Source organism: Saccharothrix sp. NRRL B-16314, assembly GCF_000716595.1.
Classification (GTDB): Bacteria; Actinomycetota; Actinomycetes; order Mycobacteriales; family Pseudonocardiaceae; genus Actinosynnema.
This window is the reverse complement of sequence record NZ_JNXC01000010.1, coordinates 1-115,343: the sequence shown is the minus strand read 5'-3', so window position 1 is coordinate 115,343 and position 115,343 is coordinate 1. Positions and strand designations below refer to the sequence as shown.

Annotated in this window: 105 protein-coding genes, 1 pseudogene and 1 riboswitch (1 of these 107 running past the window's edge); of the genes and pseudogenes, 53 read left to right on the top strand and 53 right to left on the bottom strand. The window is 71.3% G+C overall.

From position 1 onward, the window contains the following. Positions 1-1,121, bottom strand: partial view of a tetratricopeptide repeat protein gene (locus tag OQ02_RS17715; protein WP_081915726.1) — the 5' portion only. Its footprint begins 106 nt before the window's first position; 1,121 of the gene's 1,227 nt are visible here — the first part of the coding sequence; the start codon lies at positions 1,119-1,121; the stop codon falls past the left edge of the window. Between the two features lie 98 nt (positions 1,122-1,219). On the opposite strand from OQ02_RS17715, the gene OQ02_RS46695 reads away from it, so the two are divergent. Beyond that, entirely contained in the window at positions 1,220-2,053 is an 834-nt protein-coding gene (locus tag OQ02_RS46695) for an AAA family ATPase (RefSeq protein WP_197043382.1), read from the top strand. After that, complete coding sequence (locus tag OQ02_RS46690; RefSeq protein ID WP_197043381.1) at positions 2,038-2,529, top strand: AAA family ATPase; 492 nt, start codon at positions 2,038-2,040, stop codon at positions 2,527-2,529. Before OQ02_RS46695 ends, OQ02_RS46690 begins: the two co-directional genes overlap by 16 nt. Before the next feature lie 58 nt (positions 2,530-2,587). Here the strand turns inward: OQ02_RS46690 and OQ02_RS17705 are convergent, their stop codons facing one another. Beyond that, a complete protein-coding gene (locus OQ02_RS17705; protein ID WP_033439552.1) occupies positions 2,588-3,175 on the bottom strand; it encodes a TetR/AcrR family transcriptional regulator in 588 nt (195 codons plus the stop codon). Positions 3,176-3,297: 122 nt separating this feature from the next. Between OQ02_RS17705 and OQ02_RS17700 the strand changes: the two genes are divergently transcribed. Next, positions 3,298-4,062 carry an SDR family oxidoreductase gene (locus OQ02_RS17700; RefSeq protein WP_231500089.1) on the top strand — a complete coding sequence of 255 codons (765 nt, stop codon included), beginning with the start codon at positions 3,298-3,300 and terminating at the stop codon, positions 4,060-4,062. A 36-nt stretch (positions 4,063-4,098) separates the two neighbouring features. Here the strand turns inward: OQ02_RS17700 and OQ02_RS17695 are convergent, their stop codons facing one another. From OQ02_RS17695 to OQ02_RS17610, 18 genes are all read right to left on the bottom strand, one after another. After that, entirely contained in the window at positions 4,099-5,274 is a 1,176-nt protein-coding gene (locus OQ02_RS17695) for a PucR family transcriptional regulator (protein ID WP_156077115.1), read from the bottom strand. 268 nt (positions 5,275-5,542) lie between these two features. Beyond that, complete coding sequence (locus OQ02_RS17690; RefSeq protein ID WP_156077114.1) at positions 5,543-5,740, bottom strand: acyl-CoA carboxylase epsilon subunit; 198 nt, start codon at positions 5,738-5,740, stop codon at positions 5,543-5,545. After that, positions 5,740-7,284 carry an acyl-CoA carboxylase subunit beta gene (locus OQ02_RS17685; RefSeq protein ID WP_051772476.1) on the bottom strand — a complete coding sequence of 515 codons (1,545 nt, stop codon included), beginning with the start codon at positions 7,282-7,284 and terminating at the stop codon, positions 5,740-5,742. The genes OQ02_RS17690 and OQ02_RS17685 overlap by 1 nt, the downstream gene beginning before the upstream one ends. Positions 7,285-7,325: 41 nt before the next feature. Next, on the bottom strand, positions 7,326-8,390 hold the full coding sequence (locus OQ02_RS17680; RefSeq protein ID WP_051772461.1) for a beta-ketoacyl synthase N-terminal-like domain-containing protein: 1,065 nt from the start codon (positions 8,388-8,390) through the stop codon (positions 7,326-7,328). After that, positions 8,387-9,568, bottom strand: a complete 1,182-nt coding sequence (locus tag OQ02_RS17675; RefSeq protein ID WP_033439547.1) for a beta-ketoacyl-[acyl-carrier-protein] synthase family protein — start codon at positions 9,566-9,568, stop codon at positions 8,387-8,389. The genes OQ02_RS17680 and OQ02_RS17675 overlap by 4 nt, the downstream gene beginning before the upstream one ends. Then, positions 9,565-10,842, bottom strand: coding sequence for an aminotransferase family protein (locus OQ02_RS17670; RefSeq protein WP_231500088.1), 1,278 nt, complete (start codon positions 10,840-10,842; stop codon positions 9,565-9,567). The genes OQ02_RS17675 and OQ02_RS17670 overlap by 4 nt, the downstream gene beginning before the upstream one ends. Before the next feature lie 31 nt (positions 10,843-10,873). After that, positions 10,874-11,137, bottom strand: coding sequence for an acyl carrier protein (locus OQ02_RS17665; RefSeq protein WP_033439546.1), 264 nt, complete (start codon positions 11,135-11,137; stop codon positions 10,874-10,876). Positions 11,138-11,164: 27 nt separating this feature from the next. Next, positions 11,165-11,884: a 2-hydroxychromene-2-carboxylate isomerase gene (locus OQ02_RS17660; RefSeq protein WP_033439545.1), complete on the bottom strand. Its 720-nt coding sequence runs from the start codon at positions 11,882-11,884 to the stop codon at positions 11,165-11,167. An 8-nt stretch (positions 11,885-11,892) separates the two neighbouring features. Further along, positions 11,893-12,645 carry a 3-oxoacyl-[acyl-carrier-protein] reductase gene (fabG, locus tag OQ02_RS17655; RefSeq protein ID WP_231500087.1) on the bottom strand — a complete coding sequence of 251 codons (753 nt, stop codon included), beginning with the start codon at positions 12,643-12,645 and terminating at the stop codon, positions 11,893-11,895. Further along, entirely contained in the window at positions 12,638-13,129 is a 492-nt protein-coding gene (locus OQ02_RS17650) for a 3-hydroxyacyl-ACP dehydratase FabZ family protein (RefSeq protein ID WP_033439543.1), read from the bottom strand. Before OQ02_RS17650 ends, fabG begins: the two co-directional genes overlap by 8 nt. After that, positions 13,126-14,196 (bottom strand): beta-ketoacyl synthase N-terminal-like domain-containing protein, encoded by a 1,071-nt coding sequence (locus tag OQ02_RS17645; protein WP_033439542.1) that lies wholly within the window; start codon positions 14,194-14,196, stop codon positions 13,126-13,128. Before OQ02_RS17645 ends, OQ02_RS17650 begins: the two co-directional genes overlap by 4 nt. Then, positions 14,193-15,191, bottom strand: coding sequence for a thioesterase family protein (locus tag OQ02_RS17640; protein WP_033439541.1), 999 nt, complete (start codon positions 15,189-15,191; stop codon positions 14,193-14,195). The genes OQ02_RS17645 and OQ02_RS17640 overlap by 4 nt, the downstream gene beginning before the upstream one ends. Before the next feature lie 19 nt (positions 15,192-15,210). Further along, on the bottom strand, positions 15,211-16,044 hold the full coding sequence (locus tag OQ02_RS17635) for an alpha/beta fold hydrolase (protein ID WP_051772459.1): 834 nt from the start codon (positions 16,042-16,044) through the stop codon (positions 15,211-15,213). Then, on the bottom strand, positions 16,032-17,030 hold the full coding sequence (locus tag OQ02_RS17630) for a beta-ketoacyl synthase N-terminal-like domain-containing protein (RefSeq protein ID WP_051772458.1): 999 nt from the start codon (positions 17,028-17,030) through the stop codon (positions 16,032-16,034). The genes OQ02_RS17635 and OQ02_RS17630 overlap by 13 nt, the downstream gene beginning before the upstream one ends. Then, a complete protein-coding gene (locus tag OQ02_RS17625; protein ID WP_051772457.1) occupies positions 17,027-18,166 on the bottom strand; it encodes a beta-ketoacyl synthase N-terminal-like domain-containing protein in 1,140 nt (379 codons plus the stop codon). Before OQ02_RS17625 ends, OQ02_RS17630 begins: the two co-directional genes overlap by 4 nt. Further along, the gene (locus OQ02_RS17620; protein ID WP_033439540.1) at positions 18,163-19,419 is read right to left on the bottom strand and encodes a beta-ketoacyl-[acyl-carrier-protein] synthase family protein; all 1,257 of its coding nucleotides are present in this window, start codon (positions 19,417-19,419) and stop codon (positions 18,163-18,165) included. The genes OQ02_RS17625 and OQ02_RS17620 overlap by 4 nt, the downstream gene beginning before the upstream one ends. A gap of 67 nt (positions 19,420-19,486) precedes the next feature. Next, entirely contained in the window at positions 19,487-19,741 is a 255-nt protein-coding gene (locus tag OQ02_RS17615) for an acyl carrier protein (protein ID WP_033439539.1), read from the bottom strand. Between the two features lie 44 nt (positions 19,742-19,785). Then, the gene (locus OQ02_RS17610) at positions 19,786-21,057 is read right to left on the bottom strand and encodes an aminotransferase class I/II-fold pyridoxal phosphate-dependent enzyme (protein WP_051772456.1); all 1,272 of its coding nucleotides are present in this window, start codon (positions 21,055-21,057) and stop codon (positions 19,786-19,788) included. Between the two features lie 253 nt (positions 21,058-21,310). Between OQ02_RS17610 and OQ02_RS17605 the strand changes: the two genes are divergently transcribed. The 17 genes from OQ02_RS17605 (at position 21,311) to OQ02_RS17525 (ending at position 39,096) form a co-directional block, all read left to right on the top strand. Further along, positions 21,311-22,543 (top strand): beta-ketoacyl-[acyl-carrier-protein] synthase family protein, encoded by a 1,233-nt coding sequence (locus OQ02_RS17605; protein WP_033439538.1) that lies wholly within the window; start codon positions 21,311-21,313, stop codon positions 22,541-22,543. Continuing rightward, positions 22,540-23,625: a beta-ketoacyl synthase N-terminal-like domain-containing protein gene (locus OQ02_RS17600; RefSeq protein WP_033439537.1), complete on the top strand. Its 1,086-nt coding sequence runs from the start codon at positions 22,540-22,542 to the stop codon at positions 23,623-23,625. Before OQ02_RS17605 ends, OQ02_RS17600 begins: the two co-directional genes overlap by 4 nt. A 61-nt stretch (positions 23,626-23,686) precedes the next feature. Next, on the top strand, positions 23,687-23,944 hold the full coding sequence (locus tag OQ02_RS17595; protein ID WP_033439536.1) for an acyl carrier protein: 258 nt from the start codon (positions 23,687-23,689) through the stop codon (positions 23,942-23,944). 11 nt (positions 23,945-23,955) lie between these two features. After that, positions 23,956-24,351: a 3-hydroxyacyl-ACP dehydratase FabZ family protein gene (locus OQ02_RS17590; protein ID WP_033439623.1), complete on the top strand. Its 396-nt coding sequence runs from the start codon at positions 23,956-23,958 to the stop codon at positions 24,349-24,351. Next, complete coding sequence (locus tag OQ02_RS17585; protein ID WP_051772454.1) at positions 24,348-24,854, top strand: 3-hydroxyacyl-ACP dehydratase FabZ family protein; 507 nt, start codon at positions 24,348-24,350, stop codon at positions 24,852-24,854. Before OQ02_RS17590 ends, OQ02_RS17585 begins: the two co-directional genes overlap by 4 nt. A 226-nt stretch (positions 24,855-25,080) precedes the next feature. Then, positions 25,081-25,824 carry a response regulator transcription factor gene (locus tag OQ02_RS41035; RefSeq protein WP_051772453.1) on the top strand — a complete coding sequence of 248 codons (744 nt, stop codon included), beginning with the start codon at positions 25,081-25,083 and terminating at the stop codon, positions 25,822-25,824. 5 nt (positions 25,825-25,829) lie between these two features. After that, positions 25,830-27,494, top strand: coding sequence for a phytoene desaturase family protein (locus OQ02_RS17575; protein ID WP_081915722.1), 1,665 nt, complete (start codon positions 25,830-25,832; stop codon positions 27,492-27,494). A 37-nt stretch (positions 27,495-27,531) separates the two neighbouring features. Then, positions 27,532-27,957 carry a DUF3995 domain-containing protein gene (locus OQ02_RS17570; RefSeq protein ID WP_033439534.1) on the top strand — a complete coding sequence of 142 codons (426 nt, stop codon included), beginning with the start codon at positions 27,532-27,534 and terminating at the stop codon, positions 27,955-27,957. 53 nt (positions 27,958-28,010) lie between these two features. Then, a complete protein-coding gene (locus OQ02_RS17565; RefSeq protein WP_033439533.1) occupies positions 28,011-29,513 on the top strand; it encodes a flavin-containing monooxygenase in 1,503 nt (500 codons plus the stop codon). 55 nt (positions 29,514-29,568) lie between these two features. Further along, positions 29,569-30,537: an FAD-dependent oxidoreductase gene (locus OQ02_RS17560; protein WP_033439620.1), complete on the top strand. Its 969-nt coding sequence runs from the start codon at positions 29,569-29,571 to the stop codon at positions 30,535-30,537. Positions 30,538-30,589: 52 nt separating this feature from the next. After that, positions 30,590-32,845: a GAP1-N2 domain-containing protein gene (locus OQ02_RS17555; protein WP_033439532.1), complete on the top strand. Its 2,256-nt coding sequence runs from the start codon at positions 30,590-30,592 to the stop codon at positions 32,843-32,845. Positions 32,846-33,168: 323 nt separating this feature from the next. Beyond that, the gene (gene sbnA / locus OQ02_RS17550) at positions 33,169-34,158 is read left to right on the top strand and encodes a 2,3-diaminopropionate biosynthesis protein SbnA (RefSeq protein ID WP_033439531.1); all 990 of its coding nucleotides are present in this window, start codon (positions 33,169-33,171) and stop codon (positions 34,156-34,158) included. Positions 34,159-34,161: 3 nt separating this feature from the next. Beyond that, positions 34,162-35,175 (top strand): 2,3-diaminopropionate biosynthesis protein SbnB, encoded by a 1,014-nt coding sequence (gene sbnB, locus OQ02_RS17545; RefSeq protein WP_033439530.1) that lies wholly within the window; start codon positions 34,162-34,164, stop codon positions 35,173-35,175. Beyond that, complete coding sequence (locus OQ02_RS17540; protein WP_081915735.1) at positions 35,172-36,110, top strand: DMT family transporter; 939 nt, start codon at positions 35,172-35,174, stop codon at positions 36,108-36,110. Before sbnB ends, OQ02_RS17540 begins: the two co-directional genes overlap by 4 nt. Further along, positions 36,107-37,063: an NAD(P)-dependent oxidoreductase gene (locus tag OQ02_RS17535; RefSeq protein WP_033439529.1), complete on the top strand. Its 957-nt coding sequence runs from the start codon at positions 36,107-36,109 to the stop codon at positions 37,061-37,063. The genes OQ02_RS17540 and OQ02_RS17535 overlap by 4 nt, the downstream gene beginning before the upstream one ends. A 42-nt stretch (positions 37,064-37,105) precedes the next feature. Further along, a complete protein-coding gene (locus tag OQ02_RS17530; RefSeq protein ID WP_033439528.1) occupies positions 37,106-38,230 on the top strand; it encodes an iron-containing redox enzyme family protein in 1,125 nt (374 codons plus the stop codon). Next, on the top strand, positions 38,227-39,096 hold the full coding sequence (locus OQ02_RS17525; RefSeq protein WP_051772452.1) for an ATP-grasp domain-containing protein: 870 nt from the start codon (positions 38,227-38,229) through the stop codon (positions 39,094-39,096). Before OQ02_RS17530 ends, OQ02_RS17525 begins: the two co-directional genes overlap by 4 nt. 64 nt (positions 39,097-39,160) lie before the next feature. Here the strand turns inward: OQ02_RS17525 and OQ02_RS17520 are convergent, their stop codons facing one another. The 9 genes from OQ02_RS17520 to OQ02_RS17480 all read right to left on the bottom strand — a co-directional run bounded on the left by OQ02_RS17520 (position 39,161) and on the right by OQ02_RS17480 (position 47,147). Then, complete coding sequence (locus OQ02_RS17520; RefSeq protein WP_033439527.1) at positions 39,161-39,955, bottom strand: ABC transporter permease; 795 nt, start codon at positions 39,953-39,955, stop codon at positions 39,161-39,163. After that, complete coding sequence (locus OQ02_RS17515) at positions 39,948-40,715, bottom strand: ABC transporter permease (protein ID WP_033439526.1); 768 nt, start codon at positions 40,713-40,715, stop codon at positions 39,948-39,950. Before OQ02_RS17515 ends, OQ02_RS17520 begins: the two co-directional genes overlap by 8 nt. A gap of 3 nt (positions 40,716-40,718) precedes the next feature. Then, entirely contained in the window at positions 40,719-41,657 is a 939-nt protein-coding gene (locus tag OQ02_RS17510; RefSeq protein ID WP_033439617.1) for an ABC transporter ATP-binding protein, read from the bottom strand. A 445-nt stretch (positions 41,658-42,102) separates the two neighbouring features. After that, a complete protein-coding gene (locus tag OQ02_RS17505) occupies positions 42,103-42,327 on the bottom strand; it encodes a hypothetical protein (protein ID WP_033439525.1) in 225 nt (74 codons plus the stop codon). A gap of 194 nt (positions 42,328-42,521) precedes the next feature. Continuing rightward, positions 42,522-43,511 carry a glycoside hydrolase family 5 protein gene (locus tag OQ02_RS17500; protein ID WP_033439524.1) on the bottom strand — a complete coding sequence of 330 codons (990 nt, stop codon included), beginning with the start codon at positions 43,509-43,511 and terminating at the stop codon, positions 42,522-42,524. A gap of 176 nt (positions 43,512-43,687) precedes the next feature. Further along, positions 43,688-44,365, bottom strand: a complete 678-nt coding sequence (locus OQ02_RS17495; protein WP_033439523.1) for a response regulator — start codon at positions 44,363-44,365, stop codon at positions 43,688-43,690. After that, positions 44,344-45,528, bottom strand: coding sequence for a hypothetical protein (locus OQ02_RS17490; RefSeq protein ID WP_051772451.1), 1,185 nt, complete (start codon positions 45,526-45,528; stop codon positions 44,344-44,346). The genes OQ02_RS17495 and OQ02_RS17490 overlap by 22 nt, the downstream gene beginning before the upstream one ends. Beyond that, positions 45,518-46,636, bottom strand: a complete 1,119-nt coding sequence (locus tag OQ02_RS41030; protein WP_051772450.1) for a sensor histidine kinase — start codon at positions 46,634-46,636, stop codon at positions 45,518-45,520. Before OQ02_RS41030 ends, OQ02_RS17490 begins: the two co-directional genes overlap by 11 nt. A 64-nt stretch (positions 46,637-46,700) precedes the next feature. Beyond that, on the bottom strand, positions 46,701-47,147 hold the full coding sequence (locus tag OQ02_RS17480; RefSeq protein WP_033439522.1) for an SRPBCC family protein: 447 nt from the start codon (positions 47,145-47,147) through the stop codon (positions 46,701-46,703). Between the two features lie 63 nt (positions 47,148-47,210). Here OQ02_RS17480 and OQ02_RS17475 point away from each other — a divergent pair, with 63 nt between their 5' ends. Next, positions 47,211-48,146 (top strand): helix-turn-helix transcriptional regulator, encoded by a 936-nt coding sequence (locus tag OQ02_RS17475; protein ID WP_033439521.1) that lies wholly within the window; start codon positions 47,211-47,213, stop codon positions 48,144-48,146. 70 nt (positions 48,147-48,216) lie between these two features. Here the strand turns inward: OQ02_RS17475 and OQ02_RS17470 are convergent, their stop codons facing one another. Continuing rightward, complete coding sequence (locus OQ02_RS17470) at positions 48,217-48,555, bottom strand: DUF1330 domain-containing protein (protein WP_231500086.1); 339 nt, start codon at positions 48,553-48,555, stop codon at positions 48,217-48,219. Positions 48,556-48,708: 153 nt separating this feature from the next. On the opposite strand from OQ02_RS17470, the gene OQ02_RS17465 reads away from it, so the two are divergent. After that, a complete protein-coding gene (locus OQ02_RS17465) occupies positions 48,709-49,470 on the top strand; it encodes an SDR family NAD(P)-dependent oxidoreductase (protein WP_033439614.1) in 762 nt (253 codons plus the stop codon). Positions 49,471-49,488: 18 nt separating this feature from the next. Here OQ02_RS17465 and OQ02_RS17460 read toward each other — a convergent pair whose 3' ends face one another. After that, positions 49,489-50,406: an SDR family NAD(P)-dependent oxidoreductase gene (locus OQ02_RS17460; protein WP_033439613.1), complete on the bottom strand. Its 918-nt coding sequence runs from the start codon at positions 50,404-50,406 to the stop codon at positions 49,489-49,491. Positions 50,407-50,524: 118 nt separating this feature from the next. On the opposite strand from OQ02_RS17460, the gene OQ02_RS17455 reads away from it, so the two are divergent. Then, on the top strand, positions 50,525-51,061 hold the full coding sequence (locus OQ02_RS17455) for a TetR/AcrR family transcriptional regulator (RefSeq protein ID WP_231500085.1): 537 nt from the start codon (positions 50,525-50,527) through the stop codon (positions 51,059-51,061). Here OQ02_RS17455 and OQ02_RS17450 read toward each other — a convergent pair. Beyond that, complete coding sequence (locus OQ02_RS17450) at positions 51,049-52,551, bottom strand: flavin-containing monooxygenase (RefSeq protein ID WP_033439518.1); 1,503 nt, start codon at positions 52,549-52,551, stop codon at positions 51,049-51,051. The two genes, OQ02_RS17455 and OQ02_RS17450, sit on opposite strands and share 13 nt — an antisense overlap. On the opposite strand from OQ02_RS17450, the gene OQ02_RS17445 reads away from it, so the two are divergent. After that, the gene (locus tag OQ02_RS17445; protein ID WP_231500084.1) at positions 52,550-53,623 is read left to right on the top strand and encodes an AraC family transcriptional regulator; all 1,074 of its coding nucleotides are present in this window, start codon (positions 52,550-52,552) and stop codon (positions 53,621-53,623) included. The two genes, OQ02_RS17450 and OQ02_RS17445, sit on opposite strands and share 2 nt — an antisense overlap. A 99-nt stretch (positions 53,624-53,722) precedes the next feature. Beyond that, positions 53,723-54,613, top strand: coding sequence for an SDR family NAD(P)-dependent oxidoreductase (locus OQ02_RS17440; protein WP_051772449.1), 891 nt, complete (start codon positions 53,723-53,725; stop codon positions 54,611-54,613). Here OQ02_RS17440 and OQ02_RS17435 read toward each other — a convergent pair. Further along, positions 54,583-55,458: a transglutaminase-like domain-containing protein gene (locus OQ02_RS17435; RefSeq protein WP_033439517.1), complete on the bottom strand. Its 876-nt coding sequence runs from the start codon at positions 55,456-55,458 to the stop codon at positions 54,583-54,585. The genes OQ02_RS17440 and OQ02_RS17435 overlap by 31 nt on opposite strands. Before the next feature lie 238 nt (positions 55,459-55,696). Here OQ02_RS17435 and OQ02_RS17430 point away from each other — a divergent pair, with 238 nt between their 5' ends. Both OQ02_RS17430 and OQ02_RS17425 read left to right on the top strand, forming a co-directional pair. Further along, a complete protein-coding gene (locus OQ02_RS17430) occupies positions 55,697-57,361 on the top strand; it encodes a peroxidase family protein (protein ID WP_033439516.1) in 1,665 nt (554 codons plus the stop codon). 1 nt (position 57,362) lies between these two features. Beyond that, a complete protein-coding gene (locus tag OQ02_RS17425; RefSeq protein ID WP_033439515.1) occupies positions 57,363-57,803 on the top strand; it encodes a DoxX family protein in 441 nt (146 codons plus the stop codon). A gap of 44 nt (positions 57,804-57,847) precedes the next feature. Here OQ02_RS17425 and OQ02_RS17420 read toward each other — a convergent pair whose 3' ends face one another. Next, the gene (locus tag OQ02_RS17420; RefSeq protein WP_033439514.1) at positions 57,848-58,546 is read right to left on the bottom strand and encodes a FadR/GntR family transcriptional regulator; all 699 of its coding nucleotides are present in this window, start codon (positions 58,544-58,546) and stop codon (positions 57,848-57,850) included. A gap of 71 nt (positions 58,547-58,617) precedes the next feature. Here OQ02_RS17420 and OQ02_RS17415 point away from each other — a divergent pair, with 71 nt between their 5' ends. From OQ02_RS17415 to OQ02_RS17395, 5 genes are all read left to right on the top strand, one after another. Further along, the gene (locus OQ02_RS17415) at positions 58,618-59,346 is read left to right on the top strand and encodes a (Fe-S)-binding protein (protein ID WP_033439513.1); all 729 of its coding nucleotides are present in this window, start codon (positions 58,618-58,620) and stop codon (positions 59,344-59,346) included. After that, positions 59,343-60,737, top strand: a complete 1,395-nt coding sequence (locus tag OQ02_RS17410; RefSeq protein WP_033439512.1) for a LutB/LldF family L-lactate oxidation iron-sulfur protein — start codon at positions 59,343-59,345, stop codon at positions 60,735-60,737. The genes OQ02_RS17415 and OQ02_RS17410 overlap by 4 nt, the downstream gene beginning before the upstream one ends. Beyond that, positions 60,734-61,420 (top strand): LutC/YkgG family protein, encoded by a 687-nt coding sequence (locus tag OQ02_RS17405; RefSeq protein WP_051772448.1) that lies wholly within the window; start codon positions 60,734-60,736, stop codon positions 61,418-61,420. Before OQ02_RS17410 ends, OQ02_RS17405 begins: the two co-directional genes overlap by 4 nt. A 10-nt stretch (positions 61,421-61,430) precedes the next feature. Further along, positions 61,431-61,509: riboswitch (S-adenosyl-L-homocysteine riboswitch) on the top strand. 12 nt (positions 61,510-61,521) lie between these two features. Continuing rightward, a complete protein-coding gene (gene metH / locus OQ02_RS17400; protein WP_197043379.1) occupies positions 61,522-65,112 on the top strand; it encodes a methionine synthase in 3,591 nt (1,196 codons plus the stop codon). Between the two features lie 189 nt (positions 65,113-65,301). Further along, a complete protein-coding gene (locus OQ02_RS17395) occupies positions 65,302-65,799 on the top strand; it encodes an AAA family ATPase (RefSeq protein WP_231500083.1) in 498 nt (165 codons plus the stop codon). A gap of 204 nt (positions 65,800-66,003) precedes the next feature. On the opposite strand, the gene OQ02_RS17390 is transcribed toward OQ02_RS17395, so the two are convergent. Further along, positions 66,004-67,026, bottom strand: coding sequence for an aldo/keto reductase (locus OQ02_RS17390; protein ID WP_033439509.1), 1,023 nt, complete (start codon positions 67,024-67,026; stop codon positions 66,004-66,006). A gap of 116 nt (positions 67,027-67,142) precedes the next feature. On the opposite strand from OQ02_RS17390, the gene OQ02_RS17385 reads away from it, so the two are divergent. Then, positions 67,143-67,742, top strand: coding sequence for a TetR/AcrR family transcriptional regulator (locus OQ02_RS17385; protein WP_033439508.1), 600 nt, complete (start codon positions 67,143-67,145; stop codon positions 67,740-67,742). Here OQ02_RS17385 and OQ02_RS41025 read toward each other — a convergent pair whose 3' ends face one another. The 6 genes from OQ02_RS41025 to OQ02_RS17355 form a co-directional block, all read right to left on the bottom strand. After that, complete coding sequence (locus tag OQ02_RS41025) at positions 67,743-68,345, bottom strand: hypothetical protein (RefSeq protein ID WP_051772447.1); 603 nt, start codon at positions 68,343-68,345, stop codon at positions 67,743-67,745. It abuts the gene before it with no gap. 197 nt (positions 68,346-68,542) lie between these two features. Continuing rightward, positions 68,543-71,632 carry an efflux RND transporter permease subunit gene (locus OQ02_RS17375; RefSeq protein WP_033439507.1) on the bottom strand — a complete coding sequence of 1,030 codons (3,090 nt, stop codon included), beginning with the start codon at positions 71,630-71,632 and terminating at the stop codon, positions 68,543-68,545. A 421-nt stretch (positions 71,633-72,053) separates the two neighbouring features. Beyond that, positions 72,054-72,479, bottom strand: a complete 426-nt coding sequence (locus OQ02_RS17370) for a hypothetical protein (RefSeq protein WP_033439608.1) — start codon at positions 72,477-72,479, stop codon at positions 72,054-72,056. Further along, complete coding sequence (locus OQ02_RS17365; protein WP_033439506.1) at positions 72,472-72,852, bottom strand: hypothetical protein; 381 nt, start codon at positions 72,850-72,852, stop codon at positions 72,472-72,474. The genes OQ02_RS17370 and OQ02_RS17365 overlap by 8 nt, the downstream gene beginning before the upstream one ends. 47 nt (positions 72,853-72,899) lie before the next feature. Next, the gene (locus OQ02_RS17360) at positions 72,900-73,346 is read right to left on the bottom strand and encodes a GNAT family N-acetyltransferase (RefSeq protein ID WP_081915733.1); all 447 of its coding nucleotides are present in this window, start codon (positions 73,344-73,346) and stop codon (positions 72,900-72,902) included. A gap of 33 nt (positions 73,347-73,379) precedes the next feature. Next, on the bottom strand, positions 73,380-75,890 hold the full coding sequence (locus OQ02_RS17355) for a hypothetical protein (RefSeq protein WP_051772446.1): 2,511 nt from the start codon (positions 75,888-75,890) through the stop codon (positions 73,380-73,382). A gap of 185 nt (positions 75,891-76,075) precedes the next feature. Here OQ02_RS17355 and OQ02_RS17350 point away from each other — a divergent pair, with 185 nt between their 5' ends. Further along, positions 76,076-77,491, top strand: a complete 1,416-nt coding sequence (locus tag OQ02_RS17350; RefSeq protein ID WP_033439504.1) for an aminopeptidase P family protein — start codon at positions 76,076-76,078, stop codon at positions 77,489-77,491. On the opposite strand, the gene OQ02_RS17345 is transcribed toward OQ02_RS17350, so the two are convergent. Next, on the bottom strand, positions 77,492-78,757 hold the full coding sequence (locus OQ02_RS17345) for a hemolysin family protein (protein ID WP_033439503.1): 1,266 nt from the start codon (positions 78,755-78,757) through the stop codon (positions 77,492-77,494). Positions 78,758-78,865: 108 nt separating this feature from the next. Between OQ02_RS17345 and OQ02_RS41020 the strand changes: the two genes are divergently transcribed. The 3 genes from OQ02_RS41020 to OQ02_RS17335 all read left to right on the top strand — a co-directional run bounded on the left by OQ02_RS41020 (position 78,866) and on the right by OQ02_RS17335 (position 81,928). After that, on the top strand, positions 78,866-79,768 hold the full coding sequence (locus tag OQ02_RS41020) for an effector-associated domain 2-containing protein (RefSeq protein ID WP_051772445.1): 903 nt from the start codon (positions 78,866-78,868) through the stop codon (positions 79,766-79,768). A 139-nt stretch (positions 79,769-79,907) separates the two neighbouring features. Continuing rightward, a complete protein-coding gene (locus tag OQ02_RS43830; RefSeq protein ID WP_156077112.1) occupies positions 79,908-80,072 on the top strand; it encodes a hypothetical protein in 165 nt (54 codons plus the stop codon). Between the two features lie 245 nt (positions 80,073-80,317). Continuing rightward, a complete protein-coding gene (locus OQ02_RS17335; protein WP_231500082.1) occupies positions 80,318-81,928 on the top strand; it encodes an HEXXH motif domain-containing protein in 1,611 nt (536 codons plus the stop codon). Here OQ02_RS17335 and fxsT read toward each other — a convergent pair. The 4 genes and pseudogenes from fxsT to OQ02_RS17315 form a co-directional block, all read right to left on the bottom strand. Continuing rightward, a complete protein-coding gene (fxsT, locus tag OQ02_RS17330) occupies positions 81,925-85,716 on the bottom strand; it encodes an FxSxx-COOH system tetratricopeptide repeat protein (protein ID WP_197043377.1) in 3,792 nt (1,263 codons plus the stop codon). The genes OQ02_RS17335 and fxsT overlap by 4 nt on opposite strands. Positions 85,717-86,087: 371 nt before the next feature. Continuing rightward, positions 86,088-87,599 carry a VMAP-C domain-containing protein gene (locus OQ02_RS17325; protein WP_033439501.1) on the bottom strand — a complete coding sequence of 504 codons (1,512 nt, stop codon included), beginning with the start codon at positions 87,597-87,599 and terminating at the stop codon, positions 86,088-86,090. A 126-nt stretch (positions 87,600-87,725) separates the two neighbouring features. Beyond that, a pseudogene (locus OQ02_RS47150) lies at positions 87,726-89,660 on the bottom strand (DHA2 family efflux MFS transporter permease subunit). 206 nt (positions 89,661-89,866) lie between these two features. After that, positions 89,867-90,337: a GNAT family N-acetyltransferase gene (locus tag OQ02_RS17315; protein ID WP_033439500.1), complete on the bottom strand. Its 471-nt coding sequence runs from the start codon at positions 90,335-90,337 to the stop codon at positions 89,867-89,869. Between the two features lie 85 nt (positions 90,338-90,422). On the opposite strand from OQ02_RS17315, the gene OQ02_RS17310 reads away from it, so the two are divergent. From OQ02_RS17310 to OQ02_RS17290, 5 genes are all read left to right on the top strand, one after another. Beyond that, a complete protein-coding gene (locus OQ02_RS17310; protein WP_033439604.1) occupies positions 90,423-90,704 on the top strand; it encodes a hypothetical protein in 282 nt (93 codons plus the stop codon). 15 nt (positions 90,705-90,719) lie between these two features. Further along, the gene (glmS, locus tag OQ02_RS17305) at positions 90,720-92,537 is read left to right on the top strand and encodes a glutamine--fructose-6-phosphate transaminase (isomerizing) (RefSeq protein ID WP_033439499.1); all 1,818 of its coding nucleotides are present in this window, start codon (positions 90,720-90,722) and stop codon (positions 92,535-92,537) included. Between the two features lie 58 nt (positions 92,538-92,595). Beyond that, positions 92,596-94,035, top strand: a complete 1,440-nt coding sequence (locus tag OQ02_RS42455; protein WP_231500079.1) for an RICIN domain-containing protein — start codon at positions 92,596-92,598, stop codon at positions 94,033-94,035. Between the two features lie 28 nt (positions 94,036-94,063). After that, positions 94,064-94,897, top strand: a complete 834-nt coding sequence (locus OQ02_RS17295) for a siderophore-interacting protein (RefSeq protein WP_051772443.1) — start codon at positions 94,064-94,066, stop codon at positions 94,895-94,897. A 98-nt stretch (positions 94,898-94,995) separates the two neighbouring features. Next, a complete protein-coding gene (locus tag OQ02_RS17290; protein WP_156077109.1) occupies positions 94,996-95,370 on the top strand; it encodes a DUF3592 domain-containing protein in 375 nt (124 codons plus the stop codon). 6 nt (positions 95,371-95,376) lie between these two features. Here the strand turns inward: OQ02_RS17290 and OQ02_RS17285 are convergent, their stop codons facing one another. Then, positions 95,377-97,200: a DNA/RNA non-specific endonuclease gene (locus tag OQ02_RS17285; protein WP_033439497.1), complete on the bottom strand. Its 1,824-nt coding sequence runs from the start codon at positions 97,198-97,200 to the stop codon at positions 95,377-95,379. Between the two features lie 263 nt (positions 97,201-97,463). Here OQ02_RS17285 and OQ02_RS17280 point away from each other — a divergent pair, with 263 nt between their 5' ends. Beyond that, entirely contained in the window at positions 97,464-98,699 is a 1,236-nt protein-coding gene (locus OQ02_RS17280; protein WP_051772442.1) for a S8 family peptidase, read from the top strand. Between the two features lie 5 nt (positions 98,700-98,704). On the opposite strand, the gene OQ02_RS17275 is transcribed toward OQ02_RS17280, so the two are convergent. From OQ02_RS17275 to OQ02_RS17265, 3 genes are all read right to left on the bottom strand, one after another. After that, the gene (locus OQ02_RS17275; RefSeq protein ID WP_033439495.1) at positions 98,705-99,340 is read right to left on the bottom strand and encodes a response regulator; all 636 of its coding nucleotides are present in this window, start codon (positions 99,338-99,340) and stop codon (positions 98,705-98,707) included. Further along, the gene (locus OQ02_RS17270) at positions 99,337-100,341 is read right to left on the bottom strand and encodes a sensor histidine kinase (RefSeq protein ID WP_033439494.1); all 1,005 of its coding nucleotides are present in this window, start codon (positions 100,339-100,341) and stop codon (positions 99,337-99,339) included. The genes OQ02_RS17275 and OQ02_RS17270 overlap by 4 nt, the downstream gene beginning before the upstream one ends. A gap of 74 nt (positions 100,342-100,415) precedes the next feature. After that, on the bottom strand, positions 100,416-101,960 hold the full coding sequence (locus OQ02_RS17265; protein ID WP_033439493.1) for a nucleotidyl transferase AbiEii/AbiGii toxin family protein: 1,545 nt from the start codon (positions 101,958-101,960) through the stop codon (positions 100,416-100,418). A gap of 206 nt (positions 101,961-102,166) precedes the next feature. Here OQ02_RS17265 and OQ02_RS17260 point away from each other — a divergent pair, with 206 nt between their 5' ends. Next, on the top strand, positions 102,167-102,754 hold the full coding sequence (locus OQ02_RS17260) for a hypothetical protein (protein ID WP_051772441.1): 588 nt from the start codon (positions 102,167-102,169) through the stop codon (positions 102,752-102,754). Here the strand turns inward: OQ02_RS17260 and OQ02_RS17255 are convergent. Further along, on the bottom strand, positions 102,751-105,474 hold the full coding sequence (locus OQ02_RS17255; RefSeq protein WP_033439492.1) for an AbfB domain-containing protein: 2,724 nt from the start codon (positions 105,472-105,474) through the stop codon (positions 102,751-102,753). The genes OQ02_RS17260 and OQ02_RS17255 overlap by 4 nt on opposite strands. Before the next feature lie 195 nt (positions 105,475-105,669). On the opposite strand from OQ02_RS17255, the gene OQ02_RS17250 reads away from it, so the two are divergent. From OQ02_RS17250 to OQ02_RS17240, 3 genes are read left to right on the top strand one after another with little or no spacing between them, the layout of a single operon-like run. After that, on the top strand, positions 105,670-106,671 hold the full coding sequence (locus OQ02_RS17250; protein ID WP_033439491.1) for a LacI family DNA-binding transcriptional regulator: 1,002 nt from the start codon (positions 105,670-105,672) through the stop codon (positions 106,669-106,671). Continuing rightward, positions 106,671-107,774, top strand: a complete 1,104-nt coding sequence (gene galK, locus OQ02_RS17245) for a galactokinase (RefSeq protein WP_051772471.1) — start codon at positions 106,671-106,673, stop codon at positions 107,772-107,774. The genes OQ02_RS17250 and galK overlap by 1 nt, the downstream gene beginning before the upstream one ends. A gap of 4 nt (positions 107,775-107,778) precedes the next feature. After that, entirely contained in the window at positions 107,779-108,399 is a 621-nt protein-coding gene (locus OQ02_RS17240; RefSeq protein ID WP_051772440.1) for a hypothetical protein, read from the top strand. Between the two features lie 7 nt (positions 108,400-108,406). Here OQ02_RS17240 and OQ02_RS17235 read toward each other — a convergent pair whose 3' ends face one another. Continuing rightward, positions 108,407-108,931 carry an AAA family ATPase gene (locus tag OQ02_RS17235; protein ID WP_033439490.1) on the bottom strand — a complete coding sequence of 175 codons (525 nt, stop codon included), beginning with the start codon at positions 108,929-108,931 and terminating at the stop codon, positions 108,407-108,409. 175 nt (positions 108,932-109,106) lie between these two features. On the opposite strand from OQ02_RS17235, the gene OQ02_RS17230 reads away from it, so the two are divergent. The 4 genes from OQ02_RS17230 (at position 109,107) to OQ02_RS17215 (ending at position 113,379) form a co-directional block, all read left to right on the top strand. Continuing rightward, a complete protein-coding gene (locus OQ02_RS17230; protein WP_033439489.1) occupies positions 109,107-109,598 on the top strand; it encodes a SigE family RNA polymerase sigma factor in 492 nt (163 codons plus the stop codon). Continuing rightward, positions 109,595-110,383, top strand: a complete 789-nt coding sequence (locus OQ02_RS17225; RefSeq protein WP_033439488.1) for a hypothetical protein — start codon at positions 109,595-109,597, stop codon at positions 110,381-110,383. Before OQ02_RS17230 ends, OQ02_RS17225 begins: the two co-directional genes overlap by 4 nt. Before the next feature lie 291 nt (positions 110,384-110,674). Beyond that, on the top strand, positions 110,675-112,186 hold the full coding sequence (locus tag OQ02_RS17220; protein ID WP_033439487.1) for an alkaline phosphatase D family protein: 1,512 nt from the start codon (positions 110,675-110,677) through the stop codon (positions 112,184-112,186). Continuing rightward, positions 112,183-113,379, top strand: a complete 1,197-nt coding sequence (locus OQ02_RS17215; protein ID WP_033439486.1) for a hypothetical protein — start codon at positions 112,183-112,185, stop codon at positions 113,377-113,379. The genes OQ02_RS17220 and OQ02_RS17215 overlap by 4 nt, the downstream gene beginning before the upstream one ends. Position 113,380: 1 nt before the next feature. On the opposite strand, the gene OQ02_RS17210 is transcribed toward OQ02_RS17215, so the two are convergent. Further along, the gene (locus OQ02_RS17210) at positions 113,381-113,812 is read right to left on the bottom strand and encodes an MmcQ/YjbR family DNA-binding protein (RefSeq protein ID WP_051772439.1); all 432 of its coding nucleotides are present in this window, start codon (positions 113,810-113,812) and stop codon (positions 113,381-113,383) included. A gap of 116 nt (positions 113,813-113,928) precedes the next feature. Here OQ02_RS17210 and OQ02_RS17205 point away from each other — a divergent pair, with 116 nt between their 5' ends. Both OQ02_RS17205 and OQ02_RS17200 read left to right on the top strand, forming a co-directional pair. Continuing rightward, positions 113,929-115,002, top strand: coding sequence for an epoxide hydrolase family protein (locus OQ02_RS17205; protein ID WP_033439485.1), 1,074 nt, complete (start codon positions 113,929-113,931; stop codon positions 115,000-115,002). A 142-nt stretch (positions 115,003-115,144) separates the two neighbouring features. Next, positions 115,145-115,343: hypothetical protein (locus OQ02_RS17200; protein ID WP_156077108.1), on the top strand; the 199-nt coding region annotated here is incomplete at its 3' end.

Below are 115,343 nucleotides of genomic sequence, written 5' to 3'. Positions count from 1 at the left end.
ACGGCGACGACGGCCGCCACCCCGGCGCCGATGGCCAGGATCTTGCGGCGGTCCGCCCGGATGGTGTGCGCGGAGCCGATGGCCATCGCCCACAGGCACAAGCCGAGGGCCAGCGTCAGCAACCGCGCCGGACCGGTGTCCACCCCGACGGCGAGCACCCCGAGGGCCGCCGCCGCGAACCCGAGGAAGGCGTAGGTCGACAACCGCGCCGTGCGGTTCAGCAGGTGGCGTTCGCGGCTGAGCAGCAGCACGCAGTTCATCAGCGGTTCGAGGCTCCAGCTGAGCACGACGGCCGCGATCACCACCACGAGCAGCACGCTCGCCCACGCCTGACCCTCGAACGGCCGCAGCACGCGGGTCAGGATGAACGGCAGGAACAGCACCAGCAGGCGCATGCCGGTCGGCAGCGTCTTCAGCCACATGCCGTACCGCAACATGAGGCCGTAGAGCGGGTTGCGGGACTTGAGCGCGACGGACAGGCCCTCACGGGCGTCCGAATCGGTGGGCGACAGGCGCAGGGCGGTGCGGTGCGCCTGGACCGCCGTTTCACCGCCGCCGCGGCGCAGCGCCAGCAGACCCCGGATGCGGTGGGCGTCGACGTTCTCCGGGTCGAGGCGCAGCGCCTCGTCCACCGCGGCATCGGCGTCCTCGAACCGGTGCGACTCGAAGAGCACGGCGGCCTGCACCGCGGCGGCGTCGGCGTCCTCCGGGTCGAGGGCGCGCGCCCGGTCGATGCTGACGAGCGCGTCGGCCGGCCGGTCCTGCGCCAACAGCACGTAGGCCTGCTGGACGTACAGCACCGAAGCCTCCGGCGCCAGGGCCAGCGCGTGCCGCACCGCCTCCTCGGCCTCGGGCAGGCGCTTCAGCCCGGCGAGCGACGCGGCGAGGGTGGAGTAGGCCATCACGTGCTCAGGGGCCGCGCCGACCGCCGCGCGGCTGACGTCGTGCGCCTCCTGGTAGCGCTGCTGGCGCAGGAGGGCCTGGGCCAGCAACGCGTGCAGCGTGGGTTCACCGGGAGCCGCGGCCAGCGCGGTGCGGAACTGCTCCTCCGCCTCCCGCGCCCGGCCGAGGTCGAGCAGCGCCTGACCACGCTGCACCGCAACACCAGCAGTCTCGTCCATCCCCCACCCCGGCTGCGCCGTACTCGTCCGGCATACCGTAGAGACAGGGGAAGTCGCTGGTCAAAGTAAGGAGAATACGATCGGGTACCGTTCCGCGCGTGACGCATGACCCGGTGATCGAGGCACTGCTCGGCGCGCTGACCGCGGATCCCGCCAACCACCCGGTGCGGGCGCACGTCGCCCGCCTGCTGCTGGACGCGGGCCGCCCGGACGAAGCGCTGGCCAACGCCACCGCGGTGCTCGGCGCCGTGCCGGACCACGTCGAGGCGCTGCGCACCGCCGCCGCCGCGGCGAGCGCCCTCGGCGACGAGGCCAGGGCTGCGTCCTACGGCCGGCTCGCGGACGCCCTGGACCCGGCGGACCCGCCGCCCGCCGCGAAGCCCGCCACGCCCCAGCCCGTCACGCCTCAGCCCGTCACGCCGACACCTGCTTCGGTGGCGCCGCACACCGCGGCGAGCGCCGTGCCGGACACGGCCGACGAGATCTTCCAGCAGTGGTCCGAGAGCGAGCCCCTCGCGGAACCCGCCATCGGCACGCTCGGGCAGGCCGGGCTCACGCTGGCGGACGTCGGCGGCCTCGCGGACGTGAAGAAGCGCCTGGACCTGTCGTTCCTGACGCCGTTGCGCAACCCCGAGCTGCGAATGGAGTTCGGCAAGTCCCTGCGCGGCGGTCTGCTGCTGTGGGGACCTCCCGGCTGCGGCAAGACGTTCATCGCCCGCGCGCTGGCGGGTGAGCTGGGCGCGAGCTTCTACGAGATCGGCCTCAGCGACGTCCTGGACATGTGGATCGGCAGCAGCGAGCGGAACCTGCGCAGCATCTTCGACACCGCCCGCCGCAACCGGCCCTGCCTGCTGTTCTTCGACGAGATGGACGCGTTGGGCCAGAAGCGGTCGAGTTGCGCGGCGGCGGGTCGTCCATGCGCGGTGTCGTGAACCAGATGCTGTCCGAGCTCGACGGCGCGAGCACCGACAACGAGGGCCTGTTCGTCCTGGCCGCGAGCAACCACCCGTGGGACATCGACTCGGCGTTGCTGCGCCCCGGCCGGTTCGACCGGACCGTGCTGGTGCTGCCGCCGGACGTCGAGGCCCGGGAGGCGATCCTGCGGCTGCACCTGCGCGGCCGTCCGACCGAGCGCCTGGACCTGGGGAAGATCGCCAAGGGGACCGACGGCATGTCCGGCGCGGACCTGGCGCTGATCTGCGAGCAGGCGACGGAGACGGCCATGGAGGCGTCCATGGCGTCCGGCCGGGTGCAGCCGATCACCCAGCGCCACCTCCAGGAGGCGGCGAAGTCCGTGCGGCCGAGCATCGGCGAGTGGATGGAAACGGCCCGGAACTACGCGATGTACGGCAACGACGCGGGCGCGTACGACGAACTGGCGGCGTACCTGAAGAAGCGCCGCCGCTGAGCGCGTCCCCACGGGGAGCGGCCGGCACAACCGGGTCGTGCCCGACGTCCGGCGCTCCTCAGGAGGGCCAGGCGCGGAGGGCCAGTTCGACCATGCGGTGCAGTTGCTCGCGGCTCACGCCGTCGGCGGCCTGCACCGAGATGCCCTGCGCGATCACGGCCACGAACTTGGCCAGGTCGCCCGCGTCCACGTCCCCGGGCAGGTCGCCCTCGGCCTGTGCCCGTTCGAAGCGGACCCGCAGGCCGACTTCCCCGGTCCGGCGCCAGTCGGCCAGCTGCTGACGGGCCGGCTCGGAAGCCTCGCCCATGGCCAGGCCGCCCTGGAGGCTCAGGCACCCCTGCGGGCAGTCGGGCTGGGTCGACACGTCGGCGGCGCCGCGCAGCATGTGCTCGGCCACGGCCCGCGCGGTCGGCTGGAGCAGGGCGTCGCGCACGTGGGCGGCCTGCTCGTCCGTGTAGCGCTCGACCGCCTTGCGGAACAGGGATTCCTTGTTGCCGAAGGCCGCGTACAGGCTCGGGCGGTTGATGCCCATCGCGGCGGTCAGGTCCGACAGGGCCGCGCCCTCGTAACCGCGCTGCCAGAACACGCGCAGGGCGCGGTCCAGGGCCTCGTCGGCGTCGAACTCACGGGGACGTCCACCGGCCATCGCACGGTCACCTCGATTCTGAACTCATCAGTACGGTACTCCGCCCGCCGGCCGTGACCACCGCCACAAAGTTCTTGACCGATCGGTACAGAACTTGGATTCTGTACCGCATGGTAAATAACTTGGCGGGACGACGTGCGGTGGTCACGGGCGGCACGCGGGGCATCGGCGAGGCGATCGTGCGCAAGCTGACCGAGGCGGGAGCGGTCGTGCTGACCACCGCCCGATCCGCCGGCGCCACCGAACTGCCGCCGGGCGTGCTCTTCACGACGTCGGACGTCGCCGACCCGGACTCCGCGCGGCGACTGGCGGACGAGGCGACCCGGCGGCTCGGCGGGGTGGACATCCTGGTGAACAACGCGGGCGGCGGCGAGGCGAAGCCGGGCGGCTACCTCGACATCGACGACAAGACCTGGCAGGAAGTGCTGGAGGCGAACCTGCTCGGCGCGGTCCGGCTCGACCGCGCGCTCGTGCCCGCGATGGTCGAGCGCGGCTCCGGTGTGGTCGTCCACATCTCGTCCTCGTCGGCGCACGTCCCGGTCGGGGCGCTGCTGCACTACTCGGCCGCCAAGGGCGCGCTTTCCACCTATAGCAAGGGATTGGCGGAGGAGGTGGCGGCGAAGGGCGTGCGGGTCAACCGGGTCTCCCCCGGCATGACGGAGACCTCGGCGGTGGCCGGGGTGATCGACGGCATCGCCGCGGCCACCGGCGCCGACCGGGACGACGCCCGCGCCGCGTTGATCCGGTCGATCGGCGGCATCCCGGTCGGCCGCACCGGCACGCCGGAGGACATCGCCAACCTGGTGGCGTTCCTGGTGTCGGACGAGGCGTCCTGGATCACCGGCGCCGATTACGTCATCGACGGCGGCATGCTGAAGGCCGCGTAGACCACGGGGTCCACAAAGGACGCTCCGTGAGCTCGATCAGCTCGCGCGCTGGCCCGGCAGCTCCTCCGGTTTCGCGCGCTGGACGGGCAACTCCTCCGGCAAGGACTCCGGCAGGGGGCGCTCGGCTTCGAGCTGGTGCGCCGCGAGGGCGAGTTGGAACGCCTTGATGCCGCGGCTGCTGAGCGGGTCCACACCGGTGACCGTCGCGATCTTCTGCAACCGGTAGGACAGCGTGCGGCGGTGGATGCCCAGCCTCGTGGCGGTGCGGCTGCGGTCGAGGTCGGTCTGGTAGAGCTGGTGCAGCGTCGTGATCAGGTCGCACTGGTCCATGATCGGCTCGATCACCTGGCTGACGTCCTGGCGCAGCAACCCGTCCTCGGCGAGGACCTGCTCCATCCGGAGCGTCTCGGGCCGGACGACACCCGACAGCTGGAGCGCCGAGGCGAGGACCGAGGCGCGTTCGGCGTCGGCCACCGCCGCCGGGATGCCCTGCGGCTCGGCCGCCCTGGCCAGGACGATCACCGACGAGACACCGCTGAGCTGGGCGCAGCGCCGCGCCTGCGCCTCCGTCCGCGCCCACATGTCCGGGGCGTCGGCGGTCGGGAACAGGGCGATGGACCCGCGTTCGGTCTGGTTGACGAGCACGTCGCGGGGGAACGCGTCGGTGGCCACGGTCCGCGCCGGGACCGCCATGACGAGGTACGCGGGGCAGAGCGCCAGCCCGGCGTTCACCGCCAGGTCCGCGCGGGGAGTGCCGGCGAGGAGGGATTCGAGGAACGCCTGGCGGGCGACCTCGACCCTCCCGTCGGACTTCACCGACAGGAAGTACCCGTCCCGCAACGCTTGCAGGCAGCTGTCGGCCAGTTTCCCGTTCCACGCCGTGTAGGCGACGAGTTCGGTGTGGTCACCGGGCTCGGCCACCCGCCAGTACCCGGTCACCAGTGCCGTGTACCCGATCTCGATGCCACGCAGGACGTGCCCGAGGGGCAGGCCGTTGGCGACGGCGTCCTGGGCGAGTTCGACGTGGATGTTCCAGTCCTGGTCCGGCAACGAGGCGGCGCCCGACCAGACGTCCAGCCCCGCTTCCATGACGGTGCGGGCGCTGGAGACCCACAGCCGCCTGCTGACCGGGCCGGCCGACGTCAGCGGCCCATTGCCTTCAAGTATGCCATCGGACAGATCTTCGAGGATCTCGACGTGGGCGGCGCGCATGCGCTTCACCAGCGAGGGCCTGGCCAGCAATGGTCCACGAATCTCAGCATTACTCATCGGTTGGTCCTATCCCCCAGAGACGACGACCGAACCCTCCCGACAGTCAAGCGCACGGGATCGGGCAGGGCAAGCCGACGATTACTGGGTTGAATGCGGACCCGGCACTTCTCCTATCCCACCCCTCCCCGGACAGCTTTGTGAGATATCCTCTTTTTCCGGATTTCCGAACACAAATCCGATCACGCCGCGTCCGGACCCGTCCGGACTCTCACGGTGACCAAGTGCGCGCGGCCCAGGACCGGGGCGGCGCGTAGCGACCCGCGGCCGTCCAGGGTGCGGGGACGCGCGTCGTTGGCGGCGGTGCGGGCACGTCCCGGACGGCCGCCAGGGCCGCGACCAGCGCGGCCAACTCCTCGTCGGTGGGTGCTCCGCGCAGCAGCACCACGTCCGCTTTGACGTGGTCCATCACATCGGTGGGTTGCCGTGCTTGCGCGCGGGCAGGTCCACGCGCTTGGACCGGAGCATGGCCAGCGCGGATATCAGTGCCACCCTGGTGTGAGCCGGGTCGATGACGTCGTCCACCAGCCCGCGCTCGGCCGCGTAGTACGGGTGCATCAGCTCCTGGCGGTATTCCTTGATCCGCTGCGCGCGCAGGGCGGCCGGGTCGTCCGAGGCCGCGATCTCCCGGCGGAACACCACGTTCGCCGCGCCTTCGGCGCCCATGACGGCGATTTCGTTGGTGGGCCAGGCGAGCGACAGGTCGGCGCCGATCGAACGGGAGTCCATCACGATGTAAGCCCCGCCGTAGGCCTTCCGCAGGATCAACTGCACTCGCGGCACCGTGGCGCAACAATAGGCGTACAGGAGTTTCGCGCCGTGCCGGATGATCCCGTCGTGCTCCTGCCCGCGGCCGGGCAGAAATCCCGGGACGTCCACCAGCGTGATCAAGGGGATGCTGAACGCGTCACAGGTCTGCACGAATCGCGCGGCTTTCTCGGACGCGTGAATGTCGAGCACCCCGGCGAGCACCGCGGGTTGGTTGGCGATGATTCCCACGACATTGCCGTCGAGCCTGGCGAGCGCGCAGACCACGTTCGAGGCCCAATTCGCGTGCACCTCCAGGAAGTCGCCGTCGTCGACCACCTCGCCGATGACCTCCCGGATGTCGTAGGCGCGGGTGGGATCGGCGGGCACGAGGTCGAGCAGGACGTCGTTCCGCCGGTCCGGGTCGTCACCGGGCTCGACCACGGGCGGGAGTTCGCGGTTGTTGGAGGGCAGCAGCGAGAGGAGGTGGCGGACCTCCTCGAAGCACTCGGCTTCCGTGTCGAACACGAAGGTCGCCGCACCGGAGATGCCGGTGTGCACGTCCGCGCCGCCGAGGGCTTCGTGGGTGATCTCCTCGCCGGTGACGGCCTGCACCACGTCCGGGCCGGTGATGTACATCTGGGAGATGTCGCGGACCATGAACACGAAGTCGGTCAACGCGGGCGAGTAGGTGGCACCGCCGGCGCACGGGCCGAGGATGACGCTGATCTGCGGGATGACACCCGAGGCACGCGCGTTGCGGCGGAAGATGCCGCCGTAGCCGGCCAGCGCGCAGACGCCCTCCTGGATGCGGGCGCCCGCGCCGTCGCTGAGGCTGACGATCGGCGCGCCCGCCGCTTCCGCCAGGTCCATCACCTTGTGGATCTTCGCGGCGTGCGCCTCGCCGAGGGAGCCGCCGAAGATCCGGAAGTCGTGGGCGTAGACGAAGACCGTCCGGCCGTCCACCGTGCCCCAGCCGGTGACGACGCCGTCCGTGGCCGGCGTGCGGTCCTCCAGGCCGAAACCGGTCGCCCGGTGCTTGCGGAACTGGTCGACCTCGCGGAAGGAACCGGGGTCGAAGAGCAGGTCGATGCGCTCACGGGCGGTCAGCTTGCCGCGGGCGTGCTGGGCTTGGGTCGCCTCCGGCGAGGGGCCTGCGGCGGCGGCTTCGCGCATCGCGGCGAGTTCGCCGACCAGGGCGGCCATGCCCCGTACCGGTGCGTGCGCGGTGGGCGGGATGACTGCGGTCACGGATTTCCTCCCGAAGCAGGGCGGGCGGGAACGACCATGGTCACGGCGACTGTCCCCAGCGCGTTCGCGCACACCACCGCCGTGCTCGGGCCACCCGAGCGGAGGATGTCGGCGACGTCGAGGAGGGGGCTCAGGCAGCCCGGCCCGACGGTGCGGCTGCGGGCGCCGGGGAGGGCTCGGGCCACCACGTCGGTGACCGGTGAGGAATCGCCGAGGAGTCGGACGGGTGTGTCCGCGGAGACGCCGTGTGCGGCGAGCACGGTGCGCAGCCGGTCGACCTCGCCGTCCGCGTCGCGTGCTGCGAGCGAGGGCGGGACGAACAGCGATGAGGACGCCAAGGTCCCGTAGACCCGCGCGCCGCGGACAGCCGCACGGGAGGCCGGTTCGACGATCAGCACCGCCGCGCCGTCGTCGGCGGCGGCTGCTGCTGGAAGGGCGGCTCCGGGCACGGCGGCTGCCAACGGGCCAAGGTCCGACAGGCCGGTCTCGGGCGGGGCAGCAGCCGACAAGCCATCTGGCAGCCCAGGGTGGGCCGTGTCGGGCGGGGTCTCGGTGGCGCCGAGGACGAGCCAGTCGACGTCTCCGTCACGCACCACGCGGAACCCGTGCTGCACCGTCTCCACCCCGGCCGTCGCGGGGCTGTGCAGGGCCAGGGTGAACCCCCGCCAGCCGTGCTCGATGCCCAGGCGCGCCAGGAACAGGTTCACCGAGAAGTACGGCACCGTGGCGGGCCGCAGGAACCGGATGCCGGTGTTCGCGACCTCCCGGTCGATGTCGGCGTGCAACTGCGAGGCGCAGTTGTTCGAACCCAGCACCACGCCGCACCGGTCGTCCGGCCCGTCCGACTCCAGCCGGGCGTCCACCAATGCCCGCTTCGCCGCCGCCAACAGGTACTGCGCCGCACGCGGAACGTATTTGTAGCCCTGTGCGCTCAATTCGGTCCGGTAGTCGAACCAGTCCGGAGCGGCTTCGGCGGGCGGTGCGCACACGCCGACACCGGTGACGACGAGTTCGCGCACCGGGTCGCCGACCGGCAGCGGGGAAAGGGCGTGGGTCGTCACGGTCGGTCCTCCGCGGGGGCCAGGACTAAGCAGATGTTGTGGCCACCGAATGCGAACGCGTTGACGAGAGCGTGGCTCCCGCGCACCGCGACCTCTTCCGAAGGAACCCAAACCGGACAATCCGGATCCGATTCCTTCACGGCGATGTTCGGCGGAACGATTCCGTGCCGCAGCACCGCCAATGCCGCGACGGCGGACAGCAGACCCGAAGCAGCACCGGTGTGGCCGAGGGCGGCTTTCGTGCTGTAGACCGGGACATCGCCCAGCCGACTGCCCAGCACGGCACCCAGAGCGGTGGATTCGGTGACGTCGCTCAACGGCGTCCCCGTCGCGTGGGGCACCACGACACCCACGTCGTCGGCACGGACATCCGCCCGTTCGATCGCACGGCGCATGGCCGCGGTGATCCGCTCACCGCTGGGGTCCGGCGCGGTGGCGTGGTGTGCGTCGCACGTCCAGCCGTGGCCCGCCACCACGCCCAGGACGGGAACGCCCCGGCCGCGCGCACGCTCGGTGGACTCCAGCACGACCGCACCGGCTCCCTCGGCGAGGCTCGTGCCCGCCCGGTTCCGGTCGAACGGCCGGCACCCTTCCGGGTCGAGCGCGCCGAGTCGGTTGAAGCTCGCGGTGATCAGCCGGGAGGCGGTCTCCACCCCCGCGGCGACCACGACGTCCGCCGTGCCGTCCGCGATCATCCCGGCACCGAGGGCCATCGCGTAGGCACCGCCCGCGCAGGCGTTCGAGAGGTCCAGGGCGGCCTGGCGTGCGCCGAGCCGATCGGCGATCACGGCGGCCGACCGGTGCGTGGGCGGCCAGTGCGCCGGCGCGGCCTCACCCCCGCGCCACCGCTCCGCCTGCTCGACGTCACCGACACCGCCGGCCACGATGACCGCCATCCGAACCGCGTCGGCATCGGTCAACCGCGCCTGCGCGACGGCCTGGCTCACCGCCGTCCAGGCCGCGTGGGTCGAGCGCCCGGCGGAAGGAAGCTGCTCACGGGCCCGGTCCAACAACGGGTCGGCGATCCGCCGCCACAGCCCCGGGCCGCACTCGGGACCGATCCCCGGTGCGGGCTCCGGCACGGGTTCCCGCCGCTCGGTCATGGCCTGCCACAGGTCCGCCGGATCGGCGCACACCGCCGACAACGCACCCGTGCCGGTGACCACGACGGCGCTCATCCCGACGCTCCGTCACTGCGGGGATCGGGGATGTGCGGCTCGACCAGGGTGTCGAGCGCGGCGGACAGGCCGGCGGCGATGCGGGCGACGTCCGCACCCGTGGCGACGAACGCCGGTGAGACCTGCAACGCGCCCGCCCCCATCGCCCTGGTGCTCACGCCGTGGGCACGCGCGGCGCGCACGGCGTCCTGCGCGGACGCGGCGTTCTTGAGCTGCACGCCCGCCAGAGCGCCTACGCCGCAACGGACTTCGGTCACGGCGGGGTGCGCGGCCAGGCGACCGACGTGCTCCACGATCACGCCCTCCAACGACGCGGCCGAGCGGATCAGGTCCTCCCGCTCGATCAGGTCGAGGTTGGCCAGGGCGACCGCGGCGCACATGGCGTGGCCGGAGTAGGTGTAGCCGTGCCGCCACCACACCCCGCCTCCCGGCTGGAAGAACGGTTCGCTGACCCGCGGTCCCACGAGCACCGCGCCCATCGGGGCGTAGCCGGACGTGAGCCCCTTGGCCGTGACGATCATGTCCGGTTCCAGCCCGAACCGGCCGCTGGCGAACCAGTGGCCGAGCCGTCCGTAGCCGGTGACAACCTCGTCCGCGATGAACAGGACGTCGTACTGCCGGCAGATGCGGCGCACCTCGGCCAGGTAACCGGGCGGTGGTGGCATCACGCCACCCGCCCCGATCACCGGCTCGCAGATGAACGCCGCCACCCGCTCCGGGGTGAGCCGCTCGATCGCCGCGACCAGGTCGGCCGGGTCGTCCCACGTCACGGTCGCGGTGTCCGGGAACAGCGTCCCGTGGTCCGCCTTGTTCGACGGCAGCCCCGACAGCGACGTACCCGCGGCGTGCATGCCGTGGTAGCCGAACCCGCGGCCGATGACGTGGGTCCGGTCCGGCTTGCCCAGCTCGTGCCAGTAGCGGCGGGCGAGCTTGACCGCCGTCTCGACCGAGTCCGACCCGCCGCTGGTGAAGAACACCTTCGTGTCGGCCATCGGCGAGATGTCCGCCAGCCGCTCCGCGAGTTCGAGGGTCGGCCGGGTCGCGACGTCGCCGAAGGTGGAGTACGCGGCCAGCTTGCGCATCTGCCTGGCCGCGGCGTCGGCGAGTTCGGCCCGGCCGTGGCCGACGTTCGCGAACCACAGCCCGGCGGTGGCATCCAGGTAGCGGTTGCCGTCCACGTCGGTGATCCAGACCCCGTCACCGGAGTCCACCACGAACTCGCCCGCTTTTTCGACCGCGGCCATGTCGGCGAAGGGATGCCAGAGGTGGTTCACGTTTCTCCCCGGTGGTGTGGTCGGTGGAAGGTCAGCGGCCTGCCAGCTTGCCGTCGAGCAGGCGGAGGACGTCGCGCATGCGCACCACGTCCGACACCTCGTTCGACTCGATCTTGATCTGGTAGTGGCGCTCGAGCGAGACCGCCAGTTCGAGCGACAGCAGCGAGTCGACGCCCAGGTCCTCGACGAAGTGCGCGTCGTCGGTGATCTTCTCGATCGGGAGGTCCAGCACGTCGGCGACGAGCTCGCGCAGCTCGGCCGCGTCGATGGTGGGAGTGGCGGTGGAGTCGGTCATCTCATGTCCTTTCGGGGAGGTCGGCGGTCAGCCGCAGCCACCGGCGTGGCCGTGGTCGGCGCCGGGGACGCTGAATTCGGGGAAGTCCAGGTACTCGGCGTCCCAGGCCTGCTCGACCTCGGAGTACACGTCGCCGCGCACGTCCGCGACGAAGGCGCGCAGCCGGTCGACGCCGAAGAACTTGTTGCGGCCGTTGATGAAGAAGGGGACGCCGAACATCCCGTCCTTCGCGCAGCGGACCAGGGTGTCCAGGCCGCGCTGACGCATCTCCGGGTCGTCCGAGGCGTTGGCGGCCTTGTCCGCGTCGATACCGAGGTCCGTCGCGATGGCGTGGATGACCGACCGGTCGCTGACGTCCAGGTTCTGCTCCCAGCGGGCCGAGTAGACCCGGTCGCAGTACTGCCGGCCGACGCCCGCGTCCTCGGCGACGAACCAGCCGAAGTGGGCGACCTCCCACACCGGGTTGCGGTCCACCGGCCACGTCATCTTCCAGCCGCGCGCCGCGGCCATCCGGGCCGTGTCCTGGAGGATGTAGAAGTTCTTGGCCCGCGCCATGGCCACCACGGCCAGGTCGACGCCCGCTTCGCCGAGCATCCCGGTGCTCTGCTCGTCCGGCTCGAAGAACGGGATCCACTCGATGGCGTCGGCGACGTCGGGGTACTTCTCGACCAGGTCGCGGTAGGCGAACCACGAGTAGGGACTCCTCAGGGAGAAGTACCAGCGCGGTCGCTTGGGTGCCTTGCTCATGTCGCTCCTCAGATGCTGATGCCGCCGTCGATCTGGAAGACGCCGCCGGTGATGTAGGCCGCGCGGTCGGAGGTCAGGAACGAGACCAGGTCGGCCACCTCGTCGGCCGTGCCCACCCGCTTCAGCGGGATGTTGCCGAGCATCTTGTCCAGCACCTTGGGGTCGACCGCGGCCGTCATGTCGGTCTCGATGAAGCCGGGCGCCACCACGTTGACCCGGATGTTGGCCCGGCCCAACTCCTTGGCCAGCGACTTCGACAGGCCGATGATGCCCGCCTTGGACGCGGCGTAGTTGGACTGCGTGGCGTTGCCGTACACGCCGGCCACCGACGACAGGTTCACGATGGAGCCGCGCTTGCGCTTCATCATCTCGAAGACGACGGCGCGGCAGACGTTGTAGACCCCGTCGAGGTTGACGCTGATCACGTCGTTCCACTCGTGGTCCTTCATCAGCAGCAGCGGGTTGTCGCGGGTGATGCCCGCCGACGTCACCACCGCGGTGATCGGGCCGAGGGTCGACTCGGTGTCCGCCACGGCCGAGCGCACCGACGCCGCGTCGGCGACGTCCGCGCGGATCGCCAGCGCGGTGCGGCCGAGCTCGGCGACCTCCTTCTCCACCGCGGTCGCCGCGTCGGCGTTCGAGGCGTAGCAGAAGGCGACGTCGAAGCCGTCCTCGGCGAGCCGGCGGACCACTGCCCGCCCGATACCGCGCGAACCGCCGCTGACGAACGCGACCGGAGCACTTGCTTGCATGTCAGGCATGGCTCTCTTCCTTGCCGACAGCCTGCGGGCGCAACACACTCGCGGGCTGAAACATCATGATGATCTGGTCCACGGTCATCACCGTCGTGCCGTCGACGACCGTCCGCCCGCCGGCGACCACCGAATCGCCGATCACCCTGCCGATGGTCACGTGGTGCTCCATCACCTGGCCGGCTGTCACCTGCCCGTGGAACTCCACGCCCGAGGCCGAGCCGAAGAGCATGACGGTGCCGCTCAGCACATCGGGGTTCGGCGACTCCTTGGTCACCAGCACCCCGGCCGTCTGCGCCCACGACTCCAGTACCAACGCCTGCGGGTACGCGTCGTCGACGGGCGCGCCGGTCGCGGCGAACCACGGTTCGGTCGCCACCACCTGGCGGACGGCGCGGATGCTCTCACCGTCGACGCACTCGTCGACGCGGTCGACCAGCAGCATGGGCGGGCGGTGCGGGAGGACGGCGCGGATGCCGTCGGCGTCGATCACGAGGGTTCTCCGATCCTCAGAAGCGCGGCGGCGTGCAGGCCGTCCGGGTCGACCGCGAGGATCAGCACCGGTCTGCCCGCGCCGCCTTCGCGGTGTGCGGTCGCCAGCACCGACGCGATCTGGAACACCGCCGTCACCGCGCCGGCATCGCCCCACGGTGACTCCAGCGGGAAGCGCGTCGGGGTGGCCGAGCCGAGGGCGGTGTCCAGCGCTTGCGTCTCGACCAGCCGGTCCTCGGCGGTGCGGGGAACCGTGCTGACCGCCCACAGCTCCTCCGGCGCGACACCACCGGCGTTCAGGGTCCTGGTGACGCAGCCGGCGATGCGGTCCGCCGCGTCCTCGGGTCCGTGCACCCCGGACTCCACGGCCAGGACTTCGGCCAGGACGTCCTCCGGCGCCACCGCGAGGGCGTGCTCCACCATCAGGACGGCGGCGCCCTCGCCGAGCCGGACGGGCTCGTCGGCGGCCGGTCGCCCGCGTTCCTCCAGCAGCTGCCGCTGCGGGCTGAACTCCTCCACCGCGCCGCACAGCACCGCCGACGCCCGGCCGGCGTCGAGCAGTCGGCGCGAGTACCGCAGCCCCAGCAGACCGGCGGCGCGGCCACCCGCCAGCGTCGTGTTGGGGCCCTTGACCTGCTGCCAGATGGCACTCTGGCCGGCCGGGCAGTTCATGATCGCGTTCGGGACGCGCGCGGCCTCGACGTAGAACGGCTTCTCCCCGGTGAGGGAGTCGCGGGTGATCTGCATCGCCGACGCCGCGCTGCCCATCGTCGTCCCCAGCACGATCGCGCCGGTGGGGCCCGTGGCGCGCTCGCGCCGGTCGGGGACGGAGTCGAGCAGGTCGCGCACGGCCACCACGGCCAGGGCGGTCGCCCGGTCCATGGCGCGGGTGCCCCGCCGCCCCAACGCCTGCTTCACGTCGAAGCCCGGGACCAGCAGGGGGCGCGCCTCCGCGCCCGGCTCCCCGGCGGGGGTGGCGGGAAGGCCGAGGACACCGTCGCGGAAGGCGGCGGTGTCCCCGCCGAACGGTGACAGGGCCGACCAGGCCGTGATGACCGGCGCGCTCATGCCTGGCTGGGTGCGGACGAGAAGGCGGTCACGACGCGCTCGTCCCAGGGGACCATGACGGCCTCCTTGCCGTTCTCCACCATCACGTAGCAGTGCGTGATCTCGCCGGTGGCGGTCTGGACGAGCTTGCCGTCGCGGACGACGTAGCAGTCCATCGTCGCCGTGTAGAGCATGTTCTTGAAGATGTCCTTGACGGAGTAGACGATGTAGAGGTCCTCTTCCATGAGGACTTCGTCCATGATCGTCACGGAGTTCGCGGACACCGCCGGGATCCAGTTGCGCTCGGTGAGCATGCCGCCGATCGAGCAGCCCCGCGCCTCGACGAAGCGGTACTTCGCCTCTTCCATCAGCCGCAGGTAGGCCGACATCTGCAGGCGCTCGAAGAAGTGGATGTAGGGGTAGGGGACCTTGAAGCGCCAGGCGTAGGCGTTGCGGCCCTCGACCAGCTTGCGGCTGACCGGGTCGTCGTCGCTGGACGCGCCGGACATGAGCGGGGCGCCGGCGTCGGTGATCGCGTCGCCCGGCTCGGAGCCGCCGATGCGGTCGACCACGAAGCGGTCCAGGCCCTCGGGCAGCGGGGCGCGCTTCGTCATGCGGCGCTCGTCCTCGTCCCGGCGGAACTGCACCTGCACCTTGGACCGGACCGCGCGCTTGGGCGCGCCGTCGCGCTGGACCGTCAGCTCCACGGAGAAGGAGGCGACGTTCCCGGACTCGCCGGTCGTGGGCGTGACCACGGCGTCGACGTCGTCGTCGACCAGCAGCGCGGCGCTGAGCTTGGTCTTCACGTCGATGATGTCGAAGCCGACGCCGCTGCTCTCGTAGAGCGCGCCGACCGCGAGGCCGCAGCGGCGGAAGTGCTCGATGACCGCCTTCTCCACGAGGTAGTTCACGTGCTTGAAGCCGATGATGGTGCCGATGTTGGCGCCCTCGTAGCCTGGCGTGTAGGTGACGCTCGTCGTCTCCGACAGCAGCGTCTTGACCGCGATGCTGGTCATCTCGGTTCTCGTCTCCGTTTCACGGGTTCGGGGTCACGGGCAAAGGCGGGAGCGTGGCGAGGAAGTCGGCGACCTTCCCGGTGAAGGCGCCTGCCTCCTGCGCCATCGGGAAGTGGCCGCACGAGGGCAGCAGTTCGAGCCGGGCCGACGGCAGCCGCCGGGCGAGCGACCTGGCGTCACCCGGCGGGGCGATGAGGTCGTCCTCCCCCGCCAGGACCAGGCACGGCAGGTCGACGCGGTCCAGGTCGACCCAGGGCGAGTTCAGGTAGGTCTGGAGGAACCTGGTCCACGCGTAGGGACCGATCCGCTCGCACACCCGCAGTGCCGCGGCGTCGTGCAGCTCCGGGTTGCCCCGGCCGGCCGCGGCGACCCGGATGCCCTCCCGCATGGCGTCCACGAACGTGGTGGCCAGGCCGGTGAGCATCGCCCAGTCGAAGTCGTCCGGGGACGGCTTGTGGAACGGCGACACCAGGACGGCGGCGCGCGGACCCGGAGCGGGCGCCTCGGCGAGCACGCGGAGCAGCAGCGAGGCGGAGAACGAGTGCGCCACGACGAGGTCGATCGGACCGGCGGACTCGGTGACGCCGGTCAGCGCCTCCGCCACCCACCGCGCGGAGTCCTCCTCGTGCGCCCAGGACCCGACGCCCTCGTTGCGCCACGGCAACTCGGCGGACCAGATCTCCCACTGCTCCCCGGTCTCCTCGCACAGCGGCTGCCACACGTTGCCGTTGTTGGCCATCCCGTGCAGCAGGAGGACCCTGGGCGCACCGGGACGAGCGGGCTCGGACCGCGGCAGCAGGATCAGCGGGGTGTGGTTGTCGACGCCGGGCCGGGTGGCCGTCAGGCCTGGCACGGCTCGCTCCGCGGCGCGCGAAGGACGACGGAGGCGATCGCGTCGTCGGCGGGTCCGCCACAGGTGGCCACGACGCTGGACGTGCCGGTGGCCAGCCGTGCGGTGCCCACGGCGATCTGGAGGAGCCCGTGCGCGCCGGACGTGCGGCCCCAGCCCCGGGACACGTCGACCCGCTCGGCCTCGGGCAGCACCACGGAGGACATCCCGTCGCCCTCGGGCACGAGCCACACCCGGGAAGCGTCGTCGGTGCCGCCCGCGGCGGTGACGGACTGGTCGAGCCGGCCGGACCTCGTCACCGGGCCCAGCTCGCCGAGCACGGTGCGCCCGGCCGTGCTGTCGTCGCGCTCGACCACGACGGCCACGGCGCCGTCGAGCACCTGGCCGCCGGCGAAGGCGCGGCTCACGTCGTTGTCCGGCTCGACGCCCACGACAAGGGCGTGCCGGGCACGACCGGAGCGCAGCCACGTCGCGGCCCAGCGCAGGGCGTCCAACCCGGAGGTGGCGCCGTTGCACACCATCATGTTCGGCCCGCGCAGGCCGAAGCGGATGGCGATGTCGGCGCACACCACGTTGCTGGAGAGGTTCGGGGTGGCGATGGGGCTGACCAGCCGCGTGCCGCCCTCGCGCCCGATGAGCGCGGCCACCTCGGCGACGGAGTCGAGGTTGCCCAGGTTGGAGCTGGCCAGCACGGCCACGTCGCGCGGGTCGACGGCCAGGCCGTTCGTCTCGTCCCACAGGCCGGAGCGCACGAGCGCGTCCTTCGCCGCGACCAGGGCGAGGCGGGTCGCGTGGTCCTTGTACCGCAGGCCCTTCTTGCCCAGGTGGGCCGCGGGGTCCACCGCGTCGGCGGCGGCGTCACGACCGCGTTCCACGTCACCGGGCTCGTCCACGCCGGGCAGGGCGAAGCCGACGCCGGTGACGACGACCTGCCGGACACCGTCCTGTCCGGAACCGTCCTGCTCTGCGCGTTCCTGTACCGCGGTCATCGCGTTCCCTCCACGATGGCGACGGCGTTGACGCCGCCGAAGCCGAAACCGTTGACCTGGGCCACGACGGGCCCTTCGCCGAGGTGTTCCCGGGTGGCGATGCGGAAGTCCGCGGCCACCGGGATCTGGTCCTCCAGGTGGAGCGTGGGGCTGACGCGGTCCTGCGCGATGCTCGTCAGCGCCATGATCAGCGAGTGCAGGCCGGACGCGCCGGAGGTGTGGCCGGTCATCGACTTCATGGCCGTCATCACCGGGTGCTTGACCTCGGTGCCGAACACCTCGGCCATGGCCGTCGCCTCACCGGTGTCGTTGGCCATGGTGCCGGTCCCGTGCAGCAGCACGAGGTCCACCTGGTCGGGCCGGACCGCCGCGGCGCTGTGCGCGCTCCGGATCACCTCGGCGATGCTGCCCGGCTCGGGCGCGGTCGCGTGGAAGGCGTCGCAGTTGATCGCCACGCCGCGCAGCCAGCCCCGGACCCGGCCGGACTCGGCCGGTTCGCGCCGCAGCACGATCGCCGAGGCGCCCTCGCCGAGGATGGTGCCCTTGCGGTTGACGTCGAAGGGGCGCAGCCGCTCGGGCGGCACGGACTGCAGCCGGTCCAGCACGCCGAACATCGACTCGGTGATCGAGTCGGTGCCCGCGACGACGACCGTGTCGTGCTCACCCGAGTCGAGCAGGTCGACCGCGAGCGACAGCGCGTAGAGCGACGCCGAGCAGGCGTTGGAGAACGTGTGGGTGTCGTCGGCGCCGAACCGCTCGCGCAGGGCGGTGCCGAAGTGCAGGCGGCGCTCGTCGGGCTTCGTCTGGCCGCGCGCCCACAGCTCGACGCTGCGCAGCTCGCGGAGCCCGGTGCCGATCAGCACGGGCACGCCCGCCAGGTCCTGCGGCATCCCGGCGTCGGCCAGCGCCTGGCCGATCGCGTCCAGCAGGAAGCGGGTGGCCCGGCCCTCGACGTCCGGGTAGGCGTCGAGGTCGTCGATCTCGTGCAGGTGTTGGGCCGTGTACCACTCGGCGGTGAACCCGCGCAGGGTGCGGAGCCCGGTCCTGCCCGCGCAGAGGTTGTCGAACATCTCCTCGGCGGTCCGCCCCACGCTGGACAGCGCTCCTACGCCGGCGATCGCCCATCGCTTGCTCACGGGTTCTCCTCCTCGTGTCTGCCCAGGATCACCACGGCGTTGTTCCCGCCGAAGGCCAGGCCGTTGTTCTGGACGATCGCGGGCGCCACGTCGAGTGCGGTGTTGGGAACGCAGTCGATGCCCAGCTCCGGATCGGTCCTGCGGTGGTTGATGGTCGGCGGGATGAACCCGCGGTGGATCGCGAGGGCGCACGCGATGGCGCCCAGTGCGCTCGCCGCGCCCATCGCGTGCCCGAGCATCGACTTGATCGAGATGGTGCGGGGCGGCTTGCCGCCGTAGACCTCGCGGATGGCGCTGGACTCGGTCAGGTCGTTGGCCCTGGTGCCGGTGCCGTGCGCGGAGATCAGGTCGACCTCGTCGGGCTTGACGCCCGCGTTCTCCAGCGCCAGCGCCATGCAGCGCGCCACGCTGTCCTGGTCGGGGGCCACCTGGTGGGTGGCGTCGCAGTTCAGGCCGTAGCCCAGGATGCGGGCGTAGACCCGGGCGCCGCGCTTGCGCGCGTCGCCCCACCGCTCGAGGACCAGCACACCGGCGCCCTCGCCGGTGAGGATCCCCTGGCGGTCGGCGTCGAACGGCCGGCACACGTCCGGCGCGATCGTGCCGAGCCGGTAGAACGAGGCGAAGGTCTTGCGGCACAACGCGTCCGCGCCGCCGCAGAGCACCATGTCGACCTCGCCCGACCGCACGGCGTCGTACCCGTAGCCGATGGTGTAGTTGCCGGCCGCGCACGCGGTGGCGATGGTCATCGTCTCCACGTCCACGAGGCCCAGCTCGCGGGCCACCGCGACGGAGAGCCGGCTCGCCGACGTGCGGCCGGCCACGACCGGGTCCACCGCGTCGGAGCCGCCCGCGAGGTCCGCCGCGACGACGCGGTCGAGGTCGGACGACTCGCCGTCGGTGGTGCCGATCGACACCAGCATCCGCTTGGCGGCCAGCTCGGCCGCCTCGATGCCGGCGTCCTCGACGGCCATCCTGGCCGCCGAGACGGAGAACTGGGCGGCCCGGCCCAGGGACGCGGGGTCGAGCGTGCGCACCCACGGCCCCGGGTCGAAGTCGGTCACTTCGCACCCGTTGGCGTGGTCGAACCCGGAGGTGTCGAACGCGGTGATCGGGGAGACACCGCTGCGCCCGGCGCGAAGACCGGCGGCGAACTCGGCCACACCGGTCCCGATGCTGGAGATCACACCGATACCGGTGACCACGACGTCGTCATCGCGGATCGACCGCGGTCCGCCTGCCACAGAACTGGTCATCACACGCCAACTCCACTCGTTCGGCGCGGTCGCGAGGACCGCCGCAGCACCCTGGGCCGCGCCACGGTCACTTGCGGTCGATCGCCTCGGTCACGACCTCGACGACGCCCTCCATGTTGACCATGCGGGACATCTCGGCCTGGTCGATGACGACGCCGAACTCCTTCTCCAGCGAGGAGAGGATCTCGATCGACAGCAGCGAGTCCGCGCCGTAGTCCTCCTTGAACAGGCCCGTGTCGGTGACCTCGTCGTGCTCCAGTTCGAGGATGTCGCAGACGATCTCCTTGATGCGGTCCACTCGCTGCTCGACGCTGGCGGTCATGGGTATTCCTTCCGTAGTGCTTTCCAAAGGGGGACGGACGGGGCTCAGAGGTCGAACTCGCCCTTGAACTTCCGCAGGAGCGTCATGAAGCCGTCGATGTGCTCGTCCGTGTGCGAGGCGTTCAGGATGAGCCGCATGACGCTGTTGTTCTTCTTGGCGGCCGGGAAGACGTAGATCGGGATGCGGTAGCCGTGCTCCAGGAACTTCGCCTTGAGCCGCATCCCCTTCTCCTCGGAGCCGACGTGCAGCGACGTCATGATCGACGGCGTCGGGTAGAGGCGGACACCTTCCTCGGACAGCAGGCCGCGGAACTTCTCGACCCGGTCGAGGTAGTTGTCGACGATCTTGGGCTCGTCCTGCGTGAGCAGGCGCATCGCGTACGCGGCGGTGGCCGCGGTGGGCGGCTGGACCTGCGCGGTGAACGCCGAGGTCATGCCGAGCAGTTCGAGGGAGAAGATGGGGTCGTTGGGGCCGACGATCAGGCCGCCCTCCAGACCGACGGCCTTCTTCAGCGACACCATGATGAACGTGGACCGCAGCATGCCCGCGTACTCCTCGGCGAACGGCCGGTGCGCGGGGCCGTAGACCAGGAAGCCGTTCGCGTCGTCCACGAAGGACAGCGCGCCGTAGCGCTCGCAGACGTCGACGATGTCGTGCATCGGCGCGACCGAGCCGTCGAGGGAGTACACGCTCTCGAACACCACGACGACGCGCTTGCCCTGGAGTCGTTGGAGGACCTTCTCCAGGTCCTCGGCGTTGTTGTGCTTGAAGGAGAACAGCCGCTCGCCGTACTTGAGGTGGTCGGCGGCCTTCCACAGGCTCCAGTGGCTCTCGCGGTCGTAGACGAAGACCACGTCGCTGTGGTCCATCTCCAGGCCGTCGGTCCACTTGATGCTCTTGGACATGCCGTGGATGAAGCCGATGTTGGCCACCAGGCCGGTGGCGTAGCCGACGGCCCGCTCCTTGCCCAGGATGCGGCACAGCTCGGCTTCCATGTCCACGTGCGGCTTGGTGACGCCCTGGCTGATCCGGGCGCCGCCGGTGGCCAGGCCGTAGGTGCGCGCCGCGTCGGTGAAGACGCCCATGACGTCCTCGCGGCTGTGCAGGTTCAGGAAGTTCACGGGCGCGAAGTTGACGAGTTTGCGCCCGCCCATCATGACCTCGGGGATGCCGGACATGCCTTCGGTGTGCGGCATGTGGCCCAGGCCGATCTGACGCAGACCCTCGGCGAACTCCCCGAAACGCCAAGCGGGAGCGGCGGGTCCGGCGGTGTTCCCGGGTAACGCCGCTGTGCTGCCGTCGACAGTGCTCGTCATCGCCTACCTCGACTCGGAGAAGGAGCGGAATCGCATCGAGGCCGACCGTAGACGCGCCGGCAGGCAGTTGCCCCTGCCGAGCCGCAAGGTTGTCAAGATCATGCAGGGCGGCACGGCACCGGGTAGCAGCTTCATGCGAGGTGCGGGCGCAGCACTAGGTCCCGACCCGACGCGGTCCCTACTGTGCGGCATGCACGTCCGGCGCGTCCGATCGCGGGCGCGGCCCGTCCAGAACGCCTCCGGGAGCCCGAAAATGAGCGATGGTCACGGCGGCACCGCGCGCCGAGTGGTCGTCACAGGACTCGGCCCGGTGTCCAGCATCGGCACCGGCGTCACCGATTTCCTCGACGGTCTGCGGGCGGGCAGGAGCGGCGCCCGCCCGATGGAGTTGTTCGACACCAAGGGGTTCGAGTACTCGAACGGCTGCGAGGTCGCCGACTTCGACCCGACCCGCTGGCAGCGGGAGGTCGCCACGGAGGACGTGGGTCGCGCGACCCAGTTCGCGCTGGCCGCCGCCAGGCTCGCCACCGCGGACGCCGGCCTGTCGGCGGAAGACCTCGCGAGCGCGCGCACGTTGATCGCGGTGGGCACCACCGACGGCGAGGCGCACGAGCTCGACCGCATCGTCGAGCACGAGGTCGGCCGCCCGGTCGCCGACTCACCGGAGACGATGGCCCGCCGGGTACCGGTCGGCACGCTGTCCGCCGCGGTCGCCCAGGAGTTCAACCTGGCGCAGGCGGAGACGATCACCATCGCGACCGCGTGCGCCGCGGGCAACTACGCCATCGGCTACGGGTTGGACGCGATCCGCCTCGGCGAGGCCGACATCGCGCTGTGCGGCGGCGCGGACGCCGTCTGCCGGAAGACGTTCGCCGGCTTCTACCGGCTCGGCACCATCGCCCCCGAGGTGTGCCAGCCGTTCGACGCCGACCGCAAGGGCATCCTGACCGGCGAGGGCGGCGGCATCCTGGTCCTCGAGGCCCTGGACTCGGCGCTGGCGCGCGGGGCGCGAATTCACGCGGAGGTGCTCGGGTACGGCCTCAACTGCGACGCGCACCACCCGGTGGCCCCGTTCCAGGACCGCATCGCGGACTGCGTCCGGCTGGCCCTCGCCGACGCCGGGGTGAAGCCCGGCGAGGTGGACCTCATCTCCGCGCACGGCACGGGGACCGCGGCCAACGACGTCACCGAGTCCAGCGCCATCCGCGACGTCTACGGCAAGGAGATGCCGCGCACGGTGTCGATGAAGTCGATGCTGGGCCACTCGATGGGCGCGGCCAGCGCCCTGGGCGCCATCGGCTGCGCGCTGGCCATCGAGCACGGTTTCATCCCGCCGACGATCAACCACGAGACCACCGACCCCGAGTGCGCCGTGGACTGCGTCCCCAACCACTCCGTCACCGCGGACCTGCGAGTGGTCCAGAACAACGGGTTGGCCTTCGGCGGCAACAACTCCGTCGTCATCCTGGGAAGGTACGAGTCGTGAGCAGCCCCGCCCGCACACCGGTCATCCGGTCCTGGTCGGCCATCTCCACGCTGGGCATCGGACCCGAGGCGCACCGGTCCGGCCTGCTGACGCGAGCCCTGCCCGAGCCCGACCCGACCGACGCCTTCGCCGCCGAGCACGGTGGCAGCGCCGCGGTCATCCCGTCGTTCCCGGTGCGCACCCTGCTCGGGAAGAAGGGCACCCGGTCGCTGGACCGCGTGACGGCGCTCGCCGTGGCGACGGTGGGCGGCCTGGTCACCGGCGACCCGACCGACGCCGCGCCGTTCGACGCGGACGCGCCCGTCGCCGAGCGCGGTCTCGTGCTGGGCACGACCACCGGCAGCGCCCAGTCGATGATGGACTTCACCCGCAGCACGTTCGACGGTGAGAAGCCGTTCTTCGTCGATCCCGCGAAGTTCCCGAACACGGTGATGAACTGCGCCGCGGGCCGGGCCGCGATCTGGTTCCAGCTGCGCGGCCCGAACGCGACCGTCGGCGGTGGCCGGGTCGCGGGCCTGCACGCGCTGAACTACTCGCGCCGGCTCCTGCTCACCGGTCGTGCGGAGACCGTCCTGTGCGGCGCGGCCGAAGAGCACTCCCCCGCGCGCGCCGACCTGCGGGCGCTGACCGACCCCGGTGACACCACGCGCCTCGGCGAGGGCTGCGCGGTCGTGGAGGTCGGCGGACCGGAGGGCGGTCCCGGCCTGGCCGAGATCCTCGGCGTGCGCTTCGGCATGGCACGGCGACCCGAGGACGCCCGCGAGGTCCTGGCGGACTGCGTGCGCCGGACGTTGCACGACACCCGCGTCGCCGCCGAGGACGTCTGGGCGCACCTGCCCAGCCGGTCCGGTGGCACCGAGTCCGAGGCCGTGACGGGCGTGCTCGGCACGGACTTCCGCACGCACACGTGCGACGACCTGCTCGGCGACACCTCGGCCGCCGCCGCCATGTTCGCCGTCGTCGCCGCGCTCGTGCACGCCGCCGAGGACGACTCCGCGGCGGGCCGGATCGCCCTGATCACGGCCATCGACCCGACGGGCGCGGTGGGCTGCGCGCTGCTCCGGCCGCTGCCGGCTCCCTGACCCGTCACCCGCGACACCCGTCACCCGACACCTGTCACCCCGAGAACCTTGTGAGGACACGATGACCAGCACCCAGAACGTCACCAAGGAAGGCCTGCGCGAGATCGTGGCCGACGCGCTCGACGTCCCGGTCGCCTCGGTGACCGACGAGGCGAGCTTCGTCGACGACCTCGGCGTCGACTCGTTGCTGTCGCTCGAGGTGATGGTGTCGATCGAGCGGGAGTACGGCATCAAGCTCGCGGAGGACGAGACGGCGAGCATGGGCAGTTTCGCGGAGGTCTGGGCGCTCGTCTCGGCCAAGGCGGAGGCGCGGTCGTGAACGACCTCTCCGTGCGCGCCGTCCGGGCGGCGGTGAATGTGCTGGCCGACACGGATCCCACTTCCCAAACTCCGGGTTCCCGAACCAGCCTGCACATCACCGCCGACGAACCGTGTTTCGAAGGCCATTACCCCGGCTTTCCGATCCTGCCCGGCGTTTGCGTGATCGAAAGCGTCCACCGGAGCGCACTGGCGACCCACCCGGAACGGGCGACCGTGGAGCACCGGCTCGCCGCTATCGAGACGGCCAGGTTCCTCCAACCGGTGTACCCGGACGACGTGATCACGGTCGACATGTCGTGGCAGCGACGTGACGGCGCTTGGCGCTGCCGTGCCGTGGTCGGCAATCCGCGCGGTGAGAGCGCCCGGGTCCGGCTGCGCTACGAGCCGGCCGAGTCGACGCCGTGACCGGTCACGACATCGGGTGGATCGAGGGCGTCATCCCGCACCGGGACACGATGCTGCTGATCGACCGGGTCACCGCCTTGACGCCCGGCGAGTCGGTCGAGGCGATCAAGGCGGTGACCTACACCGAGCCCTGGTACCGGGGCTCGACCGGCCCTGACCTGTCCTATCCCCTGCCGCTGCTGCTGGAGTCGTGGAACCAGGCCGCCGCGGTGCTGGTGCTGGCGACCTGGGCCGCCGAGGAGGACTCCGACGGGCCGACGACCGTCCGGCAGGCCGGGGTGCCCATGCTCGGCAGCTACGGCGACGTGACCCTCGGCCGCCCGGTGACCCCCGGCGACACAATGGTGCACACCGTGCGGATCGACGGGGCACAAAGCGACACCATGGTCCTTTCAGGCACTACTTGTGTGAACCGCAATGTGACCCTGACGGTTGATCGGGGCATCGTGATCAGGCGTCCGATGGAACGCTTGGTAGCACTCCGTGCGCCGACAGGTTCGTAATTAGGCTGTCCGGACACGGCCATTACACCCGTCCGGCCGAGCACGACGGATTCCTGTTTGTGCACCGGGGCCCACGAGAATGCCTCACATGCGCAACTCTTCCCCGACGAGAGGTGCCAATAGAGTGGTGATGACATCAGGGCGGCGACCCAAGCGCCCGCACTCACGTACCTCATGCCCTGCTGCAATCGCCGGGCGCGGTCGGACGAAAGAGGATTCATCCCGCATGCCCCCTGGCCACCTGAGCCCCGTCGAGCAAGAGATCGACGCCGCGTCGGTCCTGCTGCAAGTACGCCAACTCGTCGATTCCGCGGTGACGCGGAGTTCGACCCGAGGGGTCACCCCCCTGCCGACGGTGGCCGCGCTGCGCGAGGCGACCCGGGCTCTGCTCTCGAACGCCACGAAATCGGTGCGGTGCATGGTCGCGACCTCGCACTTCGCCAAGGTCGTCGGCTCGATCGGCGAGACGCGGCACGGCATCCCGGTCTCGGTCCTCGCCGCCGCGGAGGCGGACCTCGCCCGGCACGCCCCGGGTCTGTGCGCGCAGCCCGGCCTGCAACTGCGCATCGTGCCGTCCCCCGGGCGCGACCTCCTCATCGTGGACGACCACCGGGTGCTCAGCGGCCCGAGCCAGGAAGGCGGGCGGGCCATGATGAGCGACTGCCCGCACACCTCGGACGTGGTCCGCTCGCTGTTCCAGGAGCGCTGGTCGGAGGGCGTCTCGCTGGCCGACCACGAGCGGTTGACGCGGATCGCGGAACGGCCGTTGACGGCGCAGGTCGTCGCCCTGCTCGCCGAAGGCCTGAAGGACGACGCCGCGTCCGCCCGGTTGGGCGTCTCGGTGCGCACGTTCCGCCGCCACGTGGCGGACCTGTTGCGCGAACTGGGCATCCGCTCCCGGTTCCAGCTCGGCGTGCGCGCCCGGAACGTCGGCCTGCTGCCGCCCGATCCCGACACCGGGACCAGGTGAGCCCGGTGGACCGGCACTGGGACGTCGTCGTCGTCGGTTCGGGGCTCGGCGGCCTCACCGCCGCCGCGTACCTGGCCGCGGCGGGGCGGCGGGTGCTGGTGCTGGAGCAGTACGACGTCGCCGGCGGCAACAGCCACGCGTTCCGCAGGCGGGGCCGCTACCTCTTCGACGCGGGCGTGCACTACCTGGGCGACTGCGGCGAGGACGGCATCCTGCCGGCGGTGCTCGCGGGCCTCGGCGCGAAGGACCGGGTTCCGCTCCGCATGCTCGACCCCGACTGCTTCGACCGGGTGATCACTCCCAGCGGGACGCTGGACGTGCCCGCGGACTGGGAGCTGTACCGCGAACGACTGCGCCGCATGCTGCCCGCCGACGCCGACGGGATCGACCGGTTCCTCGACGTCGTGCGCGCCGTCGGCGAGGCGAAGCGGGCCGTCCTCGTAGCCGGTTCCGCCGCCGCCGACCCGGCCGGTTCGGAAGCCGTGCGCTTGTGGGGCAACAGAACGCTGAGCGCGCTGTTCGACACGTGCGGGCTGTCACCCGCCGCACGCACCGCTTTGGCCGCGCAGTCACCCAACTACGGCATCGAGCCCGCCACCGCCACGGTCGGCATGCACGCCGTGGTGACGGACCACTACATCCGCGGCGCCTACTTCCCCCTGGGCGGCGGGCAGATGCTGGCCGCGACCCTGCTGGAAGTCCTGCGCGCCAACGGCGGCGAGTTCCGCACCGAGGCGCGGGTGGACCGCATCGACGTCACCGACGGCCGGGCGACCGGCGTCCGGCTGGCCGACGGCGAGTCGATCACCGCGGACATCGTGGTGTCCAACGCGGACTACCGCCGGACGATGCTGGACCTGGTGGGCGCGGAGCACCTGCCCGGTCCGATCGCCAGGTTCACCCGCGAGGCGCGGATGGGCCTGCCGTTCGCCACCGTGTACGTCGCGCTGAAGGACGACTTGGCGGACCGGCACGAGGCGAACGTCTGGTGGTACGGCAGCGACGACATCGAGCGGTACTACGGACGCCTCCTCGCCGGTGAGCAACCGGAGCAGGTGGAGTTCCTCTTCGTCTCCATGGGGTCGCGAAAGGACGGTCACCTCGCGCCGTCGGGCGAGTCCTGCATCGAGCTGATGACCTTGTGCCCGTTGGACCCGACCGTGTGGGGTGTCGAGGAGGGCCCGACCGACGCGGGCACCGACTACCGCAGGTCACCGCGGTACCTGGCGGAGAAGCAGCGGTTCACCGACGCGGTGGTGGACGCGGGCGAGCGGGTCCTCGGGCCGCTGCGCGACCGCGCGACGCACATCGAGCTGGGCACGCCGCTGACCCAGGAGCGGTACACGCTGTCCACCGGTGGCACGCCGTTCGGCGTCGCGACCTGGGGCCGCGCCGGCGCCCGCCCGGACACCGCCACCAGCGTCCGCGGCCTGTGGGTCGTGGGGCAGAGCACGAGGTACGGCAGCGGGATCACCGGCGTGATGTGCAGCGGCGTCGCCGCGGCGGGCCAGGTCCTCGACCGACCGCTGATGCACGAGGTGTACGCCGGGGAAGTGGTGGGCGACCCGTCCCTCCTCCCCCACCGCCCCGACGGGTGGGACCCTCTGGCGTACAGCACGCTTCGGGCCCGGCGCCGGGCGACAACCCGGACACCGGCCCCCGCGGGCTGAACATCCACCCGACACCGCACAATCGGAGCCACCAGCCGTGATCGTCGCCTCTGGCATCCTGCTCGCCATCCTGCTCACCGTCGCCGGCGTCCTGCACCTCATGTGGGCGGCCGGTGTGATGTGGCCGTTCCGCGACGAGCGCGACCTGCTGCGCAAGGTCTTCTCCGACGCCGAAGCCCTCCCGCCGACGGTGGCGACGGTCGGCGTCGGCGCCGCTCTGCTCGGCTCGGCCTACCTGGCGCTGGCGGGCATCTGGCCTTCGCTGCGCCTGCCGTTCGTCGCCGACTGGCTCTACGTCCTCGGCCTCTGGGGCCTGGTCGCCGTGATGGCGCTGCGCGGCATCGCCGAGCCCATCGTCTACGTCTTCAAGCCCGCCAACCCCGACTACCAGCGCCTGGACCGGCTCGTCTACTCGCCGCTGTGCGTCCTGCTGGCGGTCCTGGCCCTGGTCGTCGTCATCTGACCCCAGGGGGTCCGTGGCGGGTGGAACACCCATCCAGCGAAGAAAAGGACACCATGCAGAGCAGGCAGCCGTCCCGCGGTCCGCGGGTGATCATCATCGGCAGTGGCATCGGCGGTCTCGGGATGGCGGTGAACCTCGGCAAGGCAGGCATCCGGGACGTCACCATCCTGGAGCAGGGCCCGGACCTCGGCGGGGTGTGGCGTGACAACACGTATCCCGGTGTGGCCTGCGACGTCCCGTCCACCCTGTACTCCTACAGCTTCGCCAAGCAGACCGGGTTCTCCACCCGGTACCCCGGCCAGAAGGACATCCAGGCCTACCTGCGGCGGGTCGCCACGGAGCACGGCGTCACGGAGAAGATCGAGTACAACTCCAGGGTCGTCCGGGCCACGTTCGACGAGGACCTCGGGCAGTGGGAGGTCCTGACGGAGGACGGCACCCGGCGGCACTGCGACGTGCTGGTGCCCGCGGTCGGCACGCTGGCCAGGCCGAGGTTGCCCGAGATCCGCGGCCGGGAGGACTTCACCGGTCCGGCGTTCCACTCCGCGCAGTGGCGGCACGACGTCGACCTGGAGGGCAAGGACGTCGGGGTCATCGGCACCGGCGCCTCGGCGTTGCAGTTCGTGCCGCACTTACAGCGCCAGGTCCGCAAGCTGACCGTCTACCAGCGCTCCGCGCCGTACGTCATGCCGGTGCACAACTACTCGTACGACAAGGGCTTCAAGCGCTTCCTCGGCACCCGGTTCATGCGCATGGCCGACCGCCTCGGCTACTGGACGTTCCTGGAGTTCGGCCAGCAGGTCCTCGCCCGCTCGCCGAAGCTCAGCAACGTCATGGCCTCGATGGCGCTCAAGCAGCTGGAGAAGCAGGTCCCCGATCCCGAGCTGCGCGCCAAGCTGACGCCGGACCACCAGGTCGGCTGCAAGCGGGTGCTGTTCAGCAGCCTGTACTACCCGGCGCTGACCAAGCCGAACGTCGACGTGGTGGTCGACGGGATCGAGGAGATCACCGCCGACGGCGTGACGACGGCGGACGGGCAGGCCCGGTCGCACGACGTGCTCGTCTACGGCACGGGCTTCCGCACCGATGACATCCTCGGCCACATCGAGATCACCGGCCGGGACGGGCACCTGCTCGCCGACGCGTGGAAGGAGGGGGCGGAGGCGTACCTGGGCATCAGCGTCAAGCACTTCCCGAACATGTTCCTCGTCTACGGCCCCAACACCGACCTCGGCAGCGGCTCGATCCCCTACATGCTCGAAAGCCAGATGCGGTACATCAAGGGCGCCGTGACCCACCTGGCCGGACTGCCCGCCGGCACCTCGTTGACGGTGCGCGACACCGTGCACGACGAGTACGTCGACTGGATCGAGCGGAACTTCCGCAACACGCCGTGGACCTCCGGGTGCAGCAACTGGTACACGAACGCCGCCGGCCGCGTGGTGACGAACTGGCCGCAGCGGGCGTGGCGCTACCGCCGGCGCACCAGGACCTTCGACCCGACCGTGTACCAGGTCGGCACCGCGGAACGGGCGACCGCGCCCGCCGGTCGCTGAGCCGGTCACCGGTTTTCGGATCTCAGGGCCACCGAACGAGAGAGCGGGAGTGAAGATGACGGACGCGGTGGTAGTGGGGGCAGGTGTCATCGGCCTCACCACGGCGGTGTGCCTCGCCGAGGCGGGCCTCGATGTCGCGATCTGGGCCGAGCGCGGCCCGTTGCAGTCGACGTCGGCCGCCGCCAGCGGGCTCTGGGTGCCCGGCTACACCTCCGACCGCGAGCTGCGCTGGAGCCTGGTCGGCCTGACCGAGTTCACCGCGCTGCTCGACGACGACCACACCGGGGTCCGGCTGGGCCGGGGCCTGGGCGTGACCGACCTGTTCGACAGCCCGCAGGAGTTCCACGAGCACCTGCCGGAGCTGGAACTCGTGGACCAGGCCGAGCTGGGCGACAGGTTCCCGCTCGGCTGGTGGTCGACGGTTCCGCTGATCGACATGCCGCGCTACCTCGCCTACCTGTCGCGCCGGTTCCACGAGGCGGGCGGCACGCTGGTCCAGCGGCACGTGGACGACCTGTCCACTTGCCTCGAAACGGCGCCGGTCGTGGTGAACTGCACGGGCGTCGGGGCGAAGCACCTGGCGGACGACGACGAGGTGTTCCCGGTCCGCGGGCAGCACGTGGTGGTCCGCAACCCCGGTATCGACCACTGGTACATGGAGGGCGTGGAGAGTCCTTTCTGGACCGGGTTCTTCCCGCACGGCAACAAGGTGCTGCTCGCCGGCGTGTCCCAGCACCACAACTGGAACCTGCTGCCCGACCCCGCCGACTCGGAGAGCATCCTCGAGCGCTGCGCGGCGGCGGAGCCCCGGCTGCGCGACGCCGAGGTCCTGGGGCACCGGGTCGGCCTGCGCGCGGCGAGGAACAAGGCGCGGCTCGACGTCGAGCACCGCCCCGGCGGCCGGATCGTGCACTGCTACGGGCACAGCGGTTTCGGCGTCAGCCAGTCCTGGGGGTCGGCGAGGGAGATCGAATCCCTCTGCACGGGCGTGGAGGAGGCTCCGCGGGAGGCCGTGTCCCCCTGACCTGGTTACCGTCAGCACGACGACGGTGTGCCGGCGGGGCGAGGGGGTAGTGATGGCGGTGAGCCAATTGCACTACACGTCGTGCGAGGACGGCCTGGGCGGCATCCAGGGGTTCCAAGTCAGCGCGATGACGCCGGGCGCCCCTCGCCCCCTCGCCGAGCTCGCGGTCCGGTCGAGCGTCTACGAAGTGGGTCCGGCCTTCGTGGGGCGCTCGGCCGACCGCGACCTCGGTGGGTTCCCCGTCGCGTTCGGCCACGTGGCGTCCGGCCGGGCCGCGGTGGTGTTCCAGAGCCGGTACGCGGGCGTGGACTTCGCCGGCAGGCCGGGCAACTACTTCACCCACGCCCTGCTGTTCGACGACGCGGAGCGCGACCTCGGCGACGTGCTGCCGATCGACCTGTGGGGCAGCCCGACGTGGGCGCACGGCCGGGTCGACGCCACCGCGCTGCCCGCGTTGCAGTCGCTCGCACCCGGCGACGAGACGAACCTGCCGAGCACCCGCCGGTTCCTGGGCCGCCGGGGTGCGACGGCCGCGCTGGAACGGGTGCTCGGCGCGACGCAGCGGGCGCTCGTGTCGGGCCGGGGCCGGCTGGTCCTGGTGGTGCCGGACGACCGGTCGGCCGCGCTGTGGATCGCCGCGACGTGCCGGTCGTTGCCGCACCCGCTGGGGCTGCGCGTCTCGTTCACCACGTACACCGCGCGGCCCGGCGAGTCGGGCCTGCTCCTCAGCTGCACGACCCCGGACGTGCGGCTGCCCGCCCGGGGCGACTTCACCGTGATCGACCTGACCACGGACCGGCCGCGGGACGCCGGCGGCACGCGGTACGCGTCGGCGGTCGCCCAGCTGTGGGACCGGGACGCCGTGCCCGCCGCGCTCGACCTCGCGGCACGCGCCGACCCGCGCCTCACGCCGGCGGAGCTGGACACGTTCGCGGTGCTGCTGGAGGTGGTGTTCGACCTGCCCGTCGCCGCACCGCCGGACGAGGAGCTGCTCCTCGCCGCCGTGCGGCTGGCCGTGGACCGGATGCGCCGGTGCCTGCCCGAGCACGCGTGGGCGCGGATCGCGGAGCAGGTGCGGGACAGCGGTGGCCCGGTGCGCGCGGTCGCGTGGTCCGAAGTCCTGCGCACGGCGCGGCACCAGGGCGAGCCCGTGCCGGCGAAGCTCTACGGCGCGTACGTCATGGCGGCGCTGGCCGACCCGGAACGCCTGTGGCTGCCGCACATGCCGCCGGCGGACCTCGACGACATCGCGGAGGACGCCGTGCTGCCCGCGCTGACCGGTGCCACTCCCGCGGTGCTGGAGCGGCTGGCCGAGCAGCGTCCCCTGGTGGACGCGCTGGTCCGGGTGCTGGACCGCCGGCTGGTCGACCAGCGTGAGGTCGCCCGGCTGGCGATCGCGCTGCCGCCGGACGTCGCGCGGGTGCTGACGGGCCGGGGCGGCGAGCGGGTCCGGTTGCTCACCGACCTGGTGTCGGCCCGGCACGGCGCGCTGGACAAGGTGCGGGTGATGGCCGACCCGTCGCGCCGCCTCACCGTGGACTGGCGGCAGTTCGGCTCGGTGCTCTGGCCGGAGGAGCCGTCCGCCGAGGACTCGGTCCGGCTGCTCCGGCACGTCCCGGAGCAGGTGCTGGTGGACAGCAGGCTGAGCTCGCGGATCGTGGCGCGGGCGCTCGACCTCGCGGGCCGGGACGACTTCGGCGGTGCGGGGGCCGAGGTGGTGGAAGCGCTGCTGCGGTCACCCCTCGCGGCGTACCTGCGGAAGAGCGACCGGGACGGGCTGAAAGCGGCCGAGAGCATCGCGCACCTGGTCGGGTCGACGCCCGGCCGCGGCAGCGAGCAGGTCGTGCCGGCGGCCATCGCGACCGCGCTCGCCCTGCGGAACGAGGTGGGCGACCGGCTGCTGGCCGCCGTCGCGTCGTTCGTCCTGCGCGCGGCCCCCGAACTGCACCGCGACCTGCTCGACCGCGCACTGGGCGAGCACGGCCGGGAATTCCTGCCCGCCTATCAGCGGGCGGCACGAAACCACCTCTCCGCCGCACCGGCCCACCACGTCGCCGCGGTCGTCGTGCTGTGGTGGGGATTGGACGATCCACCGGCCAGGGAGGCACTGGTCGAGGTAACGCTCGCCGCCGCTCTCCGCAAGCGCCGGAGCAGACATCTGGACCGGGTCGGCTCGTCACTCCAGCCGATGGCGAACACGCTCGGCGTCGCCGCGCCGAAACCGGACTGGACGACGTGGTGGCGGGGTTGGCGGATGCGGCACGAGCACCGCGGGCTGTTTTCCCTGTTCGGACGGGCAAAGGGGTGATACGGGCCGGACGGCGCGGGCTGACGCGCAGAATGAATCATTCTTCCGCGAAATTATTTCGACGTGTGGTGTTTCCGAAGCGATCACGTGCACGGAACGTTCCGGACCGGGTCAGGGTGGTACGACCACGTCCGGACCCCACCCTGCGAGAACGTGCGGGTACCCGCCGAACAGCGTAGCGCCGCGAACATCGGTCGACCGCTCCCATAGTTCGCCAAACACTCTCCGTTACGTGTGATCCACATCACGATTGACCTAAAAAATTCTCATATGTAACGTGGTGGAAACATCGACGGTTAGGGGTCGTCGACCATGGGGGAAATGTGATCAGAGATCGCGTATACGACATTGTCACGGATGAGATCTACCTCCGATTACCCGGCTGGGTCGACAAAGCGGACATCTACCTCAAAATCGAAGGCCTGAATCCGGCCGGTTCGGTGAAGCTGAAGACCGCGATCGCATTGATCGAGGACGCGGAGATCAGCGGTGTGCTTTCCCCCGGCGGCCGGGTGGTCGAATCGTCGTCCGGCAACCTCGGCATCGCGTTGAGCATGGTCTGCTCCGTGAAGGGCTACCCGTTCGTCTGCATCACCGACCCCAACGCGTCCGCCCGCAGCGTCGCCACGATGCGCGCGCTGGGTGCGAGGGTCGTCGTGGTCTCCGAGCGGGACGCCAACGGCGGCTACCTCGGCACGCGCATCGCCCACCTCAAGCGGATGCTGGCCGAGGACCCGACGCTCACCTGGACCAACCAGTACGCCAACGCGGCCAACCCCAGGGCGCACTGGGAGCGCACGGCCGCGTCGATCCTCAAGGCCGTGGAACGGGTCGACTACCTGTTCGTCGGCGCGGGCACCACCGGGACGTTGATGGGCTGCGCGGCCTACTTCCGCGAGTTCTCCCCCCGGACCCGCATCATCGCCGTCGACACCCTCGGCTCGGTCACCTTCGGCCACCCGGCCGGGCCGCGCCACATCCCCGGACTGGGCACCAGTCGGACACCCGAACTCTGCACACCCGATCTCGTGGACGACGTCGTGCTCGTCGACGAGGCTGACGCGGTGCGCGCCTGTCGCGGCATCGCCGCGCGTTACGGACTGCTGGTCGGTGGTTCCACCGGCTCGGTGGTGTCCGCCGTGCGCAGCCGCGGCGCGGCCATGTCCGGCGCGAGCGTCGTGGCGCTCTCACCGGACCTGGGCGACCGCTACCTCGATACCGTCTACAACGACGACTGGGTCACCGCACGTTTCGGACCCGAGGCACTGACCGACCGTGAACTAGCGGGCACGCCGCTCGCTTTGGGGGGTTGAACGTTGTTCTCTTTCAACGTCGTGGGCGGCACCGTCGCGCGCGACATCATCGGCGCGGCACGGCGGGAGATCGTGGAGGTGGTGCGGTCGGCGTACCTCACCCACCACGCGGGGCAGTCGGTCAACCCCAACAGCTACTTCCTGCGGTTCCCGGACAAGCCGAGCGCCCGGATCATCGCGCTGCCCGCCTACCTCGGCGGCGACTACGGCGTGGCCGGGATCAAGTGGATCGGCAGCTTCCCGCAGAACATCGAGCGGAACGTGCCGAGGGCGTCCGCCGTGCTGCTGCTCAACGACTACGAGACCGGCTACCCGTTCGCCTGCCTCGAGGCGTCCCAGATCAGCGCGGCGCGCACGGCCGCGTCCGCGGTGCTCGGCGCGGAAGAGCTGCTGGGCTCGCGCAAGGCGCGCCGGATCGCCGTCGTCGGCTCGGGCGTGATCGGCCGCAACATCGTGGAGTTCTTCGCCGCCCGTGACTGGGAGGTCGAGGAGTTCTCGGTGTTCGACAAGGTCGAGCAGTACGCCGGGTTGTTCTGCGACCACATCCGCACCACCATCGGCGCCGCCGCCCAGCCCGCGGCCTCGCTGGAGGCGGCGATCAAGGGCGCCGACGTGGTGGTGCTGGCGACGACGGCCGCCGAGCCGTACATCACCGACCCCGGCGCCTTCGCCCCCGGTCAGGTCGTGCTCAACGTGTCGCTGCGGGACATCGACCCGGGCATCATCCTGTCCTCGCACAACATCCTCGACGACGTCGACCACTGCCTGACCGCCAACACCTCCCCGCACCTGGCGGAGCAGGCGTCCGGCAGCCGCGACTTCATCGACGGCACGCTGGGCGGGCTCATGCTCGGCGAGGTGTCGATCGGCGCGGACAAGCCGCGGATCTTCTCGCCGTTCGGCCTGGGCGTGCTCGACCTCGCGGTCGGCGGCTTCGTGTTCGGGCGTGCGGTCGAGCAGCAGACCGTGGTCCCCATCGACGGGTTCTTCGGCGAGACGGAACGGTGGAGTTCGTGAGCACTCCCGCTCCCGCCGCGGCGGCCGGCACGAAGAAGTACGCCGTCCTCCTCGGCTTCCTGGGCGTGCTGGGCTTCAGCATCACGCTGCCGGCCACCCGGTTGGCCGACAGCGCGTTCGACGGCTGGACGGTGGCCTTCGGCCGGTCCGTCATCGCCGCGCTCATCGGTGCGGCCATCCTGGTGGCCAAGCGGCAGCCGCTGCTGCTGCCCAAGGCCGAGCTGAGGCCGATGCTGCTGGTGGTGTTCGGCGCGGTCGTCGGCTTCCCGCTGTTCACCTCGCTGGCGCTGGAAACGGTGGACAGCGCGCACGGCGCGGTGATCACCGGGCTCATCCCGGCGGCGACGGCGGGCGCCGCGGTGCTGTTCGCCGGCGAACGCCCGCGCCGCAGCTACTGGATCGCGCTGGTGATCGGCCTGGCGGGGGTGCTGAGCCTGCCGATCGTCCGCGGCCACGGCCAGTTCCAGCTGGCCGACCTGCTGCTGCTCGCCGCGGTGGTCGTGACCGGTGTCGGCTACGCCCAGGGCGGTGCGCTGGCCAGGAAGTACGGCGGCTGGCGGGTGATCAGCTCGGCGCTGGTCCTCTCGCTGCCCGTCGTCGTGCCCATCACGGTGGTCTCGATGGTCCTGGAGCCACCGCGCGACGTCACGGCGGAATCGTTGGCGGGCCTGGCCTACCTGAGCGTGATCAGCATGCTGCTCGCGTTCTTCGCCTGGTACGAAGGGCTCGCCCGCGGTGGCGTGGCGCGGATCGGCCGCCTGCAACTGGCCCAGCCGGTCATGACGCTCGTCTGGTCGGTGCTGCTGCTCGGTGAGCACATCGACCTGGCGACCGGCATCGCCGCCGCCGTGGTCCTCGGCGCCGTGGCGGTGGGCCGCAACGCACGGGTGGACACGACGACGCCGGCGCCGTTACCGGCCAAGGTCGGCACATGACCGGGCACGCCCTGCTGGTCACGCGTCGGCTCGCCCCCGGCGTGGTCGACCGGCTCCTCCCCTCGTTCTCCGTGACGCTGCACGACGACGACGCGCCGATGCCGAGGGCGGACCTGCTGGCCGCCGTCCGCGGCCGGGCCGCCGCGCTGACCACGCTGGACGACGTCGTGGACGCGGACTTCCTCGACGCCGCCGGACCGGACCTGCGGATCGTGGCCAACCACGCCGTGGGCACGCACAACATCGACCTGGCCGCGTGTGCGGCGCGCGGTGTGGTCGTGACGAACACGCCCGGTGTGCTGACCGCCGCCACCGCGGACCTGGCGATGGCGTTGCTGCTCGCGGCGACGCGACGCCTGGGCGAGGGCGAGCGGTGGGTCCGCTCGGGCAAGCCGTGGGGCTGGGCGCCGAACTTCCTGCTCGGCGTCGAACTGTCCGGCACACCGCTGGGCATCCTCGGCCTCGGCCGGATCGGCCGTGCCGTCGCACGCCGCGCCCGCGCGTTCGACATGCCGATCAGCTACCACAACCGCACCCCGCTCACCGACGAGCCGGACGCGCGGTGGCTGCCGCTGGACGACCTGCTGGCCACCGCTCAGGTCCTGGTCGTCAGCTGCCCGCTGAACGACCGGACCCGCGGCCTCCTCGACGCGGCACGGCTCGCGCTGATGCCCGCGGGCGCCGTCCTGATCAGCATCACGGCGGGCGTGGTGGACGAGCCGGCGCTCGCCGACGCCCTCGACCGCGGCGCGCTGTTCGCCGCCGCCGTCGACAACCACGCCAACGAGCCCGAGGTGGCGCCCGAACTGCTGCGGCAGGAACGGGCCGTGCTCACACCCCACCTGGGCAGCGCGACCGTGCGCACCCGGCAGGCCATGGGGAACCTCGCCGTCGACAACATCCTGGCCGTGCTCGCGGGCGAAGCCCCGTTGAGCGCGGTCCGTCCCGCCTGACCGATTTCAGGGGCTTCGCGAAGCTCGGAAGGACAGAACCGCGTGAGTACACCGACGACCAAGGCCTCGGACGGCGCGATCAAGCAGCAGCTGCCGTCGTCACTGGGCCACGGGCGGCTCAAGCCGTTGCCCGACGAGACGAACCGCTTATACGACTACTACTGGCCGCCGGTCCCGGCGTTCGAGGGGTTCGACCCCGAGCTGTCCAAGTTCATGTCCGCCTCCGCCGACGAGCAGCGGGAGGTGCTGGCCGGGCTGCGTGACGACCCCGCCGAGCACGGCAGCTTCCTGCACCGGCACCTGGCCGAGATCTACGCCCACTCGTTCGGCTACCGCGACGGCGCGTACACCAGGCACACCGACGACGAGGCCGAGAAGGCCATGTTCAGCGCGAAGATCACGCTGGAGCGGGAGTTGTTCGACCACTGGTCGACCACCGACCCGGAGCCCGAGTTCGCCGACCAGTTCGAGGCCGCCGACTACCTGGACGAGTTGGCCGCGACCAACCCCGGTGTCGTGCACCCGCTGTTCGAGTACCTGCGCGACGAGGCGCCGCGCGAGCAGCTGGAGCGGTTCCTGCAGTGCGAGCTGATCCGCAACGAGGTCGTCGACGACGAGGTCGCGCTGCTCGTGGTCGGCTTGCAGGGCATGCAGAAGGCGGTCGCCGCGGCGAACCTGTGGGACGAGTGCGGGCGCGGCAAGCTGGAGAACTTCCACACGTACTGGCTGCGCCGGCTGCTCAGCGCGACCGACGGCTGGAACGCGCTGTACGAGTACCGCGAGAACCACCCGTGGTTCGCCAAGTTCACGTCGAACCTCAACGCGGCGCTGCTCACCCGGCCGTCGCGCAAGATGATGGCCTACGGCTGCTTCCTGGTGTTCGAGAGCTGGGTCGAGCCGCACTTCGTCCGCATCCTCGACGGCCTGACCCGGGTCGGCATCCTGGACGACGAGGTGCGCATCTACTTCACCGCGCACGTCAAGATCGACCCGCGGCACAGCCAGGAGCTGTCTGACGGCATGCGCCTGCAGCGGCCACTGCTCAGCCCAGACGAGGTTCGCGACATCGTGCAGGGCGCCCACATGGCGTCCAGCGCCGGCAAGCGGCAGTTCGACCACATGCTGGCCTACTTGAAGTCCATGAACTCCGAAGGAGACCAGGCATGACCCCGTCCGTCCGGCTCGTCACGGCCGCCCACCTGCCCGACCTCGCGCCGGACGACCAGGAGCTGCTGCACGCCCTGCGCCGCGCGGGCGTCGAGACCGACGTCGCGGTGTGGGACGACCCGGCGGTCGACTGGTCCGAGGCGGCGGTCACGGTGATCCGCTCGGTGTTCGACTACCACCTGCGCAGCGACGAGTTCCTGGCGTGGGTCGACCGGGTCGAGCCGCTGACCTCGTTGCAGAACTCCCCCGAGATCATCCGGTGGAACTCGCACAAGTCGTACCTCAAGGCGGTCTCAGAGGCGGGCTTCCCCATCATCCCGACGGAGTGGGTCGAGCGCGGCAAGTCGGTCGACCTGCCGTCCGTGCTCGCGGCGCGCGGCTGGCCCGAAGCCGTGGTCAAGCCCGCGATCTCCGCGTCGGCGCACGGCGCGCTGAAGGTGTCCGCGGACAACCACGACGAGGCGCAGGCGCACCTGGACGGGTTGGTCGACAAGGTCGACGCGCTGGTCCAGCCCTACCTGTACGACTTCGAGACCACCGGTGAGTCGTCGGTGATCTGGCTCGGCGGCGAGCAGACGCACGCCGTCCGCCGTCCGTCCGGGATGCACACGTCGCTGGAGGTCGCGCACGTCGGCGCGCCGCTCCAGCCCGCCGCCGAAGAGGTGGCCCTGGCCACCGCGGTGTACGACTGGATCACCCCGAAGCCGCTGTACGCGCGGATCGACCTGCTCAACACCAAGGACCACGGTCTGCTGGTGCTGGAGCTCGAGCTGGTGGAGCCGGCCCTGTACCTGCGCCACTCCACCGCGATCGCGGACAAGTTCGCCGCCGGCGTGCAGCGCCTGCTGTCCGCACCGGTGAGCTGATCCCGGACCGCACCACCGGTAGCCGTCGGGTGCTCCCCGGCGGCTACCGGCGTTGTCGCGTCGGTCAGCCGCTGAACTCGATCGTGCCGTCACGGCGGCCACGGCGGACCATGCGGTTGAAGCTCACCGCCGCCACCGCCAACCACGCCGCCGCGACACCCAGCTCCAGCACGAGGTTCAGCAGCACCGTCGACGCCGGCCCTTCCGCGATGAACGCCCGGATCGCGGTCAGCCCGTGCGTCATCGGCAGCACGGACGTGACGGCGCGCAGCCAGTCCGGCCAGTACGACGTCGGCACGTTCACCCCGCAGAACGTCATCAGCACCAGGTAGCTCATGTTCAGCGCCAGCCACCGCGCCGACGGGAACCCGAGCACGAACGACGCGACGCACGTCCCGTAGCAGTAGCACGACAAGCCGACGACCAGGACCATCAGCGGCACGAGCGCGGCGCCCGGCCACGGCAGGCGCACGTCGAACAGCGGCGGCAGCACCAGGAACGCGGTGGTGGACACCGCCACGCCCGACCCGAGGTTCACCAGCCCCCGACCCAGGTACACGGTCAGGTGCGTGGAGGGCGCGGCGACCATCAGCGCCAGCGTGCCGGACTGCCGTTCACCCACGGCCAGCAGGATGACCACGGTCGCGTCGATGGCCATGATGGCGACCAGGTTGCCGACGAGCAGGTAGTCGACCTGCTCCTGCGACCCGAGCATCCGGCCGATCAGCGCGTAGAAGCACGCCTGGACCAGCAGCCGGGACAGCCACATGAACGTCCACGACTTCCACGTCTGGAACGCCGAGTACATGGTCCACGACGCGATGAGGCCGTGCTTGAGCACCCGCAGCTGGTCACGCATACGTCACCGTTCCCACTTCGCGCGCCCGGCGCAGCGCCAGCGCCACCAGGACCCGACCGCCGACCAGCGCGGCGACACCGAGGCCGACGATCGCCAGCAGCCGCCAGCCGGTGCCCGAGACGGGTCCGGCGGCCATGGAGTCCCGCATCAGGTCGGCCGACGACGACAGGAAGATCACGTGGGACAGCGGTTGCAGGAACTCCGGCAGGTACTGCACCGGCACCATCACGCCGGACAGCAGGTAGATCGGGAAGCTGAGGAAGTTCAGGTAGTGGTGGGCCTGCTTGGACAGCAGCATGGACGCCGCGAGCAGCAGGCTGGTGCCGGTCATCGCGAACACCGACGCCGCCATGGCCGCCCAGAACACCCACGGGTGGTGCACCGGCGGTGTCACGCCGAACAGGAGCTTCCCGAGCAACCACGTCTCGCCGAGCGGGACGACGCCCAGCACCATCACCGCCGAGATCCGGCCCAGGTAGACGGGGTGCACCGCGCCGGGTGCGGCCATGCCCAGCTGGAGCGTCGCGTTCCAGCGCTCGCCGACGAGCACTTCCGCCGCCAGCCCCGTGGAAAAGCCCCACAAGCCGATCAGGGTGGGCGCGAGGAACGCGTTGGCGACCAGGTCGGGACGGGCCGCGTGCATCACGATCGACAGCAGCATGACGACGGTGAACGGGATCGTGCACAGCGTCAGCAGGTCGTCGGGCTGCCGGCCCATCAGCCAGAACTGGGTGCGCGCCCCGGACAGGAACAGGCGCACGGCTCAGATCTCCATGCCGCGGCGGCCGATGAGGTCGAGGTAGACGTCCTCCAGCCGGGGCGGCACGGCGTGCACCGACCGGACCCCGTTGTCCAGCAGGAAGTCCAGCACCGCGCGCGCCGACCTGTCGTCGGTGGTCTTGACCCGCAGCAGGCCGTTCCGGGTCTCCGTGTCCACCACGCCGGGGATGCCGGTGACGTCGAGCGCGGTCTCGGCCTCGACCCAGCGGTGCAGGCCGGACATCTCGGCCAGGCCGCGCGGCGACTCGGTGGCGAGCACCCGGCCCTTGTCGATCAGGGTGACGCGGTCGCAGACCTCTTCGGCCTCGTCCATGTCGTGGGTGGTGATGAGGATCGTGCGGCCCTCGTCGCGCAGTTCGGCGATGAGCTTGCGGAAGTCCCGCGCCGCCACCGGGTCCATGCCGGTCGTCGGCTCGTCGAACAGGATCAGCTTCGGGTCGCCGATCAGGCCGCGCGCCAGGTGCACGCGCTGCTTCATGCCGCGCGAGTACGTCTCCACGAGGTCGTCGGCCTTGTCGGCGAGGCCGAGGCGGCCCAGCAGCTCACCGGCGCGCACTTCGGCCCGAGCGTCCGGGAGCTTGTACAGCGCGGCCCAGTAGCGCAGGGTCTGCCGCGCGGTGAGCTTGCCGTAGAGGCCGCGCTCGCCGCCGAACACGATGCCGATGTGCGGCCTGACCTTGTCCGTTTCGGCGACGACGTCGTGGCCGAGGACTTCGGCGGTGCCGGACGTCGGCAGCAGGATGGTGGACAGGATCTTGCACAACGTGGTCTTGCCCGCGCCGTTCGGCCCGAGCAGGCCGTGCACCTCGTTCGTCGGCACGTCCAGCGTCAGCCCGTCGAGCGCGGTCACCTCCTCGCCCTTCGGCCGCCACCCCTTGCCCTTGCGGTACGTCCTGGTCAGGTTCCGGACATGGACGCTCACGGTCACCCCCCGGTGGTTCACCGCGACGCTACCGAGCTTTCGCAGCCCTCAGGAACCGCATTAGCGCGGAGACCGTGGTCGATCCGGCGGACGTCCTGGTGGGAAGGGCGCCAGAGGAGTGGCGCGGGGGGAGGTCAAGTGGCGGCTCACCCACCGGACCGCCGACCGGGTGCTGGTCGTGCCGACCGACGGCGAACCCGACCCGGAATCACGAGGGGACGGCGCCGCCGGCCGCCGGCGGACCGCAGGTGATCGCGGCGGCCTTCACCGGCGACGGCGACGCCGTGGTGACCACCGAGCCCTTGTCACCGCCGAGCCGGGCCACCGGATGACCCGCCGGCACACCGCGCCGGACGAGTGGACCGCATCGCCCGCGCGTCGGCCGGCCGCGACCTCACCGCAGGCGCGATGTTTGTCGACGCGGTGTCTGCCGGCGCGGTGTCTGCTAGCGGGAGGCCTGCTCCAGTGCCACCAGCGCCGCGGCGAACTTGAACTGCTTGTTGGTGCCGAGGTCCCGCACCGTCTTGATGTTGAACGCGGCGGCCAGCTTCTCCGCGTCGCCCGCGCTGACACCGGCCAACGCCGCGACCGGGGCGTCGAGGATCTTCGCCAGCTCCAGTTCCTCGTACGCCTTGTCCAGCTGCTTGTCCAAATTCACCGAAATAGCCACGGAAGGTTCCCTCCGAAGTGCCGCATGCGAGGACCCGCGAACCGTAACCGCACGCCCTCGCATCGGTCACGGCCCAGCTCCGCGATGCCACCCGATCGGGTGAGGTCCGCGCGGCGGGGGGAGATCGTCGGCGCTGACGCCGACCCCGCCGCCGGTCCGTCCCGGGTGGACGGTCGCCCGAGTGGGCGGTCGCCTCAGTAGACGGTCGCCTGCCGGGACGTGTTCCGGATGCTGTTCTGGCTGCTGGTGAAGACGTGGTCGCCCCACCACGTCAGGCTCGACCGGTTGAAGCCGTTCGCCATGTCGAGGTAGCCGACGTCGCTGCTGTTCCCGCTCCACGACCACGCGAGGTAGCCCAGCCGGCGGGACTGGGCGGCGGCCATGATGGCGCCCTCGTCCACCGCGCCGTCGGAGTGCCAGTGGCCGAACTCTCCGACGACGATGGGCAGCCGGGCGTTCACGAACGAGTCGAGGTACGAGTAGACCTCCGCCGACGTGTCGTACACGCCGTACATGTGGACGTCGAAGACGGTGTTGCGCTGCGGGTCGGAGTCGAACACCGAGGACGCGTTGTTCCGCATGGTGTTCGACCAGTCCTGGCCCCAGTTCGGCGCGGTGGCCATGAGCGTGTGGGTGAAGCCGTTGGACCGCAGGCGGGAGATGGCGTTGCGGGTGTCGCCGGCCCAGTTGCCGGCGGTGTTGTTGCCGTGCGGCTCGTTGCCGATGTTGATGATGACGTACTTCTCCTGGCCGACGAGCGCGCTCTTCACCCCGATCCAGTAGTCGACGGCCGTGTTCAGGTCGATCGCGCCGGCCTGCTCGCCGTACCCGGTGGTGTCGTGCGCTTCCAGCACGCAGACCAGCTTGTCGGCCTTGCACCGGGAGACGATCGCGGCCACCGCCGAGGTGCTGGTCCAGGTCCACCGGTGACCGGTGCTCAGCACCACCCGCACGGTGTTGGCGCCCAGCGCCTTGACGTCCTGGAGCGCCTGCGGCGTCCGGTCCGGGAACCAGGTGTGCGCGTGGTTGACGCCGCGCATCACGAACTCGCTGCCGTTGGCGTCGTAGAGCCGGCCGCCGCTGACGTAGAAGCCGTTCGCGGCGGACGCCGCTGGGGTGCTGACCAGCGGGACGACCGCTGCGAGCAGGACCACCGCGGCGGCCAGTGCCCATCGTCGGATCATGTCTACCTCACCATGTCGCCGTTGACATCGTTGACATACGCCGCGCCGGTGACGTGGCCACCGCGCCCCGCACAGTGCGGACTTAACCGGTTAACCAGAGGGTCGTCAAGCCCCGGTGTCGGGTGAACACCTGACACCGCCGGCCCGGCCCCGCCGGCAGACTCCCGGTGGACGACCTAAGGGGAGGCGGCCTGGTTGAGTTCGGCCAGCGTGATGACACCGTCGTCGAGCGCCCGCGTGACGAGTTCGCTCTTGGTGCGGGCGGCCCGGCCGACGTTCGCGTACTTCACCCGGACCCGGGCGATGTACGTGTCGACGGTCTTGACGGTGATGTGGAGCTTCGCCGCGACCAGTTCCTTGGACGACGACGCGAACCACGCCCGCAGCACCTCGGTCTCGCGCGGGGACAGGCGGGGGCGGTCCGGTGTGTCGTCGGCGGCGAGCGCGCCGGACAGGGAAGGCGCGGTGTACGGCTGTCCGTGCGCGACGGCGCGGATGGCGGGCACCAGGTGATCGGGGCCTTCGCGCTTGGTCAGGTAGGCGAGCGCGCCGAGGTCGATGCACTTGATCGCGGTGGCGTTGTCGGCGTGCTGCGAGTACACGACCACTCGGCGCCCGGCCTCCACCAGCCGGCGGAGTTCGCCGAAGTCGGGTTTGCCCGGCACCAGTTCCAGGTCGAAGATCACCACGTCGGCGTCGGCGCCGGGCGGTGTCCAGACGCCGGCGAGCCGGTCGCCCGCGTCGATGAGGCCGATCGGCGGCTCGGCTTGCTCGCACCAGTACCGCACGCCGGCCGAGATCGCCGCGTGATCGTCGACGATCACCGCCGTGATCAGCTCGCCGTGGGCTTCCATCGGGCCTCCATCCAGACCGTGCCGCCACTGCTGAAGGTCTCGACCCGCACGCCGGTCTCGCCCCGGTCCCCTGCGACGCCGTCCACCGCAACGTCATCCACCGCAACGTCATCCACCGCAACGCCGTCCCCTGCCACGCCGTCCCCTGGCACGCAGTCCGCCACCACGTTGACCGCCACCACGTCGCCGTCACCGACCACGGTGACCCGCGCCCACGAGTCGGCCGTCGCGAGGGCGGTCAACGCGGCGTCGGTGAGAGCGCGCCGCACCGCCACCGGCGGCACCGGCCACCGGCCCCGCGCGTCCAGCTCGACCTCCACGCCCTTGCGGTCGGCGATGTCGGCGCAGTGCCGCAACTCGTGCATCAGCGGGTCCTCGACCGTGTCCGACTCGGCGAGCAGCCGGCGCATCCGGGCCGCTTCGATGGCGCTGCGGCGCTGCACCGCCGGGTCGGACGGCGCGAGCGAGCGGTCGGCGAGCCCTTCGAGCAGCGGCACGGTCGTGCCGGCGAGGTCGGCGAACCGCTGCGCGCGCCGGCGGTGGGCCGCCTCCGCGACGGCTTCCGCCGTGCGGACGCGCTCCAGCTCCCGCGTGGCCGTGGCAGCCGCCGTACCGATCCGGTGCAGCACGGCCGCCACCACGGCCACGCACAGCGGGAAGCCGAGCACCGACACCGAACCCGTGGCGAACCGCGCCAGCGAATTGCGGCTCACGTCGTTCAGCAGCACCACGTTCGCCAGCGCGAGCAGCTCGTGCGCCACGAGGAACGCCACCACGGTCCGCAGTGGACGGTCGAGCAGGACGGCCAGGCCGACCCAGTTGGCCGCCCCGAAGATCCAGTCCACCTCGGTGGAGGTCCTACCGCCCGGCAGGGTCAGGTACGACAGCGCGCAGGCGGCGAGCACCACTGCGACGACCACCCGGTGCGACACCGGCCACGGCCGCCGCAGGACGACCTGCGCCGCCACCACCGCGAGCGCCGCGGCCAGCATGGCGAAGGCGACGAGCTGGACCACCGGCAGGTCGTGGTCGTCCAGGTGCCGCACCAGGTTCAGCAGGCCGAGCCCGAACAGGATCGCACCGGCGACGACGACCATCGCGATCCGCAGCCCGCGTTGTAGCTGTGCCGTGGTCTGCCGGCCGAGGTCGTCGTCAGCCACCATCGGCCCGCCACTCCAGCCGCACGACCGTGCCCACCCCTTCGGCGGAGGTGATCGTGGCCAGGCCGCCGACCCGGTTCATCCGGCCGGTCACGGACTCGCGCAGACCGCGCCGGGCCACCGAGCCGCCGGTCGTCCGGAATCCCCTGCCCTGGTCGACGATCTCGACGCGCAGCCCGAGCGGGTCGCCGTGCAACCGGACCTCCGCCCGGTCCGTGCCCGCGTGCCGGCGCACGTTGTTCAACGCCTCCTGCGCCGCGCCGGCGATCGCGCTGGCCACGTCGAACGGCAGCGGCAGCCGCCGCGGGACGTCGAGGTCGACCACCAGGTGGCCGGCGTCGAGGTCCGCGCGCAACAGGTCGACCAGGTCGGCGCGCTCGGGGGCCGACCCGCCTTCGGAGCGCAGCCGGTCCAGGTCGCGCCGGGCCTGGGGCGCCAGCCACCCCGCGCCGGGCGGCACCTGTCCGGTGCCGACCATCAGCAGGGTGGTGGCCGCGGTGTCGTGCAGCGAGTTCGCGAGTTCGCGTTCTTCGGCCCGCACGGCCGCCGCCACCGCCGCCTCCCGACGTGCTTCCTCGGCCTTGGCGGCGATGCGGTCGGCGCGCTCGGCCGCGCGGGCGACGAGCACCCAGGTCGCCCTGGACATCGCGGCGACCGCGAGCACCCACACCTGCGACGCGCTCGGGCGCATCCCGGACGCGGCGGTGATCGCGAGCATCCCCCCGCCTGCCGCCAGCGCGGCCACCGCGCCGGTCAGCGGCGTCGTGTGCCACTGCCACGTCATGCAGGCGAAGGCGACCAGGAGCCGGAGCCACCCGGTGTTGGCCGTCACCAGCGCGTCGGCCCAGAGGAGGCTCAGGCACACGCCCAGCAGCACGGCGACGTCGAGCACGACCGGGACGACGAACGGGCCGTCGTGCCGGCTCACCCACCACGCGTACGCGCAGGTCCAGACCGCCGCGACGGCGAGCGTGAGCGCCACGGCCGGTGATTCGCCGAACGAGGTCCGGAGCAGCGCGATCGCGACGATGAGCGGCAGGGTCGCGACCCGCACGACGGCGCCGTACCGGCGACCGAACCGCCCCAGCAGCCGCGCGGCCTCCCCCTGCACCCGTCACCCCACCCGCCGTCAAACCGGTCAAAAGTCCTGGCGGTGACGTTACCGGTCAAGTCGATCACCCGGACGGCTTATCGGCAGATGCCGCCAGGGCCTGCACGAGAGCGGCGACGACCCCCTTCCAGTGCCGGCGCTGCTGCTCGCGCTCGGCGGCGTCGGCCAGGCGCTCCTGGTGGACCACCAGCCTCGCCCGCCCCGTCCCCGCGGAGCTGACCGTCAGCTGCAACGTCGTGTCGTGCGCCCAGTCGCGCGGCTGCCACGTGAGCCGGACGCGGTCCAGCTCGCGGAAGCCGCGGGTCTCGCCGCGCACGCCCGCCGCGGTCTCGTAGCCCTCACCGGGCTCGGACGACACGGTGACGCCCTCCCCCAGCCAGATCGCGACGCCCTCCGGCGACGTGATGAAGTCCCACACCTCCGCGACCGGGTGGTCCACGGTCTTCGACACCCCGATCTGCCACCCGGCGTCCCGGGTGTGCCCGACCTCGTTCCGCGTCTTCTGCGCCATGCGATCCAGTGTCGGCGCATACCCGGACGGATGCTGTCAGGGTAGGGAACGGACGATGGGCGGGTGAACACCACCAGCCGCCGCCTGGAGACGCTGGCGCTGCTCCAAGCGCACCCCGGCATCTCCGCCACCCGGCTCGCGGCCAGGCTCGGCGTCACCGAGCGCACGGCGCGCCGTGACGTCGCCCGGCTCCGCGAGATCGGCTACCGGATCGACGCCGAAGCCGGTCGGGAGGGCGGCTACCGACTGGCGTCCGGCCGTGCGATGCCCCCGCTCCTGCTCGACGCGGACGAGGTGGCCGCCGTCGCCATCGGGCTGCGCACGGCGGTCGCCGTGGACGGCCTCGAAGCCGCCGCGATCACGGCCCTGGCCAAGCTGACGCAGGTCGTGCCGTCGCGCTGGCGCACCCGGCTCACCGCGCTGGCCGAGGTGCAGTCGCCGCCGTCCCGGCGCGGCGCGGACCGCGACGTGCTCATCCCCGTCGCGATCGCCTGCCGCGCGGGCGAAGCCGTCCGCCTCCGGCACCGCCGGCACGACGTGGCGGAGGCGAGGCCGGTCGACGTGCAGCCGCACCGCCTGGTCACCCTGCGGGGCCGTTGGTACGTCGTCGCCTGCCCGCGCGGCGCGGCGGCCTGGGTCGTCTACGCCCTCGACCGCGTCGACCACGTCCAACCGCTCGGGACGCACTTCACGGTGCCCGGACCGCCGGCCGACGCCGCCGCGTTCGTCACGGACGCGCTGGCACACGGGCCGTCGCGGCACCGCGTGCGCGTGCGGGTGCACACGTCGGCGGACCTCGTCCGTGAACGGGTGGACCCGAGTGTCGCCACCGTGGTCGACAGCGACGACGACGAGTGCGAGCTCCACTTCGGCGCCGACGACCTCGACTGGGCCGCCCGGTGGCTCGTCTACCTCGACTTCGACCTCGACGTCGTGGAACCGGCCGCGCTCGCCGACCGGCTGCGCGCCCTCGGCGGCTGGCTGCGCGACCGGTACTGAGGGCTCAGCTGGTCGTGGTTCGGATGAGGGTCCTGCGGAGCGCTGCCCGACGAGGCCGGGGTGTTCCCTCTCAGCCCCACGGGGTGGTCGCCTGGAGCACCGCCTCGGTCAGCGCTCCGGTCCGCAGGCGGGTCACCTCCTGGTACTCCGGATCGGCGACCATGCGGCTGAACGCGGCGCGGTCGGGGTAGCGCACGACCACCACGGCGTCCCAGCTCTGCCCGTCTTCGGCGACCAGGGCGGTGGAGCCGGTTCCGGCGTAAAGGACTTCACCGCCGTAGCGGGGCAGGAACGTCTCGTGCAGCCGACGCGCGTACTCCTGGTACGACTCGAACCCGCCGTCGGCGAACCGCAGCAGGTTGAGCATGACCACCGGCCCACCCGGGTCCTCGGCGAGCAGTCGCTTCAAGTCGGCACCTCGCGGGTCAACGGCCATGCCGCCAGCATGCTGCCCCTCGCTCCCACCCGCATCGGTAGATCCACCGTCCCCCGATCCGGCCCGGGAGCGGGCCGTCGACGTGGAGGCGCGCACTGGGAGCGCTCCCACGGTAGGGTGCCCGCCATGGCGAGCGTTCTGGTCACGGGGTCGGCGGACGGTATCGGTCGGGAGACGGCGGCGACGCTGGTCGGGCTCGGGCACCGGGTGGTGCTGCACGCGCGTGACGCGGCACGGGCCGGGCAGGCGCTGGCCGCGGTGCCCGGCGCGGCCGGTGTCGTGATCGGCGACCTCGCGTCCCTCGACCAGACCAGGGAGCTGGCGGCGGCGGTCGAGCCGTGCGACGTGGTCGTCCACAACGCCGGGCTGGGCGGCGGCCTGCCGGAGCGCACCGTCACCGACGACGGCCTCGAGCTGCTGTTCCAGGTCAACGTGCTCGCCCCGTACCTGCTCACCGCCCTGATGCCCCGCCCCCGGCGGCTGGTCTACCTCACCTCGGGCCTGGAGTCGCAGGGCGTCGCGGACCTGGACGACCTCCAGCACGAGCGCGGCCCGTGGAACGGGATGCAGGCGTACTCGGACTCCAAGCTGCTGGACGTCGTCCTCGCGTTCGCGGTCGCCCGCCGGTGGCCGGACGTGATCAGCAACGCGGTCGACCCCGGCTGGATCAAGACCAAGCTGGGCGGCCCGAACGCCACCGACGAGCTGCCGAAGGGCGCGGACACCCAGGTGTGGCTCGCGACCTCCGACGACCCCGCCGCCACCGTCACGGGCCGCTACTTCAAGTGGCGTGAAGACCTGCGCGCCAACCCCGCCGCGTACGACGTCGAGGTGCAGGACCGCCTGCTCGACGCCTGCGCGGAGATCACCGGCGTCAAGCTGACGTGATCAGCCCGGGGACGCGGGTCAGCCCAGCGTCTCCTCGCTCACCTGCCACAGCCGGGCCGCGGCCTCCGGGTCGAGCGCGTAGGCCGCGACACCGTTGACCATGTTGCCGTCGTTCGGCAGGGCCTCGGCGCAGTCCTCGAAGTACCGCCCGCCGACGCCCTCCAGCAGCGGTGACGTCGCCACCAGCACCGACGTGGCCGCGCCCTGCTCCGGCGTCTTCACCCGGAAGCCCTGCTCGACCGCCTGGTCGATCATCGACTCCATCTGCCGCGGGTCGACGTGCCGCTGGAGGTTGGTCCGGATGCCGCCCGGCATCAGGGCGTTCACGGTGATGCCGTCGGCCGCCCAGCGCTTGGTCGCCTCCACCGCCAGCAGCACGTTCGCCGTCTTGGACTGCCCGTACGCCGCCCACGGGTCGTAAGGCCGTTCGACGAAGTGGATGTCGTCGAAGACGACCGGCGACATGAGGTGCGCGCTGGAACTCACGGACACCACCCGCGCGCCCTCGACCGCGAGGAACCGGTGCAGGCCGGTGGTCAGCGCGAAGTGGCCGAGGTGGTTGGTCGCGAACTGGAGTTCCCAGCCCTCCGGCGTGCGGGTCTCCGGCGCGGCCATCACGCCCGCGTTGTTGACCAGGATGTGCAGCGGACCGTCCCAGCCGGCCACGAACGCCGCCACGGACGCCCGGTCCGCGAGGTCGAGCGGCGCCACCCGCACGGTGCCGTCGATCCCGTCGGCCACCCGCTGCCCGGCGGCGGTGTCGCGGACCGCCAGCGTGACCTCCGCGCCCGTCGACGCCAACGCCTTCGCGGTCTCCACGCCGATGCCCGACGCGCCACCGGTGACCACCGCGCGCCGGCCGGTCAGGTCGATGCCCGCCACGACCTGCGCGGCAGTCGACGCCGCGTCGAACGGCGTGGTGATGTGCTCGGTCATGATGTTCCCCAGTCTGCTGTCGTACACTGAAGCGGAGGTTCCTCCGTTACGTTCGACAGTATGCGGAGGCCCCTCCGCTTGGCATTGAGAGCTGCGTCACCCCGACCACGGAGGCATCGTGTCCCGCCCGCTGCGCGCGGACGCCCAGCGCAACCGCGACCGCTTGATCGAGACGGCCCTCGCCGCGTTCGGCCACGACGGCTCGGACGTGACGCTGGAGTCCATCGCCAAACGCGCCGGAGTCGGCATCGGCACGCTCTACCGCCACTTCCCCACCCGCGAGGCACTGGTGGAGGCGGTCTACCGGACCGAGTTGGGCAAGCTCTGCGACGCCGCGCCCGAGCTGGTGCGCACCCTGCCGCCGGACGAGGCGACCAGGGCGTGGATGGACCGCTTCGTGGCCTACATGACCACGAAACGCGACCTCGGGGACGCGCTGCGCGCGGTGATCGCCAGCGGCGGCGACCCGTACGGGGAGAGCCTGGAGCGGCTGACCCAGGCCGTGACGGTGCTGCTGGAGGCCATCGACCGCACGGACGTGGTCCCGCTGGACGTGCTGGCCACCCTCGGCGGCATCGCGATCGGCGCGGGCGAGGTCGGCCCGTCGGACGGGATGCTCGACCTCGTGATGAACGGCCTGCGCTACCGGCCCTGACCGACCGGCGCGGACCGCTTCACGGCCCGGCGCGGCGTGCCGACGAGCTGCCGGCTCAAGTCGCCCCGAAGCGTCGCCACGGCGTCCAGCACGTAGTTCTGGCGCACCCGCCACGGACCGCGGTCGCCCTGGCGGGGGAACGTGTCGATGGCCCGCTGGACGTACCCGGACGCCAGGTCCAGCAGTGGGCGGCGGTCCAGTTCGCGGTCCGGCGTGGCGACCACCGACGCGTACCCGTGCCGGTCCATGTGGTCGACCACCCGGCACACCAGCCGCGAGGTCAGGTCGGCGCGCAGCGTCCACGACGCGTTCGTGTACCCCACGCACACCGCGAGGTTCGGCAGCCCGGTGATCATCGCGCCGCGCCAGATGAACTGGTCCGACAGCTCCACCCGCCGCCCGTCCACGCTCGGCTCGACCCCGCCCAGCGCCAGCAGCCGCAGGCCGGTGGCCGTGACCACGACGTCCGCCGCCAGCTCACGCCCCGACTTCAGCCGCACGCCGTCCGGTGTGAACGTGTCGATGTGATCGGTGACGACCGACGCGCGGCCCGCGTTGAGCGCCTCGAACAGGTCGGCGTCCGGGATCGCGCACAGCCGCTGGTCCCACGGGTCGTAGGTCGGCGTGAAGTGCTCCCGCACCGCCTCCGAGTCGTTCAAGGCCTTCGCCGACAGCCCGGTGAGCATCTTGCGCGCGGCCCGCGGCCAGCGCCGGCAGAACTGGTAGAACGCCAGCCCGAACAGGATGTTCTTGGCCCGGATCAGCCGGTGCGCGGCGTTCGCGGGGAGCAGTCGGCGCACCTGGTCGGCGAGCTTGTCCCGACCCGGCACCACGCCGATCCACGTCGGCGAGCGCTGGAGCATGGTGACGTGCGCCGCGGTCTCGGCCATCGACGGCACCAGCGTCACCGCGGTCGCGCCGCTGCCGATCACCACCACCCGCTTGCCCGCGTAGTCCAGGTCCTCGGGCCAGAACTGCGGCCGGACGACCTCGCCGCGGAACGACTCGACACCGGGGAACACCGGGTCGTGGCCCTGGTCGTAGTTGTAGTACCCCGTGCACGAGTAGACGAAGTCGCAGGTCAAGGTGCTCTCGGTGACCACGCCCGCGTCGTCGCGCCGACTGACCGTCAACGTCCAGCGCGCCGTCTCGGTCGAGAAGTCGGCGCCCACCACCTTGGTGCGGTAGCGGACCAGCCGGTCGACGCCGTGCTCCTCGGCCGTCTCCCGGACGTACTTGAGGATCGACGGCCCGTCCGCGATCGACTTCGCCTCGCGCCACGGCCGGAACGGGTAGCCGAGCGTGAACATGTCCGAGTCGGACCGCACGCCCGGGTACCGGAAGAGGTCCCACGTCCCGCCGATGACGTCCCGGGCTTCGAGGATCGCTACGGACTTGCCGGGGCACTCGGTGCGCAGCCGGCAGGCCGCGCCGACGCCGGACAGCCCGGCGCCCACGATCACGACGTCGACGTGCTCGGGGGTGGTCATGCGCTCCAGTGTCCTGGAGCCACCTGATCGGTTCTTGACCCGGGACGACAAGTATTTGACCCTGTACGACATGTCGGTGGTCCGGTCCGCGGGGTTGCGGGGCTTCCGGGCGACCGTGGCCGAGCTGGGCGGCCGGGCCGAGGACTACGCGCGCGCGGCGGGTCTGCCGGTGGCCGCGCTGGACGTGGACGACCTGCTGGTGTCGGACGCGGCGCTGGCCGCCGTGCTGGAGGTCGCCGCCGCCGAGCTGCGGTGCCCGGACCTCGGGCTGCGGGTGGCCGCGCGCCAGGACTTCGGCATGCTCGGCCCGCTGGCGCTGGCCATCCAGAACTCGCCGACCGTGGCGGACGCGCTGGAGTGCACGTCCCGCTACCTGTTCGTGCACGCCCGGTCGCTGAGCCTGACGCTGGTGGACGACCCGCACGGCGCACCGGACCTCGCCGCGCTGCGGTACGGGACGCCGCCGGGCCTGCCGCTGTCGGTGCAGGCGACCGACCTAGGCCTCGGGTTCCTGCACCGGTCGATCACGTACCTCCTGGGCGGACCGTACGGGCTGCGGAGCGTGGAGCTGCCGTACCGGCCCGCCGCGCCGCCGGCCGTGTACGAGGCGTTCTTCGGCGCGACCGTCCACACCGGACAGGACGCGCCGATGCTGCGGATGCCGCGCACCCTCGTGCACCAGCCGTTGGCGGGCGGTGACGAGCGGGTGTGGCGGCTGGCGCTGGCGTTCCTGGCCGAGCAGACGGCCGGTGACGGCGCGAGCCTGACCGCGCGGGTGCGCGGTGTGCTCACCAGGTCGTTGGGCACGATCGCGCCGGAGATCGGGGCGGTGGCCCGGCTGGTCGACCTGCACCCGCGCACGGTCCAGCGCCGGTTGGCCGGCGAGGGCACCACGTTCGCGACCGTGCTGGACGAGGTGCGGCGCGAGGCGGCGAAGCGGTACCTGACCACGACGGACGTCCCGATGAGCCAGGTGGCGGGGATGCTGGGGCTGTCCGAGCAGTCCGCCCTGAGCCGCTGCTGCCGCCGGTGGTGGGGCATGACGCCGAGCGCGGTGCGGCGTGGTGCGTGACGTCGCTGTCGCAGCCGGTCAAATTACTGTCGCGTGAAGTCAAGCCGGCCCGCTCGAACGAGGCCAGACTGGTGACTTCGACGTCTTGGAGGAGGCCGCATGTCCCAGCTGTCGCGTTACCGGTTCACGGGCGGCACGGCGGTGGTGACGGGTGCGGCCGGCGGCATGGGCGAGCACGTGGCGTACGGACTGGCGCGGCGCGGCAGTGACCTCGTGCTGATCGACCGGGACGCCGACCGGCTGGCAGCGGTGGCCGCGAAGATCAGCGGGGTGCGGGTCGACGCGCTGGTGGCGGACCTGTCCGACATCGCGGGCCTGGACGACCTCGCGGCGCGCGTGCTCGCTGCGAACCCGCGCGTCACGCTGTTGGTCAACAACGCGGGCGTGGCGTTGGGCGGCGCGTTCGACCAGATCGGCGCGGACGAGTTCGACTGGGTGATGGACATCAACTTCCGGGCGCCGGTCGCGTTGACCCGCCTGCTGCTGCCGACGCTGCTGGAGTCGCCGGGCAGCCACGTGGTGAACGTGTCGAGCCTGTTCGGCCTGATCGGGCCGCCCGGCCAGACCGCGTACTCGGCCAGCAAGTTCGCCCTGCGCGGGTTCAGCGAGTCGCTGCGGCACGAGTTGGCCGACCGGGGCGTCGGCGTGACCACGGTGCACCCGGGCGGTATCCGCACCAGGATCGCGGAGTCCGCGCGGGTGGCGTCCGGGGTGAGCGCGGCCGAGGCGGCGCAGGGCAAGGAGAGCTTCGCCAAGCTCCTCACCTACCCGGCGGACAAGGCGGCCGAGCGGATTCTGGCGGGCGTGGAGAAGCGCAAGGGCCGGGTGCTGATCGCGTGGACCGCCGTCGCGCCGGACGTCCTCGCCCGCCTGTTCCCCACCTCCTACATGGCCGTGATGAACCGCCTCAGCCCGTCGACCGCCCGCAACGCCAAGCCGCCCCGACCCGACGGCGCCGCTCAGCGCAACACGACCTCCAGCGGCAGCTGAGCGGTCGGGCTCATCGAGGTGATCACCGGCGTGACCCGGTAGGCGGACGTCTCGAACGCCGCCCGCGCCACTTCGGCGGTCAGGTCCGGTGCCGACGCCGCCGCCAACGAGGCCGCCAGTTCGTCGGCGGCCTCGGCCTCCTCCTCGGACAGCTCCGGCACGTCGCGCAGCGCTCCCCACAGGTCCCACAGGACCATCTCGTGCTTGTTCAACGAGGCCAGGTCCTGCACGAGGTCGTGCCTGACCTGGGTCAGCCCGCGCAGGCTAGGTTCGGCCATGTCGGGCGACACCACGAACCGCCCGGGGTCGATCGCGCCCGACCGGCAGGCCCGCCACGCGTCCGCGCCCACCAGGAACCCGTCCCGGGGCACGTCCATCACGTCGACGCCGCAGCCCTCCGGGAACTGCGGCTCGACCAGCCGCCACCGCCCGCCGTCCCACACCTCCGCCACCACGTGGTCCAGGTACCAGCCGGGGGCCAGGTACCCGGCGAACCCGACCCGCGACCGCGCCGGGATGCCGTGGTGCCGGGCCATCGAGACGAACAGCAGGGTGAAGTCGCGGCAGCAGCCCACGATCCGCTCGGTCGGCGCGCGTTCCCGGTCGAGCGGCGCGGGGTTCAGCTCGTGCAACCGGGCGAACATGTCCGCCGCGTACCGCAGGTCGACCTCCGCCCGCCGTTCGGCCGGGAACCCGTGGTCGGTGATGTCGCCGTTGCCCCAGAAGTGGAACACCAGCCCGGACGCCGCCCGCCGCAGCTCCGCCAGGTCCGGCCCGACCCCGTCGAGCCACCCCGCGGACGGACCGGGGTCCGTGAACGGGCTGTGCGTCGTGTAGTCGATCATCTGGAACGTCCTCCTGCTCGCCGGTGCGCCTCTGAACAGGTCTAAGCCCTGCCCCAGGGGCACGGTCAAGCACGGCCGGCCGCGACTTTCCACCTCACGCGGACTGGTCTGTTCAGATCAATCGGCTAGGCCATGTATCCGATGGACAAGACCGCGCACTTGTGTAGTACGGGGCGACCACAGGGGGTGCGTTCGTCCTGCCCGGGTCACCCGGGAAATCACAGGCCTGGGGGGGTCTATGAAAAAGCACGGTTCGAACAGCTTCTTCGTCGTGGGCGAGGGAGTGCTCGAGTTCGACCGCGACGGCGTGGCGACGAAGCGCCGTCCGCGCACCGTGGAGGAGTTGCGCCGGTTCCGCTTCTCGCGGCTGGGGCCGGAGGGGACGCCGCTGGACGAGGAGACCCGGATCGCGCTCGCCACCGCCATGACGGCGGACGTGCCACAGCCGGACTCCGCGAACCCGCCGGTCCCGGCGGGCTTCACGTACCTCGGTCAGTTCGTCGACCACGACCTGACCATGGACCGCACGGAGTCGCAGCTGGGCGACGACGTGAACCTCGGTGACCTGGTGCAGGGCCGCTCACCGGCCCTCGACCTCGACTCCGTGTACGGCCGCGGTCCCGAGGACCGCGACCACCGGGTGTTCTACGCCCGCGACGGGGTGAAGCTCAAGGTCGGCACGACCTCACCGGTGGCGTTCCCGGACGAGCGGGTCAACGTCGCGCTGGAGGGGTTCGACCTGCCGCGGTTCGGCGGTGCGGGCGTGACCGGGGCGGACCGGCGCAAGCCGCTCATCCCCGACACCCGCAACGACGAGAACCTGGCGGTCGCGCAGACGCACCTGGCGTTCATCCGCTTCCACAACCGGGTCGTGGACGAACTGGCGCTGCGCGGGCTCACCGGGCGGCGGCTGTTCGCCGCGGCGCGGGAGCAGGTGGTGCGCCACTACCAGTGGGTGCTGCGCACCGACTTCCTGCCGCGGATCGTCGACCCGGCGATCGTGGACGACGTGTTCGCCAACGGTCGGCGCTTCTTCGAGGCGCCGGGCCGCGGGCAGTCGCCGCACGGGTTGCAGCCGACCATGCCGCTGGAGTTCTCGGTGGCGGCGTACCGGTTGGGCCACAGCATGATCCGGGGCGCGTACCAGTGGAACCGGGTGTTCAACACGGCCGGTCCCGGCGGTGTCGCCACGCTGTTCCTGTTGTTCGTCTTCACCGGCACCTCGGGCAACTTCGACCCCGGGTCGCGGCTGCCGGACCTGGACAACCCGAACTCGGGCACGCTGGACACCCTGCCCACCAACTGGATCGCCGACTTCCGCCGGCTGTACGACTTCACCGAAGCCGACCGGCCGGACCTGGCGCCGCCGACCGCGGACGGCGGCAACCTCACCAAGAGGCTCGACAGCCTGGTGGTGAACCCGCTGACCCAGCTGCCGGCGGGCACGTTCGACGGTCGGGGCACCGCGTTCCCGGAGATCCAGCGCAACCTGGCGTTCCGCAACCTGGCCAGGGCGGACATGGTCCGGCTGGCCGGCGGGCAGCAGATGGCGGAGCTGCTGGGCGTCGAGCCGTTGAGCGCCGAGCAGATCCTGGTCGGCGACCGGGGCGCGTCCCTGGACTCGTTGACCGACGCGCAGAAGGCCGCGGTGACCACCGCGACCCCGTTGTGGCTCTACATCCTGCGGGAGGCGGAGTTCCACGGCGGTCTGCTCGGGCCCGTCGGCGGCCGGATCGTGGCCGAGGTGTTCCACCGCGCCATCGAGGGCAGTCACACGTCGATCGTCCGCGAGCCGTCGTGGCGGCCCGCGTTCGGACCCGACGCGCAGACGTTCCGGATGACCGACCTGCTGCTGTTCGCCTTCGAGGGCAAAGCCGACCTGCTGAATCCGTTGGGGGACTGACATGTCGAACCGTGTGAAGGAGAGAACCGCCGTCGGGGAACAGCTCGACCGCTGGGCGTCGCCGGCACTCCGCGTGTCGATCGGTGTCGTGTTCGTGTGGTTCGGCGTGCTGAAGGTGATCGGCTCCTCGCCGGTCGGGTACCTCGTCAGCGCCGCCGTGCCGTGGGTGGACCCGGGGTTCCTGGTGCCCGCGCTGGGGTGGTTCGAGGTCGCGCTGGGAGCGGTGCTGCTGATCGGGCGGCTGCCGCGGCTGGCGCTGGTCGCCGTGGCGGTGCACCTGGCGGGGACGTTCGTGGTCTTCGTCCAGGCGCCGGCTCTCGTGATGACGGAGGGCAACCCGTTGCTGTTGACCACCAGCGGCGAGTTCGTGCTGAAGAACGTGGTGCTCATCTGCGCCGCGCTGGTGCTGCTCGCCCGGGTCGAGAGGCGGCGGACGAGCTAGGTGGAGCCCGGTCCCCGGTCCTCCCGGGGACCGGGCTCCCGCGTTCACGGTGTGGCGTGGCGGACCCACTCGCGGTGGAAGCCCTCGACGTGACGGGTCACCCTGGTGGCCGCCAGGTCGCCGTCGCCCGCCTGGATCGCGCGCAGGATCGACCGGTGCTCGCGACGCAGCCGGACGGCGGTGCGGGACCAGTCGGGCAGCGCCTGCACGGCGTCCAGGACGGTGCGGTGGATGGCGTCCCTCAGCGCGGCCATGATCGCGGTGTTCACCGCGTTGCCCGCGGCGGCGGTGAGGGCGACGTGGAAGTCGGCGTCGAGCTGGTGGAACGCGTCCGCGTCGAGGTCCGGCGCGTCCATGCGGGCCAGCAGGTCGGCGGCGCGGGCCAGGTCGGGGTGGTCCGGCACCGCCGCGGCGGCGCGCACCGAGTGGCTCTCGATCATGACCCTGGTGCCGACGAGGTCCGCCAGCGGCAGCCTCCGGGTGGCCAGGTGCAGGCGCAGGGCCGCGCCCAGGCCACCGGCCGGGTCGGCGATGACCGTCGTGCCCGCGTCGGGCCCGGAGCCGACACCGCTGCGCACCACGCCCATCGCCTGCAACACCCGGATCGCCTCGCGCACGGTGGCCCGGCTGACGCCCAGGTCTTCGGCCAGCTTGCGCTCCGCGGGCAGCTGCTGCCCCACGCCGAGCCGACCCGCGGTCAGCTCGGCTTCGACGTGCCGCAGCACCGCGCCGTACCCGGACACCCGGCCACCTCCGTCCTGTGGTCAGACCACAGCTCTGGTGTGGTCAGGCCACAGAGCCTAGACTCACCGCCGTGAGAGTCGCGCTGTTCGTCACCTGCCTGGTCGACGCGCTGTTCCCGGACGTCGGCAAGGCCACGGTCCACCTGCTGGAACGGCTCGGCCACGAGGTGGTCGTGCCGTCCGGGCAGACGTGCTGCGGCCAGATGCACGTCAACACCGGCTACCAGGGCCAGGCGCTGCCGCTCGTGCGCAACCACGTCGACGCGTTCGAGCAGGCGGACGTGATCGTCGCGCCGTCCGGGTCGTGCGCCGGGTCGGTGCGCCACCAGCACGCCGACGTGGCCCGCAAGCACGGCGACCCCAAGCTGGCCGAGGCCGCCGAGGACACCGCCAAGCGCACCTTCGAGCTGTCCGAGTTCCTGGTGGACGTGCTCGGGGTGACCGATGTCGGCGCGTACTTCCCGCACCGGGTCACCTACCACCCGACGTGCCACTCGCTGCGGATGCTGAAGGTGCGGGACAAACCGCTCCAGTTGCTGCGGGCGGTGGAGGGCATCGACCTGGTCGAGCTGCCCGGCGCCGAGACGTGCTGCGGGTTCGGCGGCACGTTCGCGCTCAAGAACTCGGCCACGTCGACCGCCATGCTCGGCGACAAGACGAGCGCCGTGCTGAGCACGGGGGCGGACGTGCTCACGGCGGGCGACTCGTCGTGCCTGATGCACATCGGCGGCGGCCTGAGCAGGCTGCGCAGCGGCGTCCGCACGCTGCACTTGGCCCAGGTGCTGGAGAACGCGCGATGACCTTCCTCGGCATGCCCGCCGGCGGCGGGAACCTGACCGGCACGCCGTTCCCCAAGGCAGCCCGCGGCGCGCTCGGCGACGCCCAGCTGCGCCGCAACCTCGCCAAGGCCACCACGACGATCCGGACCAAGCGGGCGGGCGTGGTCGGTGAGCTGCCGGACTGGGCGGAGCTGCGCGCGGCCGGTGCGGCGATCAAGGACGAGGTGCTGGCGAACCTGGACGAGCACCTGGTCCGGTTCGAGGAGGCGTTGACGAGCCGGGGCACGCACGTGCACTGGGCGCGGGACGCGGACGAGGCGAACCGGATCATCACCGACCTGGTGAAGGCGACCGGCACGCGCGAGGTCATCAAGGTCAAGTCGATGGCCACGGTCGAGATCGGGCTGAACGAGGCGCTGGCGGACGCCGGGGTGCACGCGGTGGAGACCGACCTCGCGGAGCTGATCGTCCAGCTGGGCAACGACAAGTCGAGCCACATCCTGGTGCCCGCGATCCACCGGAACCGGACCGAGATCCGGGACGTGTTCCGGCGCGAGATGCCCGGCGTCGACCCCGACCTGACCGACGACCCGCGCGCGTTGGCCGAGGCGGCCCGCCGGCACCTGCGGCAGAAGTTCATGACGGTGGACGTGGCCATCTCGGGCGCGAACTTCGGCGTGGCCGAGACCGGCGCGCTGGTGGTGGTGGAGTCCGAGGGCAACGGCCGGATGTGCCTGACCCTGCCGCGCACGTTGATCAGCGTGGTGGGGATCGAGAAGCTGGTGCCGTCGTGGCGCGACCTCGAGGTGTTCCTGCAACTGCTCCCCCGGTCGTCGACGGGTGAGCGGATGAACCCGTACACGTCGGTGTGGACGGGGCCGACCGAGGGGCAGACCAGCCACGTCGTGCTGGTGGACAACGGTCGGACGGCGACCCTCGCCGATCCGGACGGGCGGGCGGCGTTGCGCTGCATCCGGTGCTCGGCGTGCCTCAACTCGTGCCCGGTGTACGAGCGCACCGGCGGTCACGCGTACGGGTCGACCTACCCGGGCCCGATCGGCGCCGTGCTGTCGCCGCAGCTCACGGGCGTGGACCGCAATCCGACGCTGCCGTTCGCGTCGTCGTTGTGCGGTGTCTGCTACGACGTGTGCCCGGTGGCGATCGACATCCCGTCGATGCTGGTGCACCTGCGGTCGCGGGTCACCGAGTCGAAGCGGACGACACCGGAGTCGACGGCGATGCGCGCCCTGAGCTGGGTGATGTCGGATGCCCGGCGGTGGGGTCGGTTGATCCGGCTGGGGAAGTTCGGCCGCCTGGCGAGCCGCCACGTGCCGCTGCCCGGGTGGTCGGCGGCCCGTGACCTGCCCCTGCCGCCGAAGCAGACGTTCCGCGACTGGTGGGAGACCCGATGAGCGCGCGTGACGAGGTGTTGGCCCGGGTCAGGCGGGCGAAGGGTCCGGAAGGGCCGGTGTCGGTCCCCCGCGAGTACCGGGCGGCGGGCACGCGGGGGGCGGGTGACCTCGACCTGTTCGCGGAGCGCCTGCGCGACTACCGGGCACGGGTGCGGGTGGTCGATGCGGACCAGGTCGCCACCACGATCGCCGCCGCGCTGCTTGAGCGGGGCGTGCGGCGGGTGGTGGCGGCGCCGGGGACGCCGGCGGGGTGGTCGAACCTGCCGGACCAGCCGGACCGCGTGGAGGTGGTTCGCGGCGCGGTGACCGTCGACACCCTCGAACGGACCGACGCCGTGGTGACCGCGTGTCACGTGGCGATCGCCGAGACCGGCACGATCGTCCTCGACCACGACGCCGCCGACCAGGGCCCCCGCGCGCTCACCCTCGTGCCGGACTACCACCTCGTCGTGGTCCGCGCGGAGCAGGTGGTGGCGGGTGTGCCGGACGCGGTGGCGGCGCTCGCGGGCGTGCGCACCCAGACGTGGATCAGCGGACCATCCGCGACCAGCGACATCGAACTGGAACGCGTGGAGGGCGTGCACGGCCCGCGGACCCTGGAGGTCGTGATCGCCCGCTCAACGCGCTTTCCGACGACGTCCCACCCAGTGGGCGGGTCCGACCAGAATCACGGGATTCGCTAGTATCGGGAACCCGACCGAGAGGCGCTGCAACGGGCAACGGCCCGCCACGCTCGGCCAGGGCTGCAAGACCGTAAGGGCGCCTCCCGAAACTGGGAGGTTGCGTGTCGGAAAACGCCCTGCGAGAGCTGCTGGACCAGCGCGTCGCGGTATTGGACGGCGCCTGGGGCACGATGCTCCAAGCCGCCGGTCTCACCCCGGCGGACTACCGCGGCGATCTCCTCGGCGACCACACGCACGACGTTACCGGCGACCCGGACCTGCTCAACCTGACCCGCCCGGACGTCATCCTCGACGTCCACCGCCAGTACCTGGCCGCGGGCGCGGACATCACGACCACCAACACGTTCACCGCGACCGGTATCGCGCAGGCCGACTACGGCCTCGAGCACCTGGTGCGCGACATGAACCTGCGCGGCGCGCAGCTCGCCCGCCAGGCCGCCGACGAGGCGGGCGGCCGGTTCGTCGCCGGTTCCGTCGGCCCGCTCAACGTCACCCTGTCGCTCTCACCCCGCGTCGAGGACCCGGCGTACCGGACGGTGACGTTCGACCAGGTCCAGGCCACCTACGCGGAGCAGATCAGCGCGCTCGCCGAGGGCGGCGTCGACCTCCTCCTCATCGAGACGATCTTCGACACGCTCAACGCCAAGGCCGCCGTCGCCGCCGCCCGCGAGGTCGCGCCGCACCTGCCGCTGTGGATCTCCGTCACCATCGTCGACCTGAGCGGCCGGACGCTGTCCGGGCAGACGGTCGAGGCGTTCTGGAACTCCGTCGCGCACGCCGAGCCGCTGGTCGTCGGCGTGAACTGCTCGCTGGGCGCGGCCGAGATGCGACCGCACGTCGCCGACCTGTCCCGGATCGCGGGCACGTACACGGCGAGCCACCCCAACGCGGGCCTGCCGAACGCGTTCGGCGGCTACGACCAGACCCCGGACGAGACCGCCGCGCTGCTGCACGGGTTCGCCGAAGAGGGCGTGGTCAACGTCGTCGGCGGCTGCTGCGGCACCACGCCGGAGCACATCGCGCGCATCTCGGCGGCGGTCAAGGACATGAAGCCGCGCCCGATCGCGCAGGTGCCGGACCGGACCAGGTTCAGCGGGCTCGAGCCGTTCGAGATCAGCGCGGACACCGGGTTCGTGATGATCGGCGAGCGCACCAACGTGACCGGTTCGGCGAAGTTCCGCCGGCTGGTCGAGAGCGACAACTACCAGGCGGCGGTCGACGTCGCGCTGGAGCAGGTGCGCGGCGGTGCGAACCTGCTGGACGTGAACATGGACGCCGACCTGCTCGACAGCGTGCAGGCGATGACCACGTTCCTGAACCTGATCGCCACCGAGCCGGAGATCGCCCGGGTGCCGATCATGATCGACAGCTCGCGGTGGTCGGTGCTGGAGGCCGGGCTGCGGTGCGTGCAGGGCAAGGGCGTGGTCAACTCGATCAGCCTGAAGGAGGGCGAGGAGCAGTTCCTCTCCCAGGCCCGCCGCATCCGCGACTTCGGCGCGGGCGTCGTGGTGATGGCGTTCGACGAGCAGGGCCAAGCCGACACCGTCGAGCGCAAGGTGGAGATCTGCGGTCGCGCGTACGACCTGTTGACGCGCAAGGCGGACTTCCCGGCCGAGGACATCATCTTCGACCCGAACGTGCTGGCCGTCGCCACCGGCATCGCCGAGCACAACGGCTACGCCAAGGCGTTCCTGGACGCCGTCCCGCTGATCAAGAAGCGCTGTCCGGGCGTGCGGATCAGCGGCGGCATCTCGAACCTGTCGTTCTCGTTCCGCGGCAACGACACCGTGCGCGAGGCGATGCACTCGGCGTTCCTGTTCCACGGTGTGCGCGCGGGCCTGGACATGGGCATCGTCAACGCCGGTCAGCTCGCGGTCTACGAGAACATCCCGAAGGACCTGCTGGAGCTGGTCGAGGACGTGTTGTTCGACCGCCGCCCGGACGCGACCGACCGGCTGGTGTCGTTCGCCGAGACGGTGTCCGGGTCGGGCACGAAGCGCGAGATCGACCTGTCGTGGCGCGAGGGCCCGGTCGGGAAGCGGCTGGAGCACGCTCTCGTGCACGGCATCGTGGACTTCATCATCGAGGACACCGAAGAGGCCCGGCTGGAGGCCAAGCGCCCGCTCGACGTGATCGAGGGGCCGTTGATGGACGGCATGAAGGTCGTCGGCGACCTGTTCGGCGCGGGCAAGATGTTCCTGCCGCAGGTGGTGAAGAGCGCGCGCGTGATGAAGCGCGCGGTCGCGCACCTGGAGCCGTACATGGACGCGGAGAAGGAAGCCTCCGGCTCCACCCGCGGCAACGGCAAGGTCGTGCTGGCCACGGTGAAGGGCGATGTCCACGACATCGGCAAGAACATCGTCGGCGTGGTGTTGGGCTGCAACAACTACGACGTGGTCGACCTGGGCGTGATGGTCCCCGCGGCGAAGATCCTGGACACCGCGATCGCCGAGGGCGCGGACGCGGTCGGCCTGTCCGGGCTGATCACGCCGTCGCTGGACGAGATGGTGTCGGTGGCCGCGGAGATGCAGCGCCGGGGCATGAAGCTGCCGTTGCTGATCGGCGGCGCGACGACGTCCCGGCAGCACACGGCCGTCCGCATCGCCCCCGTGTACGACCAGACCACCGTGCACGTGCTGGACGCGTCGCGGGTGGCGGGCGTCGTGTCGGCCCTGCTGGACCGGGACCGCGCCGAGGAGCTCGACACGTCGAACCGCGTGGAGCAGCAGCGGTTGCGCGAGGAGCACGAGAACCGGCAGAGCACGCCGCTGCTGACGGTGGAGCAGGCCCGCGCGAACGCCGAGGTGGTGTCGTTCGAGGAGCTGCCGACGCCCGCGTTCACCGGGTTGCGGGTGGTCGAGCCGACGGTGGCCGAGCTGCGCGAGATGATCGACTGGACGTTCTTCTTCCTGGCCTGGGAGCTGAAGGGCAAGTACCCGAAGATCCTCCAGACCAACCCGGCGGCGCAGGAGCTGTTCGACGACGCGAACGCCATGCTGGACCAGATCATCGCCGACGGGTCGCTGTGGGCGAAGGGCGTGTACGGCTTCTGGCCCGCGCACAGCGAGGGTGACGACATCGTGGTGGGCGGTGGCGTCCGGTTGCCGATGCTGCGCCAGCAGACGAAGAAGCCGGCGAGCCGCCCGAACCGCTGCCTGTCCGACTACATCGCGCCCGAGGGCGACCACCTGGGTGGTTTCGCGGTGACGATCCACGGCGCCGAGGAGCTGTCCGCCCGGTACGAGGCCGAGCAGGACGACTACCGGTCGATCATGGTGAAGGCGCTGGCCGACCGGCTGGCCGAGGCGTTCGCCGAGTACACCCACCTGCATGCCCGGCGGGACTGGTTCGAGCCGGACGCCGACCCGGCGCTGGAAGACCTGCACGCCGAGCGCTTCCGCGGCATCCGGCCGGCGCTGGGGTACCCGGCGAGCCCGGACCACAGCGAGAAGCAGGACCTGTTCGCGTTGCTCAAGGCCGAGGAGATCGGCATGGCGCTGACCACGTCGTTCGCCATGACGCCGGCGGCGAGCGTGAGCGGCGTGATCTTCGCCCACCCGGAGTCCCGCTACTTCACCGTGGGTCGGATCGGCCGTGACCAGGTGGTCGACTACGCACGCCGGCGCGGGATGCCGTTGGCCGAGGTCGAGCGCTGGCTGCGCCCGAACCTGGCCTACGAGCCCGGCGCCTGACCGGTCCTCCGGGGCGCGCTGCGACGGCCGGCATCGGCACATCACCCTGCCCGTGCTCGCCGCCGCAGTCCTCGCCGTCACCGCCCACACCGAGCGGGGCGCCACCCTGACCCGCGCCCGACGAGGCCACTACCAGCGGCAACGCCTCAAACACCCAAGGCTTCAACTGCCGCGCCATACGATGAACACGTGGCGGTGATCTTGGTGACAGGTATGTCCGGCACGGGGAAATCGACGGCTTTGGGCCGGTTGGAACAGCGGGGATATCGGGTGGTGGACACCGACCTCGGAGGGTGGATCGAACACATCCCGCGCCCCGATGGCACCGGTACGGAGCCGCAGTGGCGCGAGGACCGGATCGACGCGCTGATCGCGGACCACGAGCGTTCGGGTGAGCCACTGTTCATCGCGGGCACAGTGTGGAACCAGGGCAGGTTCCATTCCCGGTTCGACGAAATCGTCCTGCTCAGCGCGCCCGTGGCGGTGATGCTCGACCGCATCGCCAACCGCGACGACAACCCCTTCGGGAAAACCACCGAGGAACGCGAACGGATCATGGCTGACACAACCGGGATCGAGCCGCTGCTCCGGTCGTCGGCCACGAGGGAGATCGACACCCGGAAGCCACTGGCCGAAGTGGTGGACCAACTGGCAGCGCTTGCCGGTCCACCGGCACCCCACCGCTGATTGTTCAGATCACACTGTGCGGCTGCCGTACCAGGCCGAATCCGTCAGCCACCACCGAGTTGACCTCGGCACGGTCGCCGCAGGCGTCTGCTACGCACGGGACAGCGGTTCCACCGGGAGCGGCACCGCAGGAAGACCTGTACGCCGAGCGCTCCCACGGTTCGCCCCGCCGTCCACTGTGGACGACGGGGCGGCCGGGTGGGGTCAGGCGGCGGAGCGGTCTTCGGTCGGACGGCGGCGCAACTGTGGTTGCAGGATGGCCGGGGTGCGGTAGTCCATGTCCAGCGCCCCGACGCCCGAGCCGGGCGGCACGATGGCGTCGATCCGGTCGAGGACGTCGTCGTCCAGCACGGTGTCCACGCCGGCGAGCAGGTCGTCCAGGTGGGCCTCGGTGCGCGGGCCGATGATGGCGGACGTGACGCCGGGGTGGGCGATCACGAAGGCCATCGCCATGTGCGTCAACGACATCCCCGCTTCCTCGGCGACGGGGACGAGCCGCTCCACGGCGTCGAGGCGACGTTCGTCGGTCATGTGCTTGAAGCGCGCCCGGCGGCTCTCGGTCCCCGTGCCCTTGCGGAAGCGGCCGGTGAGCAGGCCCTGGGCGAGCGGGCTCCAGACGAGCGTGCCCATGCCGTAGCGCTCGCAGACGGGCAGCACCTCGTTCTCGATCCCCCGGTCGAGGATCGAGTACGGCGGCTGCTCGGTGCGGAACCGCGCCAGGCCGCGCCGTTCGGCGACCCACTGCGCCTCCACGATCTCGGAGGCGGGGAAGGTGGAGGAGCCGATGGCCCGCACCTTCCCGGCGCGGATGAGGTCGGTGAGGGCGGACAGCGTCTCTTCCACGTCGGTGTCCGGCGCGGGCCGGTGCACCTGGAACAGGTCGACGTGGTCGGTCTGGAGGCGGCGCAGGGAGTCGTCCAGGGCGCGGACCAGCCAGCGCCGCGAGCTGCCCATCCGGTTGGGGTCGTCCCCCATGGACAGGTGCGCCTTGGTGGCCAGCACGACGTCGTCGCGGCGGCCCTTGAGGGCTTTGCCGACGATCTCCTCGGACTCGCCGTGCGAGTAGATGTCCGCGGTGTCCACGAAGTTGACGCCCGCGTCGAGCGCCTTGTGGATCATGCGGACGGAGTCGTCGTGGTCGGGGTTGCCGACGGCGCCGAACATCATGGCGCCGAGGCAGTACGGGCTGACCTTGATCCCGGTGCGGCCCAGGGTGCGGTACTTCATGGGTCTCCTCGTGCGTTTGGCCGGTGCCGGGGTGCGCGCGCTACGCTGACACAAACGGAACAGTGTTCGACTTCGACAATACGGAACAGTGTTCCGTTTAGCAAGGAGAGGGTGCCGTGAGCGAGGAAGCCGACGCCGTCGTGGCCGGGGAGCCGCCGGGCAAGCGCGTGCGCGCCGACGCGCAGCGCAACACCGACGCCCTGCTCACGGCCGCCGCGGAAGTCTTCGCCGCCTCGGGCGTGGACGCGCCGGTGCGCCAGATCACCGCCAAGGCGGGCGTGGGAGCGGGCACGCTCTACCGCCACTTCCCGCAGCGCTCCGACCTCATCGCCGCGGTCTACCGCCACGAGGTCGACGCCTGCGCCGACGCCGCGCCGGCCCTCGCCGCCGAGCACGACCCGCTCGAAGCCCTGACCCGGTGGCTGTGGCGCTTCACGGGCTTCATCGGCACGAAACACGGGCTCAGCACCGCCCTGCACTCCGGCGACCCGGCCTACGCCGGTCTGCCCGCCTACTTCCAGCAGCGCTTCGTGCCCGTGCTCCGCGACCTGCTCGACGCCGCGGCGGAAGCCGGCGAGGTCCGCGCCGACGTCGACCCGTACGACCTGCTGCGCGCCACCGCCAACCTGACCCGACCGGCCCAGGACGACCAGGGCTACACGCGACGGATGGTCACGCTGCTCATCGACGGTCTCCGCTACGGCGCCCGGAAGTGATCAGAGCGGCGCGCTGATCACCAGCCGCCGGTCCACCGCCGCGACGAGCCGGTCGGCCCGCGCCGGCACCGTGGACCGCGCCCACGGGCCCAGGGCGTCGAGGAACCCGACCAGGTCGAGCCGGACGTCCCGGAGCAGCGCCGGCAGGGCGGCGCGCGGGATGTCGACGTGCGGCCCGGTGAACTTCGGGTCCACCAGGTCCTCGTCACGCCAGATTCGCACCACGGGACCGAACTGCTCCACCCGGACGTCCGGGCTGTGACCGAGCCAGACCACCTCGCCGGCCAGGACGTCCAGCCAGTCGCGCCACTCCTCCAGCCCGATGCAGCACCCGGGCTGGACCACGACGTCGCCCGACGCGACCCGGAGGCCACCGGGAACGTGGAACGCGTCGTCGTCACCGCCCAGGAAGGCGTCCACCGCCTCGACCGCGCCCGACGCCCGGTCCACGTCGTCGACCCCGCCGACCATGGCCCACACCAACTCCCCGACCTGCGCCGGCGTGGGCGTGCGCGGGACGGTGAGGTGGAACTCCCCCGGCTCGACGGCCCAGAACGGGCAGTGCCCGACCCCGCGCTCCAGCACCGGGCTCATCGTGATCACCCGATGATTGTCGTACAGGCCGATCTCCGCCGCCGACGACCGGAACGAGGTTCTGCGAGCCGTACCGAGGACTGATCAACCGGTGAAGCGGAACGGCGCTGTGGACCGACGAAGAAAGCCCCGCTGCCGAACGGCGGCGGGGCTTTCGACGAACCGGCGAACCGGCAGGACCAACGAACCGGCAGAACCGGCGGAACTCAGACGGAGACCGGCTCCCGGACCTCCACGGGCTGCTCGGTCTTCCGCTCCCGGCGGCGTTCCTTGCGGCCCTCGACCATCGAGTACAGCGTCGGCACGAGCACCAGGGTGAGCAGCGTCGAGCTGATCAGACCGCCGATCACCACGATCGCCAGCGGCTTGCCGATGAACGCGCCCTCGCCGGTGATGCCGAGCGCCATCGGCAGCAACGCGAAGATCGTCGCCGCGGCGGTCATCAGGATCGGGCGCAGACGCCGCCGGCCACCCTCGATCACCGCCTCCCGCACCGGCATGCCGTCCTTCCGGTACTGGTTGACCAGGTCTATCAGCACGATCGCGTTGGTCACCACGATCCCCACGAGCATCAGCATGCCGATCAACGCGGGCAGGCCGAGCGGGGTGCCGGTGAGCAGCAGCAGACCGATGGCGCCGGTCGCCGCGAACGGGATGGACACCAGCAGGATCAGCGGCTGGGCCAGGCTGCGGAACGTGGCCACCATGATCAGGAACACGATCGCGATCGCCGCCAGCATGGCCAGCCCCAGGTCGGCGAACGTCTCGGCCTGGTCGGCCGACACGCCACCGAGGCTGTGCGTGGCACCGGAAGGCAGGTCCAGGGCGTTCAGCCGGGACGTCAGCTCGGCGGTCAGCGCACCCAGGTCCGAACCGGTCGCCTTCGCCGACACCGTCGCGCTGCGCGCACCGTCGGTACGCCGGACCTGCACCGGACCGTCCACAACGGACACCGAGGCGACCTGGCCCAACGTCACCCCGCCCGGCAACGGCAAGGCGCGCAACGCGTCCACGTCCGCCGGCGCGCTACCGGTCCGCAGCACGACCTGCTGCGACTGCCCGTCGATCGGCAGCTGCGCCACCGGCACACCGCGCAACGCCTGCGCCGCGAACTGGCCGATGACCTGCCCGCTCAGCCCGCGCGCCGCCGCCGCGGCCTGGTCCACGGTCACCTGCACGCGAGGCGCGCTCACCGACAGGTCGTTGGTCACCTCGCCGACACCCGGCGTGCCCGTGACGACCTGCTGCACGCGGTCGGCCGCGTCCCGCAGCGAAGCCTCGTCGGGCGCGGTGACCAGCACGTCGATCGTGTCCGACCCGAACCCGGACGCGGCGGCGCCGAACGCCACCTCGCCGGCGCCTGGCGTGGTCTTCAACTGCTCGGTCAACCTGGTCTGCAACGCCTCCAGGTCCGTGCCCTCACGCACCGTCGCGCGCACGCTGGTGTCGCCGTTGCCGCCGAAACCGAAGGCGGCCAGGCTGTTGTCGGTCCCGACGGTGACCTGGTACGTCTCCACCTCGTCGGCCTCCGCCAGCACGCCTTCGAGCTTGCGCGCCGCGTCGTCCCGGGCGGTGAGGCTGCTGCCGGGCGGCAGCTTCTGGGAGCCCTGCAACGCGGTGCCGCCCGCGTTGTCGATGAAGTTGGTCTGGAGCGAGCCGGCCAGGCCGAGCGTGCCGCCGAAGATCAGCACGGCGATCAGCAACGTCACCCAGCGCCGTGTGGTGGCGAACTTCAGCACCGGCACGTAGGCGCGCTGCAACAGGCTGCGCTTCTCCTTCTCCAGCGCCGCCTGCCGCGCCTGCGCCGCCGCTTCCGGGTCGGCCGGCACGGCCGGGCGCTTGAGGAACCAGAACGCCAGCACCGGCACGATCGTCAGCGACACCAGCAGGGACGCCAGCAGCGCCACCGTCACCGTGATGGAGAACGGCCCGAACAGCTCGCCGGCGATGCCGCCGACGAACGCGATCGGCAGGAACACCGCCACCGTCGTCAACGTGGACGCGGTCACCGCGCCCGCCACCTCGCGCGTGCCGTCGAGCACCGCGCGTTCCTTCTCCTCGCCGTACCCGAGGTGCCGCTTGATGTTCTCCAGCACCACGATCGAGTCGTCCACCACCCGACCGACCGCGATGGTGAGCGCGCCGAGCGTGAGCAGGTTCAGCGACAGGTCACCGGTGTACAGGGCGATCAGCGCGACCACCACGGACAGCGGGATCGACACCGCCGTCACCAACGTCGACCGCACCGACAGCAGGAACAGCAGGATCACGATCACCGCGAACAGCAGGCCGAGCAGGCCCTCGGTGGTCAGGCCGCTGATCGCCTTCTCCACCTGCGGACCCTGGTCGAACGCGACGGTGAGCTTCGAGTCGGCCGCCTCGCCCCACTCGTCGAGCTTCTCGCGCACCTGGCGGGAGATCTCGACCGCGTTGCCGTCGGACGCCATGGTCACGCTCACGCCGAGCGTGGCCTGGCCGTCGGTGCGGGTCAGCACGGTCGCCGCCTCGGGCGAGGACTCGACCGCGGCCACGTCGCCGAGCTTCACCGGACCGGCGGGCGACGCGAGCAGCAACCCGCGCAGGTCGTCGACGGAACCGACCGGGCTGCCGATCTGCACGGTCAGCGTCTTGTCCGCGTTGGGCACGGTGCCCGCGGGCACGACGGCGCCGGCCGTGGTCAGCGCGGCGGTCAACGCCTGCGGCTCGACCCGGGCGGCACCGAGCTTGGCGTAGTCGACGGTGACGGTGACCTGGCGGTCGCGTTCACCGCTGACCGTGGCCTCCCGCACGCCGGCGATGGCCTCCAGGCCGGGGACGACCTCGGCGCGCAGCCGGGCCGCGGCGGCGATGTCGTCGTCACCGGACGTCGCGGCGAGCGCGATCACCGGGATGTCGTCGGTGCTGCCCTGGGCGACGGTCGGCTCGACGCCCTGCGGCAGGCGCGGCTGGAGCCGGTTCACCGCCTGCTGCATCTGGGCCACGGCGGCGTCGATGTCGGTGCCGTAGGTGAACATCACCTGCACCGTGGCGGAGCTCTCCCCGGACCGGGTGAGCACCTGCTCGACACCTTCGACGCCGCGCACGGCCGACTGGATCGGCTCGGCGACCTGGCCGTCGACCAGGTCCGGCGACGCTCCGGGGTAGGCCGCGATGACCACGGCGGCGGGCAACTCGATGGACGGGAAGAGCTGCTGCTTGATCGAGGGCAGCGAGAACACACCGAAACCGATCACGAGCAGGCTCAACAGCCCGACGAGACTTCGGTTGGCCAGGCTCAGCCGAGCCAGCACGGACATCGTGGGAATCTCCTTGGTGAGCGGACCGGCTCATGCGCCATCGCATGGGGGTACCGCGGGCGGATGTGGGAACGCTCGCACACGCCACCTGAGAACCGGCTCAGCCATGGGTTGATTTCCCGACCATCGGGACAGACCCGGACATGCCCTGACGTGACCCGCGACGTGGTCGGACGCGGTCCGCGAAGCGATGCGCCCGCACTGGTGATCTTGGCCACGGAGGCCGGGAGCGAGCCCCCGGCCTCCGGCCACCCACGGCGGCGTTACCCTGCCGGACGCCTTGGTCACAGCCGCCGCCACGGATCGGCCGCCGGAACGTTCCCGGCGGCTCGCCCGCACTACGCGGTCAGCTGCCCCGCCGGTTCAACCAAGGCCTTCGGCTTCCCGAAGTTCCTCGCACCGCGATCCGGAACGCTGCTGCTCAGGAGCTTGCCGACGGGTGTCGCCCACCCGTGTGCCGCAGCCAGAGCAGGCCGAGCACGGGCAGCACGAGCGGGACGTAGCCGTAGCCGCCACCGAAGTCGGACCACACGGTGGCGTCCGGGAACGCGTCCGCGAACACCAGGCTCACCGCGCCGACGACGATCACCCCGGCCAGCTCGACCCCGCACGCCAGGTAGGCGACCCGACGGGACACCACACCGGCCAGCGCGGCCGTGGCCACGACGTACACGACCGCCGCGAACGCGGACAGCAGGTAGGCCAGCGGCGCCTGCCCGAACCGGGTGGCGAGCTGCACCGCCGACCTTGCCGTGGCGGCGATGGCGAAGATCCCGTACACCGCGATCAGCAACCGCCCCGGCCCCGACCGGGTCGTCTCCCGCAGCGACTCCGGCGACTCAGCCATGAGCACCCCAGAGCTCGTTCAGCCGCAGGATCATGACCGGCACGCTCAGGCACGCCACGGTCAACACCCCGGCACCCCACCGCGACCGCTCCGCGAGGGACCAGAACGCGCCCAGCGGCAGCACCACGGCGGCACCGACCAGGTAGCCGATGAACGTCGCCCGGTCCAGTTCCCGGTCGGCGCCCACCGCGTTCACCACGCCGACGACCGCCTGCGCCAGCAGGCCGACTTCGAGCAGCACGACCACCCCGGCGAGGGCCAGGGTCGGCTTGGTGGCGAGCGTGATCGGCCGGTTGGCGATGGCCAGCACCAGCGACCACCCGGCCGCGACGAGGGCCACGACCGTCAACGCGGTCGCGAGGACTTCGATCATCGGATCTTCCCGGTAGAGCGGACGTACCCGCCGAAACCTACCCCGCGCTACGACAGCGCCAGCTTGAAGCCCTCGTGGGACTGGGCGAAACCGAGCCGGCGGTAGAAGCGGTGCGCGTCGGCCCTGCCCTTGTCGGACGTCAGCTGCACAATGGCGCACCCGCGGGCCGCGGCCTCCTCCACGGCCCACCGGACCAGCCGCTCACCCAGGCCTTCACCGCGTGACGTCGAGGCGACCCGCACGGCCTCGATCTGGGCCCGCGACGCACCGCGCCGCGACAGCCCGTGCAGCACGGTCAGCTGGAGCGTGCCGACCACCGCGCCGTCCTGCTCGGCCACCACCAGCACCTCGTGCCCGGACGCGTCGATGGCCGCGAACGCCCGTTCGTACGGCGCGAGGTCGGCCGGCGACTCGCGGAGCGCGCCCAACTCGTCGTCGGCGAGCATGGCCACGATCGCGGGGACGTCCTCGGCGGTGGCACGGCGGATGGTCAGCGGCACGCCAGGAACTCTAAAGACCCCGAGGGCTCAGGGACCGATCCGGTCACCGGACAGCGCGAGACCGCCGATCACCACGGTCGTGCGCGGTGTCGTGACGGCCTCCGCCACCCGCGCCACCACCTCGTCGAACACCGGGTCGTCGTAGTAGTCGCTGTGCCCGCGCAACGGCGAGGCGACCATGTCGGGGTCCGGGTCGAGGAATTCCGGGTCGCGCAACCGGACGTCGTTGCCGCACCGGAAACCCCACAGCTTCTGCCCGGCGTACAGCGGCTCGTCCGCCGTCTCCGGCCACACCTGCACCGGCCCGCCCAACGGGTCGGTCGACCGGTGCACGTTCCACCACCGGTCACCGAGCGCGTCGTGCAGCCCGGCCAGTTCGGCGTGGCCGAGGTAGTGCGGGAACAGCCGTGAGTACGCCCACTGCAACTGCGAGCCGTACGTGACCAGGCCGACCCGGCGCAGTGCCGCGACGGCGTCCGCCTGCCGGATGTACCGCTCGCCGTCGGTCGGGTCCGGGCGTTCGCTCTCCCCGCGCAGCAACGACAACGCGGCGAAGCACACGACGCTGCCCTGGCTGTGCCCGGACAGGACCACCGCGCCCACGTCGTGGTGGCCGGCCAGCCGGACCGCGCGCGACGTCAGCTCGATGGTGGCGCGGCCCCCGTACGGCGGCGGGCAGATCGGGTGCGCCAGCCGCGGCCAGAACGCCACCAGGTCCCACACGATGCCGACCGCCGTGCGCATGCGGGCGCTCTGCCACGTCCGCACGCCCAACAGCAGCAGGACCACGACGAGACCGGACACCACGAGGCTCCCCAACGCGCCCAAGTCCTGCGCCGGGCGGCTCGACAGCCAGTCCACCAGTCCCGACGGCGACGCGGCTCGCCAGGCCGGGTGCGCCAGCCGGGCGAGGGCGACACCGCCGCCAGCGGCCACCAGCACGCCGCCGAGCAGCGCCATCGCGCCGAGCAGCCAGTGGTAGCGGTACTTCGCCGACGCCAGCCGCTGGGTGAACGCGACCTTGCGGATGCCCGGCCGGTCCGGGCGGCCCGGGTAGTCGCCCAGCACGCCCGCCCTGATCGCCGCTCCTACCGGATGTCGTAGACAGGAGACCGCGCCGATCGCGTACAGCACACCGGCGACAACCGCCGCGACCCAGAACGCCCAGCCCGGCACGGACGTCCACCGCAGCGCCACCGCAACGCCCGCGACCGCGGACCCGGCGGCGAACACGATCGCGCTGGACACCTGCCGCACCATCGCCGCCACGACCGGCGCCAGGAGCAGCGGGAACGCGATCGCCAGCACGCCCCACAGCCCCGCGCCGACCAGGTAGCTCGTGCTCAGCACCAGCCCCCGCCGACCCGCGTCCGGCACCGGGTCGCCGACCCACTCCACGACCCGGTACGCCAGCCCGCCGCTGAACCCGACCGCCAGCGTGGTGGCCAGCGCCGCGATGACGACCGCCGCGTAGCCGTGCCACATGGGCCGGAAGCGCTTGTCCGCCACCATCAACTCGACACCGCGCTTCGAGCGCCGCAGGTGCGCGCACGCGCCGAACAGGACGACCAGGAGCAGCATCGCCAGCGCGCCCAGGACGTTCGTCACCGCCTCGAACCCGGCCAGCGGCGTCACCCCGCCGCTCGCGTACGTCGGCAGCCGCCACAGGAACGCCGTCGCCGCACCGACCGCCACCAGCAGGTACGCCACCGACGCCCACTTCAACGCCCGCGAGTTCACCTTCCGCCGGTCCGGCGACATCACCACGCACCCGACCGCCCACGCCAGCACGAGCACGCCGAGCCCGATCACCGACCACGACAGCACGTCCGACGGCCGGTCCGGCTGCTCCGTCCGCAACGCGCCCGCGTACAGCACCCCCACCACCACGCACGCCGCCGCCACGTGCGCGTCACGCAGCACGGGCGTGCGCGGCGACGTGTGCCAGAACGCGTAGTCGCCCAGGCTGCCCGTGCGGGTCTCCCACACGTGGTGGGTGCCCTTGGGCTCGTACAGGAACGTCTGCCGGCCGAACCACCACAGCGTGGTGATCACCAGCAGCGGCGGCGCCAGCCCGACCAGCAGCATCGCCCCGAACGGCCAGCCGTCGAAGAACCCCAGGTTGGCCGTGCGGCACGCCACCGCGCCCGCGCACTGCCGCACCAGCAGCTCCAGCGACACGTACGCCATCGACGTGACGAGCATGCACGTCAGCACCAGGCCGAGCAGCCGCAGCACCGCCTCGGCGAACCGGCTCGCGCCGAGCAGCGTGTACCGGGCCAGGTTGAGGATCGCGAACGGGATCAGCACCAGCCACAGCGCCCGGCTCGCGCCGCCCGAGGTGAACCGGCCCCAGTGGAACGCCTCGACCGTGCGCGTGCGCCCGCTGGACAGGGCCCGAGCCGGTTTGCCCGCCCGCAGGAACCGGGCGACGTCGTCACCGGCCACCGGGGTGGGGAACGGGTCGCCCAGCATCGCTTCGGGCGGGGTGCCGGACACCCCGTGCACCCGCAGTTCGACGACGTCCTCCGGACGCATGCGCGATCACCTGCCGTGGTTAGCCGTGGGGTGTTGCCTACCGGATCGCCGGCGGCGGCCGACCCGTTTCGGTGAGGGAGCCACCCGGTTGGGCGATCCGGGGGCCGGTGAGAGCATCGTGGTCGACGCCCGGCCGCCGATCGCGGTCGGGCGGACCACGGCCCCGACCCGAAAGGCTGCCCACGGTGACCAAACCCGCCCGCCGCGACCCGAGCAAGCTCGTCGACGCCTCCGGGTTCCGCGAGTTCGTCCAGCACGGCTGGGGTCCGGCCGACCGCGCCGCCCGGGTCACGCCCGGCGCCGCCGAGGCCGCCGCCGCGCACCGCGCCCGGCTCAGCGCCGCACTGCCCGGCGCGCGCATCGCCGTGGCCGCCGGCTGGGCCCCGGTGCGGTCCAACGACACCGACCACGGGTTCCGCCCGGACAGCGATTTCTCCTGGTTGACGGGCTGTTCCGCCGAGGGCGCGGTGCTGGTGATGCACCCGGTGGCGGGCGGTCACGACGCCGACCTGTTCCTGCGCCCGCCGGCCGGGCCGGACGAGCCGGACTTCTTCGCCAACGCCCGTGACGGCGAGCTGTGGATCGGCCCGGTGCCCGGCCTCGCCGAGTGGACCGAGGCCCTGGGCGTGCGCTGCCGCCCGCTGCACGAGCTGCCGTCGGCGTTGCGCGGCAGGCTGCCCGCCGTGCACGCGACCACCGGCGTCGACCCGCTGCTGGACGCGTTGGCGGGCGCGGACCACACCGCCTCGCTGCGGACCGTGCTGGCCGAGCTGCGCCGGATCAAGGACGACTGGGAGGTCGGCCAGCTCCAGGCCGCGGTGGACGCCACCATCCTCGGTTTCGCCGACGTCGCCGCCGAGCTGCCCACGGCGGTCAAGGGCGGTGGCGAACGGTGGTTGCAGGGCACGTTCGACCGCCGCGCCCGCACTGCGGGCAACGGGCCCGGCTACGCCTCGATCGTGGCCGCCGGTCCGCACGCGCCGGTGCTGCACTGGGTGCGCAACGACGGCCCGGTGCCCGAGGACGCGGTGCTGCTGCTGGATGCGGGCGTGGAGCTGGACACCCTCTACACCGCCGACATCACCCGGACGTTGCCGATCTCGGGCGCCTACAGCCCGGCGCAGCGGCGGGTGCACGAGCTGATCGAGCGGGCGTCGGTGGCGGCGTTGGCGGCCGTGCGGCCCGGCGCGGCGTACCGGGACTTCCACCACGAGGCGATGCGGGTGCTCGCCGAGGGCCTGCACGACTGGGGCCTGCTGCCGGTGTCGGTCGACGAGTCGCTGGACCCCGACGGCCAGCACCACCGCCGCTACATCACGTGCGGCGTCGGCCACTTCCTCGGCCTGGACGTGCACGACTGCGCCAACTCCCGCTCCACCGCGTACCACGACGGCACGCTGGAGGTCGGCATGGCGCTGGCCGTGGAGCCGGGCCTGTACTTCCACCCGAACGACGAGACCGTGCCGCCGGAGCTGCGGGGCATCGGCGTGCGGCTGGAGGAGAACGTCGTGGTGACGCCGGAGGGCAACCGGGTGCTGTCGTCGGCGCTGCCGGGCGACGTGGCCGGGCTGGAGGCCTGGGTGGCCGGCGCGGGCCGGTAGTCAGCGCTTCCGCAGCCGCACCGAGGTGATGGCGTGGTGCTCGACCTTCAGCACCTCGACGGTCCAGCCGGACACGGTGACCTGGTCGCCGGGACCGTCGGGGATGCGGCCGAGCACCACCAGCACCAGGCCCGCGATGGTGGCGTAGTCGCCCTGGGGCGCGTCGGGCAGTTCGACGCCGAGGTCGTCCAGGTCGTGCATGGGAAACGTGCCCGGCAGCACCAGCGAGCCGTCCGCGCCGCTGCGCACCGCCATCACGTCGCGGTCGGTCTCGTCCAGGATCTCGCCGACGATCTCCTCCAGCAGGTCTTCGAGCGTGATGATGCCGTCGACCGCGCCGTGCTCGTCCACGACCAGGCCGATCTGCTCGTGCTCGGCCTTGAACCGGCGCAGCGCGTCGGACACCCGCACCGAGTCGGGGAACACCAACGGCGGGCGGACCACGTCGACCAGCCGGTCGTCGTCGTGGAACAGGTCGCGCAGGTGCACGACACCCACGACGTCGTCCAGGTGCCCGCCGCGCGCGACGGGCGCTCGGGAGTGGCCCGACGTGGCCAGCTCGACGCGGGCCGACGGCACGTCCAGCTCGGCGTCCAGCGTGACCACGGCGCGGCGCGGCACCAGGACCTCGCGCAGGCGGCGTTCGCTGATCTCCAGCGCGCCGGTCATGATCATGCGCTGCTCGGCGTTGAGGCCGCGCTGGGCGGAGACCAGCTCGCGCAGCTCCTCCGAGGACATCTGCTCGGACTCCGGTTCCGGCTTGCCGCCGAACAGCCGGACCACCACGTTCGTCGACGCGCTCAACGCCCAGACCGCCGGCCGTGACGCGGTCGACAGGGCGTGCAGCGGCCGTGCCACGAGCAGTGCCCACCGCAGCGCGTACTGCATCGCCAGCCGCTTGGGCGCCAGCTCGCCGAACACCAGGGTCAGGAACGTCAGCACGACCGTGACCAGCGCGATCGCCACCGCGTTCGCCGCGCTCCCGAGGAACGACAGCACCGGCACCAGCGGCGCGGACAACGACACCGCCGCCGTGGCCGAGGCCAGGAACCCGGCCAGCGTGATGCCGATCTGGATGGTGGCGAGGAACCTGTTCGGGTCGCGCGCCAGCCGCACCAGCGTCCTCGCGGAGGGCCGGTCGTCACGCTCCAGCGACCGCAGCTGCCCCTCGCGCAGGCTGATCAACGCCATCTCACTCCCCGCGAACACCGCGTTGAGCAGCACCAACACCGCCACCAGCACGATCGTCCAGCCGAACCCGTCCATCCACAGTCAGTACCCCGATGCCCCCGGCGTGCAACGCGTTGGTCATTTCGAGTGGCGGCGCTCCCCACGCACCCCCGTACTGGGCTACAACAGGCTCGGGGAGGTCTCATGGGGTCGGCAGGGCACCACCGTTCGTTCGTCGTGTTCGACGTGGAGGGCTACGGGGGCCACGCGAGGACGTCACGGCATCGGACCACCGTGCGCGACGGCCTGTACGGGGTCCTGATGACCGCGTTCGCCGACTGCGACCTGCCGTGGGACGACAAGGCCGTGGACGACGTGGGCGACAGCGTCATGGTCCTGTTGCCCGCCGACACGCCGAAGGGCGTCCTTGTCGACCGGCTGCCCGAACGGCTGGTGGCCGCGCTGCGCGAGCACAACCACGTGCACTCCACCGGGGCACAGCTGCGCCTGCGGATGGCCGTGCACGCCGGTGAAGTGCACTACGACGAGCGCGGCAAGACCAGCGCGGAGATGATCTTCACGTACCGCATCCTGGACACGACCGAGGCCAAGCAGGCGCTGCGCGACTCCACAGCAACGCTGGTGCTCGTCGCCTCGGACCCGTTCTACCGGGCGGTGATCCACCACCAGCCCGCCGCCCGCCCGGACGCGTACCGGCAGGTCGACGCGAACGTGAAGGAGGTGCACGCCCGGGTGTGGGTACGTCTGGTGGACGGCCACCCGATCGGGACCGTCCGACACGCCTCCCCCACCCGCCAACCGGCCATGACCCTGGCCGAACTGGGGCCGATCGTCGAGGTCATGCTGCGCATCCCCGGCTTCGACACGCGCGAAGGACGGGACCTGGTGCTGCGCGACCTGTCGTTCGCGGCCTCCATCCCCCGTCACGGCGCGGACCGACCGGACACGGTCAGCATCGTCCGCACGAGCGCTATCTACCCCGGTGGGCTCGAAGGACTGGTGGAAGGGATTCGCTTCTACGCGGCCGGCGCCACCGCAATGGCCGAACTGGACACCCTGTTGGCGCAACGTGACCGTGGCATTTAGTTGCCGGCCGTAGCCCCGAATACCGCCATACGCACCACTTCCGCTGCGTTTCATCGACATTACACTGGGTCATGCCATCGAAGGTGAATCCCGCCGCGCGGGGCACCGGTACCCGGTGGCCGACCCGGGAGGCCCGCTAGTGGATGAATCGGCAATTCGGATCGACTCCGGTCTGGTCGACTTGACGAACGTTCCTCTCGACGCGTTGGACGCATTCGACGACGCGATCCTCGAGGCGTCCGCGGACCGTTTCCTCAGACAGGTCGACGACGCCAGCAGCAGCATTGGCGGCCACGACTCCTGACGACGGGCTCGGCAGCCATGACGAGGAGCGACCACGAGGTGGCAGGCCTGAACTCCACGCACGGGATGTCGCTGTCCAACCACGGGATGTCCCTGGTCCAGTTGGACGCGTTGGCGTCCGAACGAACCGATGGCCACGCTTCCGCACTGCTGCACCACGTCGAGCGGACGCGACGACTGCTCGCTTTGCGGTTGGTGCTGCACCACGCACGCGAACACCACGCTCCGGGAAGTCCACTGCCGTCGGTGGACGAGGCATGGGAACTCCTGACCTCCGCCGAGCGCGCCGACCCGGTAGCGGTGGCCGCCGTGCTGTCGCGCCCGCAGGTCGGGATGTGGTCGGGTCACGTCCTGCGGCGCCTCCGGAACAGGGTCACCGACCCCGCGCCGGTGTGGTTCCACATCGGTCAACTGCATCTGTTGGCCGCCGCAGCGGGCGTGTCCGCAAAATTGCGCTTCACGATGGTGATCCCGTTGCGCGATGGCGTCGCAGTACTTCCCGGCCTGGGCACCCTACGAGTGCCCGAGGTGACCGAATGGGGTCATGGAACGTTGGTTTCGGATGCGTCCGGGTTCACGGTGAAAACCGGAAGCGGTGCGCCCCACCCGATCGAATGGCAGCCGATTCGCATTCTGAACGGCGAGGCGGGCTCGGATGCGCCTCGCATCCACCTGGACGACACCGGACCGTACCGGGGATTGGCGATCCCCGAGCACCCCGACCCATTGTCGGACTCCTCGGCAACGCGGTGGAACAAGGTCTTCGCCGACGCGTGGGCGATCCTGGAGCGGGATCACCCGCACCGCGCACGGGAACTTTCCACCGGACTTTCGGTGATCACACCACGCCCTGCGACCTACCGCTTCCGACAGCACAGCGGCTCGGCCGGCGACGGGTACGGCGCCGCGATCATCTCCGAACCCCACGACGCCACACAGTTGGCCGTCACGATGGTGCACGAGTACCAGCACAGCAAGCTGAACGCAATCAGCCACCTGGCGCCCCTGACCTCCGGGCACCCGACTGCCAACTGCTACGCACCCTGGCGGGACGACCCGCGGCCTGTCACCGGCCTGTACCAAGGAGTGCACGCCTTCCTTGCGGTCGCGGAGTTCTGGGAGCGGCAACGCGAGCACTCGAGCGGACCGGACTCCACCCTGGCGCACTTCGAGTTCGCCCTGGTTCGGACGCAGGTCGCCGAAGCGCTCGACGCGCTGCGCCGCCACCCCGCACTGACCGGAATAGGACAGAGGTTCGCGACTCGCCTGGCCGAACGACTTGCGGCGCTGTCGGACGCCTCCGTACCGGCCGAACCGCTCACGGCCGCCGAGACGGCTGCCTCGGACCACCGCGCAGCGTGGCGAGCCGCGCACCTTCACCCGGCGCGAGCACATGTCGTCGAGCACGCGGAGCGGTGGCTCAGGGGTGAGGCCGCACCGCCCCTCAAGGCCGACTCGCCCGTGATGGCCGCCGCCACACCGCCCAGGTTGGACGCCAAGGCGATCCTCACCCGCGTCCTGTTCTCCGACCGGGCCGTTTTCGACGCGATGCAGGCAAACGTCGCAGGCGACGCCCGCAAGATCGCGACAGACTTGACCCCGGCGGATTTCGCCGTCGTGGCGGGAGAACACGAACGGGCGCACGCGCTGTATTCGGCAGAACTCGCCAAGGGCTCGAACCGACCCGGCACGTGGTCCGGTTTCGGGCTCACGCTCCACGAACTGTCACCCGGCCCGGCTGCGCGGGTGTTGCTCGAACGCCCACACCTGGTTCGGGCCGTGCGCAACAAGATCGCCGCAACCGGCGAGGCGCCCGAAGTGGAGCGCCTCGCCTCGTGGCTGTCTGCGGACGGCTAAAGCGGCATGGGGTCGATGTCGCAGTTCGCCCGCACGCGAGGATCACCCAGTTCCGCCACCGCCGGGTGTTGGCTCCCGAGCCGGTCGCGCAGGAGGTTCACCGCTCGCAGGTGGAGTGCGTCCGCTTCGTCGACACGCCCGAGCGAACGCAGGTCCTGAGCGAGATTCGCCTGGCACGCGAGCGTCGTGGGGTGATCGGCGCCCAAGACCACTGTCGCACGGCTCGAGATCTCGGCATCGGCGTCGTGGGCGCCTTGCACATCTCCCAACGCGTGAAGGTCACTGGCCAGGTTGATCCAGGTGATCAACGTGGAGGGGTGGTCTTCACCCAAGCGGGCGCGGAAGCTTCCCAGCGTCGCCTGGTCCAGTTCGCGCGCGCCCTCGAAGTCGCCCTTCAAGCGGCGCAGGATCGCCACGTTGACAGCCGCCGACAGCGTATGAGGGTGGTCCGGCCCCAATGTCCTGGCGTACCGCGTCAGCGTGTCCTGCCCGAGTTGCGCGGCTGTCTCATGACGACCCAAGTGCCTCAACTCGATGGACCGGGCCAGCGCAGCGGCGAGCGTCTCGACGTGGTCCAGGCCGTACCGTCGCCGCAAGCCCTCGAAGGCCGTCTCCGCCGCGCTCATCGCGCCATCGTGGTCACCCGCCTTTCGGCGCATCACTGCGAGGTGACGCACGGCGCGGAGCCATGTGGGGTTGAGCGGTCGCCCCTCGCTCAGCCGTTCGTACGAGCGCACGATCTCTTCGTGCTCGGCGGAGGCTTCCCGGTAGTTGCCGAGTTCCCGCTTGTCGAGGGTGAGGCCAACCTGGGTGAAGAGCGGCACCTCGTGCTCCTGGCCGTAGATCTGAACCCTGCGGTCCCAGGTGTCGGCGTCCAGTTTGACGGCGGAGGCGAAGTCGCCGACGAGGCGGAGGTTCACGCCGAGGTTGTGCGCCGCGCCATGTGTCACCGGATCCTCGTCTCCGAGGTAGCGCACGCAGATGTCGTAACTTCGCTTCGACAGCTCCAGTGCACCGACGAAGTCGCCTTCCGCCCGCTTGTCCGCCGCGACCTGGCCCATCGCCAGGATGGTTTCCTCATGTTCCTCGCCGAAGGTGCGGCGGTGCCGGTCCAGCAGTTCCAGGTTCAGCGGAGTCGCCTCGGCGTACCGGCCCTGCACCCAGAGCATGAAGCCGTACCAGCGGCCCATCCGCAATGTCTCCGGGTGGTCCTCGCCCAGCCGCTCCAACCAGATCCGGTAGATCTTCTCGGACAACTCGGCGCTGCGGTTGTGCTCGCCCCACCGATAGAGGAATTGAACCTGGTTGTACAGCAGCGATCGGACCGGCTCGGCATCACTCTCGTAGGCGTCGGAGGCCGACAGGTGCGCGCTCAGGTCCACGTACACCGGCCAGTTGTCCGGTTCTTCCGGTGTCTCCGGGTCGTTCTCGCTCAGGATCAGGTGCGCCGCGCTGCGCATGATCACGCGATCGTCCTCGCTCATCTGACTGATGAGCACGGCTTGGACGAGCCGGTGCAGCTCGATGGAGTTCGTGCGGTGGTCCACGCGCACCAACGCGAAACGGTTGATGTCGCGGATGGCCTCGTTGAGCCGCAAGCGGTCACGCAGGACCCGGGACAGCTCGCTCGGCACGCCGGTGATGTTGCGGCTGTACGTGAACATCGTGCGGTTGATCGGCTCCGGCGCCAGGAAAGCGCACACTTGGAGCAGCCTCAGCGCCGACAGGTTCTTGCGCTTGAGCTCGTTGAGCGACAGGTCCCACATCGCCGCCACCGACTCGGGGTAGTCGAGGGTCGTGGTGACGTTGAGCAGTTCCAGTTGCTTTTCAGCCAGTAGTTCCAGGTACTCGGCGGCGGGCATACCCGTCTCCACCCGCCACGCCGCCGCCTGCGCGACGGCGAGAGGCAGGTCGCCCAACGCCTCGGCCAGTCGACCGGCGTCCTCCTCGCCGAGCTCAGGGTCGCGTCGGCGCAACAACTGCACGCTCTCCGCCCGTTGGAAGACGTTGACCTCAAGTGGGCGGGCGACGCTCAGCCACTGCGAATTGCGAGAGGTGACCAGGATTCGCCCCGTACCGCCGGTGGGCAGGTACTGCTGTACGGCGTCAGGGCTGTCGGCGTTGTCGAAGATGAGCAGCCAGTTGCCCGGCACCTTGGGGTGGTTGCCACTCCGGAGGGCATCGAGCACCTGTTGGACCGCCACGTTGGACTCGGTGCCGCCTTCGAGGCCGAGGCGTTGCCCCAGTTCCACCAACGAGTTCACGATCTTGACCGATCGCTCCGCCGGGACCCACCAGATCAAATCGAAGTTCCCGCGGTTGCGGTAGGCGTATTCGATGGCCAGGTGCGACTTGCCCACACCGCCCATCCCATGCAGGGTTTCGGGCAGCACGGCTGCGGTCCCGCCCCGGACGAGTCGCCGTTCGAGCTCTTGAAGGAGGTCCGCCCGCCCGGTGAAGTTGACGTTCCTCGGCGGTACGCCGCCGAAGACGGGCGATGCGAGGGCCTTTCTCCTTTCTTCCTGCTCGACGGCAGTCACCTCTACTCCTCCTGCATTTCGCTCGAGATCAACCGTGTCCTCACGAACACGTGTTCGGCCACGTTCACCAATCCGGAAGTCCCCGTTCGTCTCATCATTCCCGACCACCGACCGCGACCTGACTTCGGGGTCCGTCCACTTGGAATTGCGCAGGTGGACTCCGGACCAGGCCCCCCACACCGCCCGCTCCGCTTCCACCACATCGGCTGACGCGACTGTGGACGAAGGGACCGGAGCCCGTTCCTCATCCAGCGCCGAATCGAACCCGACCGCCTCCGGTCGATGTTCCTCCAGGTATTGGCGCACCACCTTGCGCACCCGCTCGGTGTCGATGCGGCGACCGTGTGCGAGCAACTCCTCCCGAACACCTTCGGCGACAAAACTGAATTTGACTCGGTTCTCGTCGCCTGCCCCGTGGGGCACGGTCACCACCAACGCGCTAGCCAGGAATTCAGAGAGAGCCGCACGTCCGGCGTCCGGGTGCAGAAGTTCGAGGATGAGAACGAGGAGCGGCAACTCCAGCGGTGCGACGGCCAGGTGGACCGCCAGGTCGAACGCCGCTTTCGACGCGGTGGTGCGGTACGCGGCGACCACTTCCGCAACGTCGGACGACGCGTCACCCGATCCGGAAGGGGCCACTGCGGTGTTCGTGCCCAGTTGAGCGGGCACGAGGGCCGCACCCAGGTTCGCCCACCCCACCGCCGCGACGATGTTGGCCCATTCGCGCAGGCCCGCCGGGGCCAGTTCCACGAACGGGACCGGCACCACGTCGCCGAGGTCGTCGTACAACCCGGGCACGTCGACCTGCGGTTCCCACTCGTGGTAGTGGTTCGGCTCGCCCGGCTCGAACGCTTTGAGGCGCAAGCGGTGCAGGTCCAAGCCGATGCGACAGGCCGCCCACCACGACAGCGGGCTGACCACGGCCACAGAATGCGCGGCGCCCAACTCGCGCAGGGTCGCCCACGCTCCGCCCAACCTCCAGGTCGGATCGACGGCGTCGGTCAGGACGAGCAGCAGCCGTCGCCCGGAGCCGGTCAAGTCCGGCGGACTGGCTCCGTCGGTGCCGCGCAGCGCCACCCGACCGCTGTCGTCCGGGCCGAGCCCACACACGATGACCTCCCCGAAGACACCCGATTGAGCGAGCGCGCGGGTGAATTCGCCGACGGTCGAAACCCAGATCGACATCGCTGGGCCTTCATCGACTGCCACCACTATGTCGTGCGACTGGCCGGCGAGAGGCGCAAGCACGTCGCGCACCCTGTCCGCAGTCCACCACCCGAGGGCGTTCGGGCCTGCTGTCGTCCCCGTGTCGACGGCCTCGGAGGCGGCGCACACCGTCACTTCCCCCCGACACGCGCGTGGTGGCGAGGTGCGGACCAACGGACCGATTTACGCGAGTGCGCACCGGAATCGGTGGCGCGCCCCTTGGTCTCGACCATCACATGCACCCGCGATGCGCATTGGCGAAGTGTATCGATTCCGAAGAGCCGCGATAATCGGATGAGCGCCGAGGAGTCGGTTACTCCATCACCGTTTCGGGCGATCACCCGATTGGACCTGACGAGTGAATAGGAAACCGATGCGTATCCGGTATCGAGTGCACGCCGGCGGTGCATGGCTCAGATACCTCCCTGCGAACCCCAACCGGAGGTCAGTGGTACCGGTAGACGCTCTGCGTCGTCCCACAATACTGCAAGACTGCGCCCGGCGTGGGGTCCGTCCGAATCTTTCGCAAGCAGTGCCTCACGGCGCAACTGCGCCAATCGGTCCGGCAACCCGCGGACCTCGCCGGCAGAGAACAGCTGGGTGACGGCTTCGAGGAAGTGACTGCTTGAACAGTCCTCCCGATCCCAGATGATGATCGGGATGCCGGCTCTGAACGCCATCGCGGCCTCGTGCCAGGCTCGACCGCGGCGATCGCCTGGGGGTTCGCTGAGCACTAGAGACACTATCGACATGTCGTTCAGGTCGACCGCCATGCCGGTGAGGTCCCAACCGCCGTTGGTCCGGCTCCAGTACGGGCGTGCCGCCTCACCCGAGACCGCGCTCCACCGCTGCTTCCACACCAGCCAGTACCGCTGAGCCCTCGTCCGCTCAAGGCTCCGCACGAGCACGGGGTGATCGACCGCCAACGGGACGGTCATGTCGGAAGGAGAGGCCTTCGGCCAGAACTCCACCGCAGTGTTGATCATCTCCCAGGGCAGCGCGAACTCGACCACGATGGCACTCACCCGCTCGGCAGCCGGGGTGATGCCCAGTTCGGCCTCCAGTTCGGCGAGGACCCGGTCGACCTCCGATTCCAAGTCCTCCCGTCCGATGGCGGCGTCACCACGGCGACGGCCGTGCCAGCCGGATCCCTTCCAGTTCAACCAGTGCGAGAGCACCACCTTCGTCCGGTCGACCGGGTCCGGGTCGACTTCGAAGACGAGGTGCACCACACCCGGGTCATCGTCGTCGGTCTTGATCTCGTCGCGCCATCGGGCCTGTTCGACGAGATCGGTCACTTCGAACTTCTCGGCCAGTCTCCAGTTGCAGCGCCGCAGCTCGTCCGCCAAGGCGCCGTCCCCGAGCCGTCCGGCGAGGCAGTCCACGAACACCATGGCGGGCGGCATGGATCCCGGGCCCGCGTTGTGGTCGGCGAGGTGGAGGAACAGCGACCATGCCGAACGGCAGCGAGCGGGCAGGTCGTCGCAATGCCCATCGGTGGCCACGTCGGCCAGGCGACGCAGTTGACGTCGCTCCTCGAACGGGTCGTCGGACAGCCGCAGGGATCGCAGCGCCTTCGCCAATCGGTCCCAGTCCCGCGTCGGGAGTGCCCGGCACGCGGCCCACTCATCGCCGAGGTCGACCAGCTCGGCGATCTCGGACGCGTGCGGGTCCAGCAACCTGAGGCAGTCGACCAGGGCGCGCAACCCACCGGCGTGACGACAGCACCACCGAACGAGACCGAGGAACTGGAGGTGGACCTCCGAGCCTTCCAACGACACCGGCTCGCCGAGGACGTCGGACAGGAGGCTTACCAGCATGGTGCGCCCGCGTTCGGCACGCAGACTCTCGCAGCGCTCCAGCAAGAGGACGATCTCACCCTGCAGCCGCAGTTGGGCGGTGTTCGCTCCTTGGTCCACGACCATGTGACCATCCCCCGTCCCACCGTCCCCCGTCGGCGACCGCGTCGGGACAAGCGCCGACCTGAGAGAACAGTGACTCCCGGCCGTCACTGTCGCACAAGCGGAAAGAGCGCTCTCCGCAAAATGCGGTCAGACGACGGCGTGCCGGCCGGTGCCGAGGGCCCGGCCGCTGGTCGTCAGCTCGGTGGCCACGCGGTCGACGGCGTCGGTGAACTCGAGGTCGTCGCAGTTCCAGTCGGTGAGCTTGACCAGCAGCCAACGCCGCCAGGCGGCGACGAGGTCGGTGAACACGTCGGTGCCCTGCGGTGTGAAGCGGTACCGGCCGTCGGACTCGGTGACGTAGCCGCGGGTCTGGAGTTGGCGCGCCACCGGTTCGAAGACGCCCGCGGGCACCTTCGTGGCCTCGGCGAGGCGTTCGAGGGTGGCGTGGCCGTGGTCGACGCTCTGCCGGAACACCTTCACCACCAGCCACGCCTGCGCGTGCGTCAGCGGGACGCCCGACCCGCTCAGCACCTCGGGCGTCGGGTCACGGCGTTCGCGGCTGTAGATCAGGGCGACCAGCTTCTCCAGCTCGTGCTCGGAGTCGGAGCTGTGCGGCGCGGCGAAGTTGTCGCCGACCTCGGTGGCGGCGGCGCGGGCCGTGTCGCGCAGCGGCACCTCCTTGAGGAACAGGGCGACCAGGAACGCGACCGCGGCGACCGGCGCGGCGGCCAGGAACACCACCTGCAGGGTGTCCGCGTAGGCGGCGATGATGGGGGCTTTGAGCTGGTCCGGCAGGGCGTGGAGGGCCCGCACGTCGGACGCGGCGGCCGGGTCGACGCCCGGCGGGATCGCGGCGGCGAGGTTGCCGGGCAGGTTGCCCGCGTACACCGTGCCGAAGACCGCCACCCCGAACGAACTGCCCAACGTGCGCAGGAAGCTCACGCCGGACGTGGCCACGCCCAGGTCCTCGTAGCTGGTGGTGCTCTGCACGACCACCATCGCCACCGGCATGCACATGCCGACGCCCAGGCCGAGCACGAGCATTTACGTCGACGCCTGCCAGAACGAGGTCTCGGGGGTCAGCCGGGACAGCAGGAGCAGCCCGCCGACCATGAACAGGCTGCCGACCAGCGGGAACACCCGGTAGCGGCCGGTCTTGCTGATGACGTTGCCGGTCGTGACCGAGGCGATGAGCAGGCCGATGACGAGCGGCAGCATCTCCAGGCCGGACTGGGTCGCCGACGCGCCGTGCACGTACTGCAGGTACGTCGGCAGGAACGTGACGCCGCCGAGCATGGCGAACCCGACGACGAAGCTCAGCACCGTGCACACGGTGAACACCCGGCTGCGGAACAGGCGCATGGGCAGCATCGGTTCGGCGGCCCGGGTCTCGACGAGCACGAACAGGCCGAGCGCGAGCACCGACCCGATCGCCATCAGGACGATCGTCGGCGACGCCCACGGGTACTCGACGCCACCCCAGCTGGTGACGAGCGTGAGGCCGGTCGCGGCCAGCGCGATGAGCAGGATGCCCAGGTAGTCGATCTTCGGTCGGCCCACGCCGCTCAGGCCCGGCAGGGCGAACGCGCCCACGGCCAGCACCACCACGCCCAGCGGCAGGTTGACGTAGAACGCCCAGCGCCAGCTGAGGTGGTCGACGAACAGCCCGCCGAGCAGCGGGCCGACGACCGTGGCGACGCCGAACACCGCGCCGATGACCCCCTGGTACTTGCCGCGCTCGGACAGCGGCACGACGTCCGCGATCACGGCGGCGGACGTCACCATGAGGCCGCCCGCGCCGAGCCCCTGCACGGCACGCGCCAGGATCAGCCACGTCATCGAGTCGGCCCAGCCGCACAGGAAGGAGCCGACCAGGAACAGCCCGACGCTGACCAGGAACGCCCGCTTGCGCCCGAACAGGTCGCCGAACTTGCCGATCAGCGCGGTCATGATCGTCTCGGCGAGCAGGTAGGACGTGACCACCCAGGACAGGTGCCCACCGCCGCCGAGGTCGCTGACGATCGTGGGCAGCGCGGTCGCCACGATCGTCTGGTCCAGCGCCGCGAGCAGCATCCCGAGCATGATCACCGTGATGACCGCGCGCCGCGCCCCGCGCCCCACCTCGACCCGCTCGGCCACGTCGACCTCCCGGTCCGACGATAAAACCGTCCCCGTGCCTCCGCCCGCCCGGACCACAGCCGGGTGATCACCCGGGCAGGACCGGTCGGGGAAGTCGGCGGGCACCGGCGTCGACACCACTCCGGTGACGGCCGGCACGCTGTTCCGGATCACATGACGCGATGCATGCAGACCAGGTCAGGGCGATCGTCCCACGAACCGGTGACCGTGAAGCCGAGCCGCTCGTACAGCGCGATCGCACCTGTGCGCCACTTCCACACGGACAGGCGGACGGTGGTCACGCCGGTGCGCGCGAGGTGGTCGAGGGCCGCGGTGATCAACGCGGTGGCGACGCCTTGGCCGCGGGCGGCCGGGGCGGTCCACAGGCGCTTCACCTCGGCGGCGCCGTCGACGGGCGCGGTGACGACCAGGCAGCCCACCGCCGCGTCGTCGGAGCGGGCCAGCAGCACCACGTCGTCGGCGAACGCGCTGCGCGGGTCCGCGATCTCGGCCCGGTAGCGCTGGGGCAACGCCTCCGCGTCGGCCACGGGCACGTCCTTCTCCTCCTCGGTCCGCAAGTGGTACGCGGTGAGCAGCGCGGTCAGTCCATGTTCATCCCGCCAGCGCACGACATCGGTCATGGCGGCAGGATTACACGGCGGTGTGACTCGCCGGCGCCGTGCCCGAATCCGGGCAGGGAATTTGGCCGGGTGTTTGGCTGTGACCATGCTGGAGCCCGTGGGAGACGAGGTGCCGGACGAGCTGCTCCGGCACGTGGTCAGAACTACCGGCCTGCCTCCCGCGCTCGCGCGGCGAGTGGTGTCCGACGTGATGGGCTACTTCGTCGAGACGGCGGAGGAGTACGTGCTGCGCCGGCATGCCGAGCTGCGACGGGACGGGTTGTCCAACGCTCGGATCTGGGCACTGCTGCGGGAGGAACTGGACGTGCGGCCGGTCGCCGCGCCGCCCATGTCCGAACGCAGGTTGCGCCGGATCGTCTACGGCTGAAGGAGATCACCGGGTATGTGCGGAATCGTCGGTTACGTTGGTCCGCGGGACGCCGTCCCACTGCTGCTGGAAGGCCTGCACCGGCTCGAGTACCGGGGCTACGACTCGGCGGGCGTAGCGGTCGCGGTCGACGGCGGACTGCGGGTCGTCAAGACCGCCGGGCGAGTCGGCGACCTGCGCAAAGCCGTCCCCGAGGGCACTGCGGGCGCAACGGGCATCGCACACACCCGGTGGGCGACCCACGGCGAGCCGAGCGACCGCAACGCCCACCCGCACGTGGACGCCGCCTCACGCATCGCGATCGTGCACAACGGCGTGTTCGAGAACTCCGACCGGCTGCGCGCCCGACTCGTCGCCGACAACGTCCCGCTGGCCTCCGACACCGACAGCGAAGTCCTCGCCCACCTCGTCGCCCGCAGCTCCGCGACCACCCTCGAAGATGCCGTGCGCGAGGCGCTGGCGCAGGTGGAGGGCACGTACGGGGTGATCGTGATGGACGCCGACCGGCCCGGCGAGCTGGTCGCCGCACGGCGGGGCAGCCCGGTCGTGCTGGGCGTCGGCGAGCAGGAGATGCTGGTCGCCTCCGACGTCACCGCGTTGGTCCGCTTCACCCAGCAGGTGATCTACCTGGACGACGACGAGATCGCCACGGTCACCGCCGACGGCTACCGGACGTCCACGATGGATGCCCGAGCCACCACCCGTTCCCCCACGTCGATCGACGTCGCGAGCGCCGAGTACGAGTTGGGCGACCACCCGGACTTCATGTACAAGGAGATGCGCGAGCAGCCCGAAGCGGTGGACCGGTGCCTGCGCGGACGGCTGGACCACCGGTTCTCCTCGGCCCGCCTGGACGGCGTCGGCCTCACCCCGCAGGACTACCAGCGCATCCGCCGGGTGAAGCTCCTCGGTTGCGGTTCCGCCTACTACGCCGGGCAACTGGGCGCGCAGCTGATCGAGGAGCTGGCCCGCATCCCGGCCGACGCCGAGCCCGCGTCCGAGTTCCGCTACCGCAACCCGGTGGTCGACCCGGACACGTTGTACGTCGCCATCAGCCAGTCAGGTGAAACGCTGGACACGCTCGCCGCCGTGCAGGAGCTGAAGCGCAAGGGCGGTCACGTCATCGGCGTGGTCAACGCGGTCGGCAGCACGATCGCCCGGGAGTGCGGCCACGGCATCTTCCTGCACGCCGGACCGGAGGTGTCGGTGGCGGCGACGAAGTCGTTCACCACGATGGCCGTCGCCTTGGCCATGCTGGCCCTGGACCTGGGTCGGGTGCGCGACCTGTCCATCACCGAGGGCCGACGGCTGGTCACCGGCCTCGCCCGACTGCCGCACCAGATCGCGCAGATCCTCGCTGGTGAACAAGAGATCGAGGCGGTCGCCCGCAAGTACGCGAGGGCCGAGCACATGTTCTTCGTCGGCCGGGTGCGCGGGTGGCCGGCGGCGCGGGAGGGCGCGCAGAAGCTCAAGGAGATCTCCTACGTGCACGCCGAGGCTTACCAGGCGTCCGAGCTGAAGCACGGGCCGTTGGCGCTGATCGATCCGGAGATGCCGACCGTGGTGCTGGTGCCGGACGACGAGCTGCTGGCCAAGAACACCGCCACCATCGAAGAGATCAAGGCACGCGGCGGACCGGTCATCGCGGTCACCGACGCCGAGCTGCCCGCCGGTCTGGCCACGGACGTCATCCGCGTGCCCAAGGCGCACGACTCATTGGCCCCGATCGCGCTGTCGGTGCCGTTGCAGCTGTTCGCCTACCACCTGGCCCACGCCCTGGGTCGGGACGTCGACCGGCCGCGCAACCTCGCGAAGAGTGTGACTGTCGAATAAGCGCCCAAACGAGATGCGGCCGTTGACGGCGACCGACGGCCGCAGGAGCGTGCCGGGTGTGAAGCTCACTGCCACGCTGACCGGACTCGCGCTCGTCGCGGGCACCGTGCTCGCCGCCCCGCCGGCCGCTGCGGCGACCGTCGACACCACCGCCACCTACGTGCTGGTCTCCCGGCACAGCGGCAAGGCGGTCCAGGTCGGGTCCACATCGGACGGTGCCGCCGTCACCCAGGGAACGCGGACCGACTCCGCCGGCCAGCAGTGGCAGTTCGTGGACTCCGGCGGCGGCTACTACCGGCTGAAGTCGCGCCTGAGCGGGAAGGTCGTGGACATCGCGGCCTCCTCCACCGCCAACGGCGCGAACGTCGTGCAGTGGACCGACAAGAACACCGCGAACCAGCAGTTCCGGCTCGCCGACTCGGACGGCGGGCACGTCCGGTTCGTCAACCGCAACAGCGGCAAGGCGTTGGACGTCTGGGAGCGCTCGACCGCCGACGGCGCGCGGATCTCCCAGTACGACGACACCGGCGCGACCAACCAGCAGTGGCAGCTCGTGCGCCTCGGCTCGGCCGCCGTCGGGGTGCCGACCGATCCGAACATCCGGTACTTCGGCCGCTGGAACTACGGCAACCCGGCCGCGTACGTGTCCGAGTGGGCGGGCGCGTACGTGGTGGTCGGCTTCACCGGTCGCACCGTCAAGCTGCGGCAGCGCAACGCGATCGACTTCTACGTCAGCATCGACGGCGGCCCGGACGTGTCGTACGTCAACCGCAGCGGCACGGTGGACCTCACGCCGACCCCGCTGGCGAGCGGCAACCACACCCTGCGCGTGTCGTACCGGCCGATCGCCGGGTCCTACCGGGGTGACGCGGTGTTCCAGGGCGTCGAGCTGGACGCCGGCGCGACCACGTTCGCGCCCGCCGTGCCGTCGCGGGTCGTGGAGTTCGTCGGCGACTCGATCACCGTGGGGCAGCAGTCGTCCAAGCAGGCGCTGACCGCGTACGGGTGGCTCGTCGGCGAACGGCTCGGCACGGGCCACACGCAGATCGCGGTCGGCGGCGCGTGCCTGGTGTCGGCGGCGGACGGGTGCATCGGGATGAGCGACCGGTTCCTCCGCACGGGACTCCAGGCGGACGCGACGAACTGGGACTTCTCCCGGTACCGGGCGGACGTCGTGGTGATCAACCTGGGCACGAACGACGTCGGGCACAGCGTCACCGGGGCGCAGTTCCAGAGCGCGTACGTGACCCTGCTGCGTCGGGCGAGGGAGAAGTACCCGACCGCGACCGTGCTGGCCATGCAGACGTTCCGCAAGCGGTACATCCCGGAGACGCAGGCGGCCGTGCAGGCGGTGAACGACCCGAAGATCCGGTTCGTGGACACCACCGGCTGGATCGTGGAGTCGACCGACACCACCGACAACGTCCACCCGAACGACCAGGGCCACCGCAAGATCGCCGACCGGCTGGCCCCGATCGTCTCCGCGGCCCTGGGCTGACCGAGGAGCTTAGGCTAGCCTTACCTACATGCCCCGGTACTCGGCGTTGGACCAGTTGCAGCTGAAGGTGCTCACGAAGGCCGTGGGCCTGGTGACGGCAACCGGCAACCCGCGCGACGTGTTCGACCAGTTCGTCATGACGGTGTCCGCGGTGACGGACGTCGCGCCGCACGTGCGGCGGGTGACGTTCCGGGCGGACGGGTTCGGCGACTACCGGGTCACCGGGCCGGACGAGTGCTTCGGGTTGCTGATGCCGCGGCCGGGCCGGGCGTTGACGATGCCCAGCCCGGACCGGGTCAACGTCCGCACGGCGATCCGGGCGCTGCCGGCCGACGAGCAGCCGGACCTGCGCTGGTACACGGTGCGGGCGCACCGGCCGGAGGTCGGCGAGATCGACGTGGACTTCGTGCTGCACGGCGATGCCGGCCCCGGCACCCGCTGGGCGACCGGCGCGGAGGTCGGCCGGGAGGTGGGTTTCCGCGCGGGCAACTCGGGCTACCGCGCGCCTGCGGGCGGCAAGGTCCTGCTGGCGGCCGACGAGACCGCGCTGCCGGCGTTGTGCGCGATCGTGGAGTCGGGTGTACCGGCGGACGCCCGGATCTTCGTCGAGGTGCCGACCGCGGAGCACCGGGTGGAGATCGACGCCCCCGTCACCTGGCTCTACCGGGGCGACGACCAACCCGGCTCCCCCATGGTGCGGGCGGTGGCCGGGATGCCCTCTCCCGTGCCGGACTACGCGTGGGTCTGCGGCGAGTCGGCGTTGGCCACCGGCGTGCGGCGGCACCTGGTGAAGGAACTCGGGATGGACCGCCGGTCGGTGATGTTCAGCGGTTACTGGAGGACCGGCGCCGCCCGCGGGTGACGGCCGGACGGCGTCCGCGTCCACCATTCGGTTGCCACCAAGGACAACCCGCTGGTCCGATAGATTGGGGTGTCGTCGCTCGACAGCAGGGGGCTGTTGTGTTCAGGGCAGTGATGTTCATCGTCTTCGGCGTGTGCTTCATCGCGTTCGGCGGCTACCTGGTGATCGACGACAACAACCTGGCCCGCGCGCAAGCCGAGGTGGTCAGGGTGTCGGGGGTCGACGGCGCCGAGTGGCGGTCCACGGTGCGGTTCACCACCGTCGCCGGCGAGCAGGTCACCGAGGACCTCCACCCCTCCGCCCGGAAGCCGGAGCGAGGCGACCGGGTGGAGATCCGCTACAAGGCCCGGAACCCGAGCTACGCGCACTTCCCCGAGGACGGCCAGAACCTGTACCTCTACCCCGGCCTCGGGGTCCTGCTGATCGGCGTGGCGGCGTTCTGGATCGTGCGGCTCAACCGCGGTCCCCGCTGAAGCCCCTCACCACTGGATGTCGGTCAACGCCTCCAGCGGCGCCCGCTCCTCGGACGACTCCGGCACGACCAGGGTGTCCGCCGCCGCCAACGCCGTCGGGAACGTGAAGCCGCACCGCTCCTCGACCTCGCCCAACCGCACCTGGAACACCCGGAACTCGTCCAGTTCCAGCGATTCCAGCTGGTTCAGGTTCTGCGTCAGCAGGAACGCCCGTGCCGTGAGCGCCCCGCCGGAGACGAACGCGATCACCTTCCAGTACTCGCGCGGCAACGCGACGCCCCGGAACACGCGGTCGTCGGAGCGGAAGACCGGACCGCCGTAGACGCTGACGCGCAGGTCGTCGACGTCCACATCGGACAGCACGGCGTCCTCCAGCCGGCCCCACAGCCCGCGCCGCGCGCTCTGGTTGAAGTCGTCCATCTGGGGCGTGATGTTGGTGAAGAAGAACGAGTCCCGGTTGGCCTTCTCGGCCGCCGCCTGCGTCCCCCACAGCAGGTCCGCGCGCCGCGCCACGTGCCCGCGGTCGAGCCGGTTGCCGCGGTACAGCTCGTCGCCGACCTGGAACTCGGCCGGGAACCGCTCGTCCAGCACGAACGGGATGCCGCTGCGGTTGATGGACCGGAGCCCGCCGCCGTCGATGTTCCACGCCACCCAGAACGCGAACCGCCGCGACTTGCTCTGGGCCAGCGAGAAGTGCGTGTAGTCGATCACCGTCGAGCCGTTCAGCTCGACCGCGTCGGCCCGGGTCGCCTCGCCCAGCTCCGGCACGCCCGCCGGCACGCCGAGGAAGTTCCCGTCGAACCCGACCGGCGCCACCTCGGGCTTCTTCGGCGGCTTGAGCGTGATGCCGAGCTTCTCGAACACGGACGCGGGCAGGCACGCCAGCGCGTGCTCGTCCGTGCTGCCACCCGCCTCGCCCGCGAAGTGCAAGCCAGCCATCGTCTTGCCGGTCTTGCCGTTGGACGCCTTGAACATCCACGCGGCGCCGGAGTCGCCGCCCATGCTGATCTCGCCGTCGGGGGCGGGCCTCGCCGGGTCCGGGCCGATCTCGAAGCAGCCGATCTGCCGCTGGCCGACACCGGGGCCGTAGTCGATCTTGACGAGGGTGTCCACGCGCCGGACCACGCCGTGCGTCACGCCGGTCGTCCGGCCGCTCTTCACCACCTTGTCGCCCAGCTCCGGCTCGCCCAGCTCGTCCACCGGCACGCCCAGGTCCAGGATCGCCGCCTCGAACCCGCGGCCCTCGACGGTGGCGATGGCGCAGTCGCCCGCCGCGCCGAGGTGCGACCGGACGAGCCGGCCCAGCCTGTTGCGCTCGGTGCGGTTGTCGTCGTGCACGCCGGGCTGCACCACGTCCTCGCCGAGGGCGCCCTGCGGCCCGTGCAGGACGTGCCAGTTGCTCAGGGCGTACGGGGTGGCGTCGACCTTGTCGTAGACGATGCAGCCGAGGGTTCCCGCGGACACTCGCACGTGCCCGACGCTGACACCCGGCACCACCGGGTCGATCCGCGTCTTGCGCACGTCGCCGGTCGTCTCCTGCACGACGTGGAAGTCGACGCGGTAGTCGCGTTCGAGCACGTCGGTCGGCACCTGGACGCCGTCGACCTCGATCGCCTCCGGCAGCAGCGCCGTGCCGAGCGCGCCCAACGCCTCGGGCGCGGCCTTCTGCCGGACGGTGAACTGGATGGCGATCTCGTTCGTCGCCTTGCCGTCCGCGACCTTGTAGCCGATGCCGATCGACGAGACGTTCGGGTCGCGCAGGTAGTCGGCGCCCTTCGTGCGCACGAACTTCCTCAGCGAAGTCTGCAAACCGTTCTTCTTCTTGACCATGACCGCCGAACCCCCTGAGTGCGCGCGTCGGTGCCTTGCTGTCGACGTCCCCCGATCCGGTGTTAGCCCGGACCGCACGCGTTCACCCGTTCAGCCCAATGGTGACCACCGAATGCAGTCAAGGTCACCTTATCGACTGAAAGTTAACGCCCGAGCGACTGATGTTGAACTCTGATCGGACCTGTCGTCGCCCGCACCGCCGTGCTGTGGTTCAAAGGCACATCGGCACGTTCCCCGACTGACCCCTGCATGGTGGAGGAGCTGTGAAGATCAGACATCTGGCGGTGGCGAGCGCGCTGTTGGCCGGCGTCGCCGCCGCGCCCGCGCACGCCGCCCCGATCGGTGCGGTGCTCTACAGCGATCACCCGCACGCCGTGGCGGGCAGCTACATCGTGGTGCTGAAGCGGCACGACGACCTGGCCGCCATGACCGCCGCGCCCGGCGTCACGTTCACCTACCGGACGGCGTTGGCCGGGTTCGCGATGAGGGCGAACCCGGTGGAGGCCAGAAGGCTCGCCGCCGACCCGCGCGTCGCCTACGTCGCCCAGGACGTGCGGGTCCGGCTGGCCGCCCAGGACGTCATCAGCCAGGACGTCACCGCTCGGGAGGTCGCCCCGCCGGACGTCAGCGCGCAGGCCCTCGGCGTGCAGCCGGACCCGCCGTCGTGGGGCCTGGACCGGATCGACCAGCGCTCCCTGCCGCTGGACCACAAGTACTTCCACCCGAACACCGCGTCGGCCGTGCGGGCGTACATCTTCGGCACCGGCATCCGGTACACGCACCAGGAGTTCGAGGGTCGGGCCGTGCCCGGCCTGGACACCGTCGGCGGCGTCACCCCGCCCGGCAACGACTGCAACGGGCACGGCACGCACATGGCCGCCACGGTCGGCGGCCAGACCACCGGCGTGGCGAAGGACGTGACGCTGGTGTCCGTGCGGGTGCTCAACTGCCAGGGCTCCGGCACGTACTCGCAGATCATCGCGGGCATCGACTGGGCGACCAACGACGCGGCGGCCAGTGGTCGGAAGGCCGTCGCGCTGATGACGTTGGGCGGCGCGCTGAACCAGCCGTTCAACAACGCCATCACCGCGTCGATCAACGCGAACGTGCACTACTCGGTGGTGTCGGGGAGCTCGAACGCCAACGCGTGCAACTACTCCCCCGGCAGCACTCCGCTGGCCACGACGGTGGGCGCGACGGACATCAACGACGCGAAGGCGAGCTTCTCCAACTACGGGCCGTGCATCGACGTGTGGGCGCCCGGCGTGAACATCACGTCGGCGTGGGGCACGTCGGACACCGCGTACTCGACCATCAGCGGGTCCACGGCGTCCGCGCACGCGGCGGGCGTGGCGGCGTTGTGGCGGCACAGGTTCCCTGGTGACTCGGCGATCGCGGTGGCCGAGGCGCTGCGGGCCAACGCCACCCCCGGCGTGATCACGAACCCGGGCACGGGATCGCCGAACCTGTTGCTGTTCATGGGCATGGTCCCGGTCTGACCGACCTAGAGGAGTCCGTGGTCGCGGGCGTAGACGGCGGCCTGCGTGCGGTCGCGCAGGCCGAGCCGGCCCAGGATGCGGGAGACGTGGTTCTTCACCGTGCCCTCGCTCAGGTGCAGGCGTCCGGCGATCTCCCGGTTGGTGGAACCGGTGGCGACCAGCCGCAGCACGTCCACCTCGCGCTCGGTGAGGTCGAGGTCGTGCGGCACCGGCCGTTCGTGCCCCAGCGCCGTCGCCAGCCTGGCCGCGGCGGCCGGGTCGAACTGGACCACGCCGGAGTGCGCGAGCCGGACGGCGGCGGCCAGTTCGACCGCGGGCCGGTCCTTGAGCAGGTAACCGCTCGCCCCCGCTTTCAGGGCGCGCACCACGTACTCCTCGTCGTCGAACGTGGTCAGCATGACGACCCTGGTGCGCGGGTTGCGGCGGCGGAGCACGCCGAGCGCGTCGATGCCGTCCATCACCGGCATCCGCACGTCCATCAGGACCACGTCCGGGTCCTCGGCGACGGCGAGGTCGACCGCGGCCCTGCCGTCGCCGGCCGTGCCGACCACCGAGACGCCCGGTTGGAGGTCAAGCAGGGCGGCGATGCTCTCCCGGATGAGCAGCTGGTCGTCCACCACGACCACGCGCACGTCGCTCACGCCGACCCCCTCGGCACCACGACGGTGAGCCGGGTGCCCGAGCCGCCGACGACCTCGACCGAACCACCGGCGCGCGCGATCCGCTCGCGCAGCCCGTTCAGCCCGAAACCCTCGCGTCCGGGCGGGAAACCGGGACCGTCGTCGGCCACCACGAGCCGGGCCTCGCGCGGTCCGCAGTGGACCGTCACCCGCACGTCCGAGCCCTGAGCGTGTCGCATCGCGTTGGTGATCCCCTCCTGCGCGGCCCGGTAGAGCGCGAGCAGGGTGCCCGGTGCGTAACGGGATTCGTCGCCCGTGCAGTCGATCGACACGCCCAGCCCTCGCGTCAACCCTGCCAGCGACTCGCCCAGCCGGAAGGGTCCGTGCAGTGCGCGGACCGACGTGCGCACGTCCTCCAACGCGCGCCGGGCCGACTCGCGGGCGTCCGCGACGGCCCGGTCCGCCACCTCCGGATCGCGGTCGCGGAACGCCGACGCCTTCTCCAGCAACACCGACACGGCCGTCAGGTGGTGGCCGAGGCCGTCGTGGACGTCGCGCGCCACCCGGTTCCGCTCGGCGGCGGCGGACAGCTCGGCCATGGCCAGCGACAGGACCAGCCCGATGCCGAACATCAGCAGGTCGGACACGTGCTCGACGGACCGCGTCCACCCCGGCGCGGTGAGCTGGAAGGCGACGACGAGGAAACCGACCGTCGCGACCCCGACCCCCACCGCGGCCACCCGGCCGAACGCGAAGTAGGCCCCGAACGGCAGTAGCAGGAACAACACCCGCGCCATGCCCGACCCGTCGGAGAACGCGACCAGCACCACCAACCCCGCCTGCACCGCCAGCACGGCCGCCGCCGGGTAGCGCGAGCCGACCGCGTCGACCAGCACCAGAGCGGCGAGCCCGAGCACGAACGGCGCCCACCGCGTCTCACCGAGCCCGGCCAACCCGGCGTACGCGCCGGCCACCAACACCGCCCCGCACAACAGGGGCGACAACCACGACAGAGGACGCACAACCGCAGGCTACGGCTCCCGGCCGGGTTCCAGTGCCGTGCTCCGGAACCGCCGACCCGGTGGGCGGCACCGGTTCACGAGCGGGCCAGCGCGTCCGCGAGCCTGCGCAGCCACCGCCCGGCGTCGCCCTCGACACCGGGCCGGTCGGCGCGGAAGTTCTCCCAGTCGACGCGCAGGTCGAGCACGGACGCCCACGTGAAGGCGTCGGCCTCGTGACCCATCTCGGGGCGGATCAGGTCGCGGACGAGTTCCAGCGACACGGGGGTGCGCTCGGCGAGCAGTACCGCGTCGTACAGGTCCTTGCCCTGCGGGTACATGTCGGTCACCAGCCACTGGAGCTTCCAGGCCAGCGACAGGGCGGGCGACGCGGCGAGCACCCGCGTGCCCAGCGGCGGCACCTCGACGGTGACCGGCTCGTCGGGCAGGTCCTCGTTGAACACCACGTCCACCTGCACCGCGCCCTGCGGCAGGCCCTCGACGTCGAACGGGAACACCAGCCGCCGGCCCGGCACCCGCTCGTAGGTCCAGATGTGCTCGGCCACCGCCTGGTCGGCGCGCAGGCCCGGACCGGGATCGGCGGCGACGGCGGCCACCAGGCCCTCCAGCATCGCCCGCGCCTCCGGGCCGTCCGGGGCGAAAGTCTTCGGCACCACCACGAAGTCCAGGTCGCCGGGTTCACGGGCGACCTCGCCGAGCCATGCGCGCAGCGCGACGCTGCCGCGCAGCACCAGGTTCCCCGCCCACGGCGAGGCCGCCACCACCGCGAGCACGTGCGCCATCGCGGCCCGCCGGGCGGCCGACCACCGGACGCCTTCGGCCTCGTCGCCGAACACCGGCTCACCCGCCCGGTAGGCGTGGTCGAAGTGCTTGAGCGCCGGGTCGAACACCCGGTGCTGCCGGACCTCGCACCCCTCGGCCGCCAGCGGGTGGAAGGTCGACGGCGTGCCGGGGCCCCGGGACGCCGCGCTGCCGAGCAGGTCGTCGAGCAGGGTGTGCCGATCGCCCCACCGGGTCGGGTCGAGCCACCCGCGGTCGACATGCAGCGCGTCGTCGTGCACGACGTACTCCTCCTCGACCTCCAGCACCTCGTAACCGCGGTCGCGCAGCACCGCCAGCAGCGCGTCGAGCCGGGTCCGGGCGGTGGCCCGGCCGACCCCGCGGCACCGCTGCGTGAGGAACCGCTCTTCGTGCCGACCGCGTCGCCGCCTGGCGTTGCTCGACACCCTCGCGCCGGTTTCGGAGACCGCCCACCGCAGGACGTCCACCGCGTCGCGGTCGCGGGTGGGCAGCAGCACCTTCACGTGGTGCTCGAAGTACAGCTCGTCGGAGGCCTCCAGGTCGGACGCGGGCACACCCTCGTTCCACGGCGCGGCCTCGATCTTCACCCGGAGCACGTCCAGCCCTGCCGCGGCCAGGTCGGCCCGCCACCCGTCGGCGAGGCGGCGCAGGTCTTCCAGCGTGCCGCTGCCGTTCACCGTCAGCATCGGTTGGGAAGGGGTGTCGCCGCGGTCGAGCAGGATGTGGGTGAACTTCGCACCCCGCCGGGACGCGAACGCGCCCAGCGCTTCCGCCTCGTGCGCGGAGCCGGTCAGGTGCACCTCGAACTCGCCCGAGAACATGCCCGGATCCTGTCACCACGACTCGGACTACCGGAAACGCCTTTCGCCCGACGCGGAACCTCCGCACGGCCGCGTCCGGCACCACCCGTCCCGGCCGGTGAGCCCTGCGCATCCGGAGATCGCCACCCGGCACGTGCCGATCGGCACCCCGAGTCTGGCCGTCCGGCACTCCCGGTGCCCTCACCTGCGCGAATAGCGTCCCGACCATGAACTCGCTACTGCGTTTCGGCGCCGTGTCCGGTGCCATGTCGGGCCTCTTCATCGCCTTGCCGGGCGCGGTCGAGGGGTTCGTCGGGGAGACGACCGCGACCAGCCTCGTGATCGGAGTGTCGCCCGCGCTGGCCGCGCCGCTCCTGACCGCCCTCTACCTCAAGCAGCCGCGCACCACCCTCGGCACCGTCGGGTACGTGGTGAACTTCGTCGGCCTCGGCCTGTTCGGCGCGGCGGCTTACGCGTTGAACATCGTGCTGTTCCACCTCGACGAGCCGAAGCTCGCCGCACCCACCGTGATCGTGCTCTCGGCGAGCGCGCTCGTCTTCGCCGTCGGCACGGTCCTGTTCGCGATCAGCTTGATCAGATCCGGCGTGCACCCGAAAGTCCCGGTGTGGGCTTATCTCATCGCCCTGCCGGTGTTCACCTTCGCCGCACGCCTCCCGGACACGCCGCTGACCAGCGCGCTGCACGTCGTCGTCGGCGGCACGCTGGTGTGGCTCGCGCTCTCGGTCCGCCCCAGGCGAACGCCCGAGGGGCCCGCACGGCAGGTTCACCACCGTGCGAGCCCACTCCGGACCTAAGGAGCCCAGGGCGCGGTGACGGCCCAGCTCACGTCCGCGTCATAGGACGTCGGGCTGTCGTAGACGTGGGCGCCGCCGTTCACCGCCACCCACACCTCCTCCGCGAAGTGCCGCATGCTCGCGCCCAGCTCGTTGACCGACGTCAGCCGGACGCCGCCGGCCCCCGGCTGGGCGCAGAACGTCGCGTCCTTCCGGAACAGGTCGGTGCCGTCCGAGGCGGCCAGCCGCACCCGGAACGCCGCGTGCCGCAGGTACTGCCCCGGCAGGTTGCGCGACTCGAACGAGTAGCACGACGGCTCCGCCAGGCCACGCCGCACGATGAACGTCGCGTCGGCCTTCACCAGCTCCGGACTCGCCGCGTCCACCACGTCCGTCCGGGCCAGGCTCTCCCGGTGCCGCAGGTACCGGTCGGTGAAGCCCGGCGTGACCACCCGGAACGACCGCGCCTGGTCCAGCGGCAGGTCCGCGCCGCTGCGCCAGAGCGGGACGACCGCCGCCCACGTCGTGTCCGCCGCGAAGCTCGTCGCGCTGTCCCAGGGGTTCGGACCGCCCGAACGGGCCACGTACACGCCCTCGGCGTAGTGCCGGATGAAGTGACCGGGCAGGTTGCGCGACTCCAGCGCCGTGCCGCCCGATCCGGGACGCGCGCAGAACGTGGCGTCGCCGGCGAACCCGGTCGACCCGTCGTTGGCGTCCGACCGCACCCGGAAGGCCGAGTGCCGCAGGAACCGACCCGGGAAGTTGCGCGACTCGAACGACAGGCAGGCCGCGTCCGCCAGACCCGGCCTGGCCCAGAACGTGGCGTCCAACCGGCCGGCGTCGTCGCCGATCACGTCGGTGCGCGCCAGCGAATCGCGGTGCCGCAGGTGGCGGTCGGTGAAGCCGGGCGTGGTGACCCGCAGCGAGATCGTCTCGCCACGGCCGACCTCGGTGCCGTTGGCCATCGCCAGCACGCGCTGGTTCACCTCGCGCACCCGTGCCTCGGTCACCTTCAGCACCTGCCGGTCGTACGTGTAGAAGCCGTTGACCTCGTTCTCCACGTCGTAGGGCTCGGTGTAGACGGACGCCGACAGCCCTCGCGCGTGCACGAACCTGCCGACCTCCTTGGTGATCTCCACGTACCGGCCGGTCAGCGACGTCTCGTCGGGGAACAGCTCGCCGTACGCGAAGCCCGCGCCCGGCTGCCACTCGTGGCCGACGATGCGCCGCCCCAGTCCGCCGAACTCGCCGAGCACCGCGACCCGGTTGGCATCGGGCTGCCTGGTGCCGCTGGACATCTGGTACGCGTGGTCGTCGATGATGTCGCCGTTGCCCGGGTCCGGGTCGGAGACGCAGCAGTTCGAGCCCGAGTTGTGGTTGATCAGGCGGGTGTCGTCGATCGACCGGACCAGGTTCACGATGCGGCCCGCGTCGTACTCGCCCCAGCCCTCGTTGAACGGCACCCACTGCACGATCGACGTGATGCCCTTGAGCTGGTCGATCATCCGCCGCAGCTCGGACTCGAAGTGGGTGTGCCCGTTCGGCACGTCGTCCACCGCGTCCAGCGACGGCATGTCCTGCCACACCATCAGGCCGAGCCGGTCGGCGTGGTAGTACCAGCGGGCGGGTTCGACCTTGATGTGCTTGCGCACCATGTTGAAGCCGAGCGCCTTCTGGCGTTCGAGGTCGAACCGCAGGGCGGCGTCCGTGGGCGCGGTGTAGATGCCGTCCGGCCAGTAGCCCTGGTCGAGCGTGCCGAGCTGGAACACGAACTTGCCGTTGAGGAGCGGGCGCATCACGCCGCCGACCATCGCCTTGCCCAGCGACCTCATGCCGAAGTAGCCGGTGACGACGTCGCTGCCCAGGGTGACGCGCAGGTCGTAGAGGAACGGGTCGTCGGGTGACCACAGCCTGGCGTTCGGCACGGGGACCCTGAGGTGGCCGCCGACCGTGCCGTTGGCCGTGCCGACGACCTTGCCGCCGGACAGCACCTCGGCCCGCACCTGCTGGCCCGCCGTGCCCTGGACCACCAGGTCGAGCACGCCCGCGGGAACGTCCGGGGTGGTGTCGAGCCGGGTGACGTGGTTGGCCGCGACCGGCTCCAGCCACACCGTCTGCCAGATGCCGGAGGCCGCGGTGTAGAAGATGCCGCCCGGGTTCCGGCGCTGCTTGCCGATCGGGTACTGGCCCCCGTCCACTGTGGACCGGACTCCGACGATCACCTCGTTCGCACCGGCCCGGAGGGCGTTGGTGATGTCGAACGAGAACGCGTCGAAGCCGCCGGTGTGGGTGCCGACGCTGACGCCGTTCACCCAGACGCGGGTCTCCCAGGTGACCGCGCCGAAGTTCAGCTTCACCCGGCGGCCGTTCCACTGGGCCGGGGTGGTGAAGGTGCGGCGGTAGAACATGTGGTCCTCGTGCCGCTTGACGCCCGACAGCGCGGACTCGATCGGGTAGGGCACGAGGACGCCCTCGGCCAGCGTCCGACCGAACGGCGGCGAGGAGAGGTTCGGCGCGCCGGCGAACTCCCAGACGCCGTTGAGGTTGAGCCAGTCCGACCGGACCAGCTGCGGGCGCGGGTACTCGGGCAGCGCGTTGGTCGGTGACACCTGGGCCGTCCACGGCGTGGTCAGGGGTGCCGGTTTGGGCTGCCAGACGGCCGCGGAAGCGGTGCCGGGCAGCGCGATGACGAGGGTGCTCAGGACGAGTAGCCCGGTGAGCGCGGACAACAGCTTGCGCATGGTGGCTCCACGATCGGCAGGGTGCTGGTGACGTGGGTGCTGGGTGAGCTGGGTGACCTGAGTCACTTGCAGTTCTTACATCGTTGATACAACGTTGTAAAGCGCCCGACCGGCCGGCTACGATCCCGGTCGTTACCGTGCCCCAGATCCCACCCGTCCTGAGTAGCCGACACCGAGAGCACCGGAGGCGCCGACTTGGCCACGCTGAAGGACGTCGCCGCGCTGGCCGGCGTGTCGGTGAAGACGGTGTCGAACGTGGTCAACGGCTACGCGTTCGTGAAACCCGAGAACCGCCGCCGGGTCGAGGAAGCGCTGCTCACCACCGGCTACCGGCCGAACCTCGGCGCCCGCAACCTGCGCCGCGGCCGGACCGGCTTCGTCGCCCTGGTGCTGCCGGAGCTGGTCGTGCCGTACTTCGCCGAGCTGGCCGGGCTGGTGCTCGGCGCCGCGCAGGAACACGAGTGGAACGTGCTGATCGAGCAGACCCTGGGCACCCGCGAGGGTGAACGGGACACGCTCGCGTCGCTCGGCCCGCACATGATCGACGGCGCGATCGTGAGCCCGGAGGCGTTGGAGGCGCGGGACTTCGGCGAGCTTGCGCCCGGCATCCCGGTCGTGATGCTCGGCGAGCACTCGGTGGACCTGCCGATCGACCACGTCGGCATCGACAACGTGGAGGCGGCTCGGGTGGCCGTGGCGCACCTGGTCGCGTTGGGGCGCACCCGCATCGCGGCGATCGGCGCGCACCCGCACCGGGGCACCGCCGCGCAACGCCTCGCCGGTTACCGGATCGCCTTGGCCGAGGCGGGCCTGCCCGTGCACGACGAACTGGTGGCGACGGCGTTGAACTACCACCGCCGGGACGGCGCGGAGGCGATGGCGCGGCTGCTGGCGGCGGACTCGCCGCCCGACGCGGTGTTCTGCTTCAACGACCTGCTCGCCGTCGGCGCGGTGCGCGCGGCGGTGGAGCGGGGCGTGCGCGTGCCTTCGGACATGGCGGTGGTCGGGTTCGACAACACCGAGGAAGGCGCGTACAGCGTGCCGTCGCTGACCACGGTCGCACCGGACAAGGCCGCCATCGCACGGGCCGCCGTGGACCTGCTGCGCCGACGCGTGGAGGAGCCGGAACGGCCGCCCGAGCACGTGCGGACGCCGTTCTCGCTGGAGATCAGGGAAAGCACGAGGGGTGGCGCGTGATGCGTGACGGGGTTTTCGAGGCGCCGGGTCGGATCAACCTGATCGGCGAGCACACCGACTACAACGACGGTTTCGTGCTGCCCATCGCGTTGCCGCACGTCGTGCGGGTCACCGCCGCGCGGCGGGACGACGACGTGCTGCGGGTGGAGTCGCGCCAGGCGGACGGGGTGGCCGAGCTGCGCCTGGCCCACCTCGCGCCGGGTGTGGTGACCGGGTGGGTCGCCTACGTGGCCGGCGTGGTGTGGGCGTTGCGCGAGGAGGGGCACCCGATCGGTGGGTTCGGCCTGGTGGTGGACGGGAACGTGCCGCTGGGCGCGGGCCTGTCGTCGTCGGCGGCGTTGGAGTCCGCCACCGCGCTGGCGGTGACGGAGCTGTCCGGTGTGTCGCTGGACCGCCGTTCGCTGGCGCGGATCGCGCAGCGGGCGGAGAACGACTTCGTCGGGATGCCGTGCGGGATCATGGACCAGTCGGCGTCGTTGCTGGCGCGGGAGCGGCACGCGTTGCTGCTCGACACGCGCACGATGGCGACCGAGCACATCCCGTTCGACCTCGCGCCGGACGGCCTCGCCCTGCTGGTGGTGGACACCAAGGCGCCGCACCGGTTGGTGGACGGCGAGTACGCGGCGCGGCGGCGGGACTGCCACCGGGCGGCGGAGCTGCTGAGCGTGCCCGCGCTGCGCGACCTGGACTCGCCGGACCAGGACCTGCCGGACCGGCTCGCCCGGCGGGTGCGGCACGTCGTGGCGGAGAACGCGCGGGTGCTGGCGGTGGCGGAGCTGCTGCGGGGTGGCCGGATCAGGGAGATCGGGCCGTTGCTGACCGCCTCGCACACGTCGCTGCGGGACGACTACGAGGTGACCGTGCCGGAGCTGGACGTCGCCGTGGACGCCGTGGTCGCGGCGGGCGCCCTGGGTGCCCGCATGACCGGCGGCGGCTTCGGCGGCTGCGTGATCTCCCTGGTGGAGGACACCGCCGTGGAAGCCTGCACGGCCGCCGTCAAGGCCGCCTTCGCCGAGAACGGCTTCGCCGCACCGGACTGCTGGACCGCCACGGCCTCCTCCGGAGCCCGCCGGGCCGACCTCGTTCCCACGACCACCGTCTAGCGTCGTGGGCGGGGAGCGGATTCCGGTACTGGTGCACGAGGCCCGGCTGGGATCCGACCGGTTCCGGGTCGTCCGGCCCGCGCGGTCGCTCGGCCAGGCGCTGCTCGTCGACGCCGACCGGTGGCTGGACTTCTCCCTCGACGCGGGCAGCGCGCGAACGGTGGCCGGCCTGTGGCTGCTCGCCGCACGCTCCCCGCGCTCGCTGGTCCACCTGCCGCTGCGGGTCAACGGCTCTCCCGGTGACGGCAGCCGGCTGGACCTGGTGCTGCTGCACCACTCGCTCCAGTTCGCGCCCGCCCGGTGGAAGGAGCTGCGGACCCGACTCGGTCCGGGCCGGCCGCACGTGGCCGAGCTGCCGCACGCACGTCCCGAGATCGACTACGCGGCCCGCCACTACCGGGAGAACCGCGACCTGTTCCACCAGCACGTCCACGCGGAGACGCTGTTCATGACCGGCAGCGCGAGGCTGTTCGCGGAGACCGCCGGGCACTTCCTGGACATCGCCCGGCACGGGCCCTCTGCGGCGGGCGTCGACCGGCACTACTGCGCGGAGTTGCACCCCGGTGACGGCGTCCTCGGCAACGCCCGCGAACTCCACATCGAGTACCGCGCCGGCCCCCGGTGACCTCCGGTCAGCCGGACGTCACCCCGAGCCGCGCCGCGATCTTCCGGGCGACGTCGGGTGCCGGGACGCTGGTGGTGTCGATGACCTCGGCGGCGTCGCGCAGCCACGGGAGGGCGGCCTGGTAGCGGTCGACGTGGCTCAGGCGCCATTCGTGCGCGCCGGGATCGTTGCCGTCGCCCTTGATGCGGTCGACGAGGGCGCCTTCCGCGACGTGGAGCAGGAAGTGCCGGACCCCCAGGCCTTCGTCGCGCAGCGCGGTGAAGATCTCCTGGAGGTAGGACTCGTTCAGGACGGTCTGCGGGATGACGAGGGTGCCGCCGACGGAGCGGAGGATCTCGACCGCCGTGCGCGCCACCAGCGGACGCCACGGCGCCCAGTCCTGGAAGTTCTCGACCGGCTCCGTCATCACGTGCCGCAGCAGGTAGCCGACCTGCTCGGAGTCGAAGATCCGCGCGTTCGGCAGGATGCCCGCCAGCTCGCCGGCCGTCGTGGTCTTGCCCGCGCCGAAAGTCCCGTTCAGCCACACGATCATGCTCGACGGTATCGCAGGAGCGATCTGGGCCTGGCATCACCGGTCGGCCTGCGGCACCCCTGCCGGTACGGGGTGGGTGCTCTCGGCAGCCGTTAGGAGACCGAATGCAACGAAAGGGGTCGCTTCCGCATTAGGGGTGCGAAATCGAGGTCGAGTCGACGATCGGGAGTTGCCGATGGAGTTCACCGAGTACGTGGCGAGGCAGCGTCCCGCGCTGATGCGGTTCGCCACGGTCCTGACCTGCCGGACGTGGCTGGCGGAGGACCTGGTGAGCGACGTACTGGGCCGGGCGTTCGAGCGCTGGGACCGGATCTCGGTGATGGCCGAGCCGCACGCCTACGTGCGGCGGATGGTCGTCAACGAGTACCTGTCCTGGCGCAGAAGGCTGACCCGCACGTCCCCGCGCGCCGAGGTCGAGCCGAGGGTGATCTCCGACGGCGCGGACGAGCGGGCCGAGCGGGACGCGATGATCCGCCGCCTCGCCGCCCTGCCCAGGAAGCAGCGTGCGGCGGTGGTCCTGCGCTACTACGCGGGCCTGTCCGACAGGGAGATCGCCACCCAGCTGGGGTGCCGGGAACCGACCGTACGCAGCCAGATCCACCGGGCGCTCACCGTCCTCCGCCTCGACCTCACCGCCGGCGCACCCGACTTCCAGGAGACCTCATGAGTGACCTGCGCACCCTCCACGATGCCTTCGCCGAGTTGGAGCGACGCGCCGACGCCGCGGGCACGGCCCCGGCGGTGAGGCCGAGGCGGGCCGCGCGGCTGGTACCCATCGCGGCCACCGTCGTGGCGGTGGCGGGTCTGGTCGCGGGTGCGGTGTGGCTGGTGCCGGTCGATTCCGGCACGCACACCGCCGGCTCGCTGACCGGCTCGTCGTCGACGGCACCGTCCACGACCCCGACGCGCAGCCCTCTCCCCACCTCGCCGGATGAGCTGATCGCCCGGTTCACGGTGGTGCTCGGCGACACCGCGACGTTCGAGGCAACCCAGAGAATCACCCTTCCACCCCCGTCCTCGACGAACGCCCCGCAACCGGGGGCAGGATCGGGCGTGACACCACCACCGGCGGACACCAACGCCTCCACCAGCGCGCTTGTCGCCGGGACCCTGACCTCCGCCGGCGTCACCGGGAGCTTCAGCCTGACGATCTACCCCGGCGATCCCGATGCCGGCGAGTCGTGCGCCCTTCTCCGCACGGAGGACCGTGATGTCACCACGCTGCCCGACGGCTCCCGACTGGCGACCGGGACCGCGCGGCCGGATCCCGGCGCGGTGTCGCACCAGGCGTGCCTCACGCGGCCCGACGGGACGACGATCCTCATGCACGTCGGCAACCAGGAGGACCCCCAGGGCGCTGCGATCAACTCGCCGGGCGGTGCGATCTACGCGCCGCAACCGCCGCTGGCCCTCGACCAGTTGAAGGTGATCGTCACCTCCGACAAGTGGTGACGAGGTGCTGCCGGCCGGCCACCACGGTGGCCGGCCTGTCCGTGGTTGGGACATGGAAATCTTTGATCGGTGCGGGCCGACACCATTTGCCATGTTCTTCGGTAACCAATACATCGCCTACTTGGACAGCCATTCACCTGCGACGTCGCGGTGCGGAGGTCCGATGTGGCGCACGGGCGGGGTGGCGGCGCTCCACCCCGCGTACACATCGGGGATGGCCGCTGATCACCTTCGCCGTGTACTCAGTACCGGAAACGCGTTCTTCCACGGCCCTGCACCGAAGGAGAGCCGATGTCCCCACTGACTCGACGAACGCTCATCGCCGGCGGCATCGCGAGCGCCGGCGTTACGGTTCTCGCACCCACCACCGCGAACGCCATCTCGTACCCCTTCACGCTCGGCGTCGCCTCGGGCGAGCCCGCGGCCGACGGGTTCGTGATCTGGACCCGCCTGGCGCCGAGCCCGCTCAACGCCGACGGCCTCGGCGGCATGACCAGCGCCTCCGTCACCGTCGAGTGGCAAGTCTCGACCGACCAGCGCTTCACCCAGGTCGTCCGCAGCGGCACGGCGACCGCATCGCAGACGTGGGCGCACAGCGTCCACGTCGAGGTGACCGGTCTCCTCCCCGGCCGCGAGTACTTCTACCGCTTCCGCGCCGCCGGCCACATCTCCCCCGTCGGCCGCGGCGTCACCTCGCCCGCGGTCGGCACGAGCCCGTCGTTGACCATGCTCTTCACCTCGTGCTCGCACTTCGAGGCCGGCTACTTCACCGCCTACCGCCGCATGGCCGAGGAGAACCCGCACCTGATCCTGCACCTCGGCGATTACATCTACGAGGGCGCGGCGTCGACGACCGCGGTGCGCAAGCACTCGCCGACGGTGGAGATCTCGAACCTCGCCGACTACCGCGTGCGGCACGCGCAGTACAAGACGGACGTGGACCTCCAGGCCGCGCACGCCGCCGCGCCGTGGCTCGTCGTCTGGGACGACCACGAGGTGGAGAACAACTACGCGGACCTGGTGCGCGGCAACACTTCCCCGGCCGGCGACTTCAAGGTCCGCCGCGCAGCCGCGTACAAGGCGTACTACGAGCACATGCCGTTGCGCGCCGCACAGGCGCCGGTCGCGGAGAACATGCAGCTGTACCGCCGGGTCCGCTGGGGCAGCCTGGCCACGTTCCACATGCTCGACACCCGCCAGTACCGCGACGACCAGGCCTGCGGTGACGGCACCAAGGTGTGCGCGGACGCCTCCGACCCGGCCCGCACGCTCACCGGCACGGCGCAGGAAACGTGGCTCCTCGACGGCATGCGCCAGAAGCTCGGCACCTGGGACTTCCTCGGCCAGCAGGTCTTCTTCGCGCAGCGGCTCGCCTCGGCGGACGGCGCGAAGTCGATGGACTCGTGGGACGGCTACACCGCCAACCGCGACCGCCTGCAGCGCGGCTGGGACTCGGCGGGCCTGCGCAACACCGTGGTGCTGACCGGTGACGTGCACAAGTCGTGGGCGAGCAACCTGATGCTGAACTACAGCACGCAGGACCGGATCATCGGCACCGAGCTCGTCACCACGTCGGTGAGCTCCGGCGGTGACGGCAACGCCACCGACAACGGCGTGTCCAGCCTCAACCCGCACGTGAAGTTCAACAAGAACCTGCGCGGGTACGTCCGCACCGTCACCTCACCCACCCAGGTGAACGTCGACTTCCGCTTCCTGGACCGGGTCACCACGCGCGACTACCCGATCCGGACGTTGAAGAGCTACGTCATCCAGGCGGGCAACCCGGGATTGCAGGCGCCATGAAGAAGCTGACGATCATCACGACGGCCGCGCTCATGCTGCTGGGCGCAGGCACCGCATCGGCGGCGGCCACGTGGAGCGCCGCGAACAGCACCGCCACCGGCGACCAGGACAACTCGGCCGTGTCCGCCGTGCGCAACGGCTGGACCGCCGTGGTCTGGGAGGACGACCGCGACGACGCGACGCCCACCGACCCCGTGCACAGCGACGTGTGGGTGCGCCTGTTCAAGGACGGCGTGTCCCGCTACGAGAAGAAGCTGTCCACGGGCGGCAGCGGGAACTGGCGGCACGTGCAGCCGGACGTGGCCGTGCACGACAACGGCACAGCGGTCGTGGTGTGGGCCGACGACGGCGACGGCAACGGCTACTACAACATCCAGGTGCGGGAGCTGGGCTCGACCGGCACGGTCACCGGTTCCGCGCGGGCCAACGCCAACACCGACGGCCAGCAGCTGAACCCGGCCGTCGCCGCCGACCCCGACACGAGCGGCTTCGCGGTGGTGTGGGAGGACAAGCAGTCCACCACCAACCCGACCGTGCGGGCCGCCGGATTCGCCTCCATCACGTCGAAGACGTACGAGGCGCAGGTCAACACGAGCGGCGGCACGCACCAGCGGCCGGACGTGGCCGTGAGCGCGGCCGGCAACGCGATCGTCGTGTGGGACGAGGACGGCGACGGCAACGCGTACTTCAACATCGCCCGCAAGGTCCTCACCCCGTCCGGTGGCGTGAAGGTGGCGCAGGGCGCGGTCAACGCGAGTGGTGGCGGGCAGCAGCGCAAGCCCGTCGTGGCGGCGAACTTCAACGGCGACCACGCGGTGGCCTGGGAAACCGACCACACCGGCACGGCGCAGCTGGCCGTGCGGTCGTTCAACGCCGCCGGCACGGCCCGCACCACCACCGACACCCTCCTGCCGGGCGCCGACCCGCAGATCGGCATCGACGACCAGCTGAACGTGGTGGTCACGTCGGTCGAGGCGCAGGACGTGGTGACGCAGGGCCTCAACCCGGACGGCACGGTGGCGGGCCGGCTGCCGCGCCAGCCGACGGTGTCGACGGCGACCGGGCGGCAGGACGAGCCCGCGCTGGGCGTGGACGCGTGGGGGCGGATCACCATCGCCTACACGGACGACAACGACGGCAACGGGTTCGACCAGGTCTACCTGGGCACGGGGCTGGTCAACAGCACCTGGTGACTCACGCTCGCGGCGCGTCCCCACCCTCCTCCTCCGGGGGCGCGCCGCGACCGGCCTCGTACTGCTTGGCCAGGCGTTTCGGCGCACGGCACAACCAGGCCTCGGTCAGCAGCTCCTCCAGTTCCGGGATCGCGATCCCGTCCAGCCGCACCAGGATCGCGGCGTAGCCGTCGAAGTGCGGCGTGGTGAAGTAGACCGCCGGGTCGTCGGCCGGCAACGCCTCTTTCGCGCCGAGGTCGGGCACGCTCGCCGCCAGCACCGGCCCCTCCGGCGCGTCCGGGCCGAGGGCGGTCAGGTCGGCCTTGCGCAGCGGCCGTTCCCACGTGAACGCCTTGTCCTTCACCCGCCAAGCGGGCCTCCCGTCGTAGGAAGGGCGCTCGGTGACCTCGGGCAGCGCCGACGCGATGCGGTGAACGTCGTCCCAAGTAGCCATGGGGCCGGACCATAGACGTGGGGTCCGACACTCGCCGCACTAACCGTTGGCAAGACCAACGCAATCGGTATACCGTTGGCGTCACCAACATTGGTGAGACCAACGGAGCTGGCACGATGATCACGCCCTTCACGCTCGACGTCCCGCAGGCCGACCTGGACGACCTGACCGACCGCCTGACCCGCACCCGGTGGCCCGAGGAGCTGCCCGACGCCGGGTTCGACTACGGCTTCCCCCTCGCCCGCGTCCGCGCCCTGGCCGACCACTGGCTGCACGCCTACGACTGGCGGCGGCACGAGGCCGAGCTGAACGCGCTGCCGCAGTTCACCACCGAGGTCGACGGCCAGCGCGTGCACTTCCTCCACGTCCGGTCGGCCGACCCCGACGCGCTGCCGCTCGTGCTGGTCCACGGCTGGCCGGGCAGCGTGCTGGAGTTCCTGGACGTCATCGAGCCGCTGTCCCGCGACTTCCACCTGGTCATCCCCTCGATCCCCGGCTTCGGCCTGTCCGGCCCGACCACGGAGCGCGGCTGGGACGTCGACCGGGTGGCGCGGGCGTTCACCGGGCTGATGAGCCGCCTCGGCTACCGGCGTTACGGCACGCACGGCGGCGACTGGGGTTCGGGCATCGCCAGGGCCATGGCCGTCGCCGCGCCCGGGAACGTCGCGGCCGTGCACGTGAACTACCTGCCCACACCGCCGGTCGACGGCGTCGAACTGTCCGAAGAGGACAACCGGCGGCTGGACCGGATCAAGGCCCTGATGCGGAACCGGCCGGGGTACCAGGTGTTGCAAGGCACTCGCCCGCAGACGATCTCGTACGCCTTGACCGACTCCCCCGTCGGGCAGCTGGCGTGGATCGCGGAGAAGTTCGCCGAGTGGACCGACCCCGACTCGACGATCGACGTGGACCGGGTCCTGACCACCGTGATGCTGCACTGGCTCACCGGCACCGCGGGGTCGTCGGCCCGGCTGAGCCGCGAGACGGGCGTGCCTGCGAACGCCTGCCCCGCACCGCTCGGCGTCGCCGTGTTCGCGCACGACATCGTGCTGTCCGTGCGGCCGTTGGCCGAACTGGGCTACCGGATCGAGCACTGGAGCGAGTTCGACCGTGGCGGCCACTTCGCCGCGATGGAAGTGCCGGACCTGCTCGCCGAAGACCTCCGCGCCTTCTTCACCGGCCGCTCGTGACCCGCTAGACGACACGATTCCTTCGCCTTGGAGATAAATTCACGCGTCCGTGGGAGCCGGTGACGGACCGTGCCATTTACGGACGATTTCCTTACCTGGTCGTGTGATGACGTGCGAATGCCTGTTCGACTATTGTTCGGGTATGAATGTTTCGCCGGTGTTGTTGAGCGAGGACGACGTGTTCGCCGCCATTGCGGAGGTCGAAGCGTCGGTTCGGGCATCGCACCGGCGGCGGTTGGAACTGCTGGCGCAGGTGTTGCGGTGTGGTTATGACCTGGATGCGTATCGGGCTTTGGTGCGGGCGAATCCGGCGGAATTCAAGCAGTGGGTGGCGCAGGTGG

Excerpts from the sequence above, each read along its gene's own strand:
- OQ02_RS46690 (WP_197043381.1), top strand. The coding sequence starts at position 2,038 with ATGCGCGGTGTCGTGAACCAGATGCTGTCCGAGCTCGACGGCGCGAGC.
- OQ02_RS17705 (WP_033439552.1), bottom strand. The coding sequence starts at position 3,175 with ATGGCCGGTGGACGTCCCCGTGAGTTCGACGCCGACGAGGCCCTGGAC.
- OQ02_RS17695 (WP_156077115.1), bottom strand. The coding sequence starts at position 5,274 with ATGCGCGCCGCCCACGTCGAGATCCTCGAAGATCTGTCCGATGGCATA.
- OQ02_RS17690 (WP_156077114.1), bottom strand. The coding sequence starts at position 5,740 with ATGGACCACGTCAAAGCGGACGTGGTGCTGCTGCGCGGAGCACCCACC.
- OQ02_RS17685 (WP_051772476.1), bottom strand. The coding sequence starts at position 7,284 with ATGGCCGCCCTGGTCGGCGAACTCGCCGCGATGCGCGAAGCCGCCGCC.
- OQ02_RS17675 (WP_033439547.1), bottom strand. The coding sequence starts at position 9,568 with ATGAGCGCCGTCGTGGTCACCGGCACGGGTGCGTTGTCGGCGGTGTGC.
- OQ02_RS17665 (WP_033439546.1), bottom strand. The coding sequence starts at position 11,137 with ATGACCGACTCCACCGCCACTCCCACCATCGACGCGGCCGAGCTGCGC.
- OQ02_RS17660 (WP_033439545.1), bottom strand. The coding sequence starts at position 11,884 with ATGAGCAAGGCACCCAAGCGACCGCGCTGGTACTTCTCCCTGAGGAGT.
- fabG (WP_231500087.1), bottom strand. The coding sequence starts at position 12,645 with ATGCCTGACATGCAAGCAAGTGCTCCGGTCGCGTTCGTCAGCGGCGGT.
- OQ02_RS17645 (WP_033439542.1), bottom strand. The coding sequence starts at position 14,196 with ATGAGCGCGCCGGTCATCACGGCCTGGTCGGCCCTGTCACCGTTCGGC.
- OQ02_RS17640 (WP_033439541.1), bottom strand. The coding sequence starts at position 15,191 with ATGACCAGCATCGCGGTCAAGACGCTGCTGTCGGAGACGACGAGCGTC.
- OQ02_RS17630 (WP_051772458.1), bottom strand. The coding sequence starts at position 17,030 with ATGACCGCGGTACAGGAACGCGCAGAGCAGGACGGTTCCGGACAGGAC.
- OQ02_RS17620 (WP_033439540.1), bottom strand. The coding sequence starts at position 19,419 with ATGACCAGTTCTGTGGCAGGCGGACCGCGGTCGATCCGCGATGACGAC.
- OQ02_RS17615 (WP_033439539.1), bottom strand. The coding sequence starts at position 19,741 with ATGACCGCCAGCGTCGAGCAGCGAGTGGACCGCATCAAGGAGATCGTC.
- OQ02_RS17610 (WP_051772456.1), bottom strand. The coding sequence starts at position 21,057 with ATGACGAGCACTGTCGACGGCAGCACAGCGGCGTTACCCGGGAACACC.
- OQ02_RS17605 (WP_033439538.1), top strand. The coding sequence starts at position 21,311 with ATGAGCGATGGTCACGGCGGCACCGCGCGCCGAGTGGTCGTCACAGGA.
- OQ02_RS17595 (WP_033439536.1), top strand. The coding sequence starts at position 23,687 with ATGACCAGCACCCAGAACGTCACCAAGGAAGGCCTGCGCGAGATCGTG.
- OQ02_RS41035 (WP_051772453.1), top strand. The coding sequence starts at position 25,081 with ATGCCCCCTGGCCACCTGAGCCCCGTCGAGCAAGAGATCGACGCCGCG.
- OQ02_RS17565 (WP_033439533.1), top strand. The coding sequence starts at position 28,011 with ATGCAGAGCAGGCAGCCGTCCCGCGGTCCGCGGGTGATCATCATCGGC.
- OQ02_RS17560 (WP_033439620.1), top strand. The coding sequence starts at position 29,569 with ATGACGGACGCGGTGGTAGTGGGGGCAGGTGTCATCGGCCTCACCACG.
- OQ02_RS17555 (WP_033439532.1), top strand. The coding sequence starts at position 30,590 with ATGGCGGTGAGCCAATTGCACTACACGTCGTGCGAGGACGGCCTGGGC.
- OQ02_RS17535 (WP_033439529.1), top strand. The coding sequence starts at position 36,107 with ATGACCGGGCACGCCCTGCTGGTCACGCGTCGGCTCGCCCCCGGCGTG.
- OQ02_RS17525 (WP_051772452.1), top strand. The coding sequence starts at position 38,227 with ATGACCCCGTCCGTCCGGCTCGTCACGGCCGCCCACCTGCCCGACCTC.
- OQ02_RS17520 (WP_033439527.1), bottom strand. The coding sequence starts at position 39,955 with ATGCGTGACCAGCTGCGGGTGCTCAAGCACGGCCTCATCGCGTCGTGG.
- OQ02_RS17500 (WP_033439524.1), bottom strand. The coding sequence starts at position 43,511 with ATGATCCGACGATGGGCACTGGCCGCCGCGGTGGTCCTGCTCGCAGCG.
- OQ02_RS17495 (WP_033439523.1), bottom strand. The coding sequence starts at position 44,365 with ATGGAAGCCCACGGCGAGCTGATCACGGCGGTGATCGTCGACGATCAC.
- OQ02_RS17490 (WP_051772451.1), bottom strand. The coding sequence starts at position 45,528 with ATGGTGGCTGACGACGACCTCGGCCGGCAGACCACGGCACAGCTACAA.
- OQ02_RS17480 (WP_033439522.1), bottom strand. The coding sequence starts at position 47,147 with ATGGCGCAGAAGACGCGGAACGAGGTCGGGCACACCCGGGACGCCGGG.
- OQ02_RS17465 (WP_033439614.1), top strand. The coding sequence starts at position 48,709 with ATGGCGAGCGTTCTGGTCACGGGGTCGGCGGACGGTATCGGTCGGGAG.
- OQ02_RS17460 (WP_033439613.1), bottom strand. The coding sequence starts at position 50,406 with ATGACCGAGCACATCACCACGCCGTTCGACGCGGCGTCGACTGCCGCG.
- OQ02_RS17445 (WP_231500084.1), top strand. The coding sequence starts at position 52,550 with ATGCGCTCCAGTGTCCTGGAGCCACCTGATCGGTTCTTGACCCGGGAC.
- OQ02_RS17450 (WP_033439518.1), bottom strand. The coding sequence starts at position 52,551 with ATGACCACCCCCGAGCACGTCGACGTCGTGATCGTGGGCGCCGGGCTG.
- OQ02_RS17440 (WP_051772449.1), top strand. The coding sequence starts at position 53,723 with ATGTCCCAGCTGTCGCGTTACCGGTTCACGGGCGGCACGGCGGTGGTG.
- OQ02_RS17435 (WP_033439517.1), bottom strand. The coding sequence starts at position 55,458 with ATGATCGACTACACGACGCACAGCCCGTTCACGGACCCCGGTCCGTCC.
- OQ02_RS17430 (WP_033439516.1), top strand. The coding sequence starts at position 55,697 with ATGAAAAAGCACGGTTCGAACAGCTTCTTCGTCGTGGGCGAGGGAGTG.
- OQ02_RS17425 (WP_033439515.1), top strand. The coding sequence starts at position 57,363 with ATGTCGAACCGTGTGAAGGAGAGAACCGCCGTCGGGGAACAGCTCGAC.
- OQ02_RS17410 (WP_033439512.1), top strand. The coding sequence starts at position 59,343 with ATGACCTTCCTCGGCATGCCCGCCGGCGGCGGGAACCTGACCGGCACG.
- OQ02_RS17405 (WP_051772448.1), top strand. The coding sequence starts at position 60,734 with ATGAGCGCGCGTGACGAGGTGTTGGCCCGGGTCAGGCGGGCGAAGGGT.
- OQ02_RS17390 (WP_033439509.1), bottom strand. The coding sequence starts at position 67,026 with ATGAAGTACCGCACCCTGGGCCGCACCGGGATCAAGGTCAGCCCGTAC.
- OQ02_RS17375 (WP_033439507.1), bottom strand. The coding sequence starts at position 71,632 with ATGTCCGTGCTGGCTCGGCTGAGCCTGGCCAACCGAAGTCTCGTCGGG.
- OQ02_RS17370 (WP_033439608.1), bottom strand. The coding sequence starts at position 72,479 with ATGGCTGAGTCGCCGGAGTCGCTGCGGGAGACGACCCGGTCGGGGCCG.
- OQ02_RS17365 (WP_033439506.1), bottom strand. The coding sequence starts at position 72,852 with ATGATCGAAGTCCTCGCGACCGCGTTGACGGTCGTGGCCCTCGTCGCG.
- OQ02_RS17355 (WP_051772446.1), bottom strand. The coding sequence starts at position 75,890 with ATGCGTCCGGAGGACGTCGTCGAACTGCGGGTGCACGGGGTGTCCGGC.
- OQ02_RS17345 (WP_033439503.1), bottom strand. The coding sequence starts at position 78,757 with ATGGACGGGTTCGGCTGGACGATCGTGCTGGTGGCGGTGTTGGTGCTG.
- OQ02_RS41020 (WP_051772445.1), top strand. The coding sequence starts at position 78,866 with ATGGGGTCGGCAGGGCACCACCGTTCGTTCGTCGTGTTCGACGTGGAG.
- OQ02_RS17325 (WP_033439501.1), bottom strand. The coding sequence starts at position 87,599 with ATGGTCGTGGACCAAGGAGCGAACACCGCCCAACTGCGGCTGCAGGGT.
- OQ02_RS17315 (WP_033439500.1), bottom strand. The coding sequence starts at position 90,337 with ATGACCGATGTCGTGCGCTGGCGGGATGAACATGGACTGACCGCGCTG.
- OQ02_RS17310 (WP_033439604.1), top strand. The coding sequence starts at position 90,423 with ATGCTGGAGCCCGTGGGAGACGAGGTGCCGGACGAGCTGCTCCGGCAC.
- glmS (WP_033439499.1), top strand. The coding sequence starts at position 90,720 with ATGTGCGGAATCGTCGGTTACGTTGGTCCGCGGGACGCCGTCCCACTG.
- OQ02_RS17295 (WP_051772443.1), top strand. The coding sequence starts at position 94,064 with ATGCCCCGGTACTCGGCGTTGGACCAGTTGCAGCTGAAGGTGCTCACG.
- OQ02_RS17285 (WP_033439497.1), bottom strand. The coding sequence starts at position 97,200 with ATGGTCAAGAAGAAGAACGGTTTGCAGACTTCGCTGAGGAAGTTCGTG.
- OQ02_RS17265 (WP_033439493.1), bottom strand. The coding sequence starts at position 101,960 with ATGTTCTCGGGCGAGTTCGAGGTGCACCTGACCGGCTCCGCGCACGAG.
- OQ02_RS17260 (WP_051772441.1), top strand. The coding sequence starts at position 102,167 with ATGAACTCGCTACTGCGTTTCGGCGCCGTGTCCGGTGCCATGTCGGGC.
- OQ02_RS17255 (WP_033439492.1), bottom strand. The coding sequence starts at position 105,474 with ATGCGCAAGCTGTTGTCCGCGCTCACCGGGCTACTCGTCCTGAGCACC.
- galK (WP_051772471.1), top strand. The coding sequence starts at position 106,671 with ATGCGTGACGGGGTTTTCGAGGCGCCGGGTCGGATCAACCTGATCGGC.
- OQ02_RS17235 (WP_033439490.1), bottom strand. The coding sequence starts at position 108,931 with ATGATCGTGTGGCTGAACGGGACTTTCGGCGCGGGCAAGACCACGACG.
- OQ02_RS17230 (WP_033439489.1), top strand. The coding sequence starts at position 109,107 with ATGGAGTTCACCGAGTACGTGGCGAGGCAGCGTCCCGCGCTGATGCGG.
- OQ02_RS17225 (WP_033439488.1), top strand. The coding sequence starts at position 109,595 with ATGAGTGACCTGCGCACCCTCCACGATGCCTTCGCCGAGTTGGAGCGA.
- OQ02_RS17220 (WP_033439487.1), top strand. The coding sequence starts at position 110,675 with ATGTCCCCACTGACTCGACGAACGCTCATCGCCGGCGGCATCGCGAGC.
- OQ02_RS17215 (WP_033439486.1), top strand. The coding sequence starts at position 112,183 with ATGAAGAAGCTGACGATCATCACGACGGCCGCGCTCATGCTGCTGGGC.
- OQ02_RS17210 (WP_051772439.1), bottom strand. The coding sequence starts at position 113,812 with ATGGCTACTTGGGACGACGTTCACCGCATCGCGTCGGCGCTGCCCGAG.
- OQ02_RS17205 (WP_033439485.1), top strand. The coding sequence starts at position 113,929 with ATGATCACGCCCTTCACGCTCGACGTCCCGCAGGCCGACCTGGACGAC.